Origin of the sequence: Kitasatospora sp. NPDC088861 (genome assembly GCF_044750105.1) — a bacterium.
In the GTDB taxonomy this organism is placed as follows: Bacteria; Actinomycetota; Actinomycetes; order Streptomycetales; family Streptomycetaceae; genus Kitasatospora.
Genome location: NZ_JBIVJF010000031.1, coordinates 1 through 84,743, shown reverse-complemented (window position 1 = coordinate 84,743; position 84,743 = coordinate 1). Strand labels below are relative to the sequence as shown.

Below are 84,743 nucleotides of genomic sequence, written 5' to 3'. Positions count from 1 at the left end.
GGGGGGGGGGGGGGGCGGGGGGGGGGCCGGGCGCGGGGGGGGGGGCGGGGGGGGGGGGGGGGGGGGGGGGGGGGGGGGCCCCCCCCCCCCCCCCCCCCCCCCCCCCCCCCCCGCCGCCCCGGCCTACCCCGCCGAGGCCGCCTGGACGCCCTGGAGGGCGGACACCAGGGCGTCGACGTCCTGCACGGTGTTGTACAGGGCCAGCGAGGCCCGCACCGCGCTCTGCAGGCCGAAGGCGGCGAGCGCCGGCTGCGCGCAGTGGTGCCCGGCGCGCACCGCGATGCCTTGCTGGTCGAGCGCCCCGGCCAGGGCCATCGGGTCGGTGCCGGCGAGCAGGAAGGTCAGCACCCCGATCTTCTCCGGCGCGTCGCCGATCAGGCGCAGCCCGGGGACGGTCGCCAGCGCGCCCATGGCGTACGCGGTGAGCTGTTCCTCGTACGCGGTGGCGGCCTGGCGGTCCAGCCCGGCCAGGTACCGCAGCGCCGCCCGCAGGCCGGCCACCCCGCCGATGTGGCCGGTGCCCGCCTCCAGCCGGTGCGGTACGGGCGCGTAGGAGGTCTCCTCGAAACCCACCGAGTCGATCATGTTGCCGCCGCCCTGCCACGGGGGCATGGCCTCCAGCAGCTCGCGCTTGCCGAAGAGCACGCCGATGCCGGTCGGGGCGAAGATCTTGTGCCCCGAGAAGGCGTAGAAGTCGGCGTCCAGCGCGGTGACGTCCACCGGGAAGTGGCTCACCGCCTGTGCGCCGTCCACCAGGACCTTGGCGCCGTACCGGTGCGCCAGCGCGGTCATCTCGGCCACCGGCGGGACCGTTCCCAGCACGTTCGAGGCGTGGGTGAGCGCGACGAGCTTCGTCCGCGACCCGAGCAGGTCCCGGTAGGCGTCCTGGTCGAGCTGCCCGTCGGGGAGCAGCGGGATCGGCCGGATCCGGGCCCGGCGCTCCTTGGCGATCAGCTGCCAGGGCACCAGGTTGGAGTGGTGCTCGGCCGCCGAGACCAGGATCTCGTCGCCCACGCCGAGGTTGGCGCGGCCCCAGGACTGTGCCACCAGGTTGACGGCCTCGGTGGTGCCCCGGACGAAGACGATCTCGCCGGCGTCCTGGGTGCCGAGCAGCTTGGCGGCCTCCTCGCGGCCCTCCTCGTAGACCTGGGTCGCCTGCTTGGCGAGGGTGTGTGCACCGCGGTGGACGTTGGAGGTGCCCATCGAGTAGTGCTCGGCGACCGCCTCGGCCACCTGGCGCGGCTTGAGGGTGGTGGCCCCGTTGTCGAGCCAGACCAGCGGGTGGCCGTTCACCTCCCGGTGCAGCTGGGGGAAGTCCCGCCGGACGGCCTCGACGTCGAACCCGCCCGGCGGTGCGGAGGGCGGGGTGGCGGGGTCGGCCCGGGCCGCCTGGTCCGGCTGCTGCGGCAGCCAGTACCGCGGACCGCCCGCCGCGTGGGCGAGCGCTGCGGGCAGCGGGACCGGGCCGGGTACCAGGCCGCTTCCCGGGCCCGTCGAGGAGCCGGTGTCGAGCGGCGGTCGACCCACTCCGGTGACCCCGGTACCGCGCCCGAATCCGTCAGGAGTAGTCATGGTAGTTCGACACCTCGACGTTCTGGAGCACCGCGATGGCGTCGTCCACCAGCGCGGCGGCCGAGAAGTAGCTGGTGACCAGGTACGAGGTGATGGCCTGCCGGTCCACGCCCATCGCCCGCACCGAGAGGCCCGGCTCCACCTCGTCCGGGACCTTCGACGGGCGCAGGCCCACCACGCCCTGACGGTCCTCGCCGACCCGCATCAGCAGGATGTTCGTGGTGCCGGGCGCCGAGGTGGCCGAGCCCTTCAGGTCGAGCTTGTCGGAGGGCAGCAGCGGGACGCCGCGCCAGGTCAGGAACGGACTGCCGAAGAGTTCCACGATCTGCGGTGGCACCCCGCGCCGGGTGCACTCGCGCCCGAACGCGGCGATCGCCCGCGGGTGGGCGAGGAAGAACGCCGGCTGCTTCCAGACCCGGGCCAGCAGCTCGTCCATGTCGTCCGGGGTCGGCGCGCCCTTGCGGGTGCGCACGCGCTGGTTGGGCACGACGCTGTTGAGCAGCCCGTACTCGGGGTGGTTGAGCATCTCCCACTCCTGGCGCTCGCGCAGCGCCTCGGTGGTCAGCCGCAGCTGGGCCTGGACCTGGTCGATCGAGGAGTTGTAGACGTCCGCGACCCGGGTGTGCACCTTGAGGACGGTTTGCGCGATGCTCAACTCGTACTCGCGGGGGGCCTCTTCGTAGTCCACGAAGGTCTCCGGCAGGTACGGCTCGCCGGAGTGGCCCGAGGTGAGGTCGATCGGGTGCTCGCGGTCGGCGGGCTCCCGGCGGTCGTTACCGAAGGCGTCCAGCTGAGCGCGCAACGACGGCTCACGGTCGGCGAGTTCGACGAGCATCCGGCGGTCGAGGGAGAGCACGGTACACGCGCTGACCGCCTTGACCCGGTAGGGCATCGGGGTGCCGTCGACCCAGGCGGTGGCGTCGAAGAAGTCGCCGTCGCCGAGGACGGCGATCAGGGCGTCCGAACCGTACTCCCCGGTGGCGCGCTGCTCGGCTCGCCCGAACGCGATGAGGTGCAGCTGCTCGGCGGGGGCACCGGCGTCGACGATCAGCTCGCCGGGCGCCACCTCGCGCTCGACGAAGCCGTTGGCGAGGGCGGTGAGCAGCGGGCTGTCCACCTGGCTGAGGAAGGGCAGCTCGCGCAGGTCCTCGGCGATCACCCGGGAGGCGCCGTCGCCGTTGACGTAGGTGCTGATCTGCCCGTCGCCGAGGATGAAGCCCCGGCGGCGGTTGACCCGGTAGACCCCGGCCTCCAGGTCCACCCAGGGCAGGGCGCGCAGCAGGTAGCGGGGGGTGATCCCGAGCATCTGCGGCGCGGTCTTGGTGGTGGTGGCCAGGTTCCTGGCGGCTGAGGTGCTGAGACTCTGCCTGCTCTGCTGACTCTGCTGGACGGTCTCGGTCGTCATGGCTGGCCCCTGTTCTGGTCGGGAGAACTGAGTTGGCGTCAAGTTCGTTGCGGAGGCGGGGATTCGGCCTCGGCCGACCCGCCGCGACGATTGTTCCGGCCGCACCGAGGGGGCGTGAGCGTGTTCGATGAGGGGCCGTGAGGACCGGTGCAAACCATCGGGTGTGCACCGTCGCCAAACTCACCCGATCGTATGAATTTATCTATAAGCAGATGTGAGATGTTCGAAAGTTGATCTTGGAGCTGGCCGGGTCGGGGCCCGTGCCCTCGGCCCGCCACCGGTCCCGGCCCGCGTCGAACATCCCGGCCGGGGCCGACACGCACGGCGCCCCGCCGTTCCTCGACTTGGCGCACGCCGGGCGCTTGGATGGATCCGGCCTGGTCACCGCCCGGACACGACCCCGGGACACGACCCCGGGACACGACCCCGGGCACCCGCCGGCAAGCCGAGGAGCCACCACCGTGAACGACACCCCTGACGCCGTCGACCGGGCCGAACCCGCCGCCGTGGCCGGCCGGATCGCCGAGCGGCGCGAACAACTCGGCCTCAGCGAGGACGACCTCGCCCACCAGGCGGCCATGGCCCCCCGCTACCTCCGCTACCTACTCGAAGCCGGACCGGCCTTCGATCCCGGCGGCTTCGTCCGGATCGCCGCCGCACTCGGCCTCAGCCGCGGCGAACTGCTCGAAGGCCGTGCCGACGCCCCGCCCGGCCAGGGCGGCCCCGGCCCGCACCCGCGGCTGTTCGGCCTGACCGAACCCGAGTGCTGGGAGCTGATCGGCACCCACGGCGTCGGCCGCATCGCCCTGCCGCTCCAGCCGGGCCCGGTCGTCGTCCCCGTCAACTACGTCGTCGACGACGCCGCCATCGCCTACCGCACCACCGAGCGAGGCGCCCCGGCCGAGGGCACCTCGCTCTCCTTCCAGATCGACCACATCGACGAATACCTCGGCCGGGGCTGGAGCGTCCTCCTCCTCGGCACCGCCCACCACGTGCACGACCCCGCCGTCCTGCACCACCTGGCCGGCCTCCCCGGCGCCATCCCCTGGGCCGGCGGCGACCGGACCTGCTGGATCCGGATCAGCCCGGACGAGATCACCGGCCGCCGCCTGGTGAGCGACTGAACGGTTCGTTCCGGTCGCCGGGAATCGCGGTGCTGAGCGGCCGAGTTGGCGGTGTCGAACCCCTGTCGCGGACCGGTCGGCGTGGCTAGCATGAGGCGCCAACCGCAAGGAACACCGGCCCAGGCCCCCTCTTGCGGGTCACGTCGCATCAGCGTGCCCAGGTGTCCCGCGCGCCCGGCGTGATCCAGGAGAGCAGGTCCAACCCCCAAGGGAGGAACCACCCATGAGCGCAGTGGTGACCGAGATCCGCGACGCAGGCCTGCTGGACATCGACGAGGACGCCATCGTCTTCGAGGACGAGCACGACGCGGACCTCGCCCCGGTCGCGTGTCTCGCCGACCCGTGGGTCACCTACGTTCCGACGCGCTTCGAGTGCGCCGTGGACTGCTGACCCGTACCGAGGAAGCGGACCGGGGGAGGGGCGGAGCGATGACCACACCACCCGACCCCGGCTCCGCCGAGGCACTGCGCCGCCGGGTCGCCGACCTGGCGGCCGCCGCGCCCGGCCCGCGCCGCCCGCTGCACACCGACGGGCAGTGGTGGTACCTCCAGGACCCGCGGATGCCGGCGCGCGCCCACGGCTGGAAGCTCCACCTGTCCGCCCGGCAGGGCCAACTCCCGCAGCTACTGGACGCGGTGGTCCCGATCCTGCTGCGCCGCACCTGCGACGCGAAGTTCGCGGCGGGCGCGGCCGTGCTGCGGGAGCTCAACAGCGGGCTGCGCGGCCCCGCGGCCGTGGGCAAGGCCGTCACGGTCTACCCGGACGAGGCGGACCTCGTCGCGCTGGGAACGGAGTTGGCCCGGGCGCTGGCCGGCTGGGCCGGGCCCCGGGTGGTGAGCGACCGCCGGCTCCGGCCGGACGCGCCGGTCTACTACCGCTACGGACTGTTCCGGGTCACGGACGACGGCGCCGACTACGGCATGACCGGCCCGGACGGGTCGGTCTTCCCCGGCCTGGCCGAAGCCCGCTACCGCCAACCGCCCTGGGCGAGCGACCCGTTCACGCCCGTCGCGGCCGCCGCCCGGCCGCCGACCACCCGGGTCGGCGAGGGCCGGTACCGGATCACCGCAGGGATCACCCGCTCGCCGAACGGCCACGTCTACCGCGCGGTCGAACTCGCCACCGGGCGCGAGGTGGTGGTCAAACAGGCCCGTGCCCACGTCGGCGAGGACGGCGCGGGCACCGACGCGCGCGGCCGGCTCCGGCACGAACGCCGGGTGCTCACCGCCCTGGCCGGGGTGCCCGGGGTACCGGTGCTGGTCGACTACTTCCGGCACGGCGCCGACGAGTACCTGGTCAGCGGCGCGTGCGGGCCGCGCGACCTGCGGCGCGACGTCCTCGCCGCGGGCCCGTACGACCCCGGGCCGGGCACCGGCGGGCGCGACTGGTGGGACCTGGCGCGCGGACTGCTGCGGACCCTGGACGCGGTGCACGCGCGCGGCGTGGTGGTCTGCGACCTGAAACCCGCGAACGTGGTGCTCGGCGCCGCCGGCCGCTGCTCGATGGTCGACTTCGGCGTCAGCGCCCTCGACGGCGCCCGACCGCCCGGGGCCACGGCGGGCTACGGGCTGCCCGGCGCCACCGGGACCGACCCCACCGAGGACTACTACGCGCTGGGCACCACGCTGCACCACGCCCTCACCGGCCTCGACCCGGTGGTGATCGACCCCGACCCGGCGACCAACCGTGACCGCACCCTGGCCTGTCTGCGCGCGGCCCTCCCCGGCCCTTCGGACTCGGCGGATTCCGCGGTGGCCCTGGTCGCGGGCCTGGTGAGCCCGGACGGGGACCGGCGCTCGGCCGCCGCCGCCGGCCTGCGGGGCGGGAGGCCGCTCGGCCGACCCCCGGCACGGCGCTCGGCCGGGCCGCGGCGGGCCCCGCTCGGCGAGGCCGTCGACCACACCGTCGGCACCTGCGTGCGGATGGCCCGCGAGCTGGTCGCCACCGACCCGCGCGCCGCCGAACCCCGCACCCTGCTGTCGCTCTACGACGGGGCCGCCGGCCTCGGCCTCGAACTGCTGGAGCACGCGGACCGCCCCGACGCCCGGGCCGCCGCCACGGCCCTGGCCGACTGGACGGCCGGCCACCCGGCGCTCGACCGCCTCGACGGCTCGCTCTACCAGGGCCGGGCGGGCGCCGACCTGTTCCTCGCCCGGGCCGCCGCCACCCTCGGTACGGAGCCGCCCGGTACGAAGTCCTCGGACCACCGCCACCACGAGCCCGCCGGGGCCGACCAGATCGCCGGGGCGGCCGGGCTCGGCACCGCCCACCTGCTGCTCGCCGCCCTCGGCCGGGACACCGGCCGGCACCTCGCGGCGGCCGGCGCGTGCGCCACGGCACTGACCGCCCGGCCCCTCGACGATCCCGGCGAGGAGCCCAACCCCGGCACCGCCGCCCTCGCCGAGGGTTTCGCGCACGGCCGCGCGGGCATCGCCCACTTCCTCCTCGCCCGGCCCGACGAGGCGTCCCGCCGGACCGCCCGCCGCATCGTCGACGGACTCGCCGCCGACCTTCCCCGCCTCAGCGCGGCCGCCCTGCGGCCCGGGGCGACCCGCCGCTACCTCTCCTGGTGCCGGGGCCTGGCAGGCCTCGGCACGGTCCTCGTCCAGGCCGGAATCCGGTACGGCGACGACACCCTCCTCGCCCTGGCCGCCGACGCGGCCGACACCTGCCGGACGCTCGCCCCGCGCACCGCCCTGGTGGTCCGCTGCTGCGGCCTGGCCGGAGTCGGCGACCTCCTCGTGGACCTCGCCGCGGCCACCGGCGACTCCCGCCACTGGCACGCGGCGGAGCAGCTGGCAGCCCTGCTCCTCACCCGCGCCGGCGGGCCGGCGGGCCGCCCGGTCTTCCCCGGCGGCGACCCGACCGCAGAGTCCCGCGCCTGGGCGGTCGGGACACCCGGAGTGCTGACGTTCCTGCGCCGGCTGTCCCGTCGCGGCGGCCCGGTGCCCGGACTGCTGCCGCTGGCGTGAACCGGCCGAGGTCGGCGATCGGGTCGGACGGGCGGACGTTCTGCGGCCGGTCGACCGAGGCCCGGTGGCCCACCGCTCAGCCGCGGTCGAGGAGTTCGCGGATCCGGGCGGCGACCACGTCGGGCCGCTCGCCCTGGATGAAGTGGCCGGCGGCGACGGTCTCGTAGCGGCCGTCGGGGAGGGTTTCGGTCCAGCGGCGCTGGTGTTCCTGGAGGGCGGGGTGGGTGCGTTCGCCGCCTCGGCGGGGACGGTCGGCGGACAGCAGGACGGTCGGGCAGACGGGGGGTGCCGGGGGTTCGGCGCGCAGCCGGGGGACGGCGGCCGCGACGGCGCGGAACTCGCGGCGGGTCTGGGCGAGGCCGGCCGGGACGAAGTCCTCGGCGAGCATGGTCTCGTAGGTGTCGGTGGGGAAGACCCGGCGGGCGGTGCCGCTGAGCAGACGGGCCACCAGGCGGCTGCGGACCAGGGGTTGGCCGATGGCGAGCGTGCGGTCGACGCGGCGGGCGATCTGGTCGATGGTGTCGAAGGCGGGCGCGGTCTCCGGTGTGGTGTCGACCATCAGGATGCCGCGCAGCCGGGGCGCGAGGCGCTGGTACGCGAGGCGGGCGACCAGGCCGCCCATGCTGTGGGCGACCAGGACGAACCGGCCGGGGGCGACGGCCTCGGCGAGGGCGACCAGGTCGGCCGCCAAGTCGTCGAGGTCGAGGGGGGCGTCGGTGCGGGCGCTGCGGCCGAAGCCGGCGCGGTCGTAGGCGACCAGCCGGGCACGGTCCGCGAGCAGCGGCAGGACCGGGTCCCAGGAGACGCGGCCGAGGCCCTGGCCCGATTCGAAGAGCACGACGTCCGTGCCGTGTCCGGACTCCTCGACGTAGAGCGATCGCCCGTTGACGGTGATGGCCCGCCCGTTCGTCTGGCGCATGGTGCTTCCCCCCTGGGAACCGGCACCCGGGTCGTCTCCCGGGCGCACTGTTTTCATCTTTGATAAAGATAGCGACTGTGAAATCGTGGGGCAATGGACCTCGACGCGGTAGACCTCCTCCTCCACCCGGTGCGCCTGCGTGTGGTGCACGCTCTCGCCGGCGGGCAGGTGCTCACCACGTCGCAGCTGTGCGAGCGGCTGTCCGGCGTGTCGAAGGTGACGGTGTACCGGCACGTCGCGCTGCTCGCCGAGGCCGGCTTCCTGGAGGTCGCCGAGGAGCGCCGGGTGCGCGGCGCCGTCGAGCGGCACTACCGGCTGCGCGAGGACCGTCCGGTCGTGGACGCCGCCGTGGCCGCCACGATGACGCGGGAGGACCACCGCCGGGGCTTCGCCGCCGCGATGGCCGTCCTGATCGCCGAGTTCAACGCCTACCTCGACCGCGAGGACGCCGACCCGGCCGCCCGGGGAGTGGCCTACCGGCAGGGCACGTTCTGGCTCGACCCGGCGGAACTCGCCGAGTTCAGCGGCGAGTTGCGTGCCGTCCTGGAGCCCCGGCTGGCGAACGGGCCGGGGCCGGGCCGGGAGCCGTACCTGCTCAGCCCGATCCTCTTCCCCGCCGCGCCGCCGGCCGCCGGCCCGTCCCCGATGGAGTAACACGAAACGGCGGCGGCCCGTACGAGCACCTGCTCGTACGGGCCGCCGCCGTTTCGCGCCGGGCGCGGGCCCGGTCAGGCCTTCTTGACCACGCTCGACTTGAGCTGCATCGCGCCGAACCCCTCGATCCGGCAGTCGATGTCGTGGCCGTCGACGCCGCCGACCAGACGGATGTTGCGGACCTTGGTGCCCGCCTTGATGCCGGAGACGCTGCCCTTGACCTTGAGCGCCTTGACGACGGTCACGGTGTCGCCGTCGCTGAGCACGTTGCCGACCGCGTCCCGGATCACCCGCTCGCCCGGGCCGGCCGGTTCGGCGGCGCCGCCTGCCGCGGGCATCCACTCGTGGCCGCACTCCGGGCAGACCATGAGGGCGTTCATCTCATAGGTGTACTCGCTGGAGCACGACGGGCACGGGGGGAGGTGGTCGCTCATGCGCGCGGGCTGTCCTCTCGGGTCGGGCCGGGGGTCGGCGGCTCGCCAGCATGTATGAAGTTGAAGAATTTTTCAAATCGCTTGTTCGACCGCGTCCGACCGCGGACGGTGACGTTCCCGGCCGGGCGCGCGCGGGCCGTGGACGCGGGTGCCCGATGACTGGTATCCAGGCCACTGGCAGCGCGACTGGCGGCCGACCGGTGCCCACCTCCCCCCGCGGGCTCACCAGCCCACGGACGGACGGGTGTTGAGGCCGGGCCAGGACGTACAACCAGGAAAGCGGAGACGATGCGCAGAGTTCTGATCGTCGGCGCGGGGCAGGCCGGCCTCCAACTGGCCCTGGGGCTCCAGGCCCACGGCTACGACGTGACGGTGATGACCGACCGCGACGCGGACGCGGTCCGGAGCGGCCGGGTGCTGTCCACCCAGTGCATGTTCGACGCCGCGCTGCGGACCGAACGCGACCTCGGCCTGGACCTCTGGGCGGACACCGCACCCCGGATCGAGGGCGTCGGAGTCTCCGTCGCCGGGCCGGAGTCCGCGCGGGTGATCGACTGGGTCGGGCGCCTGGACGCGCCCGCGCAGTCCGTCGACCAGCGGCTGAAGATGCCCGCCTGGCTGGAGACCTTCGCCGGGCGCGGCGGCCGGGTCGTGGTCCGCCCGGTGACCGTCGGCGACCTCGAACACCTCTCCGGCTCCTACGACCTGGTCCTGGTCGCGGCCGGAAAGGGCGACCTGGCCGCGATGTTCGAGCGCGACCACGAGCGCTCCCGCTACGACCGGCCGCAGCGCGCGCTGGCCGCCAGCTACGTGTACGGGCTCGGCCCGCGCCCCGAGCACGACTTCCCCGCCGTCCGCTGCAACGTGGTGCCCGGCGTCGGCGAACTGTTCGTCATGCCGGCGCTGACCGCGGCCGGCCCGTGCGACATCCTGCTCTGGGAGGCCGCCCCGGGCGGCCCGGCGGACGCCTTCGACGGGGTCCGCGACCCGGCCGAACACCTGCGGGTGACGCTCGGCCTGATGAAGGCCTTCACTCCTTGGGAGTATGACCGCGCCCGGGCCGGAATCGAACTCACCGACGCCGGCGCCACCCTCGCCGGGCGCTTCACCCCCGTCGTCCGCCACCCGGTCGGCGAACTGCCCGGCGGCGGATCGGCGCTGGGCGTCGCGGACGTCGTCGTCCTCAACGACCCGATCACCGGCCAGGGCTCCAACAACGCCGCCCGGTGCGCGGCCGGCTACCTCGACGCGATCCTCGCGCACGGCGACAAGCCGTTCGACCGCGACTTCATGCGGGCCGCCTTCGACCGCTTCTGGCAGACCGTGCGCCCCAGCACCGTCTGGAGCAACGCGATGCTCGCGCCGCCGCCCGAGCACGTCCTGCACCTGCTCGGCGCCGCCGGTCAACTCCCGCCCGTCGCCGACCGGTTCGCCAACGCCTTCAACGACCCGGCCGACCTGGAGCAGTGGTTCCTCGACCCCGCGAAGGCGGCCGCCTACCTGGAGTCGTTCACCCCGCAGGACTGACCGGCGCGGACTGACCCGCGCGGCGGCTGGCGTGGATCGGTCGGGGCACCCGAGCGGGACGACGGGCCCGTCCGGTCAGCGTGAGTGGGCGGCGAGGCTGAGCAGCAGGTGGGCGGATTCGGGGTGGTGGAAGTCGGAGTGGGCGCCCGCCGGGTTGAGGCGGGTGGCCAGGCCGCCGCGGTAGACCCGGGCGGCGTCGATGTTGACGATCGGGTGGTCCAACTCGGCGTGCGGGTACGGGGAGGCGGTCGGGCGCAGCCGGGTGCTGAACTGGGGGACGGGGGCGACGCCGGTGCCGGAGTGGCCGATGCCCGGGCGGCCCTCGGCGCGCAGGTGCCAGAAGCCGGTGGCGCGGTCCCAGCGGGAGTGGGTGAGCACCAGCGGGCCGCGCAGCGGGGCGCCGGGCCGGCCGGGGCCGAGGAACAGCCGGGGGAAGAGGTGGGTGAAGGCGTCGCGGGGCGCGGCCATCTGGAAGATCAGCGCGCTGTCGACGGTGAACGGCCGGGTGGGGTCGCCCGGCCGGCTCCAGCCCAGCACCGGTGGCCCGGCGGGCCGGTCGGCCGCGTACTGGACGGCCTCGCAGAGGAAACGGCCGCCGAAGGAGTGGCCGACCAGGTGCAGGTACTGGCCGTTGCGGTTGGCCAGGACGCGGGGCGCGGCCGGGTCGCCGCGGTCGGCGTCCAGGTAGCCGAGCAGGTGGCCCAGGACGCGCCCGGCCTGCCCCTGGGCGCTCATGGCGTGCGCCCGGGCCCGGATCCGGCGGTAGCCGGCCGGCGACGGCAAGCTGGAGGACGGCCAGCGCACCACCACGCACCACGGGCGGAACCCCCTGGTCAGCCCGGGGTAGGCGGTCGGCGCGGACCGGTGCAGGGCGGCGGCCTCGGTGAGCAGGGCGGCGGCCGAGCGGTCGGCGGCGGCGGGGCTGGTCTGCCAACCGTGGACGTAGACGTAGACGTCGGTCGCCCGCGGGGGGATGCGCAGGTGCCGGGCGAGGTGTTGGGCGATCCGGGCCTCGGGCACCGGCGTGCGGGTGCCGGGGACGAGCAGCCGGCCCTCCTCGTCCAGGTCGACGGTGGCGGTGGCGATGGGCGTGGGCGCCGTCACGGGGTCAGCTCCAGGATGCTGTCGAGGCCGCAGTGCAGGGAGTAGGTGAGCGCCAGCGGGTTGCGGTACTCGCGGGCGAACCACCGGACCAACTGCTGGGTGATCTCGCCCGCCGTGGACTCCCCGGTCAGGTAGAGGTCGAGGAAGGCGAAGGCGTACTCGGCGGCGAAGACCTGCGGGATCTCGATCTGCGGGCCGAGCACGCCGTTGGCGCCGAGGTCGACCAGCGCCCGGCCGAGGTGCTCCAGTTCGGCGGCCGTGGACTGCCCGGTGTGGCAGGCGTTCAGCAGCACGAACGGCCGGAACATGGCGTCCGGCGCCTCGGCGTGCCGGCGGCGGTGGCGGCGCACCAGGTCGGCGTCGATCTGGCGGTCGTCGGAGAGCCGGACGGCGAGCTGCTCGTACGGGGAGTCGCCGGCGACGAACTGGCCGTGGCACCAGAAGTACATGACGTCCTCGTCCAGCACGGCGGAGGACAGCGCCTTGAGTAGCGGTTCGGACTCGGTGCGCACGGTCAGCTGGGAGCGGTCCTCCAGCAGTTTGCGGACCTCGGGGGCCCGGCCGACGTCGGTGAGCTGGTCGTCGGTGTTGAGGCTGGTGACGGGCCTGGCGCGGGCCGGGTACGGCGGCTGGATCGGCGGGTAGCCGGCGCCGGTCTGCTCGACCTGGTGGCGGTGGCCGAGGAAGTCCGCCCACGGGTCGGCGTGGCCGCCGTCGACGGCGAGCATCGGCCAGGGCAGGTGGAGGTCGGAGTCGAAGCTGATCCGCAGCGAGCCGCTCTCGGTGAGCGTCCGGGTGAGGTAGTCGCGGAAGACGGTGAGTTCGCGGTCCGGCCCGTCGAGCATCACCTCCAGGAAGTACCGTCCCTCCTCGGCCAGTTCGGCGACCTGCCGCTCGGCGACGCCGGCCAGCCGGTTGAAGTCGACGGCCTGGGCGAAGGGGTAGCCGCCGATCGGCTCCGGGTCGTACTGGACCAGGCGGTCGCGCCAGATGGTCCGCAGCCGGGAGGCCCGGGCGAGCAGGGCGGGGGCGGACACCTTCAGCTCCGCGCGGTGGGGGCGGGACCAGGGCGTGCGCTCGCCGGGCCGGAAGGCGGAGACGAGCAGGTCGTCGCGGTGGCGGCGCAGCGAGACCACGAGGTCCAGCGGGGCCGGCTCCTTGGCCTGCGGGGCGTCCGGAGCCTGTTGCCGGGGGAGCCGGGTGAAGTCGGCGGAGGGGTTCTGACGGATCTCGACGAGGAGGTCCCGGGCCACGCGATTACTCCTCGTCCTGGGCGATGTGGGTGACGTCGGTGACGGTGGGGACTTGGCCGACTTGGCCGACTTGGGGGACGCGCGGGACGTGCGGGACGTCGACGACGGTGGACAGGTCCTGGAGCACGGAGCCGTGCCCCCGGTCGTAGACGGTGATCCGGACGGTGTGCGGCCCCGGCACGGACGGGGTCAGCGCGAAGCGGGCGGGCTCCCCGGCCGGGCTGTAGTCGGCGACGGGTGGATCGAGCACGGCGTCCGAGGCGGCGACGGCCACCAGGCGCAGGCCCGGCAGCTCGCCGGGGTCGGCCTGCGGCACCTCGGGTTCCAACCGCAGCTCCAGCCGCACGGCGGCCCCCACCGCCGGCTCGTCGAGCAGGGTGAGCCGGGGCCGCCAGGCCGTCCTCGGTACCGCGGGCGCCGGGGAGCGGCGCCGCTCCCCGCGCGAGCACCGGATCAGTGCGGCCGGCTCGGACGGTTCCGGCCCGAGCTCCGCGCGGACGGGTGCGGCCGGCAGCGACTCCGGCCCGCCGTCGTCAAGTGGGGCCGGCGACTCCGCTGCGCCGCCGTCGAGTCGGGCCAGGGCCGTCCGGCTCTCCACTGCCAGCGGATGGCCGGGGCCCATCAGGGTCCGGCGCGCGGTGTGGACGGCCACCAGCAGGTCCCGGGCGGCGTCCCGGCGCCCGCTCGCGGCGAGCGCGGCGGCCAGGCCGACGGCCAGGGTGGGGAACACCGGGAGCAGCCCGGGGCGCAGGGTACCGAGGCTGACGGCGACGTCGTCGGCGTGCCGGTGTCCGGTCAGCAGTGTCCCGGCCGGGAGCCGGTCGGCGACGATGCCCTCGTACACCCGCACCGCCCCGACGGCGTCGCCGGCCCGCAGCCGCGCGTGGGCGAGGCTCTGGCGGATGCTCAGGGTGAGGGAGTTGCGCGGGCCGTGGCTCGCGGCGCACTCCTCGGCGAGTTCCTCCAGCCGGACGACGGCGCGCAGCGGCCGCGGGCCGCAGGCCAGCAGCAGCGCGTGGGCCTCGCGGGCGGCGAGGGTGGCGTCGTCGGTGCTGCCGAGGGCGTCGTCCGCACAGGCGGCGAGGGTGGCGGCCAGGTGCACCGCCGCCTCGTGCTCCCCGTTGAGGTGGCGGGCGACGGCGAGGACGCACCCGGACCGGACGAGGCCGGGCAGGGCGGGGCCGGCGGGTCTGGTCCAGTCCGCCGTCAGGGGCGACAGTTCGGCGATCGCGCCGGCGTGGTCCCCGGCGAGCAGCAGCGCCTGGGCGAGGCCGTACCGTACGGCGTGGGCGAGCAGGTGCTCCGGGCCGAGGGCCGATTCGGCGGCGGCCAGCGCCTCCCGGTAGCAGTCGGCGCCCTCCGCGTACCGGCCGGCCTCGACGAGGTTGAGCGCGATGCTGTCCCGGTCGTCGAGGGAGTCGAGGGAGTCGAGGGCATCGATGGTGTCCGGGGCGCCGGGGTGTTCGGCACCGAGGATCCGGGTGCGGTCGGCCAGCAGGGCGCGGGCGCGGTAGAGCGCGTCGGCGCGGTCGTGCTCCCAGCGGCGGCGGTGGGCGTGGGCGAGGTCGGTGCACGCGGTGAGGGTGTCGGGGTGGTCCTGGCCGTGTACGCGCTCGTGGTCGGCGAGCAGCATCAGCCGTTCGACGATCTCCTGCCGCTGCCGGCCGGCGCAGGCGTGGACGGAGGCGAGGCCGGAGCGCTCGCCGAGGGTGTCCGGGTGGTCCGCGCCCTGGACCCGGGTCCGGTGGGCGATCAGCTCGGTGAACAGGGCTGTGGCGCGGTCGAGTTCGCCGGTGGCGAGGACGGCCTCGGCGAGTTGGGAGAGCTGGAGGAGGGTGTCCGGGTGGTCGGGGCCGTGGATGCGCGCACGGTCGGCGGCCAGCGCCTCCCGTTCGGCCTCGGCCTGGTGCAGGAGGCCCGCGAGCCGGCGGTCCTGGGCGAGGCTGCCGCGACAGGCGAGGGTGTCGGGGTGGTCCGGGCCCTGGAGCCGGATCCGGTCCCGCAGCAGCGCCTCGTCGAGTTCCGTCGCGGGGCGGTGGTCGCCGCCCGACCGGTACGTCCAGGCCAGCAGGAACCGGGCGCCGAGGGCGTCGGGGTGGTCGGGCCCGAGCACCCGCTCGGTGTCGGCGACCAGGGGCACGGCCAGGTCGAGCGCGCGTTGGAGGTCGTAGCCCGCGCGGTACGAGGAGGCCTGCCACCAGCGGGTGTTGAGGGTGTCGGGGTGGTCCGGGCCGAGCACCCGGGCCCGGTCGGCGGCGACGGCGCCGAAGGCCTCGGCCGCGCGGCGCTGGTCGTCCGCGTCGCGGTGGGCGGCGGCCTGCCACCACCGGGTGGTGAGCGTGTCCGGGTGGTCCGGGCCCTGCGCCCGCTCCTGGTCGGCCAGCAGCGCCGTGTACAGCTCGGCGGCGGCGGGGTGGTCGCCCGCCGCCACCACCGACCGCGCGAGGCCGAGCCGCGCGTCGAGGGTGTCGGGGTGGTCCGGTCCGAGCGCCCGCTCGTAGTCGGCGACCAGGGCCCGGAACAGGTCCACCGAGCGGTCGTGCTCGGCCGCCTCGCGGCAGGCCTGGGCCAGGCCGAGCCGGGTGTCCAGGGTGGTGGGGTGGTCGGCGCCCAGGACCCGGGCCAGGTCTGCGACCAGTGCCTCGTACAGCTCCAGGGCGCGGTCGAGTTCGCCGACCTCGTGGTGGCCCGCCGCCTGCGAGCGCCGGGTGCCGAGGGTGTCGGGGTGGTCGGGGCCCTGGAGCCGGGTGCGGTCGGCCACCAGCGCGGAGTGCAGCTCCGCGGCGCGGCGGTGGTCGCCCGCCTCGGCGTGCGCCCAGGCCAGGGAGCCGCGGGCGTCCAGGGCCAGCGGGTGGTCGGCGCCGTGGATCCGGGTGCGGTCGGCGGCCAGGGCCTCGTAGCGGGCGATGGCACGGCGGTGGTCGTTCGCGGAGGAGGTGGCCCAGGCCAGTCCGGCGCGCGTGGCCAGCGTCTCGGGGTGGTCGGCACCGCGGATCCGGGTGTCGTCGGCCACCAGCGCGTCGAACAGCTCCACCGCACGGTGGTGGTGGCCGGCCCGCTGGTGACCGTTCGCCTGCCACCAGCGGGCGGTGAGGGTCTGGGGGTGGTCGGCGCCCAGGATCCGGCCGCGATCGGCCGCCAGTGCGTCGTACAGCTCCACCGCGCGGCGGTGCTCGCCGGCCCGCTGGCAGTCGTGTGCCAGCCACCAGCGGGCATTGAGGGTGTCCGGGTGGTCGGGGCCCTGGATCCGGGCCCGGTCCGCGACGAGCTCCTGGTGGAGCTCCAGCGCCCGGCGGTGCCGGCCGGCGGCGGTGAGCGCCTGCGCCAGCACCAGACGGGCGCCCAGGGTGTCGGGGTGTTCCGGTCCGTGGACGCGGGCTTGGTCGGCCACCAGGGTTTCGGACAGCGTGACGGCCCGCCGGTGGTCGCCCGCCTCCCGGCAGCTGTCGGCGTGCCACCGGCGGGTGTTGAGCGTCTCCGGGTGGTCGGGGCCCTGGAGCCGGGCGCGGTCGGCTGCCAGTGCTTCGTACAGTTCCGCCGCGTGCCGGTGCTCCCCGGCGTCCCCGTGCGCGGAGGCGAGCCACCACCGGGTGCTGAGGGTGCGGGGGTGCTCCTCGCCGTACAGCCGGACGCAGTCGGCGACCAGTTCCGCGTACAGCTCCACGGCGCGCGGGTGGTCGCCGCTCTCGTCGTGGGTCCGCGCCAGCTGGAGGCGGGCGCTGAGGGTGGTGGGATGCCCGGCGCCGAGCACCAGGGTCAGGTCGGCCAGCACCCGTTCGCGCTCGACGAGCGCCTCCCGGATCCGTCCCGCGCTCTGGAGGGCGTAGGCCAGGCCGGTGCGGGCGTTGAGGGTCTGCGGGTGGTCGGGGCCGTGGACCCGGTCGTAGTCGGCCACCAGCCGTTCGCGCAGTTCCACGGCCCGCCGGTGGTGCTCCGCCGCGCCGTGCAGCCAGGTCTGCCAGCCGCGGGTGTGGAGGACGGCGGGGTGGTCGGCGCCGAGCACCCGCAGCCGGTCGGCGACGAGTCGGTCGCACAGCTCCGCCGCGTGTCGGTGGTCGCCGGCGTCGCCGAAGGCCCGGGCCAGGCTCAGTCGAGCCTCGAAGGTCTCGTAGTGGTCGGGGCCGTGGACCCGCTCGCGGTCGGCGAGGAGCCGCTGGCATTCGGCGAGCGCCGCGCGGGGGCGCCCGGCCAGCAGCAGGGTGCGGGTGAGGTTGGACCGTTCGTCCAGGGTGTCCGGGTGGTCCGGGCCCTGGACGCGGGCGCGGTGGGCCACCAGGTCCTCGAACTCGGCCAGTTCACGGCCGGTCCGGCCCGCGACGCGCAGCGCGTAGGCGAGGTCGCTGCGCTCCTCCAGCGTGCCGGGGTGGTCCGGCCCCTGGGCGCGGGCGCGGTCGCGGACCAGCGCCCGGTGTTCGTCCACCGCCGTCCGGAGCTGGCCCGCCTCGCGGTGGGCGTGGGCGAGACCGCTGCGCGCGTCCAGCGTGTGGGGGTGGTCGGGCCCGAGGACGCGGGTGTAGTCGCCGACCAGATCGGTGAACCGGGTGACCGCCGAGGCCGGGTGCCCGGCCTCGCAGTGGGCCGTCGCCAGCCGGCCGCGCGCGAAGAGGGTCTGCGGGTGGTCCGGCCCCTGGACCCGGACGTGGTCGGCGACCAGCGCCTCGTACCCGGCGACCGCGGCCCGGTGGTCTCCCGCGACGACGTGGGCGGCCGCGAGCCAGTCGCGGCTGGTGAGGGTGTCGGGGTGGTCGGCGCCGAGCACCCGGGCCCGGTCGGCCACCGCCTGCTCGTACAGGGTGATGGCCAACCGGTGCTGACCGGCGGTGAGTTGGGCGTACGCGAGCCCGTTGCGGTGGGCCAGGATGTCCGGGTGGTCGGGGTCGTCCAGGACCCGGCCGGCGTCGGCCAGTAGCCGCTCGAACTCCGCCACCGCCGCCTGGTGCTGACCGGCCACCTGGAGGGCGTAGGCCAGGCCCGCGCGGCTGGTGAGGGTCTCCCGGCTGTCGGCGCCGAGCACCCGGGCCCGGTCGGCTACCACCGCGCGGAACTCCTCGACGGCGCACCGGTGTTCACCCGCCTTGCGGTAGGCGTGGGCGAGGGTGCTGCGGTCGGCGAGGGTGGCCGGGTGGTCGTGGCCCTGGCGGCGGGTGCGGTCGGCCACCACCGCCCGGCAGAGCGCGACGGCGCGGGCCGGGTCGCCGGCCCGGGTGTGGAGTTCGGCGAGCCGGCCCCGGGTGGCCAGGGTGTCGGGGTGGTCGGAGCCCAGCAGGCGGGTCTGGCCGTCGGCCATCGCGGTGACCAGCGGGATGGCGAACACCCGCTGGGCCCGGTCGGTCAGCTCGCCGGCGGCCAGCCGGTACAGCGCGACGGTCTGCGGGGTGGGGTGATCGGACGGGCCGCCGGCGGCCAGCTCGCGGATGTGCGGTAGCAGCGCCCGGCGCAGCCGGGGCCCGGCGGTCGGCCAGAGCCGGGCGGAGGCCTCGGCGAGCTGCTGTTCGGCGCGCCGGCGCAGCAGGCGGGCTCCGTCGGAACGGCGCAGCACGCCCTGGAGCAGGCGGTGCACGGTGACGGTCTCGCCGAGGGTGATCAGGTTGTAGTCGGCGAGCAGCCGCAGCGCGGAGTCGACCTCGGCCGGGCGGCGCGCGCCGAAGGGCGTCAGGGCTTCGCGCGGCAGTGCCTCGGGGGCGTACCAGGCGAGCGTGCGCAGCAGCTCGACGGCGAACGGGGCGGTGGCCTGGACGGCGCGCAGGGTGGTGTGCCAGAGCCGGGAGACGGTGGCCACCGCGCCGGAGCCAGTACCGGAGTCGGAGTCGGAGCCGGCGTCAGGGCGGGCCGGGCCGCTGGTGCGCAGCAGCTCGCGGTAGGCGGCGAAGGTGGTGCCGGTCTGCTGCACGTAGGCGCCGGCCTGGGCGAGGGCGAGCGGGAGGTGGCCGAGTTCGTCGGCGAGGGCGAGCACCTCGGCCTGTTCGGCCCGCGCCCCGGGGTGGGCGGCGCCGCAGAGCAGCCGGGTGGCCTCGGGGGCGTCGAGGACGTCGATCCGTACCGGGCGGATGCCGGGGTGCCAGCCGCCGGCGCGGCGGCTGGTGACCAACTGGTGGCCGCAGCCGAGCAGCCGGCCGAGATAGGGGGTGAGGTGGACCGGGTCCTCGGCGTTGTCGTAGACGAGCAGCCAGCGGTCGTGGGCGCGCAGCCAGGCGAGCGCCCACTCGACCTGCTGGCCGGGCGGGGCGGTGAGGGCCCAGGTGGGGTGGAGGTGGACGGCGAGGTCGGCGAAGGCCTCGGCGAGCTGCTCCTCGGACTCGGCGGTGATCCACCAGATCAGCCGGTAGTGCGCGGCCTCGGCGTAGGCGTAGTGCAGCGCGACGGTGGTCTTGCCGACCCCGCCGAGGCCGTGCAGCGTGGTGGCCTGGGTGACCAGCCCGCTGCCGTCGCCGTCCGACAGCGCCTCGGCGATCGCCCGCAACGCGCCGTCGCGGCCCACGAGTCGGTCCGCGGCGCGGGGCGGCAGGTTGGGAGCGGGGGCGCTCGCCTCGACGGTCAGCGCGGCCCGCGCCGCCTCGGGCGGCAGTACGGCCGCCCGCTGCTCGGCGTGCGGGTTCCCGGCGGTGGCGGGCGAGACCGGGCGGCGCCGCTGGTCGAAGGCCTCGTGGTCGGGCAGGCCGCCCTCGGGCCGGACATGCGTCGTCCTGGACATCAACACTTCGGCGCCCTCACCCCCACGTACGGTTCCGCCCGCCCACCGTAGTCGCGGGCGGGCGCCGTGTCACCGGATCCCGCCGGTCGCCCGGAGGGGGCGCGCGCCTGTCGGTACCGGACGGTAGCGTACGCGGATGATCACGCACACCGTTCCCACCTGGCAGGTCGCCGAGACGGGCGGCCTGGAGACGTCCTGGATCGAGCTCGGCGCCGCCGCCCTGCACGCCCGCGGCCGGGTCGCCGCCGCGCGGCCCGCGCCGTACTGGCTGACGTACGAACTGGAGACCGGCGAGGGCTTCGTCACCCGGTGGATGCGGGTCCGGGCCGAGACCGCCGACGGCGTCCGCGAGCTGGAACTGCGTCAGGACGGCGGCCGCTGGAGCGTCGACGGCGTGGAACGGCCCGACCTGGCCGGCGCGCTGGACTGCGACCTCGGGCTCTCCCCGGTGACCAACACCCCGCCGGTGCTGCGCCACGGCCTCCACCGGGGCCCGGGCGAGCGGCACTTCCTGATGGCGTGGATCCGGGTGCCCGACCTGACGGTGCACCCCTCCCGTCAGACCTACACCCACCTCGGCCTGGACGGCGGGCGGGCCACCGTCCGCTACGCCTCCGGGGACTTCCGCAGCGACCTCGTGCTGGACCGGGACGGCCTGGTCCTCGACTACCCCGGGCTGGCCGGCCGGATCGCCTGACGGCCGGGCGGCGTCAGTCCGCCAGTCCCAGCGGGTCCGGGGCGGGGTCGAGCAGTTCCGGCCCGTTGGCGCGGACGCTGTTGACGGCGGGGGAGACGGCCCGCACCCGCAGGGCGCCGTCGGCGGGGCGGCGCAGCAGGTGGTGGAGTTCGTCGGAGTCCGTGAGATCGGGGGCGAGCCAGGCGGACAGGTCGGCGGGGGCGATGGTGAGCGGCATCCGGTCGTGGACGCGCCCGGCGCTGTCGGTGGCGTCGGTGGTGATGACGGTGGCGGTGGCGAGCCAGGCCACCGGGTCGTCCTCGGGCCGGGTGTGGTCGCGCCAGAACTCGTACAGGCCGGCCATCAGCATGACCGAGCCGGTGCTGAGGAAGTACGGCTGCTTGTACTTCTTCCGGCCGGCGGCGGCGGGCACCTCGCGCCACTCGAAGTAGCCGTCGGCGGGGATGACGCAGCGCCGGGTGGTGAAGGCCTTGCGGAAGGCGGGCTTGAGGTGGACGGTCTCCGAGCGGGCGTTGATCATGCGGGCGCCGCCGGAGGGATCCTTGGACCAGGACGGCACCAGGCCCCAGCGCAGCGGGCGCAGCTGCCGCAGCAGCTCGCCGCTCTCCCGGTCGACGCGTTCCAGGACGGCGGGCACCGGGTCGGTGGGCGCCACGTTCCAGCTCGGCGCGAACGACTCGGCCGGATCCCAGCGCAGTTCGCCGAGCAGGGCGACGAGGTCCTGGGGCGTGGTGGTGGAGACGAAACGACCGCACATGCTCCCCACCCTGCCACCAGCGGCGGACGATTCGGGGTCAGTACGCGGGGTGGCGGCCCGGGGTGTGGCCGAAGGCGCGGCGGAAGACGTCGATGAAGGCGCTCGCGGAGGACCAGCCGCAGCGGTGCGCGACCGTGGTGACGGGCAGGCCCTCGGCGAGCAGCACCAGTGCGTGGTGCAGCCGCAGCTGGGTGCGCCACTGCGGGAAGGTCATGCCGAGGTCGGCCCGGAAGAGCCGGGAGAGCGTGCGGTCGCTGGCGCCGGCCGCCCGGCCCAGTTCGGTGAGGGTGCGCTGGTCGGCCGGATCGGCGCGGAGCCGGTCGCAGACCGCGCGCAGCAGCGGTGTGGCGGGGGCGGGCAGGTGCAGCGGCTGCTGCGGGGAGGCGCGCAGCTGGTCGAGCAGGACGGCGCGCAGCCGGGCCCGTTCGGGGCTGTCGTCCTCGGGTGTGCGGGTGTAGGCGACGATCAGCTCGCGCAGCAGCGGCCCGACGGCGAGCACGGTCGGCTGGTCCAGGCCGAGCGGGTTCTCGGTGGCGGGCAGCCCGACCAGGTGGAGGTCCAGTTCGCCGTGGGCCTGGTGGGCGTGCACGGTGCCGGCCGGGACCCAGATGGCGCGGGTGCCGGGGGCGACCCAGGAGCCGGCGTCGGTGGTGATGGCGAGCACGCCGCTGGCCGCGTAGGCGATCTGGTGGTCGTCGTGGCGGTGGGCGTCGATCCCGGCGCCGGACGCCAGCCGCTGAACGCGGGTCGGGGCGACGGGGTCGTGGCGGATGTTCGGCATCACCTGGCAGATTATCGGAAGCCCGACAGGTACCGCTGCGCCGAGCATGTCGGCATGCCGAAGACAACGCCGGACAACCCGCCGATCACTACGCCCAGTGCGTCCAACACCTCCAGTACACCGAGTACGCCGAGTACGCCGAGTGCACCGAATACGCCTGACCATCCGAAGAGCACACCCGGCAAGCGGGACTCCTCGATCACCCTGCTGTCCCTCGGACACGCCTGCGTGGATGTCTACCAGGGCGCGGTGGCCGCCCTGGTCCCGTTCTTCGTGGCCGAGCGCGGCTACGGCTACGCCGCCGTCTCGGGCGTGGTGCTCGCCGCCTCCCTGCTCTCCTCGGTGGCGCAGCCGCTGTTCGGCGCGATCACCGACCGCCGCCCGCTGCCCTGGCTGCTGCCGGTCAGCACGCTGGTGGGCGGCGTGGGCATCGCGCTCAGCGGGGTGAGCGGCTCGTACCCGCTGACCCTGGCCTTCGTGGCGCTGTCCGGGGTCGGGGTGGCCGCGTACCACCCGGAGTCCGCCCGGGTCGCCCGGCTGGCCGCGCGGGACGGCCACCGGGGGATGGCCTGGTTCTCGCTGGGCGGCAACCTGGGCTTCGCGGCGGCCCCGCTGCTGGTGTCCGTGGTGGTCTCGGGCGGCGGCCTGCGGCTGACTCCGCTGCTGGTGCTGCCGGCGCTCGCGGGCGCCGTCCTGTGCCTGCCGGTGCTGCGCGAACTGGAGCGCCGGCGGGCCGCCGGGACGGCTCCGGCGCCGGTGGCCGGGGCCGACGACCGGGCCTCGTTCGTACGGCTGTCGCTGGCCGTGGTGTGCCGCTCGATCGCTTTCACCGGCCTGAGCACCTTCCTCGCGCTGTTCGCCACCCAGCGGGTCGGCGGCGGTACGGCGGCGGGCACCGCGGCGCTGGTGGTGCTGTACGCGGGCGGCGCGGTGGGTTCGGTGCTGGGCGGCGCGCTGGCGGACCGCTGGGGCCGGGTCGCGGTGGCGCGCTGGTCGTACCTGGTGGCGGCGGTGGCCGTGGCGGGCGTGGTGCTGGTGCCGGGCCCGGCGCTGTACGTCTTCGTGGCGCTGACCTCGGCGGGCCTGTACGTGCCGTTCTCGTTGCAGGTCACGCTGGGGCAGGACTACCTGCCTTCGCGGATCGGCACCGCCAGCGGGATCACGCTGGGCCTGACCGTCAGCATCGGCGGCCTGGCGAGCCCGGTGATCGGCGGCCTCGCCGACGCGACCTCGCTGCGCACCGCCCTGCTGCCGTTGGTGCTGATGCCGGTGCTGAGCTGGCTGCTGTTCCGCACCCTGCCAGAGCCGGTCGCGCCCGCAGCCCCGGCCGCGACGGAGGCGACCGAGCCGGGTCCGGCGGCTACGCGGTGACGGCCGCGACGACCTCGGCGTAGGCGTCGAACAGCCGGGGTGCGCCCGGCCCGGGGTCGGCGAGCAGCAGCGCCCAGCAGCGGGCGACGAGTTCGCGGGCCGCGGTGCCGGGCCAGGGCTGTGGCAGGAGTTCCGGCGGCAGCAGCGGGTCTGGCTCCATGGCCTCGGTGAAGGTGGCGGCCAACTCCAGGGCGACGGTGAGCAGTTCGGAGCCGGTGAGGCCCTTCTCCAGCCGGTCGAGGCGGTCGGCCGCGACCTCGGCGAGCCGCTGGTGGCCCTCGGCGACCTGGTCCAGCGGCCACCAGCGCCGGGCGAGCGCGCGGGGGTCGTCGGTCTCGCCGGCGCGCAGGTCGCGGCTGGTGAGGAGAGTGAGGTGGCCGCGCACGTCCAGGGCGGCGGCCTCGGCCAGGACGTCCTCCTCCCAGGGGTGCGGCGAGACGTAGAGGCCGTTCTGCACCGGGGCGCCGCCGAGCCGGAGGATCGCCTCGCGCAGCGCGTCCCGGGCGGGCCGGGCGTGCTCGGGGACGGCGAATCCCGCGAGGTGCCAGACGCCGTCCCAGGGGGCCCGGCCGCGGTCCTGGGCGTACATCAACGCCACGTACTCGACGTCGGGGTCGATCGAGCGCCGGGTCTCGGCGGTGGCCCGCAGCAGGGCCCGGCGGCCGCGCCCCTCCTGGACGAACCGCCCGTCGCCGGTGAGGCGCTTGACGGTCAGCCGGACCTGCTGGTCGGTCATCCCGAGCAGGTCGGCCACGGTGTACAGGTCGCCGCAGTCGACCGTGCCGTCCGTGCGGACCATCGCCTCGACCAGCACCCGGGTCGGAATCTCCACCATGGCGACCATCCTAATGCGTTCAGATCTGATACGTTCGTTTTGAGAACGATAGATTAGCAGAACGAAGATGCGCGGGCGATGGCTGCTCTGGGGATCACTGCTGTCCGTGGGTGGTGCTCCTGCTCGGCGCGGGCGGCTGGGTGGTGTACCGGAACGAGTACGACCTCAAGGGGGAACGCGTCACCATCACCGGCGGCAGACAGCCGCTGCACGGCGTCCTCGCCCGCCCGACCGGCGGCCGTACCCCCGCCGGCCTGGTCGTCCTCGTCCACGGGGACGGCCCCACCGCACCCCGCTCGCTGTTCAGCCCCGGCTACCTCGACGAGCACCGCAGCTTCCTGACCTCGCTCGGGCAGCGCTGACGGCCCAGCCGCACAGCCGGTGAACACCGACCGGCGAAAGGAGAAACGACGATGAGAGTGCTCGCCCTCGGCGGAGCGGGAGCGATGGGCCGCGTCGCCGCCCGGGTCGCCGCCCGACTGCCCGGCGTCCACGAACTCGTGATCGCCGACCGCGACCCGGACGCCGCCCGCCGCACCGCCGCCGCCCTCGCCGGCGGCCCGGTACCGGTCCGGGCCCGCCAGGTCGACGTCACCGACGGGGTGCAACTGCACGCCGCCCTCGCGAAGGTCGACGCCGTCCTCAACACCGTCGGCCCGTACTACCGCTTCGGCCTCGGCGTGCTGCGCGCGGCGATCCGCACCGGCACCCACTACCTGGACATCTGCGACGACTGGGAACCCACCGTCGCCATGCTGGAACTCGACGACGAGGCCCGCGCCGCCGGCGTCCGCGCCGTGATCGGCATGGGCGCCAGCCCCGGCGTCAGCAACCTGCTCGCCGTCCGGGCCGCCGCCCGCCTCGACACCCTGGCCGACCTCTACACCGCCTGGCCCGTCGACGCGGGCGCCGAACCCGACGACACCTCCCTGCTCGGACCGGACGGTGCCCCGCTGGCGGCCGCCGTGCACTGGATGCAGCAGATCAGCGGCACGGTCGCGGTGGTCGACGGCGGCCGGATCGTCCAGCGGCCCCCGCTGCGGCCGGTCGCCCTCGACCTGCCCGGCGGCCACCGTGGCACCGCGTACACCGTCGGCCACCCCGAACCGGTCACCCTGCACCGCAGCCTGCGGCCCGGCGGCGCGGCCGCCAACCTCATGGTCGTCACCGCCAGGACGGCCGCCTACCTGGACGTCCTGCGGGACGACCTCGACGCCGGGCGCCTCGGCAACGAGACCGCCGCCGTTGACCTCGACCGCCCCACGCTGCGCCGCACCCTGCGGGCCGCCGCCCGCGCGGCCCGCTTCCCCGGCCCCGGCAGCCTCCCCGGCTTCTTCGCCGCCGCCACCGGCAGTCGCGACGGCCGGCCGGTCACCGTCCTCGCCCGGCTCACCGGCGCCGAGGCCCTGCTCGGCGACATGGCCGAGAGCACCGGCGTGCCGGCGGCCCTCGGCCTCGCCCAGCTCCTGGACGGCGGCGTCCGCGCCCCGGGCGTCCACCCGCCCGAGGCGGCGATCGACGCCGGGCGCTTCTTCGCCGACCTGGCACGCCACTGGCCGGGCGTCGGCGTCGTGGTGGAGGAGGAGCGCCCGGGATCGTGATCAGGAGACGCGGTCAGGAGGCGTGATCAGGGGACGTGGTCAGGGCGCGGGCGCCGGTGAGGTCAGGACACGACGCCCCAGCCCTGTCCGGGGGCGGCGCCGTCGGCCGCGTCCGTGGTCACGGTCGAACCCGCCGTGCCGGTGCGGGCGTTGAGGACCAGGCCGGTGGCGACGTTGGTGACGGTGAGCGTGCCGGTGGCGCCGTCCTGGGTGACCCGCCACTCCTGCCAGCGGTTGCCGGGCGAGTAGTCGAGCAGGTAGGCGCTGTTGCCGGGGTCGGTGCCGGCGGCGAGCACGGTGTGCGCGTGGGTGGCGGTGGCGCAGTTGTCGGTGATCCGCACGGTGCCGTCCGGGTTGCTGGTGAAGGTCCACTGCTCGGAGGTGTGCGTGGGCCACCAGGTGTTGACGTCGGCGACGGCGCCGAGCGGCGAGCTACAGGTCCCCGCCACTTCGAGGACCAGCCCGCTGCTGCCGCCGGCGCCGATCGCGTGGTAGCGACCGTCGTCGACCACCGCGGCCGGCCCGGTGGCCGGCCGGGCGCTGACCCGGTACAGCGCCACGCCGTGCGGGGCCACCGAGGCGCCGAGCGTGCCGGTGACGGTCGAACTCGCGCCCGTCCACAGCTCCTTGGCGGTGTAGCCGGGCCCGGTGAGGCCGAGTTCGCCGAGGCTGGTGCTCACCGTGCGGCTCGCGGCCGGGTCCTGGTTGACGAGCAGCACGGCGGTGTCGCCGTTCGCCAGCCGCCGCTGGAGGACGACCGGCGCGGTGGCGTTCGCGGGCTTGGCGCCGACCAGGGTGGCGGGCTTGGCCAGGGTGTCCTGGTCGATCGCTATGACGTCGCGGTTCTTCAGGACCGCCAGGCTCGCGGCGTCGATCCCGGTGGACCAGGTGCGGCCGTCCGCGCTGTGCTGGGACTGCGCGGCGGTGCGCAGGTCGGCGCCGGAGACCAGCGGGGCGGCGAGCATCGCGAGGACGGAGGTCTCGGTGCGGGACTCGTCGTCGGTGAACGGCTTGTGGCAGGTGCAGGTGTCGGTGGAGCCCCAGGCGCCGTAGACGTCCTGCCAGCCGGTGAACATCATGTCGAGGTCGTTCCAGCTGCCCGGGCGCACGTTGCCGGGGTACTGCAGCGCGGTCTGCAACTGCCCGTTCCAGAGCACTCCGTCGAGTTCGCTGTCGCGGTCGCCGCCGATCCGGCAGAGGTTGGCGACCTGGCCGCACCAGACGCCGGTCGGCGCGTAGCCGGGCGCCTGGAACGGCGCGGTGCCGGCGGCCTGCACCACCGGGTCGGTGCGCGCCGGGTCGTCGGCCGCGAGCAGGTACGGGACGCCGGTGTGGGCGGGCTGGGCGGAGACGCTGAGGGTGACCTTGGGTCGGCCCTGCGCGGCGGAGGCGGCGTCGAGGGCGTGCTGGAAGGTCTGGACGCGGGCGTAGACCGAGCGGGTGAGTTCCTTTCCCTCTCCCTGCGTGTAGTAGTTGTGGCCGTCCGGGCCGGTGATCTGTGGGCCGTAGGGGCAGTCGTCGTACTTGACGTAGTCGACGCCCCAGGAGACGAAGTCGCCCGCGTCGGTGCTCTCGTGGCCGAGGCTGCCGGGGTGCATCTGGCAGGTGAGGTAGGTGTCGGTGGCGTAGAGGCCGAACTTCACGCCCTTGCTGTGCGCGTACTGGGCGAGGTACTCGATGCCGTTGACGGTCCGCCCGTTGACGGTCTGTGACGGGAAGTGGTCCGGGCGGGGGATGAGGTGGCCGGAGGTGGGGTCGGTGCCGGTGCCGTCGGTGCCGGCGACGGGGTTTCCGGCGGTGTCGTAGAGCTGCATGGCGCCGTCGGCGTTGCGGACGAGGTCGGTGGTCTGGCCGTCGCGGTGCCAGAGCGACCAGCCGTCGTCGATGGTGACGGTGTTGTAGCCGGCCGCGACCAGGCCGTTGGCGGCCATGAAGTCGATGGTCTGGACGACCTGGTCCTCGGTGACCTCGGTGCCGAGGGAGTTCCAGGAGTTCCACCCCATGGGCGGGGTGAGGGCGTTGCCGTTGCCCAGGGCGGCGGCGGGGGCGGCCGTGCCGAGGGTGAGGGCGCCGAGGCCGGTGGCGGTGAGGGCCAGCGCGAGCACGGGTGCCGCGAGGCGGTGGGGGATGTGGCGCATGCGCACTCCTGCGGGTGTGGGGGAGGTGATGGTGCGTCGGGTGGTTCGGGGTGCGCGGCCGGCCGGTTGGGGGCCGGCCGGCCGCGGTACTGCGGTGTGGGGGTCAGTCGGTGACGGCGGCGCTCGCGGTGTGCCCGGGGGCGAGGGTGACGGTGGCGTAGGTGTAGGTCACGCCGTCGACGGTCCTGGTCCGGGTGGGCCGGGCCTTGCCGTCGACGGTGATCCCGCCGTGCGGGCCGGTGAAGCGGGCCTCCCAGGTGAGCGGCGCGCCGCCGGTGTTGGTGACGGTGCTGCTGCGGTGGCCGTCGTGCCGGACGGTGACCGAGCCGGCGCCGACCGGGATGTCGGCGACCTCCAGCCAGCCCATCGAGGCGGGCAGCCGGGAGGCGGTCACGAGGGTGTGCGCGGCGGCGTCGGGCTCGACGCCGAGCAGGCCCTGCACGGTCTGGCCCAGCAGGGTGAACGGGACCTCGGGGTAGTCGCCGTTGAGCATCCGGCCGCTCGCGTGGAGCTGGTCGACGCCCTGGTAGATCTGCCGCATCCACTTCCAGGCGGTGTCGCCGTCGTGGTTGGCGAAGAAGGCGTCCGGCAGGTAGGTGTAGGCCTCCAGGTTGGTCGAGCGCTGCGGGCCGGAGTCGGCGGCGTCGATGGCGGCGAGGAGGGCGTCCCGGCGCGGGCCGGGGTCGAGCAACTGCTTGACCGGCATCAGCACGCTGGACTCGTAGCCCCAGCCGGTCACCGGCTTGCCGGTGGTGTCGTAGCCGTGCACGACCTCGCCGGGCTGCTGCCGGTCCACGCTCCAGGTGGTGTTGACGTAGTCGCGCAGCGCGGTGGCGGCCTGCCGGTAGCCGGTGGCGGCGGCGGTGTCGCCCTTGGCGGTGGCCAGGGTCTCGGCGGCGAGGTACGCCTGGTACTGGGCGCCGATCGCGTCGCCGGCCTCGGCGTAGGTGCTGGTGGCGTTCTCGGCGTAGCTCGCGGTGCCGGCGAAGATGCTGCGGCTGGTGGCCTGCGGGATGGGGAGGCCGCCGTTGTCGACCGGGCCGGGGTGCTGGGCGATGAAGGGGCCGAGGGTGTTGCGGACGTAGCCGCTCAGCGCGGGGTCGTCGGCGTAGTCGCGGTCCCCCGTCCACCGGTAGGCCTCGCCGGCCTTCTCGACCAGCTCGAACGGCGCGGGCAGCTCGCGCACGAAGCGGTCGGGGCTCCGGTAGTCGATGCTGCCGTACGTCCTGGCGTCGAAGTTGAGCGCCCAGACCGGGTAGAGCTTGTTGGTCTCGGTGGCGGAGCCGGCAAAGCCGCGCAGCATGGTCTTGTTCTCGGCGTCCAGGCCGAGCAGGTGGGCGCCGACCAGTTGGTGGGCGAAGTCGCGGCTGTAGAAGTCGGAGCGGAACGGGTAGCCGGCCCAGTAGGTGGTGTCGTAGGTGGTGGTGCCGGTGCCGCCGGGGTTGTTCTCGTCCTGGTTGAGCACGCCGGTGGTGCCGGCCTGCTGCACCCAGCTGTTGGCCTTGGTCTTGGCCCAGTCGAACAGGGCGACGACCTCCGGGTCCGAGGAGCTGATCCTCGGGTCGCCGGGGGCGGACGGGGCGACGGAGGCGTCGTCCGCGTTGACCCAGCCGGTGGGGGAGGAGCCGATGCCGAGGGTGAGCCGGTCGCCGGCCGCGACGTGCACCCGGGGCAGGGTGTACTTCGCGTAGACGGGCTGCTCGGGCAGGGTCAGCGAGCGGATCACGGTGCCGTTGACGCTGACGGAGAAGGTGCCGCCGGCGCCGCCGGTGGCGATCCAGGCGGACAGGTCGTAGCTGCCGGCGGTGACGGCGGTGACCTGCTGGGCGATCCGGTGGCCGGAGCCGGCGTCGAGGTAGGCGAGGCGGGTGCCGCCGTGCGGGTTGTTGGTGGCGACGCCGGTGTGCTCGGTGAACGTCCAGCCGTCCGTGCCCTGTTCGAAGCCGGGGTCGGTGAGGGTGAGCGGTTCGCTGCGGGTGAGGGTCCAGCGGTGGGCGGGCCGGGCGTCGCAACGGCGGCGGTCGGCTGCGCTGCTCTGCTCGTGGTCGGCGGCGCCGTCCTGCTCGCGGTCGGCCGCCGTGGTGAGGCAGGCGCCGTGTGCGGTCAGGGTGTGACTCCCGCCCGGTGCCGGGGAGATGGCGAAGGTCTCGGCGGCGGGGTCGGTGCCGCAGTCGGCCGTGCCGGGGTGCCGCCCGGTGCCGTCGAGGGCCAGGCAGCGTCCGCTCGCGGCGTTGACCAGCCGGTAGCCGTCGGTGGTGCGGTGCAACTGCCAGCGCTGGCTGAGCAGTCCCTGGCAGGCCGCGCCGACGACGGGCGTGCCGGCCGCCGGCTGCGCGTACTGCGGGCCGAGGCAGCCGCCGTCCAGGACGGAGCCGAGGACGTAGCCGCCGCCGTCGACCAGCGGGGCCGGGCCGTCGGCTCGGGCCGGTCCCGCGCCGAGGGCTTGGACGGCGAGGACGGCCAGGACGGCCAAGCCCGAGGGCAGGGCGCGGACCGGTCGGCGGCGCGGGGCGCGGGTGGGGGGCATCGGGGCTCTCCTGTCGGACGGGTGGCGGTGCGTCAGGGGGCGGGCAGCGTGCGCGGGCAGGGGTTTGAACGTTCAAATCCCCGGAGCGGCGCTGGGTGACATGTGCAATGTCACACGCCCATCCGAGTCGCGTCAACGGTCGGCGCACGGTCGGCTGCCGCCCTCCGGACTCGTCCTCCGGTTCGCGCGCCGGGAGCCGGGGCCCGCCCGGCGTCGGTGCGGGGCGGTGGCCGGCATCAGCGCAGCGCGGCGACCGGCGTCAGCGCAGGGCGGTGACCAGCATCAGCGCGGCCACGCCGAGCAGGGCGAACGCGAAGGCCCGCTGGAGGGTGCGCCCGCTGAGCCGGTCGGCGAGCCGCTTTCCGTCCCAGGCGCCGAGGATCGCGGCCCCGGTGAAGGGTGCGGCCACGGCCCAGTCGATGGCGCCGGTCGCGCCGAGGCGGGGCAGCAGCGCGGCCAGCGCGTTGGCGGTGATCACCAGCAGGCTGGTGCCCACCGCCTCGGCCATGGTGAAGGCGAGCACCGAGACCAGCGCGGGGACGGCGAGGAACCCGCCCCCGACACCCAGCAGCCCGGTGACCGCGCCGAGCCCGGCGCCGGTCGCCGTCGAGCGGCCCCACCCGGCGGCGGAACGTTCCTGCGGGGCGGCCTTCGGCGGCACCAGCATCCGCCAGGCGGCCAGCCCGGCCAGCACCGCGAACGCGCCGGTCAGCAGCGCCCCGGGCAGGTGCGCCGAGAGCGCCCCGGCGGCCGTGGCGGCGGGCAGCCCGGCGGCGGCGAACAGCGCGCCGGTGCGCCAGCGGACCCGGCCCGCCCGGGCGTGCGCGAGCAGGCCGGTCAGCGAGGTCGCGGCGACGATCACCAGGGCGGCGGTGGTGGCCAGGGCCGGGCTGAAGCCGAGCAGGTAGACCAGCGCGGGGACGGCGAGCATGCTGCCGCCCCCGCCGAGGCCGCCGAGGGCGAGGCCGACCACGGCCCCGGCGGCCAGCGCCAGGAGCAGCGCGGTCATATCGCGTCCCCGGCGTCCCTGGAGCTCCCGTCGCCGGTGCTACCGCCGCTGCCGCCGCTGCCGCCGGTGCCGGTGCCGCCGCCCGGCGTGGTGACCGGCAGTCCGGCCCGCTCCCAGGCGGTCATGCCGCCGACGACGTTCAGCACCTCGACGCCGCGTTCGGCGAGCAGCTGCGCCGCCCGCGCGGAACGGTTGCCCGAGTGACAGATCGCCAGGACGAGCCGTCCGCCCGCCTCGGGCGGCAGCGGTTCGCGGGCGGCCAGGGCGATCAGCGGCAGGTGGAGGGCGCCGGGGGCGTGGCCGGCCGTGAACTCGCCGCGCTCCCGGACGTCGAGCAGGACGGCTGTGCCGGCGCGGGCGAGCTGGTGGGCCTGGGCGGGGGTGGTCTGCCCGGGGTTGGGCGGCAGCGGGGGCATGCGGTGCTCCGGTGGTCTGGTCTGGTGCGGGCCGGACGGCGCCGGACGGGCCGCCGCGGGGCGGCGCGCCGGGCGGGCGCCCCAGGGGCGTGGGCGCCTCCTCGGTTCCGCCCGTCTCCGACGGCGACGGGCGGTCCCGCGCAATGTCCACCATAGTACCCCGGGGGGTATTATCGACCTCGTTCGGCGATACCCTGCCCCGTATCGACCGTGGGGTCGTATGCTGACACATATACCAGTGGGGGTATTGAGATCACGCCGAGGCGCCCGACGCCGCCCAGGAGGTTCCCCGTGTACTTCGCTCAGTTCTACCTCGACTGCCTCTCCCAGGCCTCGTATCTGATCGCCGACGAGACCACCGGCCAGGCCGTGATCGTCGACCCGCGCCGGGACGTCGACGAATACCTCGCCGACGCCACGGCACGCGGCCTGACCGTCGTCGGCGTCATCAACACCCACTTCCACGCCGACTTCCTGGCCGGCCACCTCGAACTGGCCGCCCGCACCGGCGCCTGGATCGGCTACGGACACCGCGCCGAGACCGAGTACCCGATCCGCAAGCTCAGCGACGGCGAACGGATCGAACTCGGCGACGTCGCCCTCCAGATCATGGAGACCCCCGGCCACACCCCCGAGTCGATCAGTGTCCTGGTCCTCGAACAGCCCGACGACGCCGTCCCGTACGGCGTGCTCACCGGCGACGCCCTGTTCATCGGCGACGTCGGCCGCCCCGACCTGCTCGCCTCCACCGGCGTCACCGCCGCCGAACTCGGCGCCATGCTCTACGACAGCGTCCACCGCAAGCTGATGGCCCTGCCCGACGAGACCCTGGTCTTCCCCGCCCACGGCGCCGGCTCCGCCTGCGGCAAGAACCTCTCCACCGACCGCCGGTCCACCATCGGCACCCAGCGCCTGACCAACTACGCCTGCCAGCCCATGGACCAGGACACCTTCGTCCGCATCGTCACCGCCGGCCAGTCCACCGCCCCCGCCTACTTCGGCCACGACGCCACCCTCAACCGCCAGGACCACCCGCTGCTCGACCCCACGACCGCAGCCCGTCCCCTGTGCCCCGAAGGCTTCAAGGAGGCCCGCACCGCGGGCGCCGTCGTCCTCGACGCCCGCAGCCCCCAGGACTTCGGTGCCGGACACATCCGAGGCGCCATCAACGTCCCCCTCGACGGCCGCTTCGCCGAACAGGCCGGCACCGTCCTCACCCCCGACAGCAACATCGCGATCATCGCCCCGCAGGACCGCGAGAACGAGGTCGTCACCCGCCTCGCCCGCATCGGCTTCGACCGCATCGCCGGCTACCTGCGCAACCCCGGCAACGCCCTGCCCGCCCTCGCCGACGACCTCACTCCCGCCAGCCGCCTCACCGCCGACCAGCTCCGCACCGCACTCGCCGGCGAACAGCCCCCCACCGTCCTGGACGTCCGAACCTGTGGCGAACGCGAAACCGGATCCATCGAAGGATCCCTGCACATCCCCCTGACCGAACTCCCCAACCGCCTGGACGAGATCCCCACCGACCGCCCCGCGGTCGTCCACTGCGCCAGCGGCCACCGCTCCTCCATCGCCGCGAGCCTGCTGCGCCACCACGGCCACCCCGACGTCTCCGACCTCCTCGGTGGCTACAACGCCTGGCACACCCTCACCCACCCCGCCGGGGCCTGAACCCAGCCGGCCCGGGCCGCGGGCGCTGCCTCGGGCCAGGCAGCCCGGTAGTCCCAGTTCTGCCCGCCGGTCTCCTCGGGCAATGAGATGGTGGGCGCGGCGATGACGTCGCCGGCGGTGACGACGGCGCACCTGGCGTGGAGGGCGAGGGCGCTGCCGGTCCACAGTTCGGCGTCGTCGGGGTGCGCGAGGGCGGCCAGGACCGAGCCCGGCACGGCACCGCTCACCACAGCCCCAGCTTCTCGATGACGTCGGCGGGCTTCGGCAGCTGGGGGGCGCCAGGCCGCGGAGGGCGACGGCCACGTCCACGTCGCGGCGCCACATCGCACCGTCGCGGCCCGCTCTTGCCGCCCGGCAGGGTGGGCAGACACGAGAGCGGGTCGGTTCGAGCCGGTGCGTTGCGGAGTGTGCGGGGCGGTGGGGTCTCCGCCGTGAGCGGGGGTTACTCGGTGACGCCGTAGTAGTCGGTGAGGAACCGGGTGATGGCCTCCTCGTGGGCGAGGAGGTGCGGCAGGTGGGTGGTGAGGGCCGTACGGGTGGCTGCGGCGAGGGCGGTCCTGGTCGCGGTGGCCTGGCGTACGTACGGGTCCAGGCGGCGGACGAGTTCGTAGTTGGACGCGATGTCGGCGCGGACCAGGTCCTGCTCCAGCGGCGGCGTGTCGGCGGCGGGGACCGGCGGCAGGATGCGGGAGACGAAGGTGACCCGGTGCAGGACGCGCCAGCAGGGCGGCTTGCGGTCGGACTGCTGGGTCTGGCGCAGTGCCGCGGCGCTGGGTGCGGAGGAGCCGGCGAGCCAGAGCGGGTCGACGACCTTGTGGAAGAAGTCGTCGAAGTTGTCCCCGGACTCGTGGAGGTAGAAGCTCATGAACCGGTAGGCGTCGACCTTCCCCGGCACCCGGCGGGGGCTGCCGTCGGGGTCGAAACGGGTCTGTCCGTCGGCGCTGTAGGCCTGGAGGTCGCCGGAGGGGCGGCAGTCCACGTCGAGGGAGTAGGAGCGGGAGGCGTCGCGGGCGCGGGTGCGGGTGACGCTGTGGCTGCCGCCGAGGCTCGCGTCGAGCTGGGCGCCGATGCCGACGCCGAACACGGTGAAGCCGAACTCGGCGCCCGCGGTGGCCATGTCCTTGACGGTGTAGGAACCGGCGGTGGTCTCGGTGACGGAGTCCGTGGTGGTGGTCGTCTCGGCGAAGAATCCTCCGTCGGCGGTCCACACGTACGTGTTGGCCAGGTCGCGCACGACGGCCCCGTCGGCAGCGGTCTGCCCGGTGCTCTCGCCCCGGTTGTCGTCGATCGGCCCGACGAAGGTCTCGGCGATCCTGGCGGCCCGCTGCTGCGTGGGATCGGGCGTGCCGGTGGCGGTGGAGACGCTCTCGTAGTAGCTGCGCAGCTGCTGCCGGCGGCGCTGGATGGCGCGTTTGAGGGCGTAGGCCTCGCGCGGCTTGTAGTAGCTGTACTCGCCGTACCGCTGGGCGTTGGGGTAGGCGGGGTCGAGGACCTTGCCGTGTTCGTCGAAGCCGACACCGCCGTCGAGGGTGCCCTGCTTGGTGTACTGGGGGTTGATGGGGAAGGTGAGGATGTTCCAGTCCCTGGGGATGTCGGGGTTGGGCAGCATCCGGTAGGCGACGAGCGTGCCGGTGTGGGCGAGGCGCAGCGCGAACACGTCGGCGGTCTGCGACTGCACCAGAGCGAAGCCGGTGTTGGCGGGCTGGTAGCGGCGGCCGAGCGCGGGGTTGAGCAGGTGGGCGGGGTCCTCCCAGTGGCCGGTGAGGGCGACGGTGGTGGCCCGCGCGGTGTCGGTGGCCTGGGTGAGGGTGGTCGCGTCGGTCCAGGTGTTGGTGAATTCGAGGGTGTTGTCCAGGCTGAGGACGGCGCCGCCCTTGACCGCCGGTTTGGCGGTGCCGATGCCCAGCGGGGCCATGATGAGCAGGGTGTCCGCGTCGTAGGTGTTCTTGAACGCGAAGTGGAAGGCGGCGTCCGCGCTGCGGTCGCGGGAGGAGGACAGCGACTCGGTGACGGAGTCGGCGGTGGTGAATCCGACGCTGGAGGCGCCCCGGTAGTCGTTGCCCTGGCCGGTGAGGTTCTCGGAGGGGACCGGCGGGGCGCCTTCGATGTAGCCGATGAGCTGGGGGTCGTACTGGACCTGGCTGACCCACTCGCTGACCAGGTCACCCACCTTGTAGCCGGTGACCAGGCGCCAGCGGCCCTCCTCGGTGAGGTAGGAGTAGGCGCGTTTCATCACACCGGTGGCAGTGCCGTCGGCCGCGTACTGCATGTCGGCGTACTCGCCGACGGCCGGTGCGGTGGCGACGGTCTCGTGGAAGGGGGTGCGCACGCCGGAGACGGCGGAGCGCACGGCCGCGGTGTCGGTGGAGACCGGAGCGGTGGACAGGACCACGGTCGGCGCGGCGCCGGGGCCGGGCCGCAGGTGGTTGCCGCGCAGGCCCATGTCGCGGACCACGTCGGTGCCGCCGGAGGTGGAGTCCCGGTCGAAGGGCCAGTAGCCGATCAGGTCTTCCTTGTCGCCCTTGAGGCGGGTGAAGAGGTTGTCGCTGATCTGTTCCGCGGTGCGGGCGGTGCGCCAGACCCGGACCTCTTCGAGGGTCCCGTCGAGGGCGTCGGTGACGGTGGTGCCGGCCAGGCGGGCGCCGAGGGTGAACTGCCGTTCCCCGTAGTGCGTCGGGCTGTCGGGGGCCGCCGCGTCGACCGGATCGGTGGCCAGCGCGATGCCGTTGCGGTAGAGGCGGAAGACGCTGGCCCGGGGGTCGGGGTCGCGCGTCCAGGTGGCGCCGCGCAGCCGGGCGGTGTGGGCGCCGGTGGTGTCGGTCGTGGTGCTGCCGGTGTTCTCCTCGAAGGTGAACCGGGCCACCAGACCGGTGTCGCGCGGGGAGACCGGGGTGCCGATGACGGCGGCGTCGCGGGCCTTGTTCCAGATCCGGACCTCGCCGAGGACGCCGCGCGTCCCGTACGTCCGCATGCCCTCCCGGACCCGCCCGATCTCCAGGGTGCCGGTGCCGCTCTCGGGGCCGGGGCCGGTGTAGCGGGAGGTTCCGGTGGGGGTGCCGTCGATGTAGAAGGTGATGTCGTCCCAGGCGTGGACGTCGACGCCCTGGACGACGTCGACGGTCTGGGTGGTGCCGGCTCCGTCCGGGCCGGTGAGGGCGATCTGCCGGGTGCCCCGCTGTTCGGTGGTCTCGCGGCCGGCCCGCTTGACGACGGCGATCCGGGTGAAGCGGCCGGAGGGGACGGTGGCCGTCGACACGAAGCGCCGGACGACCGGACCGGCCTCCTCGAAGGCGAACTCCAGCCTGCCGTCCGGGCGTACGGACAGCTGGTAGGGCACGTGCTCCTCGCCGCCGAGCCGGCCACGGGTGATCAGGCCCTGGGTGGTGCCGAGGCGTTCCAGCGTGCCGAAGACCTCCAGGGTGAGGTCGCCGGTGAGGCCGAGGGAGTCGTCCCCGTCGCTGTCCAGCCAGGACGAGCCGTCGAGCCGGACGGCCCAGGACTGTTCGAAAGCGGAGGCCACGTGGGCCCACTCGCCGGCCGGGAAGACGTCCCGGCTGCGGACGGCGCGCTCACCGACGCCGGCGACGACCCGGTAGCCCTTGGAGTGGGACTCGCCCGCCTGCGGGGTTCCGCCGAGGACGCCGTGGCGGCCGTGACCGGAGGTGTCCAGGAACTGCTGGTCGCCGCAGGTCCACGAGCCGAGCAGGCCGGGCAGTCCGCTGGCGACGTTCTGCCGCATCAGGTCACGGATCTCGTCGGCCGTCCGAGCGCGGTTCCACACCCGCAGGCTGTCGATGCCGCCCCGGAAGGACGCGGCGGCGCCGAGACCGCCGAGCACGAGCCGTCCGTCGCGGGTGACGGTTCGGGCCGTGGAACGGCGGGCGGCCTCGACGCCGTCGCGGTAGAGGACCTGGGTGCGGGTGGCGGGGTCGAGGACGGCGGCCCAGTGGTGCCAGTCGGTGTCGGTGTACGACGCGGCGGTGGTGAGGACCTCGCTCCCGAGGGCGAAGGAGACCGTCCCGGCCTGGTCGTAGGACAGGGACAGCGCGCCGGCGCCGTAGGACAGGATCGTCTCGCTCGCGGTGTGGGCGGCGACGGCCCGCCTGGCCCACAGCTCGATGGTCAGGGCGGTTCCGGACAGGGCGAGGCCGTCGACGGACACCTGGTCGTCGGCGCCGTCGAAGACCACCGCCGTACGGGCGGTGGCATCGGCGAGCAGCAGGCTGTAAGGGGCGTCGGCGTCGTTCGCGGCGTGCACCAGACACGCGGTGCGGGTGGCCCGGTAGGGGTTGACCCACGCCTCGACCGTGACGTTCGAGGCGGTCGTGGTGGTGGGGAGGGCCGCGGCGGGCAGGGCCAGGTACTGGTCGGTGCCGTTGAAGGCGAAGGCGCGGCCGGGGGACGAGCCGCGCCAGCGGCAGGGCTGTCCGACGACGGCGTCGTCGGCGGTGCCGTCCTGCACCCGGGCGTCGGGGGAGGCCGCCGCGACGGTGACGAGGCGGGAACCGCGGGAGAGGTCCGCGCCGGGCCGCTCGGCGCGTGCCAGGGCGGGGTCGTACGGGACGAGGCGCACGGGCGAGCCGGGCGCGGGGCGGCAGGGCCGGTCGACGCGCAGTGCGGTGGCCCCGGCCGGGGCCGACTCGGTGAGCAGCCGGACGCCGTCGTCGGTGGCGATGTAGGCGGGGGCGGCGAGCGGCCGGCCGAGTGGGGCCGCCAGGCCGAGCGTGGCTTCGGCGGCGGAGGGGTCCGAGGCGTCTGAGGGGTCCGGTCCGTCGGTCCGGACGGGCTCGGCGGCGGTGCCGAGCGTCTGCGGGACGTGCGTGGCGCCCGAGAGCACGTCGACGAGCGTGCCGGTGTCGCGGGGCAGGGCGCGCCAGACCTCGCGGTCGCCGGGCAGGTCGATGGTGAGGTCGCACAACCCCGGCTGCCCCTGGACCGCGGTGACGCTCACGCTCACCCCGGTCAGGTCCACTCCGGCGTCCCTGGCGGTGAACAGCAGCGCGGCGTCCCCGATGCCGAGGGTCTTGGTGCCGCGCACCACCTGGGTGTCGTAGTAGGCGGCGAAGAACTGGTCGTTGAGGCCGCGGAAGTACAGCGCGACGTGGCCGGTGGCACTGTCCATCAGGAAGGGCCGTGAGGAGGTGCGGGCGAAGGACAGCAGTCCGCCGGTGGAGCCGAGCCCGGTGGCGTCGGTGCCCAGGTGCGCGGCGGCGACCGTCACGTCGTCGGTGCCGGACAGGCCGTCGGTGAACCGGCCGAGTTCGTCCTGTGCGGAAGTCAGGGCCGCTTCGCGGACGGCGAGTTGGAGGGTGACGTCGTTGAGCTGCTCCTGGGCGGCCAGCAGCGCCTGGAGCTGTTCCTGGGCGGCGTCGTGGGCGTTGCGCGCGGCGGTGAAGGCGGTGTCCGCACCGGACCAGGAGATCCGGTCGATCCGGCACCGGCCCTCGCCGCCGGCCATGACGGTGGAGCTGGTGTACTGGGCCAGGTAGTTGCCGCCGGCGGCGCGGATCGCGAGCGTCTTGCCGCTGTGGTAGGCGACGATCTGGTAGGTGCCCTCGGACTGGGGGATCACGGCGAACAGTTCGTTGGCGGTGTTGGCGTTGCTGCTGTTGTACAGCTGGACGTAGCTGCCCTCGGCGCTGGTGCCGCCGTAGACGTTCATCTGGTAGCCGCCGTTGACGAGGCGGATGAAGTAGAGCTTGCGGCCGACGCCGTCCCGCCAGCCGGAGTAGACGAACCGCCAGCTGCTGATGCCGGGCACGGTGTCCCAACCGTTCAGGGGGTTCTTGTGGTGGAGGGTGTTGCCCTGCGGGCCGACCCAGTAGCTGTGGCCGTCGGGCCTGGTGAAGCGCAGCTGGGCGTTGTCCCAGTCCGCGGGGTTGTCGCGCTGGAGTTCCCACTGCGCCTCGGCCGCGGTCAGTGCGTGCCGCGTGGCGTCCTCCGCGGCCTGGCGGGCCGGGATGTCCGCGCAGGTGGCGGTGAGGGTGACCGACTGGGCCCGCAGGTCCGCGATCTCGGTCCGGAGGCCCTTGATCCGCTGTTCCAGCGCGCTCTGGTGGTCCAGGTCCTCGTGCTCCCGGGTGGTGAGGTCCGGCAGGGTCAGGACGTCGGCGACCTGCGCGAGCCGGCCGTCGGCGCCGACGGCGAGATCGAGGACGGCGAGGCGGGGTTCGGCGTCCGGCGCGGCCGCGTCGCCCGTGGCGCACGACAGCAGCACCCGGGTCTGGTGCTTGGCGGGCTTGGGCACGTCGTGGTACCCGGCAGCCTGGGCCTCCTGCTGGTGGTAGAGGATCGCCGACGGGGCGGAGAGGACGGTGCGGGCGGCGAAGGAGAAGCTGTCCCGGCGGATGCCCGCGTGCTCGCCCACCGGCGCCGTCGAGGTCACCCACGACACGGCCCCGGACAGGGCGGCATGCCGCGCACGGTCCGTCTGGTCGTGCGCCACGGAACCTGACGCCTCGTCGAAGCGGTAGTACGCGACCAGTCCGGGTTCGTCCCCGACCAGCCGGTGGCCGCGATCCTGCCGCAGCTCGTCCTGCGCCCGGGCCCGGTCCCAGATCCGCAGCTCGTCGGCGTCGAACGCCACGTTCCGCCCGGCGCCGCCGAGCACCGCGGTGCCGGTGCCGGGCGGCGGGGTGAACGGACCGGTCCCGCAGGGCAGTCCGTCCACGTGCAGCGTGGCCGTACCGTCCCGGCAGACCACGGCGAGGTGGGCGTACTCGCCGGCCGCCAGGGCCCGGGTCCCGGTGACGGTGCCCGACCCGCTGAGCAGGGGCACGCCGCCCTCGGCCAGCTCCAGCACGAAGCCGTCGGTGTACACGGTCGTGGCCGCCGCCCGCTCGGGCCGCAGCCACACCTCGACGGTGAACTCCGGCCCGTCCCGCACGCCGGCGACCGCCGCCGCCGCGTCGGGCCCGGCCAGCCGCAGCGCGGTCTCCCCGGAGCCGGAGCGGGACGCCACCGGCACCAGCGGCGCCCCCGTGAAGGGGCAGGTGCCGGGCTCCCGCTCGTACACGGCGCCCTGGTAGGCGGGGTCGGGGCTGGTCCAGGCCCGGCTTCCCCGGGTGTCGAACAGCCCGTCCGTGCTCTGCTCCACGCTCAGGGCGTCGATCCGGGAGGTGGCCGTGTTGTGGCTGAAGAACTGCCAGCGGCCGGTGCCCGCGACGCTGGTGGGTACGAGCAGCGCCGTGAACCGCCCCTCGCTCAGGTTCCTTACGAAGCCGAGTACCTGCGTCGGCTCGCGGAACGGACGGCCCTCCATGTCGGTGCCGCCCAGGCTGTCCTTCGCCGAATCCGGCCGGTCCTTGCTGCGGCTGCGCCGGTAGCGGATCTCCCGTACGGGCTTGAGGACACCGTCCACCAGCAGGAAGCGGTCGCACAGCAGCGCCGAGTCGACCAGCGCTGCCCCCGTCGCGCCCCCCGACGCCCGGCCGGGCCCCGCCTCGCGCACGGCGTCCGGGTGTCCGGCGGCCACCGACTGGCGCAGCACCACCACGTACGTGCCGTCCGACAGCACCTGGAACGGGACGGCGGCGGTGAGCCGGGCCGTGCTGGACAGGAACGGGTCGCTCTCCTGCGGGGCGAGCACCTGCGTGTGCTCCGCCTCGACCCGCCCGCCCTTCTTGACGTGAGGCATCGTCACGGTACCGAGCGCGGCGTACCCGACGCGGACGAGCTCCTCGGGAAAGGACAGCTCCAGCGGATCCTCGGTCCAGTAGGCGGCGTCCGCCTCCCCCCGGGCGGGATCGTAGGCACCGAGCGCCAGGACCGAGTACACGATGCGCCGCTGGTCGTCCATCGCGAACGCCACGGTCGTTCCTTGATGGCGGACCACCGTGGTGGAGCTGTAGGTGCGGTCACTGTAGACCTTCACCACGCCGTCACTGACACTCATGAAGCCCGCTCCCTCGGCCGTGCACGTGGACATGACGCACAACCGGGACCCTACGGAAAGTACATCCTCGTAACCAGGGAGTGATTTCGGCCATGCCTGAACTGGCTGTTCCTGGGGTCCGGCTCGGGTTTTGCGGGAGGCGGGGCCCGGATCGGCGTCTTCGCGTCGTAGCGCCGGACTGCGGAGTCTGACGCCCGATTGACATCCGCTGTCTCACCCGCCGGGCAAGGGCGTGTCCCCCTTCGCCGTTCACACCCGCGGCCGAGTGCCGGCCGATTCACCCGTGCGGGTGCTCCACGCCGTACGGGAGCGGCGACGGGATCATCACGCCAGCGGTCCCTGGTCGACTGCCACGGAGGGTTCGATTCGCTTGCGCCGGACGATGAGTACGACGATCAGCGCGATCTGCAGCGCGATGAGCAGGACCATGCCGACCGAAACACCTGGTTCGGGGCCGACCAGGTTCGAGATCAGGCTGGTGTCCCACAGGCCGTGGACCAGCATCGGGAGCAGGATGACCCCGCCGACGCGCAGACACAGGTAGAAGAAGTAACCGGAGGTCGCCACGATCACCGCCTGCCCGATCGCCTGCGGGCCGGTGCTGATGGCATTGCTGACGTGGACCAGTCCGAAGACGACCGAGGAGAACAACGCGGTCCGGCCCTCGCTGAGGCCGGCCCGCCGGAAGACCTGGACACCGACGCCGCGGAACATCAACTCCTCACCGACCCCGACGAACACCCCGAGCACCAGCAGGCACACCACCAGCGACGCCTGCTGCTGGGCGAGATGCCCGTAGTTGAGCCCCGCGACCGCAGCGACGATCATCGAGATCGGCACCAGGTGCACCCACCGCCGCACAGGTGCGCGGTAGCGGAAGACAGCGGGCCACCACCTGAGCCAGGTGATCACCGCGCTCACGAACACGATGGAGGCGCCGATCGGGATCAGCGCGTTGTGGACGATCGCCTCGGTCGTCGGGAACTGGCTCCGGGAGTTCCCGTTGTCCACGTGAATGGCCGCGCCGAGCCCTTGGATGATGCCCAGGTAGACGATGACGATCAGGGCGTAGCCGAGCCAGGTCAGCCGTCGGCCGTGGTCGGCCGCGGCCGGCGGGTCCGGAGCGGAGGAGTCGTTCGTGCCCGGTACCGCCACGGGCACTTCGTGCCCGTCGTCATTGCTCGTCACGCTCATGCCGCCGCTTCTCCTGTCCGAGCCCACACACTCTGAGCCCCCGGCGTCAGCCGGATGCCGTTACAGGGGGAGTACTGTATAAGGTATACAAGCACCTTAATGGGATATTCCGCTATGCCCGCTTGAACAGGAAAGGTCCCGCTGTCACCAGTGGGGCCTTCCTTGGCGCGGGGCAGGGCGCTTCCTGCGGTTGTGCGGTGCTCGCTGACCGATGCCGGCTGCTGACGCGGGCCCTTCGACGCCGTGAAGGTGTGCCGGGTTGCAGGCGCCGGATCGGGAGCCGGGTCGGGAGCCGGACCGTGGTCGGACCACAGAGCCCAGGCGGCTCCTGGCGGGGAAACAGTCGCCTGCCGCGCAGTGCACGGAGCCTGCCCCAGGGCGCACGGGCCGGGATGTCGCGGGTTGCCTGCCACGGGCGACGCCTACGCTCATGAACGTTCACTCCCCGCGAGGTGCCGGGTCGTCTGGACGCGGCCTTCGTCAGAAGCAGGGTGGCCCACGGTACTTTGCGTGACGTGGACTGTGCCGCCGCCCGTGCGGTGACCGGTGTGCTGGGGGGCCTGGCCTGCCACAGACCTGTCGGAGTTGCCCACGGTGCCGTACGCGGTGCTGGCCGGACTGTCCAACGAGGAGTCGGTGGCCGGTCGGGACGGCCGTAGCCGGGTTCGAGCCATCGCCCGGACATCGTCGCCATCCGCAGCTGCCGCGACGTCACCCGGCTGAAGGGTGGGGGAGGGGCGCGCCGGCGGGCCGTCAGTCGGTGGCGCGCTGGGCCCGGTGGGCGGCGACCCGCACCCGGGTGGCGCAGCGCGGGGTGCAGAAGCGCTGCGGGGTGCGGCGGCCGGTGTCGATGAAGAACCGGTCGCAGTCGGGGGCGGCGCACTCGCCCCAGGCGCAGGTGCCGCGCTCGCTGAGCCACAGGCCGAGGGCCAGGGCGGAGGTGGAGAGCAGCCAGTGGGTGAGGCCGGCGGCCGGGGGCGCCTGGGTGTGCATCGACCAGGGGCGGCCGGGGAGGCGGACGAGGCGGGGGCGGGCCGGGTAGTGGTCGAGCAGGGTGTTGATCGCTTCGGCCGCCTCGTCCTCGTCGTGGAGGGCGAGGATGCCGATCAGCGGGGCGGCGGCTTCGCGCAGCTCCCGGGCGTCGGCGTCGGTGAGGCGGAAGGGCGGGCCTCCGTGGCGTTCCAGGAGGGCTTGCAGATCGGCGGCGCCCGCCTCGGGGTCGGCGCGGACGGTGTTCGCGAGCTCGGTGACGAAGTGGAGGCCGCGGGGGTTGCCGCCGTCGTGGTCCTGGGTCATGGGTACGCCCCTTCCGATCGTTTGCGCACCCCATGGTAACGTCGAAATCAAAGATTAGGCGTTACGAAGGAGTGGCATGCGATTCCCGGCAACGACGTCCGTCCTGATCGTCGGCGCAGGCCCGGTCGGCCTGACCATGTCGCTCCTCCTCTCCGGGCACGGCGTGCCGCACCTGCTCGTCGAGGCGCACCAGGGCACCTCCCGCCACCCCAAGGCCCGTGGCGTGTCCGCGCGTTCGATGGAGATCTTCCGCAGGCTCGGACTGGAAGCCGACATCCGGCAGGCCGGGCTCCCGGCCTCGCACGTCTTCTTCTACCGTGGCCGCGACCTCGTCGACCCGGACTTCGTACGCACCGGCGTGGCCGGCGCCCCGGACGGCGGCGCCGAGCGCACCCCGTCGCCGGGGCTCATCTGCTCGCAGGACGCCCTGGAGGCCGTGCTGCTGCGCCGGGCCCGTGAACTCGCGCCGGACGGCGTACGGTTCGCCACCCGGCTGCTCTCCTTCACCGAGTTCACCGAGTTCACCGAGCCCGCCGCCGTCGGCGCCTCCGCCGGCGGCGGCGAGGGCGTGCACGCGGTGCTGGAGGACCGGGCCACCGGCGACCGGCACACCGTGCGCGCCGACTGGCTGATCGGCTGCGACGGCGCAGCGAGCACCGTCCGCACCGGCGCCGGGATCGCCATGGCAGGGCCGACCGGCCTCGGCCACTTCCTCAGCATCCGCTTCGAGGCGCCGCTCGGCGAGGTCGTCGCCGACCGGGCCAGCGCGTCCTACTTCCTCACCGAGCCCGGCCGCGGCGGCTTCCTGGCCGTGGACAACGACCGGCACTGGATCTACCAGCACCCCTACGACCCCGGGCGCGACGACCTTGCCGACCTCCTCGGCGACCACCGGCAGCTGGCCCGGCTGGTGCGCGACGCCGCCGGACTGCCCGACCTCGACGTCACCGTCCGGGACACCCAGACCTGGCGGCTGGACGCCCAACTCGCCGACACCTACCGCCGGTCACGGGTCCTGATCGCGGGCGACGCGGCCCATGTGACGCCCCCCACCGGTGGACACGGCATGAACACCGGCATCGGCGACGCCGACAACCTGGCCTGGAAGCTCGCCGCGGTCGTGGCCGGGTCGGCCGGCGAAGCGCTGCTGGACACCTACCAGGCCGAGCGCCGCCCCGTCGCCAGCCAGGTCATCGACCTGTCCCTCGCCAACTCCCGCGCCCGCACCGGCTACCGGATCGACGACGAACTGCTGCTCACGGCGGCCTACCGCTCCACCGCCGTCCACGCCGACCCCGACGCACCCGCCCGCCCGCCGCTGGACCCGGACGGCGAGCACCCCGACGGCGGGCCCGGTGGCCGCCTCCCGCACCTGCGCCTGGCCGGACTCCCCGGGGCGGCGTCGACGCTCGACCTCGTCGGCCCCGGCTTCACCCTGCTCACACCCACCGGCGACCCCGCCTGGCAACGCCAGGCCGACACCGCCGCAGCGGCAGGTCTGCCCGTCGTGCTGCGGCCACTGCCCGCAGCCGACTGGCCCGGCCTCTCCGGCCTCCCCGCCACCGGCGCGCTCCTCACCCGCCCCGACGGCCACATCGCCTGGCAGGCGCCCCACCCGCCCGCCGGCGACGCCGAGTTGCGGGAAGTCCTGCGGCGGATCCTGTCGGCGTAGGCGGCCGACCCGAGGCCACCGGCCGACCCGACGCCACTGGCCGGGACCGTCACCGAATGCCGGCGGAGTACGACCGCGTCACGGTCGACGACGACCCGCGCGGGTACGTCCGCCGGCAGTACCGGCTCTGGCGCGACGTCAGGCCGTACGGGGTCCCGCCTCCAGCAGCTGGTCCAGCACCCGGCCGAAGACCAGGCGTCCGGCGCGGGCCACGAGCGGGTCGAGTGCCGCGGGCAGGCGCGCGACCCGGAGTTCCTCCGTCCAGGTCACCTCGGATCCGCCGGTCTCCCCGGTCTGCCCGGTGTCCTGGCCGGGGGCTCGCACGCGCAGTTCGGCCCAGCCGAGCACCAGCCGGCCCCGCTTCTCCAGCCGGCACAGCCCGTCGCGCCCGGGTGCGGGGGCGGCCAGGCCGACGATCTCCATCGGGTCGTCGAACCGGAACGGCCCGATGACCGTCCGGGCCAGGATGGCGTCCCCCGCCTGCCCGCCACCGCCCCGCACCACGGTGACCCGGGTGAACGGCACCCGGTCCCCGTGCCGGGGCCAGGCGGTCAGCCGCTCCCAGCAGACGGCAGGGGGCAGCGGCGAACGGCGGGTCAGGACGAAGCGGGCCATGCCTCACCTTAGGGTCCGCCGCACCGCAGGTGCTGAAGACGGAGCCTGGCGTCCTTCGCCAGCAGGTCGCGGCCGATCAGGGAGATCGCGGCCAGGCCTTTGCGAACCGGCGCACCAGTGCACCAGTGCACCGGTCCGGGCACTCCGGGAGCTGACCCGCCCGCCACGTTCACGTCCCCGCCGGGGCGTGGCCGAACCCCCCTCACCCGTCTGGGAGGGCCTGGCAGGCCCGATGGCGGAGTGAGAGGGGTCCGCGGATGTCCTCGTGCCGTCAGCGGCGTCGGCGTCGCGGCCTCGGCCTGCCGAACCAGGCGGCACCCGCCCCCGTGGCGATGAGGGCGGCGGCAATCCACGCTGCCGGGCCGACGTGTGCTCCGGTCTCGGGCAGTTCAGGCCCGGTCGCGGGCGTGGTGGTCGTGGTCGTGGAGGGCGACGGCGACGGCGACGGCGGCGCGGTGGTCGTGGAGGGCGAGGGGGAGGCCGACGGCGACGGTGAGGAGGAGGGGGACGCCGACGGTGAGGGGGACGGGGACGGGCTGGCGGTGGTGATGTTCAGTCGGGCGGTGGCGGGGCCCGAGGTGACCGTGGCTCCCGTGGCGAACGGCCTGGTCCCGTCGACGCCGGAGGCCGTGGCGGTGTTGGTGACCGATCCGGCGCTTCCGTCCGCCGCGGAGGGGGTGTAGGTGGCCTGGCAGGTCTGACTCTGCCCGGCTGCGAGGGGTGTGCCGGGGCAGCTGATCGACGACAGCCCCGGGAGCGGATCGTCGACCGCGACCGCCGTCCACGGCACGGGGCCGGTGTTGGTGACGGTGTACTGGTAGGTGACGGTCTGGCCGACCTGCGCCGTGGTGATCGGGGCTCCGCCGGCGGTCGCCGACTTGGCCAGCGACAGGCCGAACGGGTCGGGGATGGCGACCTGCACCGTGGTGCCGGTCACCGTTCCCGAGGGGTTGGTGCCGACCGCCCCGACCTGGTTGGTGCAGGCGCCGCCGCTGTCGCTGGAGACGATGTTCCACCCGGTGGCGTACTGCGGCACCACCGCGCCGGCCACGGTGCGCTGTTGCAGCGCCTTGGAACACCCGCCACTGCTCGCCTCGCCCGCCGGGAGCGCGGGCAGCGCCGGGCTGCCCGTCACCGTCGGGTTGGAGAACCCGGCCGTCGAGCCCTGGGTGACGTCCGTGAGCAGTTCGCTGTACGTGCCTGCGGCGCCGACGTACACGACTGCCGGGTCACCGGTCACGGTGACGTCCGCGACTTGGGTGCCCTGCGGGCCGGTGAGCTGAAACTGGCAGGGATCGCCCGAGGTCCCGATCGGCTCGACGATGAAGTAGGCGACTCCGGAAGCGTCGGTGTCGGAGAAGGACAGCGAGCAGTTGCCGGCGATATCCAGCTGGGTCAACGTCGGTGCCGCGGACGCCGTCGTGGGGACGGCCAACCACAGACTTGCGATGAGCAGGCCGAGGCAGGCAAGGGCGGTTCTACGGGCGAGCCAGATCATGCTGGTGACGCTAAGTGACCCAATTCGGCCGTGGGGGCGAGCCACGCGCCCTGGTCACTCGTCCGGCTGATGGGAACGATCGGGCGTCGGGCGCGGATCACGGCGGGGGCGTGCCGCCGAGGAGGGGGGCCAGGGCGAACAGGTCGGACGGGGCGGCGTCGTCGGGGAGCAGGACGACCAGCGGGGGGCGGGCCGGCGGGCCGAGCCGGGCGACCTCGTAGGCGGTGACGCCGCTGCCGGGCGCGGCGACCAGGGCGACCGGGGCCGGGGACTCCAGCAGCGGGGCGAGGACCGGGCGGTAGGCGGCCGGTGAGGGCGGGCCGGCGGCCGGGCGGAGCACGCCGAGCGCCTGCGGCCCCGGCCAGCCGCGCGCGGTGCCGGGGTAGCGGGTGTGCGGGGCGTCGGGCGGGGGCAGCAGCAGCACCCAGCCCGCGCCCGGGCGGGCGGCCCGGCGCAGCACCTCCAGCCGGACGGCCGGGCCGTCCGTCGGCGCGTCCGAGGCCGGCGGGTGGTCGGCGGGCCCGCCGGGTCGGGGAGCGGGGTGTCCGGCGAGGGTGGAGCGCAGCACCTCCGTGGTGCTGAGGCCGCTCGGCAGGTCGGGGAAGGTGCGCAGCAGGTGGGCGCTCTGGCTGAGGAGTTCGACGGCGTCCCGGTCGGCCAGCAGGGCGCGGTCGTGGGTGGTGGTGAGGACGAGTCCGCCGGTGGCGTCGTAGTGGGCGGCGAGGGTGATCGGGTACGAGGTGAAGGTGCCGGCCGGTACGGGGTTCTCCACGTGGATGCCGTGCGCGGCCAGGTCGGTCTCCAGCCGCAGGTGGTGCGGGGCGGTCGGCTGGTGTTCCAGGACGACCAGGCTGTGCGGCCGCTGCCCGCGCGGGGTGGCGCTCCAGCGGTGGGCCTGTCCGGGCGAGACCCACTCGTAGGCGGCGAGGTCGAGCACGCCGTCGCGCAGGGCCGCGAGCAGTTGCGGCACCGTCGTGCCCGGGTGCACCCGGACGGAGATCGGCAGCGGGTTGCGCAGCGCGCCGGGCAGCCGGTCGATGCCGTCCAGCGGGATGCCCCGTCCGGAGACCGTCACCGCGAAGCCGACCCGCACCGCCCGGGCCGGTCGGTGCTCGCGGGACTGCGCCGCGCGGTAGAGCAGCAGTGCCCAGGCGGCCTGGAGGGCGCTGCTCTCGCCCGCCCCCCAGGCGGCCGCCCAGCCGCGCAGCCGGACCGCCTCGTACGGGGTGAGCCGGCGCCGGGCGCGTCCGCTGCCGCGCCGGGTCGGGTCGGGGGCGAGCGGGAGGACGGCGCCGGCGGCGGTCCGGGTGGCCCAGAACTGCCGGGCGGCGTCGCTTCCCTGGGCGTCGAGCCAGCGGGCGTGGTCGCGGACGTCGGGGCGGCGCTCGCCGCCGGGCAGGACGCCGCCGGTCAGGTAGGCGCGGTAGAAGGCCTGGAGGAGCAGCCGCACGCTCCAGCCGTCGAGCATCGCGTGGTGGTAGGTGAGCAGGACCCGGGTGGCCGGTCCCTCGTCCTGGTCCTGCGGGCCGGAGTCGAGCAGGGTGGCGCGCAGCAGGGCGGGTCGGCGCAGGTCGAAGCCGCGGTGCCGGTCGGTTTCCAGCAGGTCGTCCCAGCCGACCGCGCCGTGCGGGTGCCGGGTGACTTCGGGGACGGCCCGTTCGTGCAGCACCATCCAGGGGTCGCCGGCGGTGTCGTCCCAGTCGAAGGCGGCGCGCAGCACCGTCTCGTGGTCGAACACGGACTGCCAGGCGGCGGTGAACCGGTCGGTGTCCAGCGGCCCGTGCCAGTTCCAGGACAGCTGTTCGACGTGCCGCCCGCCGTGGTCGGCGCGCCCGATGACCTGGCGCAGCATCTCCCGTTGCAGCGCGCTGGTCGGCACCGTGACGGGCTCCGGCGGGTGCGCCAGCGCCTCCCGCAGCCGCTCCACGAGTTCGGCGGCGCGCGCGGACGGTCCGGCGGCGATGCCGACGAACAGGCGCCGGAGGCCGTCCCGGCGGTCCTCGACCAGGACGGCGCGCAGCCGCGCTCCGGCGGCGAGGGCGCGTCCGAGGTCGGCCAGGACCCGGTCGAGCCCGTCGGGGCCGTCCACCGTGCGCTCCCAGAGCGCGTCCGCCCGGTCCTGGGGCGTGGGACTGGCCCCGTCGACGGCGCGCAGGGCGGCGCGCAGCACGTCGGCCTCGTACGCCTGTTGCAGCTCGACCAGCAGGAACTCCGGGGGCCGGCCGGCCCCGCGCGGCTGCGGCGGACGCCACCGGCGGGTGGCGGTGCGGGCCAGCGCGGCGTTGACCGCCCCGGTGTCGAGCCGTCTCGGCGGACGGGCGGCGGGCAGGCAGGGCTCGGGCGACGGGGCGCCGGCCACCAGCAGGGTGACGGGTGCGCTGGAGAAGTGACGGTTCGTCATCGCTGATCAGCGGGCACCGGAGCCCGGTTCCTTCCCGTGGGCCGGCCAGGGTTGCGCCGGGGTTACTGGGTGGCGAGGCCGCCGCAGACGTTCAGCGCCTGGGCGGTGATGCTGGCGGCGGTCGGGGAGGTGAGGTAGCCGGCCAGCGAGGCGACCTCCTCCGGGGTGGTGTAGCGGCCGAGCGGGATGTGCGTCTGGAAGTGCTGGTGGATGGTCTCGGGGGTGGTGTTGTAGGCGGTGGCGTACTCGTGGTGGATCCGGGTGGTGTGCGGGGTGTGCACGTAGCCCGGGCAGATGGCGTTGACGGTGGTGCCGGTCGGGGCCAGTTCCTTGGCGAGTGCCCGGGTGAAGCCGATCACGGCGTGCTTGCTCGCGGTGTACGGGGCGCCGAGGGTGACGGCCTGCTTCCCGGCGGTGGAGGCGATGTTGATGATCCGCGGGTGCGCGGTGCCGGTGAGGTGGCCGTGCTTGAGGGTCTCCCGGGTGACCAGGAAGACGGCGTTCAGGTTGGTGTCGATGACGTCGTACCAGAGGTCGTCCGTGGTGGTGGCGATCGGCCCGCCGCCGGTGCGGCCGGCGTTGTTGACCAGCACGGTGATCGGGCCGTGCTCGGCCACCACGTGCCGGATCAGCGCGCTGACCTGGGTGGGGTCGCGCACGTCGCAGGTGGTGCCGTCGGCCTGGTGGCCCTCGCCGCGCAGGGTGGCCAGCGCGTCGGTGATGTGCGGGCCGGTGCGGGCGCAGATGAAGAGGCGGTGGCCGCGGCTGCCGAGCTCGCGGGCGATGGCGAGGCCGATCCCGCGGGTGCCGCCGGTGATCAGGGCGAGGGGTTGCTCGGGTGCGGTGGTCATGGCGGGTCCTGGGGGTGAGGGCGGGCTGGGAGCTCGGGCCGGTGGTGGGTGGTCGGTGGTCGGGGGTCGGTGGGGTGGTCGGGGCGGGAGCTCAGGCCGGGTAGAGGTTGTAGGTGGTCGGGTGGGCCGTGGTCGGGGTGTTGAGGGTGGGGTCGAGGGTGAGGATCGCGTGGTGCAGGTGTTGCAGGTGCGGGGAGGGCTGGATGCCGAGCTCGGTGGTGAGGCGGTGCCGCAGGTGGTGGTAGGTGGCGAGGGCGGTGGTCTGCCGGCCGGCCCGGTAGAGCGCGACCATGGCCTGGGCGTGCAGGCCCTCGTGGTGCGGGTGCTGGTGGGTGAGGTGGGTGAGTTCGGGGATGAGCTCGTTGTGCCGGCCGAGCCGCAGGTCGGTGTCGATGCGGCGTTCCAGGGTGATCAGGCGGCTCTCCTCCAGGCGCATGATCTCGATGGCGAGGATCGGCCCGGGCCGCACGTCGACCAGGGCCGGGCCGTGCCAGAGCGCGAGGGCCTGCCGGAAGTGGGTGGCGGCCTGGTGGTCGTGGCCGTGGTTGAAGGCGTGCTGCCCCTGGGTGGTGAGCAGGCTGTAGGTGTGGACGTCGAGGTTGTCCGGGTGGGTGGTGAGCTGGTAGCCGCCGTGCCGGGTGGTCAGGATGTCCTTGGCGGTGATGTGCGGGGTCGGCCCGAGGCCGTGGGTGATCCGGCGGCGCAGTTGCAGGATGTACGTCTGCATGGTGGTGAGCGCCTGTCTGGGCGGGTCGTCGCCCCAGATCTCCTCGATCAGGGTGGCGGTGGGCAGGATGCGGTTCGGGTAGAGCGCGAGGAGGGCCAGGATCTGGCGCTGCTTGGCGGCGGTGGGGACGACGGAGATGCCGTTGAGGTCGGCGGTGAGGGGGCCGAGGACCTTGAGGTGCATGGCGGTTCTCCTCTCGGGCGCGGGGCGTCCGCTCGGGTGGGCGTCATTCGGCTGCTTGTTCGGGTCGACGGAATGGTGGGGCGGACGCGTCGCACCCTAGTTGGGCCGAGGGGTGGGGGCCGGATTCCTCAAGTGCCCGTCGAGCGCGGTTCCGGGCGCTCTGGTGGGGCGCCTCCGGGCGGAGCGGTGCGGCGGGCCGGTGCGGCGGGTCGGCGCTCGACGGTGTGACGGGCGGGGCGCCCGGCGCGGACGGGGCCCGGGAACGTACGATCGGCGAATGGCTGACATGACGGAAACCACGCCAGGCTGGCTCGCCCCCGAGGAACTAGAGACCACCCGCGCCAAGATGCCGATCCTGTACGTCGAGGCCGTGCCGGTCCGCGTCGACGACGCCGGCGAGGTCACCCAGATCGGCCTCCTGCTGCGGATCGGACCGGACGGGACGGTCAGCCGCACGCTGGTCTCCGGCCGGGTGCTGCACCACGAGCGGATCCGCGACGCCCTGCTGCGGCACCTGGAGAAGGACCTCGGCCCGGTGGCGCTGCCCCGGATCCCGGCCTCGCTGCAACCGTTCACGGTCGCCGAGTACTTCCCGACCCTGGGGATCACCGAGTTCCACGACCCGCGTCAGCACGCGGTGTCGCTGGCGTACGTCGTGCCGGTGGCCGGCGACTGCCGGCCGCGCCAGGACGCGCTCGACCTGGTCTGGTTCAGCCCGCAGGAGGCCGCCTCCCCGCTGGTGCAGCAGGACATGCCCGGCGGTCAGGGGGCGCTGCTCAAGCGGGCCCTGGCGCACGTCGGCTGCCTGAGCTGAGCACTCCGGCCGGGGCCCGCACCGGGTGAGGTGCGGGCCCCGGCCGGGAGCTGGTCAGGGCGTCGGTCAGGCTCCGGCGGATGCCAGGCGCGCGTTGCGCCGGGCGGTCGCCTCGACCGGGTCCAGCACCGGCACGGCCGCCAGCAGGCCCTTGGTGTACGCGTGCTGGGGGGAGTCGTACACGGCGTCGGCGTCGCCCTGCTCCACGATCCGCCCGGCCCGCATCACCGCGACCCGGTCGCTCACCTGCCGGACCACGGCGAGGTCGTGGGCGATGAAGACCAGCGCGAGGCCGAGGTCGCGCTGCAACTCGCCGAGCAACGCGACCACCTGGGCCTGGGTGGTGACGTCCAGTGCGGAGACCGGCTCGTCGCAGACGATCAGTCGCGGCTGCGGTGCGAGCGCCCGCGCGATGCCGACCCGCTGGCGCTGTCCGCCGGAGAACTCGTGCGGATAGCGGTGGTACCAGTCGGCGTCGAGGCCCACCCGTTCGAGGAGCTCGCCGACCCGGGCGCGGATGCGGCGCTCGTCGCTCCCACCGGCGATGCGCAGCGGGTCGGCGATGGACTCCCCGATGCTGCGGCGCGGGTTGAGCGAGGACACCGGGTCCTGGAAGACCATCTGCAACTCCCGCCGGAGTGGGCGCAGTTCGTTCTCCCCGAGCGCTCCGATGTCCCGGCCGCGGTAGTGGAGCCGGCCGCCGGTCGGCTCCAGCAGCCGGACCAGCATCCGCCCGAGTGTGGTCTTGCCGGAGCCGGACTCGCCGACGATGCCCAGCGTCTCGCCCGCGTGCACGGTGAGCGAGACGCCGTCCACGGCGGCCACGGGGGCCGCGCGCCGGGTGAGGCCGCCGCGGGTGGCGAACTCACGGCGCAGGTCGGTGGCTTCGAGCAGGACGTCGCCGTCGGTGCGCCCGGCGGCTCCGTCGGCGGCGGTGCCTGCGGCAGGCCCGGCAGAACCGGCAGGCCCGGCGGGCCCGGTCGGTGCGCCCGGAGCGTCGACCCGGGGCACCGCCGACAGCAGCGCGCGGGTGTACGGCTCGCGCGGCGCGCCCAGCACCTCGGTGACCGGGCCGTGTTCCACCGCCCGGCCGTCCTTCATCACCAGCACCCGGTCGACGCTCCCGGCGACCACCCCCAGATCGTGGGTGACCAGGACCAGCCCGGCCCCGGTCTCGGCCCGCAACTCGTGCAGCAGGTCGAGGATCTGGGCCTGGACGGTGACGTCCAGCGCGGTCGTGGGCTCGTCGGCGACCAGCAGCCGCGGCTCGCAGGCCAGGGCCATCGCGATCAGCACCCGCTGGCGCATGCCGCCGCTGAACTCGTGCGGGCGCGACCGCGAGCGCCGTCCCGGGTCGGGGATGCCGACGCGGCCGAGCACCTCGACGGCGCGGGCCCTGGCGGCCCGGCGGGAGACGGCCCGGTGGACCCGTACGACCTCGGCGATCTGGTCGCCCACGGCGTAGTACGGGTCGAGGGCGGAGAGCGGGTCCTGGAACACCATGGCCGCCAACCCGCCGCGCAGCCGCCGCAGTTCGTCGCCCTCGGCGGTGACGGCGTCGATGCCGGCGACCCGGACGGAGCCGCCGACCCGGGCGCCGGTGCCGCGGTGCAGGCCGAGCAGTCCGTAGGCGACGGTGCTCTTGCCCGACCCGGACTCGCCGACGATGCCGAGCGCCTGCCCGGCCTCCAGGGTGAAGCCCACGCCGTCGACGGCGCGTACGTGCCCGTCGCCGACCGGGAAGTCGACGACGAGATCCCGGACGTCGACCAGGGGAGGAGCCAGGGGTTTGGCGCTCACGTCAGGACCACCCTTCGATCGGTCACCGCGTAGAGCACGTCCGCGACGACGTTGGCGAGGACCACGGCGAACCCGGTGACGAGGGTGAGGCCGACGACGGTCGGCAGGTCGATCAGGCTGACCGAGCTGACCAGCAGCTTGCCGAGCCCCGGGAGCCCGAACAGCGACTCCGTCAGCACGGCGGAGCCGAACATCGTCCCGAGGTCCATGGCGGTGAGCGCGATCACCGGGGTGAGCGCGCCGCGCAGCGCGTGCCTGGTCACCAGGCGCCGCTCGCTGACGCCGTACGCCCGGAAGGTCCGGATGTGGTCGTCGGCGAGGGTCTCCAGCATGGACGAGCGGGTCAGCCGGGCGTACTTGGCGGACTCGATGAGCGCGAGCGAGACCCAGGGCAGCAGCAGGCCCCAGAACCACTGCTGCGGGTCCTCGGTGAGCGGTACGTAGCTCGGGAACGGCAGCCACTGGAGCTGGGCGCACAGGACGATGAGCAGCACCAGGCCGATGACGAAGACCGGGATGGAGTTGCCGGCCAGCGTCAGCGCGGTCAGCAGCCGCTCGCTGAGCCGGCCCCGGCGCAGCGCGGAGAGCAGCCCGGTGCCGACCCCGAGGGCCAGCCAGAGCACCATCGCGCCGAGTGCCAGCGAGGCCGTCACCGGGAGCCGGGCGGCGATCATGTCGGTGACCTGCTCGCCGCTGCGGTAGGAGACGCCCAGGCACGGCGCCGGGCAGTGCAGCAGGCCCGTCCCGGCGCTGAAGTCGCGGCCGGCGACGACGCCCTGGAGGAAGTGGGCGTACTGGAGGTAGACCGGTGCGTCGAGGCCGAGGCGTTCGCGCACCTGGAGGACCTGGGCGGGGCTGCACTTCTCGCCGCAGGCCAGCTGGGCGGGGTCGCCGGGGGCGATGTAGAAGACCGCGTAGACGATCAGCGAGATGGCGAGCAGGACGCCGACCATGCCGATGGCCCTGCGGAGCAGGAAGCGGGTCATGCGGTGGCCTCCTCGGTGGCGGCCGACGGGCCGGGGCGGGCGGGGTCCGGCGTGCCGCTGCCCGGCGATGCGGTGCCCGACGGTCCGCTGCCCGACGAGCCGGCGCCGCGCGCCGTTCCGACCCGCAGCCGGGAGGCCGCGCGGGGGTCGAGCTCGGTGCGGACGGCGTCGCCGAGCACGGTGAAGGCGAGCACCGTGGCGAACAGCAACGCGGACGGGAGCAGCACGTACATCGGGTCGGCGCGGAACCAGGTGGTCGCGCCGGAGAGCATCTGGCCCCACGACGAGGTCGGCGGCTTGACGCCCACGCCGAGGAAGGACAGCCCGGCCTCGGCGATCACGTTGGACGGCAGCAGCACCGCGGCGTAGGTGATGACCGGCGCGGCCAGGGACGGCAGCAGCTCCCGGCGGGCGATCCGCCAGCGGGTGGCGCCGGCGAGCCGGGCCGCGGCCACGTAGTCGAGCTGGCGGAGGCTGAGCGTCTGCGCCCGGACCAGCCGGGCGGTGCCGGCCCAGCCGAGCAGCCCGATGACCAGGGTCAGCAGGAGCGGGCGGGGGAAGTCGGAGGGCACGACCGCCATCAGCGAGATGGCGAAGACCAGCGAGGGCAGCGCGAGCATCACCTCGGTGGTGTTGCCGATCAGCTGGTCGAGCAGCCGGCTGCCGAGGCCCGCGGCGAGGCCGAGCAGGACGCCGATGGCGACCTGGACGAGGGTGGCGCCGACGGCGACGAGCAGCGAGATCCGGGCGCCGTGGACCAGTCGGGCGAACACGTCGCGCCCGGTGCCGGGTTCGACGCCGAGCCAGTGCTCGGCGCTGACGCCGCCGAAGGAGCCGGTGGGCACCCCGCCGGCCGCCGAGTCGAGCAGGTCGTTGTGGTAGCTGGTGGGGTCCTGGCCCTCGATCGCGCTGAGCAGCGGTGCCGCTGCCGCGATCAGGGCGAGCAGGGCGATGACGAGGCCGGCGGCGAGGACGGCGCGCTGCGCGAGCAGCCGCCGCCACACCGTCCGGCCCCCGGCGGCCGGGGAGGCCGCGAGGGCCTCCCCGGCCTGGGGTTCCTGTGGAGCCATGGTTGTCCGACCGATCCGTCCGATCCCGTCCGCTACTTGACCGCGACCTGGGAGATGTCGAGCACGCCGGTCCAGTCGCTGATGACGATGTTGCGGACGTCCTTGCCCGACAGCCGCTTGTAGACGGGGTGGAACAGCGGGACGGTCAGGGCCTGGTCGCCGATCCGCTTGTCCAGGGCACCCCAGCGCTTGGCCGCCTCGGCGTGGTCGGTGATCTTGTTGATCTGGTCGATCTCGTCGTTCACCGACGGGTCGTCCAGCTGCGCGGAGTTGAAGTTGTAGCCGTCGGTGACGATCTGCCGGCCGTCGAAGATCGGCGCGAGGAACGGGCCGCCGGAGGGCCAGTCGGCGCCCCAGCCGGAGAGGAAGAGGCCGGGTTCGGTGCTGACGGTGTGGATCGTCTTGGAGTACCTGGTGGAGTCCAGGGCGTCGAGCTGGACGGTGATCCCGGCCGCCTTCAGGCCGTCCTGGACGGCGGTGGCCAGGTTCGGGCCGTAGCCCTTGCCCGATTCGGTGGAGTGGGTGAGCGTGATGGTCAGGCCGTCCGGGTAGCCGGCCTCCTTCAGCAGCTCCCTGGCCTTCTCCGGGTTGCCGGTGGCGCCGGCCGGGAACGGGTCGTAGGGCGTGTACCCGAAGGTCTCCTGGGCGGGCAGGTAGGTGGTGGCGGCCTCGGCGAGCGAGGAGCCGCCGGCGGCGTTGACGACCGAGGTGCGGTTGAGCGCGTAGGCGACGGCCTGCCGGACCTTGGGGTTGTCGAAGGGCTTGACCTTGGGGTTGAACGCCAGGTAGTTGACGTAGCCGAAGTGGCCGGTGCCGACGCGGGCGGCGAGCGCCTTGTCGTCCTTCACCTGGGCGAGCTCGGAGGGGCCGAGGTTGGTGTCGGTGGTGACGGCGGCCGCGTCGGCGCCGGTGCCGGCGGAGAGCCGCTGGTTGATCACCGCCGGGTCGAGCCCGGACTGCACGTCGACGGTGTCCGGGTACGCCTTGCGCTGGTCGTCATTGGCCGCGGACCAGTTGGGGTTGCGCTTGAGGACGAGGTGTGCGCCGTCGTTCTCGTTCTTGACGACCTGGTAGGGGCCGGAGGAGACGGGGTGCTCCTGGTACTTCGTCCCGGTGTCCTTGGCCTTCGGGACGGGGGCGAACTGCGTCTGGGTGGCCAGGTAGGGGAAGTCGCCCTCGGGCTTGTTGAGACGGAAGGTGATGGTCTTCTCGTCCGGCGTCTCGATCGCGTCCAGACCGCGGCCGTCCTTGTACGGGCCCTGGTAGTCGGCGGCGCCGACCAGCCAGTCCCTCAGGAATGGCGCCCCGCCGGAGAGTTCGGGGGCGAATGACCTTTCGATGCCGTACTTGATATCGGCGGTGGTGATCGCCGAGCCGTCCTCGTACTTCAGGCCGTCCTTGAGGTGGTACGTCCACACCGTCGCGCCCTCCGAGGGGGTGCCGGTGTCGGTGGCGAGGTCGGGGACGACCTTGGTGCCGGCCGCGCCGTCGGCCCGGTTGCGGGTGGTGAGGGTGCGGAAGACCAGGGAGGGCACGTTGCCGCCGCCGGAGGTGTAGAGCCGTGCGGGGTCGAACTGGTCCTGCGGGTTCTGGTTGAGGACGGTGAGGGTGCCGCCCTGCTGCGGCGCGGCGTCCTTGCCGGTGCTTCCACCGCCGTCGCCCTTCGGTCCGCACGCCGCCACTCCGACGGCCAGGGCGACGGTGACGGTCGCCGCGGCGAGGCGGCGGGGGGTGAAGGTGGTTCGAGACATCGGAAAGGGGGCCTTTCGCTACCGATGGTGTACGGAGGAAGGCGGGCGACAGTGAGGCCGTGAGGAGAGTGAGCGGCACCGCGCCCGCAGGAAGGGGCGACGTCCCGGGGCGGCGATCACCGCTACGCGTCGGGACAGGCGGATTCAGCGACAGAGATTGTCGGAAACGCAGTGCGCGGCCACGCCGATCAGCGCCAGCTCAATGGCGGCGCACTCGATCGGGTGACGGTCAGGCATGCCGAGAAGACTGTATGACTTTAAGCGGAATGTCAAAACTCCGGATAGCATCCGGCCGCCGCGGGAACGCCGGGAACGGATTACGGCCCGGGCGCCGGGAGATCGTGCGGAAGCGGGGGGAAACCGGGGCCCGTGCCCGCCGGACCGGCGGGCGCGACATCACCCGAGTGGGTGCCGCGACCCTTCGGGGCGCCGGCGCCCCGAAGGCCCGGAACCGCCCGCCGGGCGGCCGTTCCGGGCCCTCGCGCACTTCCGTCTGCGGGTTGCCGCGCGCGGGCGCCTGCCCAAGCATGGGTGAACGTGATCGGCGATCGCGCGCAGCGCGGCCGCCCTACCGAGCGGAGCCGGACGTGGCCCCTTACCTCGAAACCGATCAGGACGCCCTGGTGGCGAGCGCACTCGCCGGATTCGCCCGGGCCCACCCATCGCTCGTCGTCCACGACCCCGACCTCGGATTCGTCCGCGCCCGTGACCGGGCCCCCGGGCGCCGGGTCGGACTGCTCTCCGGTGGCGGCTCCGGGCACGAGCCCCTGCACGTCGGATTCGTCGGCCGGGGCATGCTCGACGCCGCCTGCCCGGGCCGGATCTTCGCCTCACCGCACAACCGGCAGATCTTCGAGGCCTCGCGCGCGGTCGCCGGCGAGGACGGCGTCCTGCACATCGTGAAGAACTACACCGGCGACCGGATCAACTTCGGCATCGCGGCCGAACGGCTGCACCGCCAGGGCATACCGTGCGCCAGGGTCCTGGTGGACGACGACCTCGCCTCCGAGTCCGAGTCCGTCGCCGCCGGCCGGCGCGGGACGGCGGCCACCGTCCTGGTGCAGAAGATCCTCGGAGCGGCCGCCGACCTCGGGCTCGGACTGGCGGAACTCTCCCTGCTGGGAGCCGAGTTGGCCGGGCGCTGCCGCAGCATCGCGGTGGCCGGCGCCGCACACACCTCCCCGGCCACCGGCCGGCCGGCCTTCGAGGTGTCGGACCGGACGGTCGAGTTCGGCGTCGGCATCCACGGCGAACGGGCCGAACTCTCCCTGGAGTGCGAACCGCTGGCCGTCCTGGTGGGCCGGATGGCGCTGCGCCTGCTGGAGGCGCTGCGCCCGGCCCGCGCCCCCCTGGTCGCGCTGGTCAACGGGCTGGGCGCGACCACCGGCCTGGAGCTGTACGCGGTCCTGTACGAACTGGCCGCCGTCCTGGACGCCGGCGGGCGCCGCCTGGCGCGCAGCCTGGTCGGCGACTACGTCACCGCCCTCGACATGCGGGGGTTCTCGATCACCCTGCTCGCCGCCGACGAACAGACGCTCGCGCTGCTCGACGCCCCCGCGTACACGGCGGCCTGGCCGGTCGCGCAATCGGCGCCGGCCCCCGGTCACCAGGAGGTCAGGAGATGACGGGCACGAAGGCCTTCGACGGCCTCTTCACGGCGGGCTGGATGCGGCGGTTCGCCGAGACCGTCGCGGTCACCGAGGAGGAGCTCACCCGGCTCGACCAGGCCGCCGGGGACGGCGACTTCGGCGTCAACCTGCTCACCGGCGTGCGGTGCGCCCTGGCCGCGCTGGACCGGCTGCCACCGGGGCGCCAGGCCGCGGCGGTACCGCTGGGTGCGGCGGCGGGCGCGTTCCTGGACGAGGTCGGCGGGACGAGCGGGCCGCTGTTCGGCCTGGTGCTCCAGGAGCTGGCGGCGGCCGTCGGCACCGGCCCGCTGACCGGCCCGGCCCTCGCCCGGGGAGCGACGGCGGCGCTGGAGGCCGTCCAGCGGGTGGGGGAGGCGCGGCCGGGTGACAAGACGCTCGTCGACGCCCTGCACCCGGCCGCACTGGCCCTGCGCGGCTGCACTCCCGATGCCCGCCCGGACGACTGCCTCGCGGCGGCCGCCGCCGCCGCCGCGGCGGGCGTCCGCCGGACCAGGGCCCTGCGGGCCCGCCGCGGCCGGGCCAGCTATCTCGGCGAACGGGCCTCGGGAGTGCCCGACCCGGGCGCCGTGGGCATCGCGCTGCTGTTCGCCTCGGCGCACGCGGTGCCGCGGACGCTGGGCGGAGTGCTGCGCGAGGACAGCGCTGCTGACCGCGCGTCCACCGGCAGCGCGTCCACCGACACCGCGCCGACCGACACCGCGTCCACCGACACCGCGATCGGCGGGCCCGATCCGCTCTGCGGCCCCGAGCCGGCCCCCGCCGGACCGTGAGCGCCTGGCCGGTTCCCCGGCCGGCTTGCGCTCCGCCGGGCGCTGCTCGGCCAGGGGCTGCTCGGCCGGGGGCCGCTCAGCTGGTGAGGGCGAGAGCGCTCCGGCGCCGGACCCAGTCGAGCAGTCCCGGCTCGCCCAGGGTGGCGACCCACAGGTCGACCGCGTCCCGCGCCTCGGCCGACGGGTGCGGTCCGACACCGATCACCCGCAGCCCCGCCAGGACGGCCGAGCGGATGCCGCAGAAGGTGTCCTCCACGGCGAGGCAGTCGGTGGGCTCGGCGCCGCAGAGCCGGGCGGCGGTCAGGTAGACGTCCGGCGCCGGCTTGGGCCCGATCCCCTCGGCCGGGACCACGATGTGCTCGAAGTGTTCGAGCAGTCCGGCGCCGCCGAGTCCGGCCTCGATCACGTCGCGCGGGCAGTTGCTGGCGACCGCCAGCGGGACGAACCCGCTGAGCCGGCCGACCAGTTCGGCCGCGCCCGGCATCGGGACCGGGTCGGCGTCGACGAGCGCCCGGAAGCTCGCCAGCAGCCGGTCGGTCAGCTCCGGCGCCAGCGAGGGGTCGCCGGCGGTCTCGGCCATCAGCCGCCCGCAGTCCGAGTAGTGCAGCCCGGCCGCGCGCGCCGTGAACTCCGGTCCGGCCGTGAGTCCGTAGCCCCGCAGCACCTCCGCACGGGCCTCGTGCCAGTGCGACTCGGTGTCCATCAGCGTGCCGTCGCAGTCGAAGACGACGGCTGCAGGGGTCCAGTCGTTGATTCTCTCCACGGTCATGCCTACGCCCTTCAGGTGGGATTGGCTCTGTGGGATTCGCCGGGGTGCGCGTCGGGACGAGGGGGGGCGGCCACGGCCTGGGGCCGTCGCCGCTTGCCGACCTGTCCGGGGCCGGAATCTGGAGCGCGGCAAAACGACGCGCATCGGCGTCCGGGCCGGAGAAAACGACCCGGAACATAACGATCGCAACGTTACGATCGATATGTTTCGCGGTCAAACTTGGCGGCCCTAGATTTGCCGGGTCTTTACTTCAATAGCCCAACGACCCCACGGCGGTGATATGACCGTTCTGACGAATATGAAAAACACACAAATGCTCGTACTCGGTGATGCCGACTTCCGGGAGGGGGGCGAACTCGGTGAACCGCACGGCCTTCATCCGGTAGTCGACGGGGTGCGACAGCCGCCCCGCGCTCCGCAGTGCCGCGGCCTGCCGGGCCGCCTCCAGCAGCACCATGCCGGGCATGTGGTCGGACGGGTGGTCGAAGAAGAACGGGTGCGCCGGATCGGCCGGGCAGATCAGGAGGGGGCCATCCGCCCACGAACGACCGGCCGCGCGCGTCACCAGCACGTCGGAGGGCAGGGCGACGCCGACCTCCGCCGGTGACGGGGGGTCGGGGGGCGGGCCGGAGTCCGCGGGGTCCCCGGCCAGCGCGGTGCCGCGCAGGGCCGGGTAGGCGGGCCGTTCGACGAAGCGCGTGCCGCCCTCGATCCGGGCGAACACCACTCCCCGCGCGGAGCAGTCGACCCGCAGCCGCATGCCGGTGGGCCGGTGGTTTTCGGCCGAGGTCCGCAGGTCGTGCACCAGGGCCCGGCAGAGGACCGCCGCCGGGCCGTCGCCGCGCGGCTCGGCCGCCGGGTCGACCCGGCAGGACACGTCGGTGATCAGCAGGTGCGTGTCGGCCGGTACGCCGTAGTGGCGCAGCGGCAGGTAGATGCCCAGCTGGCGGGCGGTCTCCACGGCGATCAGCGGGTCGTGCCGCTCCCCGCGTCCGCGCGGGAAGGTGGGGTGGGAGCGGGGCCACTGGGCCGCCGCCTCGAAGCGGTCGCCGCCTCGGGCCCGGACGTCGGTCAGCAGCACCTCCGCCACGGCGGCGCGGTGGACCAGTTCACGGGGGACCGTGCGGGACCAGCTGAGCGGTCGGGCAGGATGCCGGGCCGCCGAGGAGGGGAGGAAATCCAGCATCTTCATATTTACAGAAAATATCAATCCCCTTGGTTTCGCATGTCGTCAGTTGGCGATCCGGCCCGCGGATCACTACAGTGCGTGCGAAAAGCCGAGGTGATCTTGAAAAGGCAGAGGCGCGTGCAGAATCGGGCGGAGACGACACGGAGGTCAGTCCTCGAATCAGCTGCGCGATTGTTCGACGAACGCGGGTACGCGGGCACCAGCATCAGCGACATCAGCGCGGCCTCCGGCAGGACGAGCGGGGCCATCTACTTCCACTACACCAGCAAGGAGAACCTGGCCCGCGCCGTGATCGAAGCGCACTTCGCCACCTGGCCGGAGCTCGTCGCGCGCCACACCCGCACGCCGGTGCCGGCGCTGGAGCAACTCGTCCGGCTGAGCTTCGCGGTGGCGCGGGCCTTCCGCGACGACGTCGTGGTCAGGGCCGGCGCCCGGCTCTGGTCCGAGCGCGCGGCCATCGACGCCGACCTCCCGGTGCCGTTCGTGGGGTGGATCGACACCGTCCGCGTCCTGCTCGAACGGGCGGGCAGCGAGGGCGAGCTCGCCGCCCGGGTCGACCCGTCGACCGCGGCCCACGGCGTGATCTGCGCGTTCTTCGGGCTGCACACCGTCTCCGACGCGATCGACGGACGGCGCACCATCGAGGAGCGCCTGTGCGACCTGTGGGAACTGCTGCTGCCGGGCCTCCAGAAGAATCCCGACCCGGCCGCCCTGCTCGCCTCGGTCCGGCCCAGGCCGTCCGTGCGCGCCGACGGGTGGGGACTCGCCGGGAATTGACGCGGAATCGACCCCCGGCCTGCCGGGAGGAGGCCACGCCGCCGGGCACCGGGCCCTAGCATGAATCACCACGTCCGGGGCCGGCGGTGCGGCGGAGAAGAGGCGTCAGGGCTATGGCAGCGGTTCAATGGGCGGCCGGGCCGTCCGGTCAGGGGTCGGTCCAGGTACTGGAGTTCCTGTTCGCCTTCCTGCTCTCCGGCCTGATCGGGGTCGAGCGGCAGATCCGCCAGAAGTCCGCGGGCCTGCGGACGTACACGACGGTGGGCAGCGGCGCGGCGCTGTTCACCCTGGTGAGCAAGTACGGTTTCGCCGACGTGGTGCGCGCGGGCACCGTCGAGCTGGACCCGTCGCGGATGGCCGCGCAGATCGTGTCGGGGCTGGGCTTCATCGGCGCCGGGGTGATCTTCGTGCACCGGGGCTGGGTGCAGGGCCTGACGACGGCGGCCACGATCTGGCTCACCGCGGCGGTGGGCTCCGCCGCGGCCGCGGGCCTGCCGCTGCTCGCGGCGCTGACCGTCGCGGCGTACTTCCTCGCGTCCTACGCGATCAGGCCGTTGCTCAACCGCCTGCCCGCGCTGCACCGGCCGCCGGTCTCGTACCGCATCGTCTACCGTCCGGGCAGGGGGGTGCTGCGGGACGTGCTGGACCAGTGCACCCGGGCCGGCTTCGCCGTCTTCGAGCTGCGCACGCTGTCCGGCACGGACGGGGAGCTCCCCGGCGAGGTCTCCGAGAAGCCCGTCGAGGTCGCCCTGTCGGTGCAGGGGCAGGGCGACGCAGGCGGGCTCACCGCGCAGATCGCGGCCGTGGCCGGAGTGCTGACCTGCGTCCGCGGCCGGTCCGACGAGGAGTGACGTCCCGGCCGCGGGGGAGAGCGCGTCAGCGGGCGCCGAGGGCCGGCAGGCGCTCCATGATCCGTTCCATGCCGCTGGTCCAGTTCGCCTCCAGGGCGGCGACGGCCTGCTCCACGTCGTCGTCGAGGAGGCACTGGGCGATCCGCTCGTGCTCCTCGGCGGCGCGTTCGAGGATCTCGTGGTCGCCGACGACCACCCGCTCGTAGCGGTGGAGGGTGAGTTTGAGCGAGTCGATCAGCTCGCGCAGCCGGGTGTTGGAGCAGCCGGAGAGCAACAGCGCGTGCCAGGCGTCGTCGTAGCGCTCTATGGTGCCGTGCGGGGCCTGGGGCGCGGAGAAGGCGCGGGCCTCCGCCAGCAGCCGGGGCGCGATGGCCGAGAGGTACGCGCGGTCGGAGGTCCGCAGCGCCAGCGACTCCAGGGCGATCAGGATGGCCGTGAGGTCGAGGAACTCCTGCCGGCCGGTGGGTGCGAAGCGAAAGCCCTTGCCGCGCTCGCTGGTGATGATGCCTTCGCGCTCCAGACTGATCAGCGCCTCGCGCAACGGGGTGCGGCTGACGCCCAGTTCCTCCGCGAGGTGGACCTCGTTGATCGACTCGCCGGGGGTGAACCGGCCGTGGCCCAGCCGCTCCAGGAGTTCGTCCTTCACCTGTTCGCGCAGCGGACGCCGCTCGATCGCCATCGGGCTTTCCCTTCTTCCTCGGTCCGTAGCGTACCGGCCGGGTGACTGGTCAGGCGGTCCCGGCGCCGTCCACGGCGATGATCGCGCCGCTGACGAACGTGGAGGCGTCACTGGCGAGGAAGGCGACCGTCTGGGCGATGTCCCGAGGCTGGCCGATGCGGCCGAGCGGTCGGTCGGCGGCGTCGGCGTAGAAGGCGTCCGGGCTCTCGCCGAGCTGGCGGGCCTCCTCGGCGAGCATACCGGTGTTGGTGTCGCCGGGGCACACGCAGTTGACGCGGATGTTGTCGGGGCCGTGGTCGATGGCCATGGCCCGGGTCATGTTGACGACGGCGCCCTTGGAGGCGCAGTAGGAGACGGCCCGGCCGCCGCCCCGGATGCCCCAGCCGGAGCCGGTGTTGATGATGCTGCCGCCACCGTTCGCGGCCATCAGCGGCACGACCAGCCCGCTGAGCAGCATGACGGAGCGGACGTTGACGGCCATCACCAGGTCCCAGTCGTCGTCGGCGATGTCGCAGACGGTGGACCGGCGGATGATCCCGGCGTTGTTGAACAGCACGTCGACGCCGCCGTGCAGGTCGACGGCGGTGCGTACGGCCCGTTCGCAGTCGGCGCGTTGGGAGACGTCGCAGCGGACGAAGGTGCCGCCGGTCTCCTTGGCGGCCCGTTCGCCGCGGTCGGCGTCGAGGTCGGCGAGGACGACGGCCGCGCCGAGTTCGGCCAGCAGCGCGGCGGTGGCCCGGCCGATGCCGGAGGCGGCGCCGGTGACGATGGCGCGCTTGCCGTGGAGGTCGATCACTGGGGGCTCCTCTTTAGGGGGTCTCAGGAGGTCTCAGGGGGGCGGGTCTCAGGAGGTCCGGCCGGCCCGGCTGGTCAGATGGTCGGGCCGGTCAGGCGGTCAGGCGGTAGACGGCGCTGGCGTGGCGACCGGTGATCACCCGGACGTGCCCGGACAGGGCATCGTCCAGCTCCGGGTCACCGGTGTCCAGCAGCAGCGGGCGGCCCGCGAGGGCGGCGAGCTTCGCCTCGGTGGCGAGGACGAGCAGCCGCTCGCGGCCGGTGGCGCGCAGCAGTTCGGGGGTGAACTGCTGGTTGCCGCGGCCGAGCAGGAAGCCCTGGCCGCCGATCGGCGAGAGCGCGATCCACGGGGCGGCGGGCAGGGCCAGCAGCTGGTCGGCCCGGGCATCGCGGATCACGACCCGAGCGCCGCCGCCCGGTTGGAGGCGGAGCACGTCCACGCCGGTCAGACAGGCGTCCGCCGCGCCGAGCGCGGTGGCGACGGCGTGCGTCGTGCCGCCCGGGCCGAGGGCGAGCAGCCCGCCGGGGCCGACGCGTTCGGCGACCTCGGCGGCGATGCCGCCCAGCGCCTCGGGGTCGGCGGCGGAACTGCCGGTCTTGCGCTGCTGGACCCGGGCGGGCAGGACCGGGACGGTCAGCCACCCGTGCAGGCGGGCGGACACCCGGCCCTCCCGTAGCGCCGCCTCGTCGCGGTCCACGACCTCGGCGGACGCCAGCCGGACGCCGCCGCCCACCCAGGCCGCGGCCACCTCGGCGGCGGCGCGGGGGTGGACGGCGAAGACCGCGGAGTGCATCTTGACCCCGGCCGGGATGCCGAGGACGGGCGGTCCTGGCTCCGCACCGAGCGGGCCGAGCGATCCGAGCGCGTCGAGGACGTCGCGGGCCGTGCCGTCGCCGCCGCAGAACAGCAGCAGGCCGGCGCCGGCCGCGACGAGGGCGCGGACGGCCGCGCGGGTGTCCGCCGCCGTGGTGCCCGGGCCGGTGGGCCGGTGGACCACCGTCGCGTCGAGGCCGGCCGCCCGCGCCGCGTCCGAACCCATCGGCCCGGCCGCCGTGAGCAAGGTCGAGTGCGTTGCGAGCACAGCAAATTGACGGAGCATCAGCTCCGTGCGGGAGGTCGCGGCCGGCCGGGCGCCGAGGGTGCGGGCCCGCTGCTGGACCTCGGCGCCGTCGCTGCCCTTGAGGCCGACCCGGCCGCCGAGTCCGGCGACCGGGTTGACCACGAGCCCGATGGTGGGGCCGGTCGTCGGGTTCCCGCCCGCCGGGCGGACGGCGGGAGTCGGACGACCGGCCCCGGGGCCCGCCGTCACGGCCGCTCGCCGAGGACCTTGCGGCGGTAGGCGCGCCAGCTGACGGCCCAGACCGCCGGGTCGTCCAGCGGTTCGTGCCGGATGCGGTGCACGGTGGAGTTGTGCGGGGCCGTGCGGACGGTCTCCGGGTCCTCGTAGGCCTCGCGGGCGACCTCGGCGAGGATCGCGGCGTACTCGTCGAGGTCGGCGCGGGAGTAGGACTCGGTCGGCTCCAGTGTCATCGGCTCGGGGACGACGTACGGGTGGTGGCTGGTCCAGTAGTGGGTGCCGAAGTCGGCGGCGCGGTACCCGAGGTCCTCGCTGTGCAGGCCGGTGTCCTCGTTGAGCTGCTGCCAGCTGTAGCGGACCTGCTCGACGCGCGGGCGCCCCTTGGCGTAGGGCACGGAGACGCCGCGGATCCGCTGGACCTGGTGCATCAGGTAGTTGTTGTTGAGCACGGCGGTCTCGGCGGCCTCGCGCAGCCCCGCGGCGCCCATCGACATGATCCAGGCGTAGGCGCGGACCAGGTTCGGGACGACGCCCAGGTAGGGGCGGATCTTGCCGATGGACTCCGGCCGGTCGTGGTCCAGGATGTACCGCTCGCCGTCGAACTCGACGGTGGGGCTGGGCAGGTGGGGCGCGAGCTCGGCGGTGACGCCGCAGGCGCCGGCGGCGGGGCCGCCGCAGGCGTGCGGGGTGGAGAAGGTCTTGTGCAGGTTGAAGTGGCACAGGTCGAAGCCGGCCTCGCGGGCCCGGGTGATGCCGAGGACGCCGTTGGCGTTGGCCTGGTCGTAGGCGCACAGGCCGCCGGCGGCGTGCACGATGCGGACGAACTCGGCGATCCGGGGGTTGTAGATCCCGGTGTCCTCGGGGTTGGTGATGAGCAGCGCGGCGGTGCGCGGGCCGACGGCGGCGCGCAGCGCCTCGATGTCGGGGTAGCCGTCCGCGTCCGGGTGCAGGGTGATCACCTTGAAGCCGGCGGTCTTGGCGCAGGCGGCGTTGGAGGGGTGCGAGAAGGCGGTGGTGATGACCTCGTCGCGCTGCTCCGCCTCGCCGCGGGCGGCGAAGTGGGCGCGGATGACGGAGACGTTGGTCCAGATCGCGGCGGAGCCGGCGCCGGGTTGCAGCGAGACCCGGTCCATGCCGGAGACCTCCTTGAGCAACTGCTCAAGCCGGTGGACGAGTTCGAGCACCCCTTGGACGGTCGAGGGGTCCTGGGCCGGGTGCAGGGCGGCGATGCGCGGGTCGCGGACGAAGGCGTCGTTGACCTTGGGGCTGTACTTCATGGTGCAGGTGCCCTGGCCGACGTCGACGTTGAGGTCGGCGCCGAGGTTCTCCTGGGAGAGCCGCAGGTAGTGGCGGAGCACCTGCTGCTGGCCGAGTTCGGGCAGCGCGGCCGGGGTGGCGCGGCGCAGCGCGGCGGGCAGGCGGTCGGCGGGGCTGCCGACGGCGGCGGTGACGCCGGGTCCGGGGGTCGGCGGCAGGACGCCGCGCTCGCCGGGCGCGCCCAGTTCGAAGATCAGCTTCTCGTCCCAGCGGGCCTGGTGGAAGCGGCGCAGAGCGGGCTTGGGGGCGATCCGCGGGTCGGTCCCGCCGCTGTTCTGACGATCCGTCACTTGACGATCTCCTCAAGGGCGGTGGCGAGGCGGTCGATGTCGGCCTGGGTGTGGAGCTCGGTCACGCAGTAGCGGCCCTCGTGTTCCCCGGCCGGGGTGCCGGCGTGCAGGCCGCGGGCGAGCAGCGCGGCGGCGACCTCGGCGGCGGTGCGCCCGCCGGTGTAGCGGAGGGTGAAGTCGGCGAAGTGGACGGCCTCGGGGTCGGCGAGTTCCACGCCGGGGGCCTGGGCGAGGTGCCGGCGGGCGTAGGCGGTGTTGGCGAGGATGGTCTCGCCGATCTCGCGCATGCCGTGCGGCCCCATCAGCGAGAGGTAGACCCCGGCGGCGATGCCGTGCAGGGCGGCGGCGGTGCCGACCCACTCCTTGCCCTCCTCGCGCAGGGCGAAGGAGGTGCGCTCGTAGGCGACGTCGCCGAAGCCGTACTCGCCCGGCACGTCGGTGGGGGTGAGGCCGAAGAGGCGGCTGGGGTACTCGGCCACCAGGCGTTCGTCGTCGGCGCTGGCGATGAAGCCCGCGTTGCCGCCGCCGAAGCTGGGGTGGATGCCGAGCGGCTGGAGGTCGCCGCAGGTGAGGTCGGCGCCGAAGGAGGCGGGCGGGGCGAGCACGCCGAGGCTCAGCGGGTTGGCGCCGATGACGGCCAGCGCGCCTGCCTGGTGGGCGAGTTCGACGTACTGCGGCAGTTCGGGGTCGACCCGGCCGCAGTGGTCGGTCAGTTCGGCGAAGACGGCGGCGGCGTCGCCGGCGGCGAGGGCGGCGCGGACGGCCCCGGGCTCGGCCGGGACGAGCACGAGGTCGTGGACGCCGCGCACATAGTCGCGGATCCGGGAGAGCTTGTCCGGGTCGAGGTCGCCGACCAGCAGGAGGCGGCGCCGCCCGGTGGCCCGGCCGGCCATCCGCAGCGCGGTCGCGGCGGCCTGGAAGCCGTCGTAGGTCGGCACGTTGACGACGTCGACGGCCAGCAGTTCGGCCATCAGCGACTGGTACTCCCACAGGGCCTGGAACCGGCCGTGGTCCTCGTACGGCTCACCGGCGTAGGCGGTGAGGAACTCGCTGCGGTTGACGACCTCGTCGACCACGGCGGGCACGTGGTGGCGGTAGCAGCCGGCGCCGAGGAAGCTGCGGCCGGGCGGGACGGTGGTGTTGCGGGCGAGCAACTCCTCCATGTGGGCGACCAGTTGCGCCTCGGAGCCGAGCGGATCGGGCAGTCGCAGCGGGCGGTCCAGGCGGAGCTCGGCGGGGATGTCGGCGTAGAACTCCTCGACGCTGTGCGCGCCGATCGCCGCCAGCATGGCCTTCTTCACGTCGGGGGCGGAGTTGGGGATGTACGGGTGGGTCCGGGGGGCGCGTGCGGTCATCCTGGCACCTTCCGCGATTTCGGTCACAGGCCTTGACGGCACTGTGTGTGCTGAGTTCTGTATACAGCATTCGGCATTCACTCTTCAGGAGGCAAGATGTCGGGAGGAAAGAACTCAACCGGCACCCGGCACAGACGCCTTGACGCTCCGGCGGGCAGCCGGGCCGGATCCGGACCGGGCCCCACCCGGCGCCGGGTCCTCGGCGCCGGGCTCGCGGGCGGCGCGCTGCTGCTGACCGGGGCGACGGGCTGCGCCACCGGCGGCGCCGGCGCCCCGGACGCCAGACGGCTGGACGCGAGTTCGGGCGGCAAGGTCGCCGGGAAGATCACCATCTGGTCCTGGGACGTCGCCGCCAAGGCCATGCAACGGCTCGGCAAGGCCTTCGAACAGGCCCACCCCGGCACCACCGTCGACGTCGTCGACATCGGCTACGACAACGCCTACGACAAGATCACCGTCGGGCTCGGAGCCGGCAGCGGACTCCCCGACGTGCTGACCGTCGAGGGCCACAGGATGCCCACCTACATCGGCAACTTCCCCCACGCGCTGGTGGACCTGACCAGCCGGGCCGGCGGCCTCGCGAAGGACTTCGCACCGTCCGCCTGGCGCACCGTCACCGACGCGGGCGGCCGCGTCCTCGCCCTGCCCTGGGACAGCGGCCCGTGCGCCCTCTTCTACCGCCGCGACCACTTCCAGCGGGCCGGAATCGACCCCGCCACCCTCACCACCTGGGACGACTACCTCGCCGCCGGCACCACCCTCAAGGACCGCACCGGCAAGAAACTGCTCATCCTGGACGCCAAGCAGGACAGCATGTTCGCCCTGCTGCTCCAACAGCAGGGCCAGGGCTGGTTCGTCGACGGCAAGGTCGCCGTCGCCTCACCCGCCGCCGAACGGGCGCTCACCCTGATGAAGCAACTGGTCGACCGGGGCCTGGTCGACTTCGAGAACGGCTGGGACGGCCTGGTCTCCGGCACCCACGACGGCAAGGCCGCCACCACCCCCACCGCCGCCTGGTGGGACGGCACCCTCACCGGCGACATGGCCGACCTGAACGGCAGGTTCGGCGTCGTCCCCCTGCCCGCGTTCGACCCCGGCGGCTGCCGCACCTCCAACAGCGGCGGCTCCACCCTCTGCGTCACCGCCCAGAGCAAGAACCCCGAACTGGCCTGGGAATTCCTCTCCTTCCTGCTCGCCGACCGGGCCAACCAGGCCTCGATGATGGAGCACGAAGGCCTCTTCCCCGCCTACCTCCCGGCCCTGGACGACCCGTACTTCCAGCAGCCGGACCCGTACTACGCGAACCAGCCCGCCATGCGGCTCCTCGCCGACCTCGCCCGGTCCATCCCCACCGTCGAGAGCACCGCCGACGACTCCAAGGCCGGCGACATCGTCAACACCGCCGTCAACCAGGTGCTGCACAACGGAGCCGACCCCGGCACCGCGCTGCGCTCCGCCGCCCGCCAGATCGCCACCGCGACCAGTCGCCAGCCGGCCCCGTAGGGACACGCGCCATGACCAGTCTCCAGGCCCCCGCCCCCCGGGTGGCCGCCGCACCCGCGCGCACCGCGCCCACCCGGCGACGACGGCTGCCACGCTCCGCGGCCTGGCTCTTCGCCGGGCCCACGGCCGTGCTCTTCATCCTCTTCTTCGCCTATCCGCTCGGCGCCAGCCTCTACCAGAGCTTCACCGCCCGCCGGGACGGCGCCACCGTCTGGGTCGGCCTGGACCAGTACCGGCGGATGCTGGACGACCCGGCCTTCCTGCACTCCCTGGTCAACACCGGGATGATCCTGGCCGTCCAGGTGCCCGTGATGATCGGCCTGGCGCTGGTGCTGGCCGTCCTGCTGAACCAGTCCTGGCTGCGCTTCCGGGCCGGCTGGCGGGCCGTCTTCTTCCTGCCCGCCGTCACCACGCTGGTCGCCTACGCCGTCGTCTTCCAGGTGCTGCTGCGCACCGACGGCGGCCTGGCCAACCAGCTCCTGCACGCCCTGGGCGCCGGCCCCGTCGACTGGCTCAACTCGCCCACCTGGGCCAGGATCTCCCTGATCGGCTCGGTCACCTGGCGCTGGACCGGCTACAACGCCGTCATCCTGCTCGCCGGCCTGCACGCCATCGGCCGGGACCAGTACGAGGCCGCCGCCCTCGACGGCGCGGGCACGCTGCGCACCTACACCAGCGTGATCCTGCCGCAGCTGCGGCCGGTGGTGCTGTTCTGCGTCATCACCTCCACCATCGGCACGCTCCAACTCTTCGACGAGAACTATGTGCTGACGCGCGGCGGCCCCGGCGACGCGACCCTCACCCCGGTGGTCTACCTGTACAAGGTCGGCTTCCAGCAGCTCGACTTCGGGTACGCGGCCGCGATCGCCTGGGTCGTGGTGCTGGTCATCGCCGCCGTCTCCCTCCTCCAGTTCCGGTTCTACGGAAGGGAACGCCGCCGATGAGCGCCACCTCCGCCCGCCCCCGGCCCGCCCGACCGGCGGCCGTCCGCCCACCGGTGGCCCGCCCGCCGGCCGCCCGGCTCGGCCGCGGCGCCGTCCTGGCCGTGCTCGCCCTCGGCGCCGTCGTCAGCCTGGTGCCGTTCGCCTGGATGCTGATCGCCAGCACCCACAGCAGCTCCGAACTCTTCCACTCCCCGCCGCCGTTCCTGCCCGGCGGGGAACTGCTGCGCAACCTGGCGCACCTCCAGCAGAGCATCGGCTTCGGCCGGGTGCTGCTCAACAGCCTCGGCGTGGCCGTCGTCTACACCGCGCTGAGCTCCCTGCTGTCGGCCATGTGCGGCTACGGGCTGGCCAAGTACCGGTTCCGGGGTCGCGGGCTACTGCTCGGGCTGGTGCTGGCGACCATGATGATCCCGCTCCAGGTGCTGCTCGTCCCGCTGTTCCAGATGATGGCCAGCGTCGGCTGGATCGACAGCTACCAGGCGGTCATCCTGCCCTTCCTGGCCAACTCCTTCGGCATCCTGCTGATGCGCCAGGGCTTCCTGGACTTCCCCGACGAACTCCTGGAGTCGGCGCGCATCGACGGCTCCGGCGAACTGCGCACCTTCTACCAGGTCGTCCTGCCGTGCGTGCGGCCGCAGTTGGGCGCGCTCGTGATCTTCACCTTCATGGGCCAGTGGAACAGCTTCATCTGGCCGCTTCTGATGCTCAACACCGAGGACAAGTACACCGTGCCGGTGGCGCTCAACACACTGACCGGGCTGACCCGCGTCGACTACTCCGGCCTCATGCTCGGCTCCCTGCTGGCCACCCTCCCGCTGGTGCTGCTCTTCCTGGTGTTCCAGCGGCAGTTCGTGGCCGGCCTGCTCGGCGGAGCGCTGAAAGGATGACCCCCCGCATGACCTCCCGTACTCCTTCCCGCGCGGCCGCGCTGACCCGCGTGCCCGGCCTCCTCTACGGCGGGGACTGGAACCCCGAGCAGTGGTCCGAGGAGGTGTGGGCCGAGGACGTGAAGCTGATGGCCGAGGCCGGGGTCAACCTGGTCACCGTCGGGGTCTTCTCCTGGGCGCGGCTCCAACCAGCGGCCGACAGCTGGGACTTCGGCTGGCTGGACCGCCTCCTCGACCTCGTCCACGGCCATGGCATCGCCGTCGACCTGGCCACCGCCACCGCCTCGCCACCCGCCTGGCTGGTCCGCGCCCACCCCGAGCTGCTGCCCGTCACCGCCGACGGCGTCCGGCTGGAGTTCGGCTCGCGCCAGCACTACTGCCCCTCCTCCGCCGTCTACCGGGCCGCCGCCGCCCGGCTCACCCGGGCCCTCGCCGAGCGCTACCACGACCACCCCGCACTCGCCCTGTGGCACATCCACAACGAGTACGGAGACCACGTCCAGGAGTGCTTCTGCCCCGCGTCCGCCGCCGACTTCCGGCGCTGGCTGCGCGAGCGGCACGGCGACGTCGACGAGCTCAACCGGTCCTGGGGGACGGCGTTCTGGTCGCAGCGCTACGGCTCGTTCGACGAGATCGAACCGCCGCGCGCCGCGCCGGGGCCGGTCAACCCGACCCAGCTGCTGGACTGGCGCCGGTTCTGCTCCGACGCGCTGCTGGCCCTGCACCGCACCGAGAAGGCCGTCCTCGACGAGGTCTCACCGGGCGTGCCGGTCACCACCAACTTCATGTCGATGCTCAAGTCGCTGGACTACTGGGAGTGGAGCCGCCACGAGGACCTCGTCTCCGACGACGCCTACCCCGACCCGGCCGACCCCCGCACACACGTCAACGCGGCCATGAACTACGACCTGATGCGCTCCCTCAAGGGCGGCAAGCCGTGGCTGCTGATGGAACAGGCCCCCTCGGCCGTCAGCTGGCGGACCGTCAACCTGCCCAAACGGCCCGGCCTGTACCGGCTCTGGTCGCTCCAGGCGCTGGCCCGGGGCGCGGACGGCGTACTGCACTTCCAGTGGCGCGCCTCCGTCGCCGGGGCCGAGAAGTTCCACAGCGCGATGCTCCCGCACCGCGGCACCTCCTCGCGCGGCTGGCGGGAGACCGTCCGGTTCGGGGCAGAGCTGCGCCGGCTCGGCGAGATCGCGGGCAGCCGGATCCGCGGGCGGGCGGCCGTCCTGCTCGACTGGGACAGCTGGTGGGCGCTGGAGCTGGACGACCACCCCTCCGCGCGGATGCGCTGGCTCGACCTGCTCCGGCCCTGGTACGCGGCCCTCCACGACCGCGGCGTGACCGTCGACTTCGTCCCGCCCACCGGCGACCTCGACGGCTACCGGCTGCTGCTCGCCCCCAACCTGTACCTGCTCGACACCGCGACCGCCGCCCGGCTCACCGCCTTCGTCCAGGCGGGCGGCCACCTGGTCTGCGGCCCGTTCAGCGGCATCAGCGACCGGCACGACCACCTCCACCCCGGCGGCCACCCCGGGCCGCTGCGGCCGCTGTTCGGCCTCGTCGTGGACGAGCACTGGCCGATCCCCGACGGGGCCGCCACCACCGTCCGGCTCGATGACGGCGGGCCGGAGCTGCGGGCCGAGCACTGGAGCGAATGGATCGACACCGAGGGCGCCGAGACCGTCGCCCGCTACGCCTCCGGCGAGCTGGCGGGCCTGCCCGCCGTCACCCGGCACCGCCACGGCACCGGCAGCGCCTGGTACCTCGGCTGCCACCTCGGTGCGGACGTCGGCCGGGTGCTCGACCTGCCGCTCGCCGAAGCCGGGGTCGGCGCCGAACTGCCCGGCCTGCCGGCCGGTGTCGAGGCCACCCGCCGCCGCGCCGCCGACGGCACCGACTACCTGTTCCTGCTCAACCACGGCCCCGCCGCATGCCGGGTGGCGCTGGACCGGCGCGGCACCGACCTGCTCACCGGCGCCGACACCGGCCGGGGCGTCACCCTCGCACCGCTCGGCGCCGTCGTCGTCCGGGTTCCCGCCGCCGGCCCCGATCCGGCCTCCCCGTCCACGTCTCCGTCTCCGTCCACGCCCGCCGAGGAGCGCACATGACGCCGTTGTCCCGCCGCCGACTCCTGGCCGCCACCGCCGCCACCGGCACCGCCCTCGCCGTGGCGGGCGGCGTCGCACCGGCCGCCCACGCCGACGACCGGCAGGCCGCCCCGTCCGACCTGGCTGACCCGTCCGCCCTGTCCGACCTGTCCGACCGCTACGCCGACATCCTCGACCTGCACGGCACCCCCGCGCAGGCCTACCCCGGAGACGCCACCGGCAACAACCCGATCAACGTCTTCGCCGACCTCGGCGCCTGGCACGCCTACGCCCTGCCGCGCCCGCAGGACCCGCTCGGCGGCTTCACCGGCCCCCTCCACCTCGCCCAGGAATACCCGTGGTGGCTCAGCGACGGCCTCAACCGCCTCCAACTGACCGAGCAGGGAAGGATCCTGGACCTCGCCGCCGGCGGCGCCCCCCGGCTCACCTCGCTGCCCGGGCTGCTGCGCCAGTCCTACGACCTCGGCGGCCGCCTGGCGCTCACCCTCGAACTGCGCTTCGCCGGCAACCGCACCGCCCTGGTCAGGGCCCGGCTGGCCAACGGCGGCCCGGCCGAACGGACCCTCCAGGTCGCCTGGACCGGGACACTGCTGCGCCCGGCCACCGGCCCCCAGCACGACGCCCCCGCCCTGGTCGCCGCCGAGCGCGGCGTCGCCGTCCGGTTCGCCCGGGTACGGCAGACCTGGGACTACCTCACCGACGGCACCGAGCGCTTCGAGGTCCGCCACGCGGCGCCGGTCCGCACCACCGTCAGCGGCGACGGCCACCGCACCGAACTGGCCGGGCCTGTCCGGCTGGCCCCGGGCGCGGCCCGCACCCTGGACTGGGCCGAGAGCTACACCTTCACCGACGCCGAGCACTCCCGCGCCGTCGCCGAGGCGGACGCCGCGCTGCGCGCCCCCGACCGGGTCGCCGCGGCGGGCGCCGCCCGCTGGGCCGGGTACGTCACCCGGGCGACCGAGGGCGTCCCCGCCGCGCGCCGCCGGACGGCCGTCAAGTGCGTGCAGACCCTGGTCACCAACTGGCGCAGCCCGGCCGGGCGGATCCGGCACGACGCGGTCACGCCCACGCTCTCGTACAAGTGGTTCAGCGGGGTCTGGGCCTGGGACACCTGGAAGCAGGCCGCCGGCACCGCCGTCTTCGCCCCCGACCTGGCCGCCGACCAGATCCGGGCGATGTTCGACCACCAGATCCGGCCCGACTCCGCCGACCGCCCGCAGGACGCCGGGATGATCCCGGACTGCGTCTTCTACAACGACCCGAGCACCGGCGGCGGCAACTGGAACGAGCGCAACTCCAAGCCCCCGCTGGCCTCCTGGGCGGTCTGGGAGGTCTACCGTCGCGGCGGCGACCGGGCGTTCCTGCGCGAGCTGCTGCCCAAACTGACCGCCTACCAGGACTGGTGGTACCGCACCCGGGACCACGACGGCGAAGGCCTGTGCGAGTACGGCGCCACCGTCGACCCGGGCAACGCCGCCCCGGCGGACTGCCTGGCGGCGGCGGCCTGGGAGTCCGGCATGGACAACGCGCCGCGCTTCGACGCCGCCCTCGGCGCCGCCGTCGTCGCCAACCGCAGCGCGCAGGGCGCCCTGCTGGGTTGGTCGCTCACCCAGCGCTCCGTCGACCTGAACGCCTATCTGGCCGCCGACCACCGCGCCCTGGCCGCCATCGCCGCCGAACTCGGCGACCGCACCGCCGCCCAGCGGCTGCGCGGACGGGCCGAGGCGATCGACCGGGCCGTGCGCGACACCATGTTCGACCCGGCCACGGGCTGGTTCCACGACACCGACCTGGCCACCGGCGCCCGCCTCACCGCGCGCGGGCGCGGCATCGAGGGCGCGATCCCGCTCTGGTCCGGCACCGCCTCGCCCGCCCAGGCCCGCGCGGTCCGCAGGCTCCTGCTCGACCCGGCCGAGTTCGGCACCGCGCTGCCGTTCCCGACCGTCGCCCGCAGCTCGCCCTCCTTCGACCCGGCCGGGTACTGGCGCGGGCTGGCCTGGATCGACCAGACCTACTTCGCCATCGAAGGCCTGCGCCGGTACGGCTGGAACCAGGACGCCCGCCGGGCGACGGACCGGCTGCTGGCGACGGCGGCCGGGCTCGGCGGCGACGGTCCGCTGCGGGAGAACTACGACCCGCTGACGGGGGAGGGGCGGAACTCGACCAACTTCAGCTGGTCCGCGGCCCTGCTCCTGCTGCTGCTCCGGGTCTGACCGATTTGGCCCGGGCCTGCCACGTCCTGGCATGATCGGGGCATGGTCGAACGAGTCATTGCAGCGTGTGACGGAGCAGCCAAGGGCAACCCCGGTCCGGCGGCCTGGGCCTACGTGGTGGCGGACGCCGCCGGGGTGCCCCAGCGCTGGCAGGCCGGTCCGCTCGGGCACAGCACCAACAACGTGGGCGAGCTGACGGCGCTGGAGCAGCTGCTGGCGTCGACGGATCCGGCCGTCCCGCTGGAGGTCCGGCTCGACAGCACGTATACCCGCGACGCGGTGACCAAATGGCTGGTCGGCTGGAAGCGCAACGGGTGGAAGACCGCCGCCGGCAAGCCGGTCGCCAACCGCGAGCTGATCCAGCACATCGACGAGCTCCTGACCGGGCGGGACGTCACCTTCGTGTACGTCCCCGCCCACCAGATGAACGGCGACCCGCTGAACGCCATCGCCGACAAGGCCGCCAGCGACGCCGCCCGCCGGCAGCAGGCCGCGGGCGGAACCGCCGCCGACCTCCCCGAGCCGGACCCGGCCCGGACCACCCCGGCGCGGGCCGCCCGCCCGGCCTCCTCGTCGGCGGGCTCGTCGGCCGGTTCGTCGGCGGGCTCGTCCACGGCGAAGAAGCGCTCCTCGGGCGGTTCGCGGACCCTGGCCGCCCGCTTCCCCGGCACCTGCCCCTGCACCCGCCCCTACGCCAAGGGCGACACCATCACCAAGGTGGGCAGCAGCTGGGGGCACCCGGAGTGCGCGGGCGCCCACGCGTAGGACCTGTCCGACGCCGGACGGGCCGACACCGGCCCGCCCGGGTCCAACTCACCCCCGGGGTGGAGCCGGGTGGAGCCGGGTGGAGAAGCATCCCGGGTGAATTCTCCACCCCCGCGCCGAGGCTGACGGAACCTCACCAGTCCTAGCGTCGGACGCATGACCCGACCTACCGGCCGCACCACGGCCCGCGCCGGCGGCGCGCTGCTCACCGCCGCCCTCCTGCTCGCCGCACCACTCGCGCCGACCGCCGTCGCGGCCCCGGCGGCGCAACTCGCCTGGGGGTCCTGCCCCGCGCCGACCCCGAACGCCAACGGGGTGCCGTTCACCCGTGACCCGCGCCAGCAGTGCGCGACCCTGCGGGTGCCGCGGGACTACCACGACCCGGCCGAGGGCACGATCACCCTCACCGTCTCCCGGCTGCGCACCGCCGACCCCGCCCACCGGCGCGGCACCCTGGCCGTGGTGCCGGGCGGGCCGGGCGGCTCCGGACTCGACTACCCGGGCGAGATGGCGAAGCTGCTGCCGCCGGACGTCCTGCGCTCGTACGACCTGATCGGCTTCGACGAGCGGGGGGTGGGCAACAGCGCCCCGGTCCACTGCGACCTGTCCGCCGCCGAGCGGGACGCCCAGCTCAACTACCCCTTCCCCGGCCCCGACGGCTCGATCACCGCCAACCTCGACCAGGCCCGGCGGGTGGCCGACGGCTGCGCGGCCGCGAGCGGCGGCTACCTGGCCGACGTGACCACCGCCAACTCGGCCCGCGACCTGGACCGGATCCGGGCCGCCCTGGGCCTGCCCCGGATCTCCTACCTGGGCAGCTCGTACGGCACCTACCTCGGCCAGGTCTACGCCACCCTCTTCCCCTCGCACACCGACCGCGTGGTGCTGGACAGCACGGTGCCGCCGGGCGGGCTGGAGCAGGGGTTCAGGCTGTTCAGCGAAGGCTTCGCCGACTCCTTCCCGGCCCTGGCCCGCTTCGTCGCCGCCCAGGACGCCACCCTGCACCTCGGCGCCACCCCCGAGGCGGTCCGGGCGAGCTACCTCCGGCTGGCCGGCGAGGTCGACCGCGACCCGCTGCCGCTGTCGGGCGGCCGGCTGCTCACCGGCGGCGGCCTGCGCAGCGTCGTCTACGCCTCGCTGGTCAAGCCGAGCTACTACCCCCTCGGCGCGCGGGTCCTGCAACTGGCCGAGGAACGCGACACGACTCCGGCCCAGGCCCAGGCCCAGGCCCCGACGCCGGAGGGCGCGACGGTCGCCGCCGGGCCGACGGGCGCGGGCACCGGCGGATCGGGTGGCAACCCGCTGCCGCAGGTCATCCCCGACAACTTCCTCGCGGCCCAGTTCGCGGTGATCTGCGGCGACTCGGCCTGGCCCCGCGACCCGGCCGTCTACGCCGCCCGCACCGCCGCCGACCGGGCCCGGTACCCGCTCACCAACGGCATGAGCGGCAACGTCTGGCCGTGCGCCTTCTGGCACTACGGCTCGAAGGAACCGCCGGTCCGGGCCGACCCGGACGGCCCGCGCAACATCCTGATGCTGCAGAACCGGTACGACCCCGACACCACCTACAACGGCGCCCGGCAGACCCAGCGCGCCTTCGGGCACCGGGCGGCGATGGTCACCTTCGACACGACCGCGCACGGCGTCGACTTCACCGACCCCCGGGTGCTCGCGCCGTTCACCGCCTTCCTGCTCGGTGGCCGGCTCCCGAGCTGAGCAGACGGCCGGCCGGGGCCCCGACCCGGGCCCCGGCCGTACGTCCGTCCGTCCGCTCAGGGCTTGGCGAGCCCGCTGCGGGCACCGTTCTCGGTCCGGACCGTGAGGGCGGTCGGCGCGGGCAGGTGTTCCTGGGGGTCCGGCGGGTAGAACTGCCGGGCCCAGTGCCGCAGGGCGCCGATCGGCCCGTCGCCGGGGGCGAGCCGGGGCGGTGACAGGTACTTCTTGGTGGACCAGATCGGGAAGTCGGCCGCCGTGAACTCGCAGCTCCGCTTGAACATCGGGCCCGCCAGCAGGCTCGACAGCGACCGGCTGACCGCCCTGCCGACCGCGGGCGGCAGCCGGGACGGCTCGTCGAAGGAGAACCGGCTCGCCTGCCGGAACTGCATCCGGCCGGGCGCGACCATGGTGGCCATCACCAGTGAGCACATCTTCAGGCCGAGGGCCGGGGTGTGCACGTCGGTGTGCAGGCAGGCGAGGCCGTAACCGTCGACCTCGATCTCGACCTGGCGCCGGCCCAGCAGCGGGAAGTCCTCCTGCACCCGCATCGAGACGTGGAAGCGCGTGCCGTCCCAGTCGATCGGGGCCGCCAACTCGCCGCTCGGCCAGCCGTGCAGGGTGACGAAGTGGCCCAGGTCCACCGCGTTCTCCATGACGTCCTGGGCGTAGCCGGCCATCTCCCAGGCGGCGTGCCGGGGCGGCTGGTGCCCGAGCGTGTGCCACGACGGGATCTCCCAGTCCGGCTGCCGGCCGTCGTGGTGGCGCCAGACGAAGACGGCGTCGTTCACCTCGCGGACCGGAAGCTGCGCCAGGGAGGCCTTCGGCGGCGCGGAGCCGTACCCGGTCCGCACGCACCGGCCGTCCGGGTCGAAGGCGAAGCGGTGGAAGGGGCAGACCAGGTCGTCGCCCTCCACCTCGGCGAGGCCGAGGTGGGCCCCCAGGTGCGGGCAGTACGGGCGGATCGCGCGGATCCGCCCGCTCCGCAGCCGGTACAGCACGACGTCCTCCCCGGCCAGCCGCCGGGTGAGCACCGTGCCGGGCTTGAGCTCGTCGGAAAAGCCGACCGAGGCCCACCCGTCCGGGTACGGCAGGCCCGGCGGCAGCGCGACGTCGCCCGCGGTCGGGCCCTCACCGATGGGCTGGACGTGCTTTAAGGACTCGCGCATGAACTCTCCTCCTGGCCCGCCAGGCTCCGATCTCGGCAGCTCAGCCGGCCCTCCCGGGCGATTCGTCTCCGAACGGAACGCCCCGCATGCTAGCCGCAGACCGATGGGGCCCGCACGAACAACATGGCTGATGCCAAAGAAGTCTGATGATTCATCAGAAAATCTCCGATGCGACCTTCGACGGCCGGACGGCTGAGCGATTCCCGGCCGGGCCGATCCACCGCACCGCCGTGCAGCCTGCCCGGCGTCGGCGCGCAGGCGGGGCTCGAAGACACGCCCTGGACTTCGGGACGGCGGCAAACGCGGTGAGGGGTGCGCGAGTTGACACGGATCCTGGTCATCGGCGGCGGCACCAGCTAACGATCCGCCGCTTCGACGGCGCTCAGCGGGGCCGCCAGGTCCTCCAGGCTGCGCCGTTCCGCCCGTACGCCGATCGCGGCCTCGACCAGCCCCGCGGCCGTCATCAGGGCCGCCCCGATGCAGAACGCGAGCGTGGTGTCGGAGACCTTCCCGCTGCTCACCAGGCCGTTGAAGAGCAGCGGGCCGCTGATGCCGCCGACCGCCGTGCCGACGGCGTAGAAGAAGGCGATGCACATCGCCCTGGTCTCCAGCGGGAAGATCTCGCTGACCGTCAGGTAGGCCGCACTCGCCCCCGCCGAGGCCAGGAACAGCACGGCCGTCCAGCAGGCCGTCATGCCGGCCGCGCTCAGCGCGCCCTGCTGGAACAGCGCGGCGGTGCCGAACAGCAGGAGGCCGGAGCCGATGTACGTGCCGGCGATCATCGGCACCCGCCCGACCGAGTCGAAGAGGTGGCCCAGGAGCAGCGGGCCGAGGAAGTTGCCGACCGCGATGACCGCGAAGTAGTAGCCGGTGTCGCCCTCCGGCACGTCGAAGTAGAGGGTCAGGATGACCGCGTAGCCGAAGGTCACGGCGTTGTACAGGAACGCCTGCCCGATGAAGAGCGCGAGGCCGAGCACCGTGCGGCGCGGGTAGCGGCTGATCACGGTGCGGGCGAGCGTGACGAACCCGAGCGGGGCACGCTCGCGGATCAGGATCGGTCGGTCGGTGACGGCCGGAAGCGGTCGGCCGGTCTCCCGCTCCACGACCCGCTCGGCCTCGGCCACCACCTCCTCGGCCTCCGGGGCCCGCCCGTGGGTGAACAGCCAGCGCGGGCTCTCCGGGACGTGCCGGCGGACCAGCAGGATCACCAGGCCCAGCACGACACCGATCCCGAAGGCGAGCCGCCAGCCCACGTCGGTGGCGAACAGTGCGGTGTTCAGCAGTGCGACGGAGGCGAAGGCGCCGAGCGCGGCGCCGATCCAGAAGCTGCCGTTGATGATCAGGTCGACCCGGCCGCGCACCCGGGCCGGGATCAGCTCGTCGATCGCCGAGTTGATCGCCGCGTACTCGCCGCCGATGCCGAACCCGGTGAAGAAGCGGCAGAGGAAGAAGAACCAGGCCGTCCAGGACAGCGAGGTCACGGCGGTCGCCGCCAGGTAGACGGCGAGCGTCACCATGAACAGCTTCTTGCGCCCGAGCCGGTCGGTCAGCCAGCCGAAGAACAGCGCGCCGGAGCAGGCGCCCGCCACGTACACGGCGGCCGCGATCGTCGTCACCTGGGTCGTCGAGATGGCGATGCCGCTGCCGGGCTGCGCGAGCCTGGCCGCCATGTTGCCGACGATCGTCACCTCGAGGCCGTCCAGGATCCAGACGGTGCCCAGGCCGATCACGATCCGCCAGTGCCAGCGGGACCACGGCAGCCGGTCCAGCCGGGCCGGCACGTTGGTCTCGATGACCCCGGTTCCGGCGGACCCGGACCCGGACCCGGACCCGGCCCCGGGGGCCGCACCGTCGTGCGGGTTCCGCGCGGATGACTTCGCCGGATCGGCCATGCGGGGCTCCTTCGCTCGCCGTATCGAGACGCCCCGTCTGCCCGCTTTCCGCAGGATCGAACGCGGGCGTCCCCTTCGCTACGCTCGGTGAGCTTCGACGCTCCCTCCGTCATCATCCCCCGGGGGCGGAGGAGCCGCCCGGGGAGGCGCTGCTCCTGGCGGGCTACTGCTCGACGTACTTGCGCAGTACCTGCTGGTAGTCCGCGAACTCTGGCTCGGTGTGCAGCTTGGAGACGTCCTTCTTCAGGTAGACCATGCTGGGGCAGCTGGGTTTGGCGCTGCCCAGCAGCTGCTCGGTGCCGACCTTCCTCCCCGTCCTGGCCTCGTACACGGTCACCTCGTACCTGCCGCGGTAGAGCTTGAGGGTGTCCGAGGTGAACTTGCAGTCGGTGAGGAACTCGCCCTCGTCGGGTGAGCCCAGGCAGGCGATCAGCTGGACGCGGTACGGGTCCAGGCGGGTCCCGCTCCAGTAGTCCGGCGAGCCGGCGGCGGGGGAGGCGGGGTGCGAGGAGCCGGACTCGCTGACGGTGAACATCGCGACCGGGTGCGGTCCGGCGCCGGTGTGCTCGGCGGTCTTGGGGAAGTACTTGCGCGCGATGTTGGAAGCGCAGCCGGCGTCGAGGTCGGAGATCCGGCTGAGTGCCTTGTCGCTCGCCTTCGGCTCGAAGATCACCCAGTACACGCCGTACCCGAGGAATCCGACCATCGCCAGCGCGACCACCCGTGCGGCGATCGTCCGTCCCTTGCGCCGGCCGGGTGTCAACTGCCGTGCGGCGCCGGTGGCGGCGCGCTTCCTGGTCGCCACGGCGTAGGCGAGGAAGAGGATCGGGGACGCCGCCACCACGGCGAACAGCACGCCGATCGGGGCGTTTCCGCCGTTGAACGCGATCATCGAGAAGACCACCGAGATTGCGGCGAGCAGGACTATCAGCTTGGCCATGAACATGCCCTCCCACGGGTCGACAGCAGCCGCGAGACTACCGCTGCCGGGGTGGGGCGCGGGCGCCCGGACCCGGTCCGGACGCGCTCCTGGGGCCCGCCGCTGTCGCCGCGCCGGTGTTCCGCCGGAATTCCACCCGCATTTCCGCACCAGCGGTGATTTTCTTCCCCGCCGCTTTCCGGAGCTCTTTCGAAGTCGATTTCCGGAGGTGGTGGAGAGGAGGTCGAGAGGTGCTGGAAAGGGCTTTCCGGCGGGGGTGCGGTGTGTTGTGGTGGGGTGGTGGTGGAGCCGGTCCGCACCTCCGTGGCGGACCGGACCGGCCGGACAGCCGCTGGTGGGCGGCGTAGACGCTCGCGCATGGATGTGAGTGCGGTGGCTATGGTTCGCCGACTCGGGGTGGATTTGAATGGTGCCATGACGACGAACCGGCCGGGCTCGCAGAGCGGTAGGGGCCCGCGGATCGCGTCGGACCTCCCGATCGCCGCCGGCGCCTTCGGGACGTCGGTTCCGTCAGTTTCCTCCGTCTCTCCGAATGAGGTGCTCGTGATGGCTCGTAAGGGTGTTGTGGATCTTCCGGTCGGTGCTGGTGTGGTGCTGGTGGTGGGTGGGACGGGTAAGACCGGTCGGCGGGTGGCGGATCGGTTGGCGGG

The 84,743-nt window shown here is 74.2% G+C and carries 60 protein-coding genes and 1 pseudogene; 24 read left to right on the top strand and 37 right to left on the bottom strand.

Annotation, left to right across the window (positions count from 1 at the left end; all coding sequences use genetic code 11):
• Positions 1 to 123: 123 nt before the first annotated feature.
• Complete coding sequence (locus tag ACIP37_RS32730) at positions 124 to 1,572, bottom strand: SufS family cysteine desulfurase (RefSeq protein WP_400845000.1); 1,449 nt, start codon at positions 1,570 to 1,572, stop codon at positions 124 to 126.
• On the bottom strand, positions 1,559 to 2,977 hold the full coding sequence (locus ACIP37_RS32725) for a family 2B encapsulin nanocompartment shell protein (protein WP_363633677.1): 1,419 nt from the start codon (positions 2,975 to 2,977) through the stop codon (positions 1,559 to 1,561). The genes ACIP37_RS32730 and ACIP37_RS32725 overlap by 14 nt, the downstream gene beginning before the upstream one ends.
• A 461-nt stretch (positions 2,978 to 3,438) precedes the next feature.
• Here ACIP37_RS32725 and ACIP37_RS32720 point away from each other — a divergent pair, with 461 nt between their 5' ends.
• From ACIP37_RS32720 to lanL, 3 genes are all read left to right on the top strand, one after another.
• Entirely contained in the window at positions 3,439 to 4,101 is a 663-nt protein-coding gene (locus ACIP37_RS32720; protein ID WP_363589547.1) for a pyridoxamine 5'-phosphate oxidase family protein, read from the top strand.
• 223 nt (positions 4,102 to 4,324) lie between these two features.
• Complete coding sequence (locus ACIP37_RS32715; protein ID WP_363589549.1) at positions 4,325 to 4,492, top strand: SflA family class IV lanthipeptide; 168 nt, start codon at positions 4,325 to 4,327, stop codon at positions 4,490 to 4,492.
• Between the two features lie 38 nt (positions 4,493 to 4,530).
• Positions 4,531 to 7,074, top strand: coding sequence for a class IV lanthionine synthetase LanL (gene lanL, locus ACIP37_RS32710; protein WP_400844997.1), 2,544 nt, complete (start codon positions 4,531 to 4,533; stop codon positions 7,072 to 7,074).
• 76 nt (positions 7,075 to 7,150) lie between these two features.
• Here lanL and ACIP37_RS32705 read toward each other — a convergent pair whose 3' ends face one another.
• Entirely contained in the window at positions 7,151 to 7,993 is an 843-nt protein-coding gene (locus tag ACIP37_RS32705; protein ID WP_363589553.1) for an alpha/beta hydrolase, read from the bottom strand.
• A 93-nt stretch (positions 7,994 to 8,086) separates the two neighbouring features.
• Between ACIP37_RS32705 and ACIP37_RS32700 the strand changes: the two genes are divergently transcribed.
• A complete protein-coding gene (locus ACIP37_RS32700; protein WP_400844994.1) occupies positions 8,087 to 8,647 on the top strand; it encodes a helix-turn-helix domain-containing protein in 561 nt (186 codons plus the stop codon).
• A gap of 74 nt (positions 8,648 to 8,721) precedes the next feature.
• On the opposite strand, the gene ACIP37_RS32695 is transcribed toward ACIP37_RS32700, so the two are convergent.
• Positions 8,722 to 9,081, bottom strand: a complete 360-nt coding sequence (locus ACIP37_RS32695; protein WP_363586351.1) for a zinc ribbon domain-containing protein YjdM — start codon at positions 9,079 to 9,081, stop codon at positions 8,722 to 8,724.
• Positions 9,082 to 9,369: 288 nt separating this feature from the next.
• Between ACIP37_RS32695 and ACIP37_RS32690 the strand changes: the two genes are divergently transcribed.
• The gene (locus tag ACIP37_RS32690; protein ID WP_400844990.1) at positions 9,370 to 10,608 is read left to right on the top strand and encodes a styrene monooxygenase/indole monooxygenase family protein; all 1,239 of its coding nucleotides are present in this window, start codon (positions 9,370 to 9,372) and stop codon (positions 10,606 to 10,608) included.
• Positions 10,609 to 10,683: 75 nt separating this feature from the next.
• Here ACIP37_RS32690 and ACIP37_RS32685 read toward each other — a convergent pair whose 3' ends face one another.
• The 3 genes from ACIP37_RS32685 to fxsT are packed head-to-tail and all read right to left on the bottom strand — an operon-like array spanning position 10,684 to position 19,656.
• Positions 10,684 to 11,712, bottom strand: a complete 1,029-nt coding sequence (locus ACIP37_RS32685; protein ID WP_363586353.1) for a hypothetical protein — start codon at positions 11,710 to 11,712, stop codon at positions 10,684 to 10,686.
• Positions 11,709 to 12,965: a CHAT domain-containing protein gene (locus ACIP37_RS32680; RefSeq protein ID WP_363586354.1), complete on the bottom strand. Its 1,257-nt coding sequence runs from the start codon at positions 12,963 to 12,965 to the stop codon at positions 11,709 to 11,711. Before ACIP37_RS32680 ends, ACIP37_RS32685 begins: the two co-directional genes overlap by 4 nt.
• A 4-nt stretch (positions 12,966 to 12,969) precedes the next feature.
• A complete protein-coding gene (fxsT, locus tag ACIP37_RS32675) occupies positions 12,970 to 19,656 on the bottom strand; it encodes an FxSxx-COOH system tetratricopeptide repeat protein (RefSeq protein WP_400844986.1) in 6,687 nt (2,228 codons plus the stop codon).
• Positions 19,657 to 19,792: 136 nt separating this feature from the next.
• Here fxsT and ACIP37_RS32670 point away from each other — a divergent pair, with 136 nt between their 5' ends.
• Entirely contained in the window at positions 19,793 to 20,353 is a 561-nt protein-coding gene (locus tag ACIP37_RS32670; protein WP_363586356.1) for a putative glycolipid-binding domain-containing protein, read from the top strand.
• A 13-nt stretch (positions 20,354 to 20,366) separates the two neighbouring features.
• On the opposite strand, the gene ACIP37_RS32665 is transcribed toward ACIP37_RS32670, so the two are convergent.
• Together ACIP37_RS32665 and ACIP37_RS32660 are read right to left on the bottom strand one after the other, a co-directional pair.
• Positions 20,367 to 21,110, bottom strand: coding sequence for an SOS response-associated peptidase (locus tag ACIP37_RS32665; RefSeq protein WP_400807945.1), 744 nt, complete (start codon positions 21,108 to 21,110; stop codon positions 20,367 to 20,369).
• Positions 21,111 to 21,147: 37 nt separating this feature from the next.
• Complete coding sequence (locus tag ACIP37_RS32660; RefSeq protein ID WP_400808148.1) at positions 21,148 to 21,891, bottom strand: AraC family transcriptional regulator; 744 nt, start codon at positions 21,889 to 21,891, stop codon at positions 21,148 to 21,150.
• A gap of 228 nt (positions 21,892 to 22,119) precedes the next feature.
• Here ACIP37_RS32660 and ACIP37_RS32655 point away from each other — a divergent pair, with 228 nt between their 5' ends.
• The gene (locus ACIP37_RS32655) at positions 22,120 to 23,262 is read left to right on the top strand and encodes an MFS transporter (protein ID WP_400844983.1); all 1,143 of its coding nucleotides are present in this window, start codon (positions 22,120 to 22,122) and stop codon (positions 23,260 to 23,262) included.
• Here ACIP37_RS32655 and ACIP37_RS32650 read toward each other — a convergent pair.
• Entirely contained in the window at positions 23,252 to 24,097 is an 846-nt protein-coding gene (locus tag ACIP37_RS32650) for a PaaX family transcriptional regulator C-terminal domain-containing protein (protein WP_400807941.1), read from the bottom strand. The genes ACIP37_RS32655 and ACIP37_RS32650 overlap by 11 nt on opposite strands.
• Before the next feature lie 110 nt (positions 24,098 to 24,207).
• Between ACIP37_RS32650 and ACIP37_RS32645 the strand changes: the two genes are divergently transcribed.
• Complete coding sequence (locus tag ACIP37_RS32645; RefSeq protein WP_363632026.1) at positions 24,208 to 24,459, top strand: hypothetical protein; 252 nt, start codon at positions 24,208 to 24,210, stop codon at positions 24,457 to 24,459.
• A 51-nt stretch (positions 24,460 to 24,510) separates the two neighbouring features.
• A complete protein-coding gene (locus ACIP37_RS32640; RefSeq protein ID WP_363632024.1) occupies positions 24,511 to 25,698 on the top strand; it encodes a saccharopine dehydrogenase NADP-binding domain-containing protein in 1,188 nt (395 codons plus the stop codon).
• A 62-nt stretch (positions 25,699 to 25,760) separates the two neighbouring features.
• On the opposite strand, the gene ACIP37_RS32635 is transcribed toward ACIP37_RS32640, so the two are convergent.
• From ACIP37_RS32635 to ACIP37_RS32620, 4 genes are all read right to left on the bottom strand, one after another.
• The gene (locus ACIP37_RS32635; RefSeq protein ID WP_400807938.1) at positions 25,761 to 27,836 is read right to left on the bottom strand and encodes an RICIN domain-containing protein; all 2,076 of its coding nucleotides are present in this window, start codon (positions 27,834 to 27,836) and stop codon (positions 25,761 to 25,763) included.
• Between the two features lie 103 nt (positions 27,837 to 27,939).
• Complete coding sequence (locus ACIP37_RS32630; RefSeq protein WP_400807935.1) at positions 27,940 to 30,363, bottom strand: RICIN domain-containing protein; 2,424 nt, start codon at positions 30,361 to 30,363, stop codon at positions 27,940 to 27,942.
• Between the two features lie 259 nt (positions 30,364 to 30,622).
• Entirely contained in the window at positions 30,623 to 31,372 is a 750-nt protein-coding gene (locus ACIP37_RS32625; RefSeq protein ID WP_363376397.1) for a sulfite exporter TauE/SafE family protein, read from the bottom strand.
• A complete protein-coding gene (locus tag ACIP37_RS32620) occupies positions 31,369 to 31,788 on the bottom strand; it encodes a rhodanese-like domain-containing protein (protein WP_363632018.1) in 420 nt (139 codons plus the stop codon). The genes ACIP37_RS32625 and ACIP37_RS32620 overlap by 4 nt, the downstream gene beginning before the upstream one ends.
• A gap of 291 nt (positions 31,789 to 32,079) precedes the next feature.
• Here ACIP37_RS32620 and ACIP37_RS32615 point away from each other — a divergent pair, with 291 nt between their 5' ends.
• A complete protein-coding gene (locus ACIP37_RS32615) occupies positions 32,080 to 33,465 on the top strand; it encodes a rhodanese-like domain-containing protein (RefSeq protein WP_363632016.1) in 1,386 nt (461 codons plus the stop codon).
• On the opposite strand, the gene ACIP37_RS32610 is transcribed toward ACIP37_RS32615, so the two are convergent.
• The 4 genes from ACIP37_RS32610 to ACIP37_RS32595 all read right to left on the bottom strand — a co-directional run bounded on the left by ACIP37_RS32610 (position 33,423) and on the right by ACIP37_RS32595 (position 43,849).
• Entirely contained in the window at positions 33,423 to 33,692 is a 270-nt protein-coding gene (locus tag ACIP37_RS32610) for a hypothetical protein (RefSeq protein ID WP_363586368.1), read from the bottom strand. The two genes, ACIP37_RS32615 and ACIP37_RS32610, sit on opposite strands and share 43 nt — an antisense overlap.
• 215 nt (positions 33,693 to 33,907) lie before the next feature.
• Positions 33,908 to 41,359, bottom strand: a complete 7,452-nt coding sequence (locus ACIP37_RS32605) for a LamG-like jellyroll fold domain-containing protein (RefSeq protein ID WP_363632014.1) — start codon at positions 41,357 to 41,359, stop codon at positions 33,908 to 33,910.
• A 324-nt stretch (positions 41,360 to 41,683) separates the two neighbouring features.
• A complete protein-coding gene (locus ACIP37_RS32600; protein WP_363586370.1) occupies positions 41,684 to 42,553 on the bottom strand; it encodes a type II CAAX endopeptidase family protein in 870 nt (289 codons plus the stop codon).
• A 753-nt stretch (positions 42,554 to 43,306) separates the two neighbouring features.
• On the bottom strand, positions 43,307 to 43,849 hold the full coding sequence (locus tag ACIP37_RS32595; protein ID WP_400807928.1) for a CGNR zinc finger domain-containing protein: 543 nt from the start codon (positions 43,847 to 43,849) through the stop codon (positions 43,307 to 43,309).
• A gap of 76 nt (positions 43,850 to 43,925) precedes the next feature.
• On the opposite strand from ACIP37_RS32595, the gene ACIP37_RS32590 reads away from it, so the two are divergent.
• Positions 43,926 to 45,521: an FAD-dependent monooxygenase gene (locus ACIP37_RS32590; protein WP_400807925.1), complete on the top strand. Its 1,596-nt coding sequence runs from the start codon at positions 43,926 to 43,928 to the stop codon at positions 45,519 to 45,521.
• 138 nt (positions 45,522 to 45,659) lie between these two features.
• Here ACIP37_RS32590 and ACIP37_RS32585 read toward each other — a convergent pair whose 3' ends face one another.
• The 5 genes from ACIP37_RS32585 to ACIP37_RS32565 all read right to left on the bottom strand — a co-directional run bounded on the left by ACIP37_RS32585 (position 45,660) and on the right by ACIP37_RS32565 (position 51,796).
• Entirely contained in the window at positions 45,660 to 46,136 is a 477-nt protein-coding gene (locus ACIP37_RS32585) for an SRPBCC family protein (protein WP_400807922.1), read from the bottom strand.
• 271 nt (positions 46,137 to 46,407) lie between these two features.
• A complete protein-coding gene (locus ACIP37_RS32580) occupies positions 46,408 to 47,535 on the bottom strand; it encodes a hypothetical protein (protein WP_400844980.1) in 1,128 nt (375 codons plus the stop codon).
• Between the two features lie 196 nt (positions 47,536 to 47,731).
• Positions 47,732 to 50,035 carry a condensation domain-containing protein gene (locus tag ACIP37_RS32575; RefSeq protein ID WP_400807917.1) on the bottom strand — a complete coding sequence of 768 codons (2,304 nt, stop codon included), beginning with the start codon at positions 50,033 to 50,035 and terminating at the stop codon, positions 47,732 to 47,734.
• Between the two features lie 62 nt (positions 50,036 to 50,097).
• The gene (locus ACIP37_RS32570) at positions 50,098 to 50,886 is read right to left on the bottom strand and encodes an SDR family NAD(P)-dependent oxidoreductase (protein WP_363586376.1); all 789 of its coding nucleotides are present in this window, start codon (positions 50,884 to 50,886) and stop codon (positions 50,098 to 50,100) included.
• 91 nt (positions 50,887 to 50,977) lie between these two features.
• Positions 50,978 to 51,796, bottom strand: a complete 819-nt coding sequence (locus ACIP37_RS32565) for an AfsR/SARP family transcriptional regulator (RefSeq protein ID WP_363586377.1) — start codon at positions 51,794 to 51,796, stop codon at positions 50,978 to 50,980.
• Positions 51,797 to 52,082: 286 nt separating this feature from the next.
• On the opposite strand from ACIP37_RS32565, the gene ACIP37_RS32560 reads away from it, so the two are divergent.
• Positions 52,083 to 52,610: an NUDIX hydrolase family protein gene (locus ACIP37_RS32560; RefSeq protein ID WP_350884975.1), complete on the top strand. Its 528-nt coding sequence runs from the start codon at positions 52,083 to 52,085 to the stop codon at positions 52,608 to 52,610.
• Between the two features lie 66 nt (positions 52,611 to 52,676).
• Here ACIP37_RS32560 and ACIP37_RS32555 read toward each other — a convergent pair whose 3' ends face one another.
• From ACIP37_RS32555 to ACIP37_RS32540, 4 genes are read right to left on the bottom strand one after another with little or no spacing between them, the layout of a single operon-like run.
• Positions 52,677 to 54,395, bottom strand: coding sequence for an ABC transporter ATP-binding protein (locus tag ACIP37_RS32555; RefSeq protein ID WP_400808145.1), 1,719 nt, complete (start codon positions 54,393 to 54,395; stop codon positions 52,677 to 52,679).
• Between the two features lie 11 nt (positions 54,396 to 54,406).
• Positions 54,407 to 55,396, bottom strand: coding sequence for an ABC transporter permease (locus tag ACIP37_RS32550; RefSeq protein WP_363622942.1), 990 nt, complete (start codon positions 55,394 to 55,396; stop codon positions 54,407 to 54,409).
• The gene (locus tag ACIP37_RS32545) at positions 55,393 to 56,466 is read right to left on the bottom strand and encodes an ABC transporter permease (RefSeq protein ID WP_400807914.1); all 1,074 of its coding nucleotides are present in this window, start codon (positions 56,464 to 56,466) and stop codon (positions 55,393 to 55,395) included. The genes ACIP37_RS32550 and ACIP37_RS32545 overlap by 4 nt, the downstream gene beginning before the upstream one ends.
• A 32-nt stretch (positions 56,467 to 56,498) precedes the next feature.
• Positions 56,499 to 58,217 carry an ABC transporter substrate-binding protein gene (locus ACIP37_RS32540; protein WP_363586380.1) on the bottom strand — a complete coding sequence of 573 codons (1,719 nt, stop codon included), beginning with the start codon at positions 58,215 to 58,217 and terminating at the stop codon, positions 56,499 to 56,501.
• A 587-nt stretch (positions 58,218 to 58,804) separates the two neighbouring features.
• Here ACIP37_RS32540 and ACIP37_RS32535 point away from each other — a divergent pair.
• Both ACIP37_RS32535 and dhaL read left to right on the top strand, forming a co-directional pair.
• Positions 58,805 to 59,842, top strand: coding sequence for a dihydroxyacetone kinase subunit DhaK (locus ACIP37_RS32535; protein ID WP_063345848.1), 1,038 nt, complete (start codon positions 58,805 to 58,807; stop codon positions 59,840 to 59,842).
• A pseudogene (gene dhaL, locus ACIP37_RS32530) lies at positions 59,839 to 60,495 on the top strand (dihydroxyacetone kinase subunit DhaL); the annotation flags it as partial. The gene ACIP37_RS32535 and the pseudogene dhaL, both read left to right, overlap by 4 nt.
• Positions 60,496 to 60,712: 217 nt before the next feature.
• Here the strand turns inward: dhaL and ACIP37_RS32525 are convergent.
• Entirely contained in the window at positions 60,713 to 61,405 is a 693-nt protein-coding gene (locus tag ACIP37_RS32525; RefSeq protein ID WP_363586382.1) for an HAD family phosphatase, read from the bottom strand.
• A gap of 250 nt (positions 61,406 to 61,655) precedes the next feature.
• Complete coding sequence (locus ACIP37_RS32520) at positions 61,656 to 62,597, bottom strand: ScbA/BarX family gamma-butyrolactone biosynthesis protein (RefSeq protein ID WP_400807910.1); 942 nt, start codon at positions 62,595 to 62,597, stop codon at positions 61,656 to 61,658.
• Positions 62,598 to 62,711: 114 nt separating this feature from the next.
• On the opposite strand from ACIP37_RS32520, the gene ACIP37_RS32515 reads away from it, so the two are divergent.
• Together ACIP37_RS32515 and ACIP37_RS32510 are read left to right on the top strand one after the other, a co-directional pair.
• Positions 62,712 to 63,371: a ScbR family autoregulator-binding transcription factor gene (locus tag ACIP37_RS32515; RefSeq protein WP_363586384.1), complete on the top strand. Its 660-nt coding sequence runs from the start codon at positions 62,712 to 62,714 to the stop codon at positions 63,369 to 63,371.
• A 113-nt stretch (positions 63,372 to 63,484) separates the two neighbouring features.
• A complete protein-coding gene (locus ACIP37_RS32510) occupies positions 63,485 to 64,222 on the top strand; it encodes an MgtC/SapB family protein (protein ID WP_363586385.1) in 738 nt (245 codons plus the stop codon).
• 25 nt (positions 64,223 to 64,247) lie between these two features.
• Here ACIP37_RS32510 and ACIP37_RS32505 read toward each other — a convergent pair whose 3' ends face one another.
• From ACIP37_RS32505 to gcvPA, 5 genes are all read right to left on the bottom strand, one after another.
• Entirely contained in the window at positions 64,248 to 64,901 is a 654-nt protein-coding gene (locus tag ACIP37_RS32505; RefSeq protein ID WP_363586386.1) for a GntR family transcriptional regulator, read from the bottom strand.
• A 49-nt stretch (positions 64,902 to 64,950) separates the two neighbouring features.
• Positions 64,951 to 65,697, bottom strand: coding sequence for a glucose 1-dehydrogenase (locus ACIP37_RS32500; protein WP_363586387.1), 747 nt, complete (start codon positions 65,695 to 65,697; stop codon positions 64,951 to 64,953).
• Positions 65,698 to 65,788: 91 nt separating this feature from the next.
• Positions 65,789 to 66,919 carry an ATP-NAD kinase family protein gene (locus ACIP37_RS32495; RefSeq protein ID WP_400807904.1) on the bottom strand — a complete coding sequence of 377 codons (1,131 nt, stop codon included), beginning with the start codon at positions 66,917 to 66,919 and terminating at the stop codon, positions 65,789 to 65,791.
• An 83-nt stretch (positions 66,920 to 67,002) separates the two neighbouring features.
• Positions 67,003 to 68,601, bottom strand: a complete 1,599-nt coding sequence (gene gcvPB, locus ACIP37_RS32490; protein ID WP_363631997.1) for an aminomethyl-transferring glycine dehydrogenase subunit GcvPB — start codon at positions 68,599 to 68,601, stop codon at positions 67,003 to 67,005.
• On the bottom strand, positions 68,598 to 69,956 hold the full coding sequence (gene gcvPA, locus ACIP37_RS32485; protein WP_400807902.1) for an aminomethyl-transferring glycine dehydrogenase subunit GcvPA: 1,359 nt from the start codon (positions 69,954 to 69,956) through the stop codon (positions 68,598 to 68,600). Before gcvPA ends, gcvPB begins: the two co-directional genes overlap by 4 nt.
• Positions 69,957 to 70,052: 96 nt before the next feature.
• Between gcvPA and ACIP37_RS32480 the strand changes: the two genes are divergently transcribed.
• The 7 genes from ACIP37_RS32480 (at position 70,053) to ACIP37_RS32450 (ending at position 80,095) form a co-directional block, all read left to right on the top strand.
• On the top strand, positions 70,053 to 71,459 hold the full coding sequence (locus ACIP37_RS32480) for an ABC transporter substrate-binding protein (RefSeq protein WP_400844976.1): 1,407 nt from the start codon (positions 70,053 to 70,055) through the stop codon (positions 71,457 to 71,459).
• 11 nt (positions 71,460 to 71,470) lie between these two features.
• Positions 71,471 to 72,403 carry a sugar ABC transporter permease gene (locus ACIP37_RS32475; protein WP_350884942.1) on the top strand — a complete coding sequence of 311 codons (933 nt, stop codon included), beginning with the start codon at positions 71,471 to 71,473 and terminating at the stop codon, positions 72,401 to 72,403.
• Positions 72,400 to 73,290, top strand: coding sequence for a carbohydrate ABC transporter permease (locus ACIP37_RS32470; RefSeq protein WP_400844973.1), 891 nt, complete (start codon positions 72,400 to 72,402; stop codon positions 73,288 to 73,290). Before ACIP37_RS32475 ends, ACIP37_RS32470 begins: the two co-directional genes overlap by 4 nt.
• A gap of 8 nt (positions 73,291 to 73,298) precedes the next feature.
• Positions 73,299 to 75,401, top strand: a complete 2,103-nt coding sequence (locus ACIP37_RS32465) for a beta-galactosidase (RefSeq protein ID WP_400844970.1) — start codon at positions 73,299 to 73,301, stop codon at positions 75,399 to 75,401.
• Positions 75,398 to 77,614 carry an MGH1-like glycoside hydrolase domain-containing protein gene (locus ACIP37_RS32460; RefSeq protein ID WP_400807893.1) on the top strand — a complete coding sequence of 739 codons (2,217 nt, stop codon included), beginning with the start codon at positions 75,398 to 75,400 and terminating at the stop codon, positions 77,612 to 77,614. Before ACIP37_RS32465 ends, ACIP37_RS32460 begins: the two co-directional genes overlap by 4 nt.
• Positions 77,615 to 77,656: 42 nt before the next feature.
• Positions 77,657 to 78,379: a ribonuclease H gene (locus ACIP37_RS32455; RefSeq protein WP_400807891.1), complete on the top strand. Its 723-nt coding sequence runs from the start codon at positions 77,657 to 77,659 to the stop codon at positions 78,377 to 78,379.
• 156 nt (positions 78,380 to 78,535) lie between these two features.
• Positions 78,536 to 80,095, top strand: coding sequence for an alpha/beta fold hydrolase (locus ACIP37_RS32450; protein ID WP_400844967.1), 1,560 nt, complete (start codon positions 78,536 to 78,538; stop codon positions 80,093 to 80,095).
• Between the two features lie 56 nt (positions 80,096 to 80,151).
• Here ACIP37_RS32450 and ACIP37_RS32445 read toward each other — a convergent pair whose 3' ends face one another.
• The 3 genes from ACIP37_RS32445 to ACIP37_RS32435 all read right to left on the bottom strand — a co-directional run bounded on the left by ACIP37_RS32445 (position 80,152) and on the right by ACIP37_RS32435 (position 84,093).
• Entirely contained in the window at positions 80,152 to 81,261 is a 1,110-nt protein-coding gene (locus tag ACIP37_RS32445) for a Rieske 2Fe-2S domain-containing protein (protein WP_363586397.1), read from the bottom strand.
• Between the two features lie 356 nt (positions 81,262 to 81,617).
• A complete protein-coding gene (locus ACIP37_RS32440) occupies positions 81,618 to 83,153 on the bottom strand; it encodes an MFS transporter (protein ID WP_400844964.1) in 1,536 nt (511 codons plus the stop codon).
• A gap of 163 nt (positions 83,154 to 83,316) precedes the next feature.
• Positions 83,317 to 84,093 (bottom strand): hypothetical protein, encoded by a 777-nt coding sequence (locus ACIP37_RS32435; RefSeq protein ID WP_363586399.1) that lies wholly within the window; start codon positions 84,091 to 84,093, stop codon positions 83,317 to 83,319.
• A 414-nt stretch (positions 84,094 to 84,507) separates the two neighbouring features.
• Between ACIP37_RS32435 and ACIP37_RS32430 the strand changes: the two genes are divergently transcribed.
• Positions 84,508 to 84,743 (top strand): hypothetical protein (locus ACIP37_RS32430; protein ID WP_363631982.1); only part of this gene is annotated, 236 nt, incomplete at its 3' end.

Bases quoted from the DNA above. Each gene is read 5' to 3' on its own strand.
- ACIP37_RS32730 (WP_400845000.1), bottom strand. From the start codon at position 1,572: ATGACTACTCCTGACGGATTCGGGCGCGGTACCGGGGTCACCGGAGTG.
- ACIP37_RS32725 (WP_363633677.1), bottom strand. From the start codon at position 2,977: ATGACGACCGAGACCGTCCAGCAGAGTCAGCAGAGCAGGCAGAGTCTC.
- ACIP37_RS32715 (WP_363589549.1), top strand. From the start codon at position 4,325: ATGAGCGCAGTGGTGACCGAGATCCGCGACGCAGGCCTGCTGGACATC.
- lanL (WP_400844997.1), top strand. From the start codon at position 4,531: ATGACCACACCACCCGACCCCGGCTCCGCCGAGGCACTGCGCCGCCGG.
- ACIP37_RS32705 (WP_363589553.1), bottom strand. From the start codon at position 7,993: ATGCGCCAGACGAACGGGCGGGCCATCACCGTCAACGGGCGATCGCTC.
- ACIP37_RS32700 (WP_400844994.1), top strand. From the start codon at position 8,087: ATGGACCTCGACGCGGTAGACCTCCTCCTCCACCCGGTGCGCCTGCGT.
- ACIP37_RS32695 (WP_363586351.1), bottom strand. From the start codon at position 9,081: ATGAGCGACCACCTCCCCCCGTGCCCGTCGTGCTCCAGCGAGTACACC.
- ACIP37_RS32690 (WP_400844990.1), top strand. From the start codon at position 9,370: ATGCGCAGAGTTCTGATCGTCGGCGCGGGGCAGGCCGGCCTCCAACTG.
- fxsT (WP_400844986.1), bottom strand. From the start codon at position 19,656: ATGTCCAGGACGACGCATGTCCGGCCCGAGGGCGGCCTGCCCGACCAC.
- ACIP37_RS32670 (WP_363586356.1), top strand. From the start codon at position 19,793: ATGATCACGCACACCGTTCCCACCTGGCAGGTCGCCGAGACGGGCGGC.
- ACIP37_RS32665 (WP_400807945.1), bottom strand. From the start codon at position 21,110: ATGTGCGGTCGTTTCGTCTCCACCACCACGCCCCAGGACCTCGTCGCC.
- ACIP37_RS32660 (WP_400808148.1), bottom strand. From the start codon at position 21,891: ATGCCGAACATCCGCCACGACCCCGTCGCCCCGACCCGCGTTCAGCGG.
- ACIP37_RS32650 (WP_400807941.1), bottom strand. From the start codon at position 24,097: ATGGTGGAGATTCCGACCCGGGTGCTGGTCGAGGCGATGGTCCGCACG.
- ACIP37_RS32640 (WP_363632024.1), top strand. From the start codon at position 24,511: ATGAGAGTGCTCGCCCTCGGCGGAGCGGGAGCGATGGGCCGCGTCGCC.
- ACIP37_RS32635 (WP_400807938.1), bottom strand. From the start codon at position 27,836: ATGCGCCACATCCCCCACCGCCTCGCGGCACCCGTGCTCGCGCTGGCC.
- ACIP37_RS32630 (WP_400807935.1), bottom strand. From the start codon at position 30,363: ATGCCCCCCACCCGCGCCCCGCGCCGCCGACCGGTCCGCGCCCTGCCC.
- ACIP37_RS32625 (WP_363376397.1), bottom strand. From the start codon at position 31,372: ATGACCGCGCTGCTCCTGGCGCTGGCCGCCGGGGCCGTGGTCGGCCTC.
- ACIP37_RS32620 (WP_363632018.1), bottom strand. From the start codon at position 31,788: ATGCCCCCGCTGCCGCCCAACCCCGGGCAGACCACCCCCGCCCAGGCC.
- ACIP37_RS32605 (WP_363632014.1), bottom strand. From the start codon at position 41,359: ATGAGTGTCAGTGACGGCGTGGTGAAGGTCTACAGTGACCGCACCTAC.
- ACIP37_RS32600 (WP_363586370.1), bottom strand. From the start codon at position 42,553: ATGAGCGTGACGAGCAATGACGACGGGCACGAAGTGCCCGTGGCGGTA.
- ACIP37_RS32595 (WP_400807928.1), bottom strand. From the start codon at position 43,849: ATGACCCAGGACCACGACGGCGGCAACCCCCGCGGCCTCCACTTCGTC.
- ACIP37_RS32590 (WP_400807925.1), top strand. From the start codon at position 43,926: ATGCGATTCCCGGCAACGACGTCCGTCCTGATCGTCGGCGCAGGCCCG.
- ACIP37_RS32585 (WP_400807922.1), bottom strand. From the start codon at position 46,136: ATGGCCCGCTTCGTCCTGACCCGCCGTTCGCCGCTGCCCCCTGCCGTC.
- ACIP37_RS32575 (WP_400807917.1), bottom strand. From the start codon at position 50,035: ATGACGAACCGTCACTTCTCCAGCGCACCCGTCACCCTGCTGGTGGCC.
- ACIP37_RS32570 (WP_363586376.1), bottom strand. From the start codon at position 50,886: ATGACCACCGCACCCGAGCAACCCCTCGCCCTGATCACCGGCGGCACC.
- ACIP37_RS32565 (WP_363586377.1), bottom strand. From the start codon at position 51,796: ATGCACCTCAAGGTCCTCGGCCCCCTCACCGCCGACCTCAACGGCATC.
- ACIP37_RS32560 (WP_350884975.1), top strand. From the start codon at position 52,083: ATGACGGAAACCACGCCAGGCTGGCTCGCCCCCGAGGAACTAGAGACC.
- ACIP37_RS32550 (WP_363622942.1), bottom strand. From the start codon at position 55,396: ATGACCCGCTTCCTGCTCCGCAGGGCCATCGGCATGGTCGGCGTCCTG.
- ACIP37_RS32545 (WP_400807914.1), bottom strand. From the start codon at position 56,466: ATGGCTCCACAGGAACCCCAGGCCGGGGAGGCCCTCGCGGCCTCCCCG.
- ACIP37_RS32540 (WP_363586380.1), bottom strand. From the start codon at position 58,217: ATGTCTCGAACCACCTTCACCCCCCGCCGCCTCGCCGCGGCGACCGTC.
- ACIP37_RS32525 (WP_363586382.1), bottom strand. From the start codon at position 61,405: ATGACCGTGGAGAGAATCAACGACTGGACCCCTGCAGCCGTCGTCTTC.
- ACIP37_RS32520 (WP_400807910.1), bottom strand. From the start codon at position 62,597: ATGAAGATGCTGGATTTCCTCCCCTCCTCGGCGGCCCGGCATCCTGCC.
- ACIP37_RS32510 (WP_363586385.1), top strand. From the start codon at position 63,485: ATGGCAGCGGTTCAATGGGCGGCCGGGCCGTCCGGTCAGGGGTCGGTC.
- ACIP37_RS32505 (WP_363586386.1), bottom strand. From the start codon at position 64,901: ATGGCGATCGAGCGGCGTCCGCTGCGCGAACAGGTGAAGGACGAACTC.
- gcvPA (WP_400807902.1), bottom strand. From the start codon at position 69,956: ATGACCGCACGCGCCCCCCGGACCCACCCGTACATCCCCAACTCCGCC.
- ACIP37_RS32480 (WP_400844976.1), top strand. From the start codon at position 70,053: ATGTCGGGAGGAAAGAACTCAACCGGCACCCGGCACAGACGCCTTGAC.
- ACIP37_RS32475 (WP_350884942.1), top strand. From the start codon at position 71,471: ATGACCAGTCTCCAGGCCCCCGCCCCCCGGGTGGCCGCCGCACCCGCG.
- ACIP37_RS32470 (WP_400844973.1), top strand. From the start codon at position 72,400: ATGAGCGCCACCTCCGCCCGCCCCCGGCCCGCCCGACCGGCGGCCGTC.
- ACIP37_RS32465 (WP_400844970.1), top strand. From the start codon at position 73,299: ATGACCTCCCGTACTCCTTCCCGCGCGGCCGCGCTGACCCGCGTGCCC.
- ACIP37_RS32460 (WP_400807893.1), top strand. From the start codon at position 75,398: ATGACGCCGTTGTCCCGCCGCCGACTCCTGGCCGCCACCGCCGCCACC.
- ACIP37_RS32455 (WP_400807891.1), top strand. From the start codon at position 77,657: ATGGTCGAACGAGTCATTGCAGCGTGTGACGGAGCAGCCAAGGGCAAC.
- ACIP37_RS32450 (WP_400844967.1), top strand. From the start codon at position 78,536: ATGACCCGACCTACCGGCCGCACCACGGCCCGCGCCGGCGGCGCGCTG.
- ACIP37_RS32445 (WP_363586397.1), bottom strand. From the start codon at position 81,261: ATGCGCGAGTCCTTAAAGCACGTCCAGCCCATCGGTGAGGGCCCGACC.
- ACIP37_RS32440 (WP_400844964.1), bottom strand. From the start codon at position 83,153: ATGGCCGATCCGGCGAAGTCATCCGCGCGGAACCCGCACGACGGTGCG.
- ACIP37_RS32435 (WP_363586399.1), bottom strand. From the start codon at position 84,093: ATGGCCAAGCTGATAGTCCTGCTCGCCGCAATCTCGGTGGTCTTCTCG.